98 protein-coding genes and 3 pseudogenes (2 of these 101 cut by a window edge) are annotated in these 115343 nt (G+C 71.7%); 54 read left to right on the top strand and 47 right to left on the bottom strand.

The genetic code is table 11. The features are described 5' to 3' along the window. Positions 1-576, bottom strand: partial view of a protein phosphatase 2C domain-containing protein gene (locus AB0I54_RS05300; RefSeq protein WP_363294537.1) — the 5' end (the start) only. 819 nt of this gene lie to the left of the window's left edge; 576 of the gene's 1395 nt are visible here — the first part of the coding sequence; its start codon is at positions 574-576; its stop codon lies off the left edge, out of view. A gap of 318 nt (positions 577-894) precedes the next feature. On the opposite strand from AB0I54_RS05300, the gene AB0I54_RS05295 reads away from it, so the two are divergent. Then, positions 895-1881, top strand: coding sequence for a helix-turn-helix domain-containing protein (locus AB0I54_RS05295; protein ID WP_363294536.1), 987 nt, complete (start codon positions 895-897; stop codon positions 1879-1881). Positions 1882-1929: 48 nt separating this feature from the next. Beyond that, positions 1930-2412 (top strand): DUF456 domain-containing protein, encoded by a 483-nt coding sequence (locus AB0I54_RS05290; RefSeq protein ID WP_363294535.1) that lies wholly within the window; start codon positions 1930-1932, stop codon positions 2410-2412. Between the two features lie 4 nt (positions 2413-2416). Here the strand turns inward: AB0I54_RS05290 and AB0I54_RS05285 are convergent, their stop codons facing one another. Next, complete coding sequence (locus AB0I54_RS05285) at positions 2417-3613, bottom strand: SGNH/GDSL hydrolase family protein (protein WP_363294534.1); 1197 nt, start codon at positions 3611-3613, stop codon at positions 2417-2419. A 191-nt stretch (positions 3614-3804) separates the two neighbouring features. Here AB0I54_RS05285 and AB0I54_RS05280 point away from each other — a divergent pair, with 191 nt between their 5' ends. Beyond that, positions 3805-4182, top strand: a complete 378-nt coding sequence (locus AB0I54_RS05280) for a PPOX class F420-dependent oxidoreductase (protein ID WP_363294533.1) — start codon at positions 3805-3807, stop codon at positions 4180-4182. Here the strand turns inward: AB0I54_RS05280 and AB0I54_RS05275 are convergent. The 3 genes from AB0I54_RS05275 to rsgA form a co-directional block, all read right to left on the bottom strand. Continuing rightward, the gene (locus tag AB0I54_RS05275; protein WP_363294532.1) at positions 4179-4673 is read right to left on the bottom strand and encodes a methylated-DNA--[protein]-cysteine S-methyltransferase; all 495 of its coding nucleotides are present in this window, start codon (positions 4671-4673) and stop codon (positions 4179-4181) included. The two genes, AB0I54_RS05280 and AB0I54_RS05275, sit on opposite strands and share 4 nt — an antisense overlap. Next, positions 4670-6067 carry an AlkA N-terminal domain-containing protein gene (locus AB0I54_RS05270; protein WP_363294980.1) on the bottom strand — a complete coding sequence of 466 codons (1398 nt, stop codon included), beginning with the start codon at positions 6065-6067 and terminating at the stop codon, positions 4670-4672. Before AB0I54_RS05270 ends, AB0I54_RS05275 begins: the two co-directional genes overlap by 4 nt. A gap of 155 nt (positions 6068-6222) precedes the next feature. Next, a complete protein-coding gene (gene rsgA, locus AB0I54_RS05265) occupies positions 6223-7314 on the bottom strand; it encodes a ribosome small subunit-dependent GTPase A (protein WP_363294531.1) in 1092 nt (363 codons plus the stop codon). A gap of 387 nt (positions 7315-7701) precedes the next feature. On the opposite strand from rsgA, the gene AB0I54_RS05260 reads away from it, so the two are divergent. The 3 genes from AB0I54_RS05260 (at position 7702) to AB0I54_RS05250 (ending at position 10382) form a co-directional block, all read left to right on the top strand. Next, the gene (locus AB0I54_RS05260) at positions 7702-7905 is read left to right on the top strand and encodes a cold-shock protein (RefSeq protein ID WP_020943502.1); all 204 of its coding nucleotides are present in this window, start codon (positions 7702-7704) and stop codon (positions 7903-7905) included. An 87-nt stretch (positions 7906-7992) separates the two neighbouring features. Further along, positions 7993-9486 carry a DEAD/DEAH box helicase gene (locus tag AB0I54_RS05255; protein WP_363294530.1) on the top strand — a complete coding sequence of 498 codons (1494 nt, stop codon included), beginning with the start codon at positions 7993-7995 and terminating at the stop codon, positions 9484-9486. Between the two features lie 173 nt (positions 9487-9659). Beyond that, positions 9660-10382 (top strand): Crp/Fnr family transcriptional regulator, encoded by a 723-nt coding sequence (locus AB0I54_RS05250; RefSeq protein ID WP_363294529.1) that lies wholly within the window; start codon positions 9660-9662, stop codon positions 10380-10382. Between the two features lie 16 nt (positions 10383-10398). On the opposite strand, the gene AB0I54_RS05245 is transcribed toward AB0I54_RS05250, so the two are convergent. The 6 genes from AB0I54_RS05245 to AB0I54_RS05220 form a co-directional block, all read right to left on the bottom strand. Further along, positions 10399-10887: a hypothetical protein gene (locus tag AB0I54_RS05245; protein ID WP_363294528.1), complete on the bottom strand. Its 489-nt coding sequence runs from the start codon at positions 10885-10887 to the stop codon at positions 10399-10401. Between the two features lie 3 nt (positions 10888-10890). Then, positions 10891-11922, bottom strand: coding sequence for a hypothetical protein (locus tag AB0I54_RS05240; RefSeq protein ID WP_363294527.1), 1032 nt, complete (start codon positions 11920-11922; stop codon positions 10891-10893). After that, on the bottom strand, positions 11922-13877 hold the full coding sequence (locus AB0I54_RS05235; protein ID WP_363294526.1) for a dynamin family protein: 1956 nt from the start codon (positions 13875-13877) through the stop codon (positions 11922-11924). Before AB0I54_RS05235 ends, AB0I54_RS05240 begins: the two co-directional genes overlap by 1 nt. 17 nt (positions 13878-13894) lie before the next feature. Beyond that, a complete protein-coding gene (locus AB0I54_RS05230; protein ID WP_363294525.1) occupies positions 13895-15709 on the bottom strand; it encodes a dynamin family protein in 1815 nt (604 codons plus the stop codon). 4 nt (positions 15710-15713) lie between these two features. Continuing rightward, entirely contained in the window at positions 15714-17654 is a 1941-nt protein-coding gene (locus tag AB0I54_RS05225; protein ID WP_363294524.1) for a dynamin family protein, read from the bottom strand. 123 nt (positions 17655-17777) lie between these two features. Continuing rightward, on the bottom strand, positions 17778-18785 hold the full coding sequence (locus tag AB0I54_RS05220) for a LacI family DNA-binding transcriptional regulator (protein WP_363294523.1): 1008 nt from the start codon (positions 18783-18785) through the stop codon (positions 17778-17780). Positions 18786-18890: 105 nt separating this feature from the next. On the opposite strand from AB0I54_RS05220, the gene AB0I54_RS05215 reads away from it, so the two are divergent. From AB0I54_RS05215 to AB0I54_RS05205, 3 genes are read left to right on the top strand one after another with little or no spacing between them, the layout of a single operon-like run. Next, positions 18891-19712, top strand: a complete 822-nt coding sequence (locus tag AB0I54_RS05215) for an ATP-binding cassette domain-containing protein (RefSeq protein WP_363294522.1) — start codon at positions 18891-18893, stop codon at positions 19710-19712. Beyond that, positions 19709-20770 (top strand): ABC transporter permease, encoded by a 1062-nt coding sequence (locus AB0I54_RS05210; protein ID WP_363294521.1) that lies wholly within the window; start codon positions 19709-19711, stop codon positions 20768-20770. Before AB0I54_RS05215 ends, AB0I54_RS05210 begins: the two co-directional genes overlap by 4 nt. Positions 20771-20805: 35 nt before the next feature. Next, a complete protein-coding gene (locus AB0I54_RS05205; protein ID WP_363294520.1) occupies positions 20806-21798 on the top strand; it encodes an ABC transporter substrate-binding protein in 993 nt (330 codons plus the stop codon). 88 nt (positions 21799-21886) lie between these two features. Here the strand turns inward: AB0I54_RS05205 and AB0I54_RS05200 are convergent, their stop codons facing one another. The 5 genes from AB0I54_RS05200 to AB0I54_RS05180 form a co-directional block, all read right to left on the bottom strand. Further along, positions 21887-23377, bottom strand: coding sequence for a cellulose-binding domain-containing protein (locus tag AB0I54_RS05200; protein ID WP_363294519.1), 1491 nt, complete (start codon positions 23375-23377; stop codon positions 21887-21889). A gap of 334 nt (positions 23378-23711) precedes the next feature. Next, positions 23712-25031: a radical SAM protein gene (locus tag AB0I54_RS05195; protein ID WP_363294518.1), complete on the bottom strand. Its 1320-nt coding sequence runs from the start codon at positions 25029-25031 to the stop codon at positions 23712-23714. A 58-nt stretch (positions 25032-25089) separates the two neighbouring features. Further along, the gene (locus AB0I54_RS05190) at positions 25090-25764 is read right to left on the bottom strand and encodes a pyridoxamine 5'-phosphate oxidase family protein (protein ID WP_363294517.1); all 675 of its coding nucleotides are present in this window, start codon (positions 25762-25764) and stop codon (positions 25090-25092) included. A gap of 47 nt (positions 25765-25811) precedes the next feature. Continuing rightward, entirely contained in the window at positions 25812-26231 is a 420-nt protein-coding gene (locus AB0I54_RS05185) for a hypothetical protein (protein ID WP_363294516.1), read from the bottom strand. A 381-nt stretch (positions 26232-26612) separates the two neighbouring features. Continuing rightward, positions 26613-27620: a hydroxyacid dehydrogenase gene (locus AB0I54_RS05180; protein ID WP_363294515.1), complete on the bottom strand. Its 1008-nt coding sequence runs from the start codon at positions 27618-27620 to the stop codon at positions 26613-26615. Positions 27621-27726: 106 nt separating this feature from the next. Between AB0I54_RS05180 and AB0I54_RS05175 the strand changes: the two genes are divergently transcribed. From AB0I54_RS05175 to AB0I54_RS05140, 8 genes are all read left to right on the top strand, one after another. Further along, positions 27727-28971, top strand: a complete 1245-nt coding sequence (locus AB0I54_RS05175) for an FAD-binding protein (protein ID WP_363294514.1) — start codon at positions 27727-27729, stop codon at positions 28969-28971. Positions 28972-29107: 136 nt separating this feature from the next. Beyond that, complete coding sequence (locus AB0I54_RS05170) at positions 29108-30355, top strand: ROK family protein (protein ID WP_363294513.1); 1248 nt, start codon at positions 29108-29110, stop codon at positions 30353-30355. Positions 30356-30366: 11 nt separating this feature from the next. After that, entirely contained in the window at positions 30367-32223 is a 1857-nt protein-coding gene (locus AB0I54_RS05165; protein ID WP_363294512.1) for a glycoside hydrolase, read from the top strand. A gap of 232 nt (positions 32224-32455) precedes the next feature. Next, positions 32456-33721, top strand: coding sequence for an extracellular solute-binding protein (locus AB0I54_RS05160; protein ID WP_363294511.1), 1266 nt, complete (start codon positions 32456-32458; stop codon positions 33719-33721). 26 nt (positions 33722-33747) lie between these two features. Next, entirely contained in the window at positions 33748-34713 is a 966-nt protein-coding gene (locus AB0I54_RS05155; RefSeq protein WP_363294510.1) for a sugar ABC transporter permease, read from the top strand. 41 nt (positions 34714-34754) lie between these two features. Then, a complete protein-coding gene (locus AB0I54_RS05150; protein WP_363294979.1) occupies positions 34755-35570 on the top strand; it encodes a carbohydrate ABC transporter permease in 816 nt (271 codons plus the stop codon). A 12-nt stretch (positions 35571-35582) separates the two neighbouring features. Further along, positions 35583-38444 (top strand): glycoside hydrolase family 2 TIM barrel-domain containing protein, encoded by a 2862-nt coding sequence (locus AB0I54_RS05145; protein ID WP_363294509.1) that lies wholly within the window; start codon positions 35583-35585, stop codon positions 38442-38444. Next, complete coding sequence (locus AB0I54_RS05140; RefSeq protein WP_363294508.1) at positions 38441-39667, top strand: MFS transporter; 1227 nt, start codon at positions 38441-38443, stop codon at positions 39665-39667. Before AB0I54_RS05145 ends, AB0I54_RS05140 begins: the two co-directional genes overlap by 4 nt. Positions 39668-39741: 74 nt before the next feature. On the opposite strand, the gene AB0I54_RS05135 is transcribed toward AB0I54_RS05140, so the two are convergent. The 3 genes from AB0I54_RS05135 to AB0I54_RS05125 all read right to left on the bottom strand — a co-directional run bounded on the left by AB0I54_RS05135 (position 39742) and on the right by AB0I54_RS05125 (position 41592). Then, complete coding sequence (locus AB0I54_RS05135; RefSeq protein WP_363294507.1) at positions 39742-40497, bottom strand: isocitrate lyase/phosphoenolpyruvate mutase family protein; 756 nt, start codon at positions 40495-40497, stop codon at positions 39742-39744. Further along, positions 40494-40955 (bottom strand): hypothetical protein, encoded by a 462-nt coding sequence (locus tag AB0I54_RS05130; RefSeq protein WP_363294506.1) that lies wholly within the window; start codon positions 40953-40955, stop codon positions 40494-40496. The genes AB0I54_RS05135 and AB0I54_RS05130 overlap by 4 nt, the downstream gene beginning before the upstream one ends. A gap of 268 nt (positions 40956-41223) precedes the next feature. Beyond that, the gene (locus tag AB0I54_RS05125; RefSeq protein WP_363294505.1) at positions 41224-41592 is read right to left on the bottom strand and encodes a VOC family protein; all 369 of its coding nucleotides are present in this window, start codon (positions 41590-41592) and stop codon (positions 41224-41226) included. 103 nt (positions 41593-41695) lie between these two features. Here AB0I54_RS05125 and AB0I54_RS05120 point away from each other — a divergent pair, with 103 nt between their 5' ends. Further along, positions 41696-43078, top strand: a complete 1383-nt coding sequence (locus AB0I54_RS05120; RefSeq protein WP_363294504.1) for a hypothetical protein — start codon at positions 41696-41698, stop codon at positions 43076-43078. On the opposite strand, the gene AB0I54_RS05115 is transcribed toward AB0I54_RS05120, so the two are convergent. Both AB0I54_RS05115 and AB0I54_RS05110 read right to left on the bottom strand, forming a co-directional pair. Then, a complete protein-coding gene (locus AB0I54_RS05115) occupies positions 43023-44750 on the bottom strand; it encodes a DUF2264 domain-containing protein (protein WP_363294503.1) in 1728 nt (575 codons plus the stop codon). The genes AB0I54_RS05120 and AB0I54_RS05115 overlap by 56 nt on opposite strands. Before the next feature lie 69 nt (positions 44751-44819). Further along, entirely contained in the window at positions 44820-45872 is a 1053-nt protein-coding gene (locus AB0I54_RS05110; RefSeq protein WP_363294502.1) for a rhamnogalacturonan acetylesterase, read from the bottom strand. Between the two features lie 190 nt (positions 45873-46062). Here AB0I54_RS05110 and AB0I54_RS05105 point away from each other — a divergent pair, with 190 nt between their 5' ends. Further along, positions 46063-47742, top strand: a complete 1680-nt coding sequence (locus AB0I54_RS05105; protein WP_363294501.1) for a rhamnogalacturonan lyase B N-terminal domain-containing protein — start codon at positions 46063-46065, stop codon at positions 47740-47742. A 16-nt stretch (positions 47743-47758) separates the two neighbouring features. Here the strand turns inward: AB0I54_RS05105 and AB0I54_RS05100 are convergent, their stop codons facing one another. Continuing rightward, positions 47759-49168 (bottom strand): RICIN domain-containing protein, encoded by a 1410-nt coding sequence (locus AB0I54_RS05100; RefSeq protein WP_363294500.1) that lies wholly within the window; start codon positions 49166-49168, stop codon positions 47759-47761. A 181-nt stretch (positions 49169-49349) separates the two neighbouring features. Here AB0I54_RS05100 and AB0I54_RS05095 point away from each other — a divergent pair, with 181 nt between their 5' ends. Further along, on the top strand, positions 49350-51461 hold the full coding sequence (locus AB0I54_RS05095; protein WP_363294499.1) for an autotransporter: 2112 nt from the start codon (positions 49350-49352) through the stop codon (positions 51459-51461). Between the two features lie 48 nt (positions 51462-51509). Next, positions 51510-52445, top strand: coding sequence for a homocysteine S-methyltransferase (gene mmuM, locus AB0I54_RS05090; RefSeq protein WP_363294498.1), 936 nt, complete (start codon positions 51510-51512; stop codon positions 52443-52445). A gap of 69 nt (positions 52446-52514) precedes the next feature. Here the strand turns inward: mmuM and AB0I54_RS05085 are convergent, their stop codons facing one another. Then, on the bottom strand, positions 52515-54098 hold the full coding sequence (locus AB0I54_RS05085) for a carboxylesterase family protein (protein ID WP_363294497.1): 1584 nt from the start codon (positions 54096-54098) through the stop codon (positions 52515-52517). 318 nt (positions 54099-54416) lie between these two features. Between AB0I54_RS05085 and AB0I54_RS05080 the strand changes: the two genes are divergently transcribed. The 3 genes from AB0I54_RS05080 (at position 54417) to AB0I54_RS05070 (ending at position 56930) form a co-directional block, all read left to right on the top strand. Next, entirely contained in the window at positions 54417-55502 is a 1086-nt protein-coding gene (locus AB0I54_RS05080; RefSeq protein WP_363294496.1) for a substrate-binding domain-containing protein, read from the top strand. A gap of 229 nt (positions 55503-55731) precedes the next feature. Continuing rightward, positions 55732-56292, top strand: a complete 561-nt coding sequence (locus AB0I54_RS05075) for a hypothetical protein (protein WP_363294495.1) — start codon at positions 55732-55734, stop codon at positions 56290-56292. 11 nt (positions 56293-56303) lie between these two features. Beyond that, positions 56304-56930 carry a VOC family protein gene (locus AB0I54_RS05070; RefSeq protein ID WP_363294494.1) on the top strand — a complete coding sequence of 209 codons (627 nt, stop codon included), beginning with the start codon at positions 56304-56306 and terminating at the stop codon, positions 56928-56930. On the opposite strand, the gene AB0I54_RS05065 is transcribed toward AB0I54_RS05070, so the two are convergent. Further along, on the bottom strand, positions 56927-57499 hold the full coding sequence (locus tag AB0I54_RS05065) for an XRE family transcriptional regulator (RefSeq protein ID WP_363294493.1): 573 nt from the start codon (positions 57497-57499) through the stop codon (positions 56927-56929). The two genes, AB0I54_RS05070 and AB0I54_RS05065, sit on opposite strands and share 4 nt — an antisense overlap. Before the next feature lie 38 nt (positions 57500-57537). Between AB0I54_RS05065 and AB0I54_RS05060 the strand changes: the two genes are divergently transcribed. Together AB0I54_RS05060 and AB0I54_RS05055 are read left to right on the top strand one after the other, a co-directional pair. Beyond that, positions 57538-58989, top strand: coding sequence for an MFS transporter (locus AB0I54_RS05060; protein ID WP_363294978.1), 1452 nt, complete (start codon positions 57538-57540; stop codon positions 58987-58989). Between the two features lie 123 nt (positions 58990-59112). Next, a complete protein-coding gene (locus tag AB0I54_RS05055; protein ID WP_363294492.1) occupies positions 59113-59514 on the top strand; it encodes a VOC family protein in 402 nt (133 codons plus the stop codon). Here AB0I54_RS05055 and AB0I54_RS05050 read toward each other — a convergent pair. Continuing rightward, positions 59497-60183, bottom strand: a complete 687-nt coding sequence (locus tag AB0I54_RS05050; protein WP_363294491.1) for a helix-turn-helix transcriptional regulator — start codon at positions 60181-60183, stop codon at positions 59497-59499. The two genes, AB0I54_RS05055 and AB0I54_RS05050, sit on opposite strands and share 18 nt — an antisense overlap. Before the next feature lie 10 nt (positions 60184-60193). Beyond that, complete coding sequence (locus tag AB0I54_RS05045; RefSeq protein ID WP_363294490.1) at positions 60194-61132, bottom strand: AraC family transcriptional regulator; 939 nt, start codon at positions 61130-61132, stop codon at positions 60194-60196. An 81-nt stretch (positions 61133-61213) separates the two neighbouring features. On the opposite strand from AB0I54_RS05045, the gene AB0I54_RS05040 reads away from it, so the two are divergent. Next, on the top strand, positions 61214-62074 hold the full coding sequence (locus AB0I54_RS05040; protein ID WP_363294489.1) for an NmrA family NAD(P)-binding protein: 861 nt from the start codon (positions 61214-61216) through the stop codon (positions 62072-62074). Positions 62075-62134: 60 nt separating this feature from the next. Here the strand turns inward: AB0I54_RS05040 and AB0I54_RS05035 are convergent, their stop codons facing one another. Beyond that, a complete protein-coding gene (locus AB0I54_RS05035) occupies positions 62135-63289 on the bottom strand; it encodes a YihY/virulence factor BrkB family protein (RefSeq protein WP_363294488.1) in 1155 nt (384 codons plus the stop codon). A gap of 153 nt (positions 63290-63442) precedes the next feature. Between AB0I54_RS05035 and AB0I54_RS05030 the strand changes: the two genes are divergently transcribed. The 15 genes from AB0I54_RS05030 (at position 63443) to AB0I54_RS04960 (ending at position 78317) form a co-directional block, all read left to right on the top strand. Continuing rightward, positions 63443-65080 carry an acyl-CoA dehydrogenase family protein gene (locus AB0I54_RS05030; protein WP_363294487.1) on the top strand — a complete coding sequence of 546 codons (1638 nt, stop codon included), beginning with the start codon at positions 63443-63445 and terminating at the stop codon, positions 65078-65080. A 289-nt stretch (positions 65081-65369) separates the two neighbouring features. Beyond that, positions 65370-66659 carry a GAF domain-containing protein gene (locus tag AB0I54_RS05025; protein WP_363294486.1) on the top strand — a complete coding sequence of 430 codons (1290 nt, stop codon included), beginning with the start codon at positions 65370-65372 and terminating at the stop codon, positions 66657-66659. 187 nt (positions 66660-66846) lie between these two features. Then, the gene (locus AB0I54_RS05020; protein ID WP_363294485.1) at positions 66847-68181 is read left to right on the top strand and encodes a hypothetical protein; all 1335 of its coding nucleotides are present in this window, start codon (positions 66847-66849) and stop codon (positions 68179-68181) included. A gap of 17 nt (positions 68182-68198) precedes the next feature. Then, on the top strand, positions 68199-68771 hold the full coding sequence (locus AB0I54_RS05015) for a GNAT family N-acetyltransferase (protein ID WP_363294484.1): 573 nt from the start codon (positions 68199-68201) through the stop codon (positions 68769-68771). A gap of 127 nt (positions 68772-68898) precedes the next feature. Beyond that, a complete protein-coding gene (locus tag AB0I54_RS05010) occupies positions 68899-68982 on the top strand; it encodes a putative leader peptide (protein WP_309486338.1) in 84 nt (27 codons plus the stop codon). A gap of 126 nt (positions 68983-69108) precedes the next feature. Continuing rightward, positions 69109-70809: a nitrite/sulfite reductase gene (locus tag AB0I54_RS05005; protein WP_363294483.1), complete on the top strand. Its 1701-nt coding sequence runs from the start codon at positions 69109-69111 to the stop codon at positions 70807-70809. Then, positions 70806-70985, top strand: a complete 180-nt coding sequence (locus AB0I54_RS05000; RefSeq protein ID WP_363294482.1) for a hypothetical protein — start codon at positions 70806-70808, stop codon at positions 70983-70985. The genes AB0I54_RS05005 and AB0I54_RS05000 overlap by 4 nt, the downstream gene beginning before the upstream one ends. Beyond that, the gene (locus AB0I54_RS04995; RefSeq protein WP_363294481.1) at positions 70982-71701 is read left to right on the top strand and encodes a phosphoadenylyl-sulfate reductase; all 720 of its coding nucleotides are present in this window, start codon (positions 70982-70984) and stop codon (positions 71699-71701) included. The genes AB0I54_RS05000 and AB0I54_RS04995 overlap by 4 nt, the downstream gene beginning before the upstream one ends. A 34-nt stretch (positions 71702-71735) precedes the next feature. Beyond that, positions 71736-72272 carry an adenylyl-sulfate kinase gene (gene cysC / locus AB0I54_RS04990; RefSeq protein WP_363294480.1) on the top strand — a complete coding sequence of 179 codons (537 nt, stop codon included), beginning with the start codon at positions 71736-71738 and terminating at the stop codon, positions 72270-72272. Continuing rightward, the gene (gene cysD, locus AB0I54_RS04985; protein ID WP_363294479.1) at positions 72269-73207 is read left to right on the top strand and encodes a sulfate adenylyltransferase subunit CysD; all 939 of its coding nucleotides are present in this window, start codon (positions 72269-72271) and stop codon (positions 73205-73207) included. The genes cysC and cysD overlap by 4 nt, the downstream gene beginning before the upstream one ends. A 2-nt stretch (positions 73208-73209) precedes the next feature. Next, a complete protein-coding gene (locus AB0I54_RS04980) occupies positions 73210-74544 on the top strand; it encodes a GTP-binding protein (protein WP_363294478.1) in 1335 nt (444 codons plus the stop codon). A gap of 226 nt (positions 74545-74770) precedes the next feature. Continuing rightward, complete coding sequence (locus AB0I54_RS04975; protein ID WP_363294477.1) at positions 74771-75877, top strand: aliphatic sulfonate ABC transporter substrate-binding protein; 1107 nt, start codon at positions 74771-74773, stop codon at positions 75875-75877. Between the two features lie 34 nt (positions 75878-75911). Next, positions 75912-76697, top strand: coding sequence for an ABC transporter ATP-binding protein (locus AB0I54_RS04970; protein ID WP_363294476.1), 786 nt, complete (start codon positions 75912-75914; stop codon positions 76695-76697). Continuing rightward, the gene (locus tag AB0I54_RS04965; RefSeq protein ID WP_363294475.1) at positions 76684-77568 is read left to right on the top strand and encodes an ABC transporter permease; all 885 of its coding nucleotides are present in this window, start codon (positions 76684-76686) and stop codon (positions 77566-77568) included. The genes AB0I54_RS04970 and AB0I54_RS04965 overlap by 14 nt, the downstream gene beginning before the upstream one ends. Before the next feature lie 5 nt (positions 77569-77573). Beyond that, on the top strand, positions 77574-78317 hold the full coding sequence (locus tag AB0I54_RS04960; RefSeq protein ID WP_363294474.1) for a sirohydrochlorin chelatase: 744 nt from the start codon (positions 77574-77576) through the stop codon (positions 78315-78317). Positions 78318-78472: 155 nt separating this feature from the next. Here AB0I54_RS04960 and AB0I54_RS04955 read toward each other — a convergent pair whose 3' ends face one another. Then, positions 78473-79456, bottom strand: coding sequence for a helix-turn-helix domain-containing protein (locus tag AB0I54_RS04955; RefSeq protein WP_363294473.1), 984 nt, complete (start codon positions 79454-79456; stop codon positions 78473-78475). A gap of 56 nt (positions 79457-79512) precedes the next feature. Here AB0I54_RS04955 and AB0I54_RS04950 point away from each other — a divergent pair, with 56 nt between their 5' ends. Further along, on the top strand, positions 79513-80817 hold the full coding sequence (locus tag AB0I54_RS04950) for an MFS transporter (RefSeq protein WP_363294472.1): 1305 nt from the start codon (positions 79513-79515) through the stop codon (positions 80815-80817). 206 nt (positions 80818-81023) lie between these two features. Here the strand turns inward: AB0I54_RS04950 and AB0I54_RS04945 are convergent, their stop codons facing one another. From AB0I54_RS04945 to AB0I54_RS04930, 4 genes and pseudogenes are all read right to left on the bottom strand, one after another. After that, positions 81024-83651, bottom strand: a complete 2628-nt coding sequence (locus AB0I54_RS04945) for a fibronectin type III domain-containing protein (RefSeq protein ID WP_363294471.1) — start codon at positions 83649-83651, stop codon at positions 81024-81026. A 123-nt stretch (positions 83652-83774) separates the two neighbouring features. After that, positions 83775-84407, bottom strand: a complete 633-nt coding sequence (locus tag AB0I54_RS04940; RefSeq protein ID WP_363294470.1) for a DsbA family protein — start codon at positions 84405-84407, stop codon at positions 83775-83777. Positions 84408-84479: 72 nt separating this feature from the next. Then, positions 84480-85058, bottom strand: a pseudogene (locus tag AB0I54_RS04935) (TIGR03086 family metal-binding protein). Positions 85059-85118: 60 nt separating this feature from the next. Next, positions 85119-85268, bottom strand: a pseudogene (locus AB0I54_RS04930) (ketopantoate reductase family protein); the annotation flags it as partial. Between the two features lie 47 nt (positions 85269-85315). Between AB0I54_RS04930 and AB0I54_RS04925 the strand changes: the two are divergent. Next, positions 85316-85681: a hypothetical protein gene (locus tag AB0I54_RS04925; protein WP_363294996.1), complete on the top strand. Its 366-nt coding sequence runs from the start codon at positions 85316-85318 to the stop codon at positions 85679-85681. Here the strand turns inward: AB0I54_RS04925 and AB0I54_RS04920 are convergent. Continuing rightward, positions 85662-86213, bottom strand: a complete 552-nt coding sequence (locus AB0I54_RS04920; RefSeq protein WP_363294469.1) for a DUF1697 domain-containing protein — start codon at positions 86211-86213, stop codon at positions 85662-85664. The two genes, AB0I54_RS04925 and AB0I54_RS04920, sit on opposite strands and share 20 nt — an antisense overlap. A 388-nt stretch (positions 86214-86601) precedes the next feature. Between AB0I54_RS04920 and AB0I54_RS04915 the strand changes: the two genes are divergently transcribed. Beyond that, positions 86602-88848 (top strand): MMPL family transporter, encoded by a 2247-nt coding sequence (locus tag AB0I54_RS04915; RefSeq protein WP_363294468.1) that lies wholly within the window; start codon positions 86602-86604, stop codon positions 88846-88848. 66 nt (positions 88849-88914) lie between these two features. Here AB0I54_RS04915 and mgt read toward each other — a convergent pair. Next, a pseudogene (gene mgt / locus AB0I54_RS04910) lies at positions 88915-90163 on the bottom strand (macrolide-inactivating glycosyltransferase). Between the two features lie 93 nt (positions 90164-90256). Between mgt and AB0I54_RS04905 the strand changes: the two are divergent. Further along, positions 90257-91120 (top strand): aminoglycoside phosphotransferase family protein, encoded by an 864-nt coding sequence (locus AB0I54_RS04905; protein ID WP_363294467.1) that lies wholly within the window; start codon positions 90257-90259, stop codon positions 91118-91120. Positions 91121-91143: 23 nt separating this feature from the next. On the opposite strand, the gene AB0I54_RS04900 is transcribed toward AB0I54_RS04905, so the two are convergent. After that, positions 91144-92052 (bottom strand): LysR family transcriptional regulator, encoded by a 909-nt coding sequence (locus AB0I54_RS04900; protein WP_363294466.1) that lies wholly within the window; start codon positions 92050-92052, stop codon positions 91144-91146. Between the two features lie 94 nt (positions 92053-92146). On the opposite strand from AB0I54_RS04900, the gene AB0I54_RS04895 reads away from it, so the two are divergent. Next, positions 92147-93103, top strand: coding sequence for a DMT family transporter (locus AB0I54_RS04895; protein WP_363294465.1), 957 nt, complete (start codon positions 92147-92149; stop codon positions 93101-93103). After that, positions 93073-93570, top strand: coding sequence for a YbaK/EbsC family protein (locus tag AB0I54_RS04890; protein WP_363294464.1), 498 nt, complete (start codon positions 93073-93075; stop codon positions 93568-93570). Before AB0I54_RS04895 ends, AB0I54_RS04890 begins: the two co-directional genes overlap by 31 nt. A gap of 9 nt (positions 93571-93579) precedes the next feature. Here AB0I54_RS04890 and AB0I54_RS04885 read toward each other — a convergent pair whose 3' ends face one another. From AB0I54_RS04885 to AB0I54_RS04870, 4 genes are all read right to left on the bottom strand, one after another. Next, positions 93580-94311, bottom strand: a complete 732-nt coding sequence (locus tag AB0I54_RS04885) for a 3'-5' exonuclease (protein WP_363294463.1) — start codon at positions 94309-94311, stop codon at positions 93580-93582. Positions 94312-94415: 104 nt separating this feature from the next. After that, entirely contained in the window at positions 94416-95654 is a 1239-nt protein-coding gene (locus tag AB0I54_RS04880; RefSeq protein WP_363294462.1) for an SAV2148 family HEPN domain-containing protein, read from the bottom strand. Positions 95655-95757: 103 nt separating this feature from the next. After that, positions 95758-97077 carry a copper amine oxidase gene (locus AB0I54_RS04875; RefSeq protein WP_363294461.1) on the bottom strand — a complete coding sequence of 440 codons (1320 nt, stop codon included), beginning with the start codon at positions 97075-97077 and terminating at the stop codon, positions 95758-95760. 76 nt (positions 97078-97153) lie between these two features. Beyond that, a complete protein-coding gene (locus AB0I54_RS04870; RefSeq protein ID WP_363294460.1) occupies positions 97154-97966 on the bottom strand; it encodes a Tat pathway signal sequence domain protein in 813 nt (270 codons plus the stop codon). Between the two features lie 182 nt (positions 97967-98148). Here AB0I54_RS04870 and glgX point away from each other — a divergent pair, with 182 nt between their 5' ends. The 3 genes from glgX to AB0I54_RS04855 all read left to right on the top strand — a co-directional run bounded on the left by glgX (position 98149) and on the right by AB0I54_RS04855 (position 104154). Then, complete coding sequence (gene glgX, locus AB0I54_RS04865; RefSeq protein WP_363294459.1) at positions 98149-100290, top strand: glycogen debranching protein GlgX; 2142 nt, start codon at positions 98149-98151, stop codon at positions 100288-100290. 92 nt (positions 100291-100382) lie between these two features. After that, the gene (treY, locus tag AB0I54_RS04860; RefSeq protein WP_363294458.1) at positions 100383-102752 is read left to right on the top strand and encodes a malto-oligosyltrehalose synthase; all 2370 of its coding nucleotides are present in this window, start codon (positions 100383-100385) and stop codon (positions 102750-102752) included. Between the two features lie 151 nt (positions 102753-102903). Then, complete coding sequence (locus AB0I54_RS04855) at positions 102904-104154, top strand: M14 family zinc carboxypeptidase (protein WP_363294457.1); 1251 nt, start codon at positions 102904-102906, stop codon at positions 104152-104154. 80 nt (positions 104155-104234) lie between these two features. On the opposite strand, the gene AB0I54_RS04850 is transcribed toward AB0I54_RS04855, so the two are convergent. From AB0I54_RS04850 to AB0I54_RS04840, 3 genes are all read right to left on the bottom strand, one after another. Further along, positions 104235-104660, bottom strand: coding sequence for an SSI family serine proteinase inhibitor (locus AB0I54_RS04850; protein WP_363294456.1), 426 nt, complete (start codon positions 104658-104660; stop codon positions 104235-104237). Continuing rightward, the gene (locus AB0I54_RS04845; protein ID WP_363294455.1) at positions 104657-105982 is read right to left on the bottom strand and encodes a M14 family zinc carboxypeptidase; all 1326 of its coding nucleotides are present in this window, start codon (positions 105980-105982) and stop codon (positions 104657-104659) included. The genes AB0I54_RS04850 and AB0I54_RS04845 overlap by 4 nt, the downstream gene beginning before the upstream one ends. Before the next feature lie 161 nt (positions 105983-106143). Then, the gene (locus AB0I54_RS04840) at positions 106144-106695 is read right to left on the bottom strand and encodes a DUF1707 and FHA domain-containing protein (RefSeq protein WP_363294454.1); all 552 of its coding nucleotides are present in this window, start codon (positions 106693-106695) and stop codon (positions 106144-106146) included. 174 nt (positions 106696-106869) lie between these two features. Between AB0I54_RS04840 and treZ the strand changes: the two genes are divergently transcribed. Further along, a complete protein-coding gene (gene treZ, locus AB0I54_RS04835) occupies positions 106870-108615 on the top strand; it encodes a malto-oligosyltrehalose trehalohydrolase (protein ID WP_363294453.1) in 1746 nt (581 codons plus the stop codon). A 39-nt stretch (positions 108616-108654) separates the two neighbouring features. Here the strand turns inward: treZ and AB0I54_RS04830 are convergent, their stop codons facing one another. The 4 genes from AB0I54_RS04830 to AB0I54_RS04815 all read right to left on the bottom strand — a co-directional run bounded on the left by AB0I54_RS04830 (position 108655) and on the right by AB0I54_RS04815 (position 112523). Then, positions 108655-109599, bottom strand: coding sequence for an aminoglycoside phosphotransferase family protein (locus AB0I54_RS04830; protein WP_363294452.1), 945 nt, complete (start codon positions 109597-109599; stop codon positions 108655-108657). A gap of 70 nt (positions 109600-109669) precedes the next feature. Next, positions 109670-110797, bottom strand: coding sequence for an aminopeptidase P family protein (locus tag AB0I54_RS04825; protein ID WP_363294451.1), 1128 nt, complete (start codon positions 110795-110797; stop codon positions 109670-109672). A gap of 133 nt (positions 110798-110930) precedes the next feature. After that, positions 110931-111503 (bottom strand): PDZ domain-containing protein, encoded by a 573-nt coding sequence (locus tag AB0I54_RS04820; protein WP_363294450.1) that lies wholly within the window; start codon positions 111501-111503, stop codon positions 110931-110933. 144 nt (positions 111504-111647) lie between these two features. After that, on the bottom strand, positions 111648-112523 hold the full coding sequence (locus AB0I54_RS04815) for a LysR family transcriptional regulator (RefSeq protein ID WP_363294449.1): 876 nt from the start codon (positions 112521-112523) through the stop codon (positions 111648-111650). A gap of 93 nt (positions 112524-112616) precedes the next feature. Here AB0I54_RS04815 and AB0I54_RS04810 point away from each other — a divergent pair, with 93 nt between their 5' ends. Next, positions 112617-113339 carry a hypothetical protein gene (locus AB0I54_RS04810; RefSeq protein ID WP_363294448.1) on the top strand — a complete coding sequence of 241 codons (723 nt, stop codon included), beginning with the start codon at positions 112617-112619 and terminating at the stop codon, positions 113337-113339. Between the two features lie 58 nt (positions 113340-113397). After that, on the top strand, positions 113398-114927 hold the full coding sequence (locus AB0I54_RS04805; RefSeq protein ID WP_363294447.1) for a hypothetical protein: 1530 nt from the start codon (positions 113398-113400) through the stop codon (positions 114925-114927). Here AB0I54_RS04805 and cyc2 read toward each other — a convergent pair. Continuing rightward, positions 114920-115343, bottom strand: partial view of a germacradienol/geosmin synthase Cyc2 gene (gene cyc2, locus AB0I54_RS04800; protein WP_363294446.1) — the final stretch only. Its footprint extends 1736 nt past the window's final position; 424 of the gene's 2160 nt are visible here — the last part of the coding sequence; the start codon falls outside the window, past its right edge; the stop codon is at positions 114920-114922. The genes AB0I54_RS04805 and cyc2 overlap by 8 nt on opposite strands.

Below are 115343 nucleotides of genomic sequence, written 5' to 3'. Positions count from 1 at the left end.
GGACACGGCCCGCAGCGTGCACGCCCCGTACCGGGCCCCGTCGAGCACCGTGTCCGCGACCAGGTCGTCCAGCTCGTCGGGGTCGGCGACGGGCAGCGCGGTGGGTTCGGCGTCATAGGTGGGCGGCCCGGATCCGACGTAGTCGACGGTGGCGGCGGGCGGCGGGACGACGGGCATATCGAGCTGAGTGGCAGCAGGGCCACCCTGCCGGACGTCAGGCGCGCTGTCCGGCAGGTCCCTGAAGCCCGGGGGCTTGGGGCCCGGTGGGAACGCCGCGGGGCCCTCGGGCGCCTCGGGCGGCGGCTCCCAGGGGGCGCGCTGCCGTGGAGGTCCCTCGTCCGGCGCGGTGGGCGCGCGTTGCGGCGGGACCGTGGACTCCACGCCGGGGGGCGCGTCAAAGGGGGCGTCCCCCTTCGCCGTACCCGATCGTGGGTCCACCGTGTCCGCCGCCGAGGCGAACCGGTCGTCCAGGGAGTCGGCCGTGGCCGTGGGCCCGGCGTCGTCGGTGGAGTCGTCGTACAGCTGCCCCCACCAGTCGTCCTCATGACGGGTGGGCCTACCCCCCTGCTGGCTCATGCCCCTAATTGTCCACCGCACGGGCCGTATGAAAACGGGGCATCCCGAAAAACCGGCGCACCTGCCGGCCGTACCCGCCGTACCGAGGGACGCGGCGAACTGCCGTACGAGGCAAGGCGATACGCACAACGCCGCCGGGCGGCCCCACCCCCCACGGGAGGACCGCCCGGCGACACCGTTGATCAACTGATCGGTGCCGCCACCTTGGCAGAGTGACCGCCGGTACGGCGATGATGTGCCGAGGCGGGATTGCGCCGTGGCCGGTTTCCGCCATGGCCGCCCGTGTCACGGCTTGTCTCAGGGGAGGGACGAGGGCTGATGCTCGCGGCGATAGGGCTGGACGAGACGCACGAGTCGGCGTACCGGGCACTCGTGTCCGTGGGCGCCGCCGACGTGGCCGATCTCGCCCGGCGCCTGACACTGGCCGAGCACGACACCGAGCGCGCCCTGCGCCGACTGGAGCGGCACGGCCTCGCGGCGCAGTCCTCGGCCCGCCCCGGCCGCTGGGTCGCCGCGCCCCCGGGCGTGGCGCTGGGCGCGCTGCTCATCCAGCAGCGGCACGAACTGGAGAAGGCCGAGCTGGCGGCGGCCCTGCTCGCCGAGGAGTACCGCGCGGCGGCCGCGGAGCCCGCGGTGCACGACCTGGTCGAGGTGGTGACCGGCGCGTCCGCGGTCACCCAGCGCTTCCTCCAGCTCCAGCTCGGCGCGAGCGTCGAGGTCTGCGCGCTGGTCACCGGCAACCCGGCCGTCGTCTCCGGCATGGACAACGACGCCGAGGAGCAGGCCGCCGGACGCGGGGTCCGCTACCGGGTGGTCGTCGAGCGGGCCGTGCTCGACCGGCCGGACGGCATCACCGAGCTGACCGCGGCGCTGGACCGTGGCGAGCGGGTACGGGTGGTGGACCGGGTGCCGACCAAGCTGGTGGTCGCCGACCGCACGCTGGCCATGGTGCCACTCACCTCGCACACCGGCGAACCGGCCGCGCTGGTCGTGCACGCCAGCGGCCTGCTGGAACTGCTCTCGGGGCTGTTCGAGTCGGTGTGGCGGGACGCGCTGCCGCTGCGGCTGGGTGCGCAGGGGGTCGTCGAGGAGCAGCCGGACGGTCCCGACGGCACCGATCTGGAGGTGCTCTCGCTGCTGCTCGCCGGGCTGACCGACGCCAGCGTCGCCAAGCAGCTCGACCTGGGCCTGCGGACCGTACAGCGACGGGTGAAGCGGCTGATGGAGCTGACCGGTGTGACGACCCGGCTCCAGCTGGGCTGGCACGCCCACGAGCGGGGCTGGGTGGCCAGGGACGACCACTGACCCGGCGCTTGGCCTGCGCCACCGCCCCGGCTCCGGCACGCTGGGCAGATGGGAGTGCCCGAGCTCCTGCTGGTCGGCCTGGTGATCGTGCTGGGCCTGTGCGGAGTGCTGGTGCCCGGGGTACCGGGGTCGTGGCTGGTGTGGGCCGGGGTCCTGTGGTGGGCGCTGACGGATCCGCAGCCGCTGGCCTGGGGTGTCCTGGTGGGCGCCACCGGCGTACTGCTGCTCTCCCTGGTGGTGCGCTGGGCGCTCCCGCCCCGGCGGCTGCGCGAGAGCGGCGCCACGCCCCGGATGGGGGTGTACGCGGGCGCCGGTGCCTTCCTCGGCTTCTTCCTGCTTCCCGTGCTGGGCGCGATCCCCGGCTTCATGGCCGGGATCTACCTCCACGAACGACTGCGTCTGGGCCGTCATGGCGAGGCCATGGCCGCGCTGCGTACGACGATGCGCTCGGGCGGCGCCGGCGTGCTGGCGGAGCTGTTCGCCTGCCTGCTGATCGCGGGGGCGTGGCTGGGCGCGGTGATCGGGGGCTGACGCGTCAGCCGACGACGGCCGGCTCGACGGCGTCGGCCAGCACCCGCATGCCCGCGTCGTTGAAGTGCAGATGGTCGCCCGGGTCGTAGTCGGGCCGGATCCGCTCGGGCGACGCCGGGTCGCGCACGACGGCGTCGAGGTCGACCACCGCGTCGAAGACCCCGCCGGTGCGGATGAGGGCGTTGACCTTCTGCCGTACCGCCTCACGGGCCGCCGTGAAGGCGGAGTAGCCGCCGTACGGCGTGAGGGTCGCGCCGACGACCCGGATGCCGAGGGCGTGCGCGCGGGTCACGATCTCGCGGTACGCCTCCACGAAGGCGACCGGGTCGCTCGCCTCCGGTGAGCCCTTGATGTCGTTGATGCCCTCAAGGACGATCAGCGCGCGCACCCCGGCCCGGGACAGCGCGTCGGCGTCGAGCCGGGCCAGGGCGCTGGGCCCGACGCCGTCCCGCAGGAGGCGGTTGCCGGCGAGGCCCGCGTTGAGGACGCCCAGCCGGCGGCCCTGGAGGCGTTCGGCGAGCCGGTCGGGCCAGCGGTGATTGGCGTCGGTGGTGGAGCCGTTGCCGTCGGTGAGGGAGTCCCCGAAGGCGACGACACTGCCGGCGGCCGTGCCGCGCACGTCGACGCCGGTGACGTAGTACCAGTAGTGGATCTTGGCCGAGTAGGCCGTACCGTCCTCGTCGGCGGCCCGTTGCTCGCCCTGCGCGGCCACATAGCTGGTCTGGAGGGCCGTGCGGTGGTACGTCGCGGGGCCCGAGTCGGCGGGCGTGAAGACCGTGACCAGCAGATCGGCGGCGGCCGGCACGGCCAGCGACACCGGGTCGGTGAGCACGTCCCAGCCCGGCGGCAGGTTGACGGACTCGGCCCCGCTGAAGGTGGCGACGCGCATCGAACCGGCCACGGCCGCCGGACCGCCGCCCGCCCGCCGCAGGGCGACCGTGACCGCGCCCAGCGTCAGGGGCACTGTGCCGAACCGGTTGCTGAGCCTGATCCGCACGGCCGTCCCACCGACACTGGTGTGCACGACGTTGCGGATGGCGGCGCCGGGAAGCGCGGGAGCGGTCCCCGAGGGGGCGGTCTCCCAGGTGCCGGTCCAGACGGACGACAGCACGGGAGCCGCGTCGGCCGTCGCGGTCGGCGCGGTGACACCGAAGGACAGGAGCAGTAGCAGCAGTGCGAGAACCCGCCCGGCCTTGACCATGTGCCCGCCCGCCCTTCCCCGTCGCCCGCTGGAGGTGACGGTGACACACGGACGCGGTAGTACGACGGAACGTCACCGCGGAATCCACCCGCACGGCCCAGCCGGCCGTTTCGGACTAGGCCGACGGCCCTAGGGGACCCTAGGGCGATGTACCGATGTACCGGGCGGGGCGGGCGTGTTCGACTGGTGCCATGACCGGATTCAGCGAGGCCGAGCGGGCGTATCTGGCGTCACAGCGGCTGGGACGGCTGGCCACCGTCGACGCACACGGGCAGCCGCAGGCGAACCCCGTGGGCTTCTTCCCGCAGGACGACGGGACGATCCTGATCGGCGGCCGCTCGATGGGCACCACCAAGAAGTGGCGCAACCTCCGGACGAACCCGAAGGTCGCGCTGGTCGTGGACGACATCGTCAGCACGCGGCCGTGGAAGGTCCGCGGTGTCGACATCCGCGGGGAGGCCGAACTCCTCGTCGGCCCGCACGACTTGGGGCCTTACATGAGCGAGGAGGTCATCCGCGTCCATCCTCGCCGGATCATCAGCTGGGGCCTGGAGGACGACGGGGGCTAGGCACCCGCCGTACCCAGCGCCCCCTCCCTCGTGAGCAGCCACACCTTCCGGTCGAGCCCGCCCGCGTAGCCGGTCAGGGATCCGTCCGCGCCGATCACCCGGTGGCACGGGCGGACGACCAGCAGTGGGTTGGCGCCGATCGCGCCGCCGACGGCCCGTACGGCGGCCCGGGAGGCGCCGATCCGTGCGGCGATCTCGCCGTACGTCGTGGTCGCGCCGTACGGGACGGAGTCGAGGGCGGCCCAGACCCGCTCCCGGAACTCGGTGCCCGGGCTGCGCAACTCCAGCCGGAACTCCTTGAGTTCACCGGCGAAGTAGGCGGCGAGCTGTTCCTCGGCCGCCCGGAACGGCCCGCGGTCCTGCCGCCAGTCCGCCAGGACCGTACGGCCGCCCTTCTGCCCGGGCACGGACAGCGAGGTCAGCGCCCCGTCCGGGTCGGCGGTGAGCAGCAGCGGGCCGAGCGGCCCGTCCACCCGGGTCCAGTACGTCATGCGGACTCCAACTCCTTTTGCACACGCAGGTGTTGTACGGCGTAGGAACGCCAGGGCCGCCAGCCGTCGGGCACGTCCTCGCCCGGCGGGGCCACGTCGGGGTCGCCGAGCGCGCGGACCCGGACGGCGGCGACCACGGCCGGGTCCATACCGGGCAGGGCGAGCAGCGCCGCCTCCGTGTCGTCCCGGTCGGCGCCCGGGTCGAGCCGTACGGTGCCGTCGGCGAGCGCGGTGGCCAGCGCGCCCAGGGTGCCGTGCGGCTCGGCCTCCGCGAGGACGGCGGGCTCGGGGAACAGATGGGTCAGGCTGCCGCTGGGGGCGTCCAGCGCCTTGCCGTACCGCAGGACGAGCCGCTCGGCCTCCGACCGCCCGACCAGGGCCCGTACCGCGAACTCCGCCGGATCGGCGGCGCCGGGCGAGCGCAGTCCCGGGCGGGCGGCGACCAGCGGAGCGAGCCGCTCGTCACCGCCGAGCCGCTCGTCGACTGCGTACGGATCGGCGTCGAGGTCGAACAGCCGGCGCAGCCGCTGCACGGCGGTGGTCAGGTCCCGCGGGTCGGTCAGCCGCAGCCGGGCGTCGAGCCAGCCGCCGGGATGCGCGGCGCTCCCCGCGCCCGGGGCGCCGGTGCGCTCCTCGACGGCGACGGTCCCGGTGCCGTACGGCAGCCGCAGCGTGCGCCGGTAGGTACGCCGGCCGGGCTCGCCGCAGGCCTCCTCGACCCCGCTCACGGCCTCGCGGGCGAGCAGGTCGAAGACGGCGCCGGACTGATACGGCCCCCGGTACGCGAGGCGCAGTGGGATCCCGGCGCCGGGGGCGGCCCGGCGTGCGCCCCGCTCCCGGGGCGCGGCGGCCCGCACCTCGGTCGGCGTCGAGTCGTACACGGCCCGGATCGTGTCGTTGAACTGGCGCACGCTGGCGAATCCGGCGGCGAAGGCGATCTCGGTGACCGGCAGTCCGGTGGTCTGCAGCAGCACGCGCGCGGTGTGCGCCCGCTGGGCCCGGGCGAGTGCGACGGGACCGGCGCCCAGCTCCGCGGTGAGCTGCCGCTGCACCTGCCGCGTGCTGTAGCCCAGCCGCTCGGCGAGCCCGGCGACGCCCTCCCGGTCGACCACGCCGTCCCCGATCAGCCGCATCGCCCGGCCCACCACGTCCGCCCGGACGTTCCAGTCGGCGGAGCCCGGCACGGCGTCCGGACGGCACCGCCGGCAGGCCCGGAACCCGGAACCCTGCGCGGCGGCGGCCGTCGCGTAGAACCGCACGTTGTGCCGCTTCGGCGTCACGGCCGGGCAGCTGGGCCGGCAGTAGATCCCGGTGGTCTCGACGGCGAAGAAGAACTCCCCGTCGAACCGGGCGTCCCGGCTCCGCACGGCCTCGTACCTGGTGTCTTCGTCCATCACGCTTCCAGTGTGAGCGATGGACACCGGGCCGGGCTGGCGGATATCAGACACGCACCTGACGGGTCCGGCCGACACCGTCCAGCCCGTCGGGCGACGGCCGCACCGGCATCGACACCGGTGCCGGCACCGGCGCCCTCGCCGTCACCGGGCGGCTACCGCCAACGCCCCCGCTTCAGCTCCATCGCCGCCTTCCCTTCCGCCCCCTTCCGCTTCCAGTCGCGCCGAAGCTCCGCGCGGACCCGCGCATCGGTCTTGGCCACGATCCACTGGTTCTCCCGCATGAGCTTGCGGTAGCTCTCCAGCCGCCGCTGCGGCAGTTCCCCGGCGTCGACGGCGGCCAGCACCGCGCACCCGGGCTCCGACTCATGGGCGCAGTCGTGGAACCGGCAGCGCTGTGCCAGCTCCTCGATCTCGGAGAAGACCTGTCCGACCCCGGTCTCGGCGTCCCAGAGCCCGACGCCCCGCAGCCCGGGGGTGTCGATCAGCACGCCTCCGCCTGGCAGGGCGAGCAGATTGCGTGTGGTGGTCGTGTGCCGCCCCTTGCCGTCCATGTCCCGGATGGCCTGGACGTCCATCACGTCCTGTCCGACCAGCGCGTTGGCGAGCGTCGACTTGCCCGCGCCGGACTGCCCGAGCAGCACGGAGGTACCCCCGGCGGCGAGCGCCACGAGCACGTCGAGCCCCTCGCCGTACAGGGCGCTGACGGTCAGCACCGGCACACCGGGCGCGATCGTCTCCACGTCCTGGACGAGGTACGACAGGGCCGTCGCGTCCGGCACGAGGTCTGCCTTGGTGAGCACGACCACGGGCTGCGCCCCCGATTCCCAGGCCAGGGCCAGGAACCGCTCGATGCGGCCGAGGTCGAGTTCGGCGGCGAGCGACACGGCGACGATCGCGTGGTCGACGTTGGCGGCGAGGATCTGCCCCTCGGACCGCTTGGAGGAGGTGGAGCGCACGAAGGCGGTACGGCGCGGCAGACACGTCCGTACGTAGCGCGGGTTGCCACCGGGCTCGACGGCGACCCAGTCACCGGTGCACACGACCCGCAGCGGGTCGTGCGGGGTGACGAAGGCGGTGTCCGCCCGTACGACCCCGCCGGCGGTGACGACGTCGCACTGCCCTCGGTCGACGCGGACGACGCGCCCGGGCAGCAGTCCTTCGGAGTCGTGCGGGGCGAACTGCTCCGCCCATGCCTCGTCCCAGCCGTAGGGAGCGAGAGCGGAGAAAGCATTGCTGGAAGTCAAGGGGAACCCTTCACAAGGGCGGCCCCGGCCCCGCGCAGATGTGCGCTGGGAGAAAGGTCAGCCGGAGGCCACGGAGGTGGAGTGGATGCTCTTCTGGTTGCGGGCAGCGCCCATCACAGAGACAGCCATCGGTCACACCTCCCGTTCCTCACGCGGTCGACAGCGGCGGCCGACGGCCGCCGCGCGAATCAGCCCTCACCCTAGAGCGGCACGCACCCGTGCGCCACCGGTTTCCGGCACGGGCCGCCGGGCTGTGCTACGGTTTTCGCGTTGCAGTTGTGGTACCCATGAACCTATGTGCGCCTGACGGGAATGTTTCTCCTTCGGGCGCATTATTTGTTTTCCGGCATCTCCGGATGGGGCCTCTGCCTACAGAAGGAGAAAGTCATGGCACAGGGAACCGTGAAGTGGTTCAACTCTGAAAAGGGTTTCGGCTTCATCGCGCAGGACGGCGGCGGCCCCGACGTCTTCGCCCACTACTCGAACATCGCGACCCAGGGCTTCCGTGAGCTCCAGGAAGGCCAGCGGGTCTCCTTCGACGTCACGCAGGGCCAGAAGGGCCCGCAGGCGGAGAACATCGTCCCCGCCTGATCGCCGGACGCGTATCCGCTCACCGGGGTCCGCACCGTCATGGTGCGGACCCCGGTTTGTGCTGTTTCCAGGAAGGCAGAGAACTGCATGTCCCGCAGGTCGCAGAAGCCGAATCGGCGCGCCTCGTCACCCCGGCCGTCCGCGTCGTCGTCGAGGGAATTCCGGCTGCCGGAAAGCACGACACCCGCACTGCCCGCCGTCGAGGACTTCGCCGGTATGGGCATGCCCGCGGGGCTGCTGAAGACCCTCACCGCGCAAGGCGTCACCACCCCCTTCCCCATCCAGGCCGCCACGCTGCCCAATTCACTCGCCGGCCGTGACCTGCTGGGGCGGGGACGCACCGGCTCCGGCAAGACCCTCGCGTTCGGGCTGGCGCTCCTGGCCCGCACGGCCGGGCTGCGCGCGCAGTCCAAGGCGCCCCTCGCCCTCGTGCTGGTGCCCACCCGGGAACTCGCCCAGCAGGTGGCGGACGCGCTGACCCCCTACGCGACGGCGGTGAACCTCCGGCTGGCCACCGTGGTCGGCGGGCTGTCCATCACCAAGCAGGCGGGTGCGCTCCGGCGCGGCGCCGAGGTGGTCGTGGCGACGCCCGGCAGGCTCAACGACCTCGTGGAACAAGGGGACTGCGTACTCGACGCCGTACGCATCACGGTGCTGGACGAAGCCGACCAGATGACCGACATGGGTTTCCTGCCGCAGATCACCAAGCTGATCCGGCAAGTACGGCCCGACGGACAGCGCATGCTCTTCTCGGCCACCCTCGACGCCAATATCGACCGGCTTGTGCAGCAATTCCTGACCGACCCCGTGGTGCACTCCGTGGACCCGTCCGCGGGGGCGGTGACCACCATGGAGCACCACGTGCTCCACGTCCTGGACGAGACCGACAAGAAGGCCGTCACCACGCGCATCGCGGCCCGTGACGGCCGGGTCATCCTCTTCCTCGACACCAAGAGGTCCGCCGACCGGCTCGCCAAGCGGCTCCTGGCCGTCGGTGTCCGCGCGGCGGCACTGCACGGAGGCCGCTCCCAGCCGCAGCGGACCCGCACCCTGGAGCAGTTCAAGAACGGCCAGGTCACCACGCTGGTGGCGACGAACGTCGCGGCCCGGGGCATACACATCGACGACCTCGACCTCGTCGTGAACGTCGATCCCCCCGCCGACCACAAGGACTACCTCCACCGGGGCGGCCGCACGGCCCGCGCCGGCGGCTCGGGCAGCGTGGTCACTCTGGTCCTGCCCGAGCAGAGACATGACGTCACCCGGCTCATGTCGGACGCGGGCATCCGCCCCCGTACGGCCCGCATCAAGTCGGGCGACCCGGAACTGGTCACCCTCACCGGCGCCCGCGAGCCTTCGGGCGTGCCCGTCACCATCGAGGTCCCCCCGCCGACGACACCGACGGCGTCCCGCCCGGACCGGAAGACCGGCACCCAGCGCGGCAGACGGTCCGGCCGCCGACGAGCGGCGGCCGGCGGAGCCACGGGCGGTGCCACGGGCGGAGCTGCCGGCACCGGCGGTCGCGCCTCCGGCGGCCGCGGCTCCGACCGCCGAGGCGGCCGCCGCACCTCGGCCACCTAGCGCGGCATCAGGCACCACGCACCCCAGTACCACATCATGTGCTGGGCGAACCGCCCAGACCGAAAAGTCACACCAAAACACCCAACTTCTGGGCGCAGCACGGAAGTCGGAGCCACAATGCGTGACAGGCGGCATCTTGGCCAAAAACAAACGGCGATGCGAGGGGCCCAGTCATGACATCAACCGCTGCGCGCACCGGGCCCGCTCCCCGGCCGGTGGAAGGCCGCTGGCCGGAGGCCAGCCTGCTGGGCGGACTCTGTACGGAGACGCGCAATCAGCTGATCGGACTCGGGCGGCCGGTGCGCTTCCAGGGCGGTGAACGAATACTGCGCGAGGGCGAGTACGGCTCGCACGTCTTCCTGCTGCTGAGCGGCTGGTTCAAGGTGCTGGCCACGACGGAGGACGACCGGGAGGCGCTGATGGCGGTCCGGTCCGGTGGTGACATCGTCGGCGAACTGGCCTGTTTCGACGCCCAGCCACGCGTTGCCACGGTCGTGGCGGCCGGAGCGGGGACGGCAAAGACCATCAGCCGGCAGGAGTTCCTCGCGGCTCTCGCGCGACACGACGACGCCGCCCAGGCGGTGATGCGCGCGGTGGCGGGCAAACTGCGCTGGGCGACCCGGCGGAGACAGGAGTTCGGGGGCTGTCCGGTGAGCACCCGGGTGGCCCGGGTCCTGGGTGAACTGACCCGGGTGTACGGCCGGCCCTGCGAGGCCGGGGTCTCGATCGGGGTGTCGCTCACCCAGCCGGAGCTCGCGGCACTGGTAGGGGCCTCCGAGCCGAGCGTGCACCGGGTGTTACGCATGCTGCGCGAGCACCGGATCATCGAGACCGGGTACCGGCGGATCCTGGTCCGGGACGTCCCCGAACTCAGCCGGATCGCCGGTACGGACTGAGGCGCCGCGCCGCTGCTCACGCGGCCCCGGCCAGCACCAGCCAGGCGGCCGCCGCCACGACCATCCCGGCGACCCAGCCGACCGCGCGGGCCGTGTAATGGTTCTTGAGCGAGGCGATCCGCGCGATGGCGTCCGCCGTCGCCCATGCCTGGACCGCCAGCCGATCGCCGGTCGCGCCGGCGTGGTCGGCGACGTCGAGTGAGAACCGGTTCGGTGCCGGGTGCCGCCCCGTGCGCGGGCGGATCACCTGGACCAGCAGGTATCCCGACACGGTGAAGCCGAGCAGATACGCCAGGGTGGCGAGCCAGAAGAGCACGGCCACCGGCTCGGTCGGCGCCGGGGCACCGACCGAGCCGACCTTGGTGGCGACGACGGCCGCGAGACCGACGTGCACGGTGACCATCGTTCCGGCCTTGGCGTCGGCCTGCTGGGTGACCTGCTGGAACGAGGCCATCGCGGCGACCGCCGCCGCCAACTCCTCTGCCGTCGAGGTGTGTTCGGCCATGACTCAGTGCCCGCCGTGGTGGAAGTGGTGGAAGTGATCGCCGGGATCGTGGTGCTGCGGGTCCGGGTCATGGTCATGGTGCTGCTGCTGGTGCTGAACGCCAGGGTGATGCGGGTCGGGGTGATGAGGGTCCGGGTGGTGCGGGTCGTGGTGATGCGGATCCGGGTGGTGCGGGTCGTGGTGATACGGGTCGTGGTGGTACGGGTCCGCATGCGGAGCATCCGCGTGGTGGGCGCCGTACGGACCCGTGTGGTCCGGTCCGTCGAAGTCGTCGGCCCGGCAGCCCGTACCGGCACCGGACTCCGACAGCGCCCACTCCCTCAGCGTCTGGGTGTGCGAGACCACGGTGGCCGCGACGTGCGCGGCCGCCAGCGCCGGGACGACGAACTCCCGCATGGCCGCGCGCCCCGGCGAGTGCCCCCAGATCACCGGCTCCTGGCTCGTGTCCCTGGCGGGCGCGGACCTCGGCACGTACAGCCAGGCGTCGGTGGCGAAGTCCTTCTTCTCGGTGACCACTTCGGTCCGCCGGAATTCGGAGCCGGGCAGCCCATGGGCCTGCTGCACGATCACGTCCCGGTAGAGGTCGCTCGACACGGCGAGGGCCAGGTCGCTGTCCTCGTTGCGTTCCAGTGCGCCGCGCAGCCCGTCGGAGTCCACCAGGCGGCTGACCAGCACCACGCAGTCGCCCAGATAGCCGCTGTCGGCCCGGGAGATGGACCCCTGCCCGAGCGCGGCCCGCATCCTCATCCGGCCGAAGGCGCCGGGTGCCCGGTTCGCCTCGTACAGGCCGTCCCGCAGGCCCAGGATCAGTGCCGGGACGGCCCGTACGAGGTCGGTACGGGCCGGGAAGACCACCAGCCGTCCGTCGCCCTGCAGTTGCTGCTGCGTGCGGACCCGCATGACCCGGGCGCGGCGCAGCGCGTGTTCGACGACGAGGCGGAGCCTGACCTGTGCGTCGGCCTGTTCGGTGTAGCCGTGGCGGCTGTACTGGCGCAGGTCCACGGCCATGCACAGGCGCCTGCGGTAACGGGCCATCAGAGCAACGCCAGTTCGTCGACCAGGTCGCCGAGGTCGTCACCGGCCCTGCGGAGCAGTGCGTCCAGCCGGTTCAGTTCGGCGCGGCGCTCCTCGACGGCCTCCTCGCCCTGCCGGCGGGCCTCGCGTGCGGACTCCACGCTGCGGGTCAGTTCACCGGTCCGGGCGGAGAGCCCCGAGGTCACGTCACGGGCGATCGGTTCCATGGTCGTGGTGGCGAACGCCTGGGCCGCCTCACGGGCCTGCTTGGGCGCGGCCAGCCTGATCTGGGTGGCCATCTCGCGGCCGACGGCCTCCCGCATCCTGTTCTCCAGCCGACTGCCGGCTTCCCTGCTCTTGATGAATCCATGGACGAGCATGCTGCCGATCAGGGTCGGGATCCCGAACGGGGTGAACATCCAGGCCATGGCGATCGCCAGCGTGATCGGCAGGGTGCGCAACGCCTCCTTGGCTCCGAACCGGGCACCGACCATGCCGCCCGCCACTCCGCCGAGGACGAAGCCGGCCGCCCCCGAAAGGAACCTGGTGAGCGGTTGTTCCTCCTCGCGTTCCCCGGCGCGCCCGGCGTCCCGCACCCCGGTGAGGCTGATCCGCAGCTCGTCCAGACGGGCCTCGAAGGAGGTCAGCTGAGCGTTCATCCGCTCGCCGAGCTTCTCCAGGTCCTGGTGGATCACCGGCTCCAGCGAACTGCTCACCCAGTCCGCCACCTTCTGCTCGATGGCCCTCGCGGTGCCCGCGGCGATCTCCTGGGTGACCTGTTCGGCCCGCTCCGGAACCTTCAGCGGATTCATGCCGATCCTGGTCGTCAGGGGGACCTCCGCGGCGATCGCCGGAGCCTCGTCCGCCACCGACGCGAGGTAGCCGCCGAGCAGGGCTTCCACCCTGTCCTGGAGCATCCGGGTCTGGTTGCGGATGTCCAGCGAGATCTGCCGGGCCTGTACCTCCAGGTCGCGCAGCGGCTGCTGGGCGGCTTCCCAGCGTCGTTCCAGGTCGGCGGACTTGGTGTCGAGCAGGGCGAGTTCGTGCGGGATGTTGCGGTCGAGCTCGCGTGCGAGGCCGCGCAGGGCACGTGCCGGAGCGAGCAGTTTGACCTTGTGACGGTCTGTCACCAGGTAGCGTTCAAGGGCCTGTTCCAGGTCGGCCACACCGGAGTTCTGGTAGCCGGTGGCGTCGTTGGCGATCCGGGCGCGCAGGGCGGTCTTGGCGTCGACGAAGTGGAAGCGGTTCTCGTCCCGGTCCTCGCCGCGCAGTCCGACGATGCGCTGCCGCGCCCCGGCGACCACGTCGTCCCGCTCGGTGTCCTCGATGGCGTCGAAGTACGTGAAGACGAAGAAGGGGTCGTGCGCGTCCAGGTAGGACGTGAGGAACTGCGACTCGCTGATGCTCATGGGCGCGATCGCGTGCTGGAGGAAGATCACCGCGTCCGCCTTGCGCAGGTGGGTGAGGGTGATCTCGTCGCGGTTGGCGTGCTCGTTGAGGCCGGGTGAGTCGATGAGTACGACGTTGTGGCGGCACAGTTCCAGCGGCCAGATGACCTCGGCCCTGACGTAGGGGTTGCGCTGGTCGCGTTCCTTGCTGTTGACGGTGATGAGGGAGATGAGTTCCTCGGGGTGGACGGTCTCGGGTACCGCGGCGTCCTCCCGCCACAGCCGGGCGGCCGGGGGGTCGCCGAACTTGACCTCGGTGATGACGGCGGTGGCGGGCGTCGCCTTGACCGGCAGCACCTGGGCGCCCAGGAGGGCGTTGACGAAGGTGGACTTGCCGCGGTTGAAGTCGCCGACCACCATCACGTGGAAGGCATCGCTGTCCATCCGTTCGAGCAGGGCGGTCACGACGCCTTCCGCCCCGCTGTTGCCGATCTGCCCGGCGATGTTCCCGAGTTGCCGGCAGACCTCCATCAGCCGCAGGCGCTGGGCGTCCGCGGCGCCGTAACCCACGGCTTCCGTGGTGGTCATGGTCGTCACTCTCTCCTTCATTTCTGCAGTTCGGCCCGGATACGTGCGGTCAGGGCGGCCGCGGGGCGGGCCAGGGCCGACCAGTCGACGCCGGAGCCGGGCGGGGCTTCGAGCGCGGCCCGTCTGGCCTCGTGCCACACCACGCGGGACTCGCGCAGTTGGTCGAACACGTCGGTGTAGAGGTCCGCGAGCAGGTCGACGGCCTGTCGCAGGAAGGCCGCCGTGCTGTCGTCGACCACGCGGACGAGTACGGCGTCGACCTCGCTGCGCTGCTGTTCGGTCGCGGACCGGATGGCACCCTCGGCCAGCAGGCCGCCGATCAGGCTGAATCCCGCGCCGTAGATCATCGGTATCGGTGCCGAGCGGGCCAGGGCGATGAAGTAGCCGACGATGGCGCCGCCCTGGGCGCCGAGGCGGGTCGCGAGGCGGGTCCTGGACAGGTCGGAGATCTCGCCGGTGAGCTGTGGTTCCACGGCCGGTCCGAGCCAGGCAGGGACGGGACTCGGGGAGGCTCCGGGCAGTTGTCCGGCGACCTCGGTGTCGAGCCAGTCGGTGTCGGCGGTCAGGCGGGGCAGGACGGTGCGTTCGGACCGCTGGGCGAGCAGGGACAGCTCGTGCCGCAGCCGGAAGGGCAGGTCCCGCTTCCACCAGTCACCGGGGTCCTGGGCGCGTTCCAGTTCCCAGCGCAGCCGCTCGATGAGGCCGTCACGGTCCGTCTGGATCTGTTCGCGCAGCCGGGCGGTGAGGGCGAGTTGGCGCTCCGTCAGATCGATGCGGAGCTGCTCCCACTGCTGTTCCTCCTTCTCCAGCAGTGTCCTTGCCTGCGCGGCCCGCTCGTCGGCCTCGGCCTGGGACAGCCCGTCGGCCGCCAGTGCCTCGGCGGCGATCGCGGTCATCGCCTCGCAGTGGTCGGCGACCTGGGCGGCGATGCGCCGGTCACGCCACAGCGCCCGGCCGCTGCCCCGGGCGAACTCCTCGACGAGTGCGCGCAGGGCCGCGAGCTCCGGCTCTCCCCCGCCGGGCTGCGGGGCCGGCAGCACGGGGAGGGTGCCGGGCAGGTCCTCCAGGCGCTGATTGAGGTGTCGTACGGTCTCCTCGCGGTCCTCGGCCGCGACCAGGTCCAGCATGGTCACCACGACGGCGGTGAACGGGACGTGGCGGCACAGCACCTCCTCCTGGAGGAGGCGGTGTTCGGTGCTGCTCATGGGAGACACGGCGGAGACGACGAACAGTACGGCGTCGCTGGCCGCGGCCGTGCGACGTACCTGTTCGAACTGCTCCTCGCTGCCGGAGTTGACCCCCGGCAGGTCCACCAACTCGATGCCCAGCTCGGTCAGCCAGGCGTCGGCCACGGCGGCGACCACGGCGGGCTCGGGCGGTGCCGGCTCGGGCTCCGCTCCGTGCGGCGGCCTCGGGGTGGGCAGGGTGCCGATGAGACCGTCCCAGGGGTCCTCGGCGTCGAGAGCGCGCACTTCGTCGTGCCCGTCCGGCCAGGTGAGCCGCAGCGACTCCACCTGGGCCGCCCGGACCGTCACCGGGGCACGGGTGACCGGGCGCGGTCCCGTCGGCAGCAGGTCGCGGCCGATCAGCCGGTTGATCAGGGTGGACTTGCCCCGGTTGAACTCGCCGACCACCGCGATCCGGAAGAACTGTCTGCCGCGTTCGGCGGCCAGGGCCTCCAGGGCCGTGCCGATGCGATCCAGCCCGTAGTCCTCGGCCAGTTGACGGGCCTGGCGCAGCCAGCCGGGAGCGGCGGCGGTGACGTCGGCGATGTGGGTGGTGGTGGGCGCGGGCGGCGGGGTGCCGGCGACGGGCGGGGAACCGTTGTCCATGGGGTCACTGCTCCTCGGGGTCGGGGACGGTGCGGGCGGCCTCGCCACGCAGGGCGGCGACCTTTTCGCGGCGGCGTCCGGCGCCGTCGGCGGCCTCCTCCATGGCGGCGATGCCGGCGGCGAGTTCGGCGCGCCGCCGGTCGTTCTCGGCGGTGAGGCGGGCGATCTCCACGCCCCACTCCTCGTCGTACTGCCGGCGGAGGACGGCGATGCTGTCGGTGACGCCCGCGCGGACGCGCAGCAGGGAGTCGCCGACGAGTGTGCCGATCTCCTCGTGCGCGGCGGCAATGATCGGGCGGGCCCGCTCAAGGAACTGCTCGCGGGCCGCGTCATTGCTGCGTTTGCCGAAGAGCGCGCCGAGCGCGCCACCGATGACGGTGCCGATGCCGGGGGCGATCAGGCTGCCGGCCAGGGCTCCGGCCATCGCCCCGCCGCCGGTGCGCCAGTTGTCGCTGGCGCCCAGCTGGGCGCCGATGGCGGTGAGGGTCTCGTCGACGCCGGAGAGGTCGGGGGCGGGCAGGTCGGTCGCCCGCACCGCGGGTGCCTCGGGCGCGGCCCAGACCTCACCGGCCAGCCCGGCCAGGGCGCTGTACTCGGTGGTGAAGTCGCGCGCCAGTTCCTCGGCTCCGGATGTGAGCAGCTCGCCGGCCCGGTCCGCCGCGGTCCGCACGGCCCGCTCGGCCTCTTCCCGTAAGTGGAGCCGGACGATACGGGAGACGTTGCCGGCCGCCTCGGAGATATTGCCGATCTTGTCTCCGGCGACGGCGTCGGCCACCTTCGTCTCCAGCGTCGCCCGGGACGCCGCGGGGATGCCGGCCGAGGCGGCGTGACTCAGCTCGCTTCCGGCCCGGTCCAGGGTGCGCTGGGCCCAGGCGTCCAGGAAGGCCGGGAAGTCCGGCAGGGACAGGGCGGCCAACCCGCGCTCCGTACGGCTGAGTTCGGCGCGCTGGGACTGCGCGGACTCCTCCACCGCCAAGAGCAGCTCCGAGAGCAGCCCGAGCACCGTGGCCGCGATGGCGAACTGCCGTCGCTCGGCGGCGAGTTCCGCGATCCGTGCCTCGACGGCGAGGAACCTGGCGAGATGTCCTTCCGGGTCGGGCCCGTGGGCGCCGGGCGCGGTGAGCTCCTTCAGTGCCTGCCCCGGAGCGCAGGGCAGCAGCACCGGATCGCCGATCCCCAGTTCCTTCAGCCGGTTCTCGACGACCTCGACGACCTCGGCCCGTTCGTCCTCGTCGAGCAGGTCGGTCTTGGTGAGCACGAAGGCGCACCGGTCCTGGTGGTCCAGCAGCGGTCCGCTCAGGAAGTCCACCAGCGTCATCGACATCGCGGCGACGGCGGGCACCACGACCAGCGCCAGGTCCGCCTGCCGGGCGGCGGCCACGGCCAGCTCCCGATGCCCCCGTTCGGTCACGCTGAACCCCGGTGTGTCGAGCACCGCCGTACCGCCGCCCAGCAGGCGGATGGGCGATAGGACCTCCAAGTCCCGTATCTGCTCTGCCAGTTCGGTGGTCAGCACCCGCTCCAGGGCATCCTCCAGATCGCCCGGCCGGGACGTGTGGCACAGCCCCGTCCACCGGGCGAACGCGGCGGACGGCCAGGTCAGCACGTCGTCGGCCGTGCGGACCACCACGCCCTCGGCGCCGTCGCGGTGGCGCAGCACGGTCGTGGTGTGCGTGGTCACCCGGGCCGAGGAGGGCAGCAGTCGGCGCTGCAGAAAGGCATTGAGCAGGGTGCTCTTGCCGCTGGACGCCTCGCCGAACACCGCGACCCTCAGTTCCGGGTCCGCGGCGCGCGCTTCCACCGCGCGCAGACGGTGACGCAGCGCGCTCCGGCGCTCGGCCGGGAGCCCGAGACTGTCGAACAGGCCGCGGATCCACCGCAGGTGCCCGGCGACCGCCGAGTCCCACCGTTCCCCCGGGCCATCCACCACCAGCTGTTTCGTCACCTCGCCAGCGTAGAAACGACTGCCGGGTCAACTTCTCATCAGACGATGGGATCGGCGCGATATGCCGGGCGACTTACCTCGGCCGGCACCGGATCGAGCGGCAACGAACCGGCCGGCACCGGATCAACGGCTGTACGGCCCCGGTATCTCCCCCGACCCCCGCGCGATCAGCCGGGTGGGCATGACGACGGTCCGCGTCGGGGAGTCGTCCCCGTGGATGCGGGCGAACAGCAGCTGCGCGGCGTTCGTCGCGAGCGCGACCGGGTCCTGGGCGATGACGGTGACCGGCGGGGTCAGCTGCGCGGCGAGGGCGAAGTCGTCGAAGCCGATGAACGCGATGCCGGGGGGCAGGACGGCCAGTGCCCCGAACGCGACGATGTCATTGCTGACCAGGACAGCCGTGGGCGGCTCCGGCGCGGAGAGGATCTCGGTGACGGCCCTGGCGGTGTCCGGGCCCGACCTCAGTCCGTGGCGGACGATCCGCGGATCGGCGTCGATGCCTCCGGCCTCCAGCGCCGCCAGATAGCCCCGGTAGCGTTCGCCCACGGTCCAGATCTCCCGCTTGTCGCCGAGGTAGGCGATGCGGCGGTGGCCGTGCGCGATCAGATGCCGGACGGCCTCCTTCACCGCGCCGTGGTTGTCCACCACGACGGCGTCCGCCTCCAGGCCGGGCGCGGCCCGGTCCACGCACACGATCTTGGTGCCGCGTGCCTGGGCCGAGCGCAGAAAGCGGTGACTGCCCGCGACCGGGGTGAGGATCAGCCCGTCGACGCGGCGCGCGGTGAAGGCCGCGATGACCTCCCGTTCCCGGCGGGGGTCGTCGTGGCTGGAGCCGATGAGCACCGTGCTGCCGCGCTGCCGGGCCACGTCCTCGGCGGCGGAGGCGACCGCGGCCATGAAGGGGTCGGCGACGTTGTCGACCATCAGCCCGATGGTCTGGCTCGGCTGGTCGGCGCGGCGCAACTGGCGGGCCACGTCGTCGCGTTGGTAGCCGAGCCGGCGGACGGCGGCCTCCACCCGGGCGGCGGTGCGCGGCGCGACCGACGCGTCACCGTTGACGACCCGGGACACCGTCATGGCGCTGACGCCCGCCGCCGCGGCTACGTCCTTCATCGTGGGCCGGCTGGCCACGCCGCGTCCTCCCGCCAAGGTCCCGTTCGTACCCGACCCTTGACGCCCACCCACGGGCCTCCCAGAATCGACGAGCTGTTAACGATACCAACCAGGAGGCACAACATGGCCTCTGCAAGGGAACCCCTTCTCTCGGCACATGGTGTGGTCAAGCGTTTCGGCCACGTCCAGGCGCTCCAGGGCGCCGATTTCACGGCATATCCCGGCGAGGTCGTCGCCCTGATCGGTGACAACGGTGCCGGCAAGTCCACTCTGGTGAACGTCCTGTCGGGCGTGATCGCCCCCGACGGTGGTGAGATACGGCTGGACGGCGAGCCGGTCCGGTTCGCCGGCCCGATGGACGCGCAGCGCCTCGGGGTGGAGACCGTCTACCAGGATCTGTCGCTGGCGCCCGATCTGGACGCTGCGGCCAATCTCTACCTCGGCAGGGAGCTCCTGCGCGGGGGCCTGCTGGGGCGTGTCGGCGTGCTCGACCGGCCCGCGATGCGACGGGAGGCGGTCAAGGCGTTCGCGGAACTCGGCGTCGAACTGAAGGACGTCACGGCCGCCGTGACAACGTTGTCCGGTGGGCAGCGGCAGTCCGTCGCGGTGGCCCGTGCGGTCGCGTTCGCCAACAAGGTCATCTTCATGGACGAGCCGACCGCCGCGCTGGGTGTCGTACAGCGCGCCCGTGTCCTGGAGACCGTGCGCAGGGTCGCGGACCGCGGCATCTGTGTCGTGCTGATCAGCCACAACATGCCCGAGGTGCTGTCGGTGGCGGACCGGATCGAGGTGCTGCGACTGGGCCGCCGGGTCGCCTCGTTCACGGCGGCCCGCACCACCATCGAGGAACTCGTCGGAGCCATGACCGGATCGCTGGACGGCCCCGCACACCAGAACGCAGCCCTCGGCGCGGCCGGTGCGGCGGAATCGGAGGACGCACGATGACCGCCGACAGCAAGGAAGTCCAGCAGACCGCGCGGGTGGCGGACCCGCCCCGGTCCGCCGGCGGAGCGATCGCGGTACCGGCATGGCTGCGGCGGGCGGCCGGCGTCAGCGAACTGTGGACCTTCGTGATCCTGGTGGCGCTGGTCGCGTTCTTCACCATCGCCGCGCCCGGCAAGTTCTTCACCACCTACGACCTCACCCAGATCGCCGTCAACGCGGCCATCTATCTGGTGCTCGGCGTCGGCATGACGTACGTGATCATCACCGCGGGCATCGACCTGTCGATCGGCTCGGTGCTGGTCCTGGCCGCGGTGGCGGCGGGCAAGTACAACATCAGCCACGGCGGGGCCGCCTCCGGCTGGGGCACGGTGGCCGTCTGTGTCGTCATCGCCCTTGCCGTGGGCACCGCTTGGGGCGCGCTGCAGGGAGCCGTGGTGGCGACCGGGAAGGTGCCCCCGCTGATCGTGACGCTCGGCGGTCTGGGCGCGGCGCTGGGGCTGGCCGAACTCGCCACCGGCGGCCAGGATCCGGCCGGTGCGGCCTCCAACCATCTGCAGAACAGCCTGGGTTTCGGCAAGGTGCTCGGCATCCCGTGGCTGGTGGTCCTCGCCGCGGTGGTCACCGCGGTGTTCGGCGCGGTGCTGGGCGGTACGAGGTTCGGCAGCCACACCCTCGCGATCGGCTCCAATCCGACGGCCGTACGGCGTGCGGGCATTTCGGTGGGCCGGCACCTGATCAAGGTGTACGGGCTGATGGGACTGCTGGCCGGACTGGGCGCGGTGATGTGGCTGGCCTCGTACGGCACTACGTCCATCGCCGGACACTCCACCGACAATCTGAAGGTGATCACCGCGGTGGTCCTCGGCGGCACCAGCCTGTTCGGCGGGCGCGGATCGGTGCTGGGCACCGTGATCGGTGTCTTCATCCCCGCCGTGCTCACCACCGGGCTGATCGTCATCGGCGTCCAGCAGTACTGGCAGGACGTCGCGGTGGGCGTCGTGCTGGTCGCGGCCGTCTACATCGACCAGATGCGCAGGAAGAGCCGGGAGCGCTCATGACCAAGGAGGACACCGTTATGTCGAGTATGCCGAGCATGCGCAACAGGCGCAGGGTGCTGGTCGCCGTGGGCGCCGCAGTGGCCCTGACGGGTGCCGCCGCGTGCGGTTCGTCGGACAGCGGCGGGGGTTCGGGGTCGGCGGGAGGCGCCGCCCACAAGAAGGTCAGGCTGATCACGGGCGTGAAGAGCGACCCGTTCTACATCACCATGACCTGTGCCGCGCAGGCCGAGGCCAAGGCCAAGGGCATGGACTTCAGTGCCGACGGCTCCGCGCAGTGGGACGTGTCGGTCCAGCGTCCGCTGCTCGACTCGGTGGCGGCGGCCCGGCCCGACGGGCTGCTGATCTCTCCGGTCGACACCAACGCGCTGACGCCGTCGCTCAAGCAGATCCAGTCGTCCGGGACCAAGGTCGCGCTCGTGGACACCACGGTCACCGACTCCTCGATCGGCATCACCCGTATCTCGTCCGACAACGAGAAGGGCGGACGGGTGGCCGCCGACGCGCTCGCCAAGCTGATGAACGAGAAGGGCTCGGTCATCGTCATCAGCGTGAAGCCGGGTGTCTCCACCACCGACGCCCGGATCAAGGGCTTCACCGAGGAGATGGCCAAGTACCCGGACATCAAGGTGCTGCCGACCCTCTACGACAACGACCTGCCGGCCACCGCGGCCTCGCAGATCCAGTCGACGCTGGCGGCCCATCCCGACCTGGGAGGCGCCTTCGCGGGCAACACCAACACCGGCCAGGGCATCGCCACCGGTCTCAAGCAGGCCGGCAAGCAGGGCAAGGTGAAGGTCGCGGCGTTCGACGCCGAGCCCGACGAGGTCGAGGCGCTCAAGGCGGGCACCGTGCAGGTCCTGGTCGCCCAGGATCCCGCGGCGATCGGCAGGCAGGCGGTCGATCAGCTCGCCGCGGCCTTCGAGGGCAAGAAGGTCGAGAAGTCGATCGGCACCAGCATGGTCGCCATCACCAAGGCGAACATGAACGAGCCCGCTGTCAGCAAGTACTTCTACAAGTCGAGCTGCTGACCCGCGGACAGGGCGAGCTGCCGATCTCCGCACGGCCCACCGGGGACCCCGCACCGCGCGCGGGGTCCCCCGGTGGGCCGCGGGTGTCTCAACCGTGTGTGCAGGCGCTCCCGTTCAGTGTGAACCCGTACGGCGGGGAGTTCTTGCCGCTCCAGGAGCCGACGAAGCCGAAGGAGAGGGTGCCGTGTGCGGCGACCGACTTGTTGTAGTCGGCGGCGGTGGCGGTGACCCGGGAGCCGTTCTGGCTGACGGTGGCGTCCCACATCTGGCCGACCTGCTGGCCGTCGCGGAACGACCAGGACACGCGCCAGCCGCCCAGGGCCTCGGCGGTGGTCACGGTAACGGTGGCCTGGAAGCCGTCGGGCCACTCGTTCACCTGGTCGTACTCGACCCGGCAGCCGGGCCCCGCGGTGGTGGTGGCGGGGTGGGACGGCTCGGTGTGCTCGGAGGCGGACGAGGAGGAACCCTGGGGTTCCGGGTCGGGGTTCTCGTGGCCGGACTTGGCCGCCGTTCCGGTCGCGGAAGGGGTGGTGGCGGCGGAGGCCGACGGGAGCGGGTCGGTGGACGGCAGGGAGGGGTCGAGGTCGGAGACCGGTTCACGGTCGTCGCGGGCGGCCGCGATGTCGTCGCCCGAGCCGCCGAACGGCATCATCGAGACGCCGAGCGCGATGACCGACAGCAGCATGGCGGCGGCCAGCAGCCCGTTGCGCAGGACGCGGCTGCGGCCCGCGCCCTCCTTCGGGTCGCCGTTCTCCGGGTCCGCCGCCCTCGCCGGGCCGCCCGCGCCCAGTCGCACCTCGGCGGCCCGGCGGCGCCGCTCCAGATAGGCGAGCCCACCCCAGCCGATCACGCCTCCGGCCAGCGCCGCGGGCAGTCCGCCGCCGTGCAGACGCAGACAGGCGGCGGCCTCCGCGCACTGCACACAGGTGGCGAGGTGCCGGGAGAGGTCCTCGGGGGTGTCGGCGACGGGCGAGCGGGTGACCGCGTCGAGCAGCCGGGCGTAGCTGCGGCACTGCGCGGCCATCGGTGTGTCCAGGTGCGCGCGATGGCAGCGGTCCCGGAACAGGCCGCGCACCTGGTCGAGTTCCTGGGCCGCGGCGGCCGGGTCGAGGCCAAGGCGGCGGGCCACCGCGGGCAGCGGCAGTGCCTCCACCTCGGCCAGCCACAGCAGCGACGCGTCGGCCTCCTGCATGTCCCTCAGGCCCCGCAGGGCGACCGGGCGCTGCAGGGGCGGGCCGGTGTAGCGGGTGGCCTTGTCGGAGTTGAGCCACAGCCGCAGGTCGGGGTCGAGCTTGTGGCCGAGGCCGTCGGCCTCCCAGCCGGCCGCCGTCGTGCGTACCGCGGTCAGCAGGAGCGGGATCATCGGCAGCCGGGGCGCGGTGCGGCGGCCCGCGCTGCGCACCGGTGCGGACTGGGCGGCGCGGGCCTCGCGCAGGCCGAGCGCGAACGCCTCGGTGGCCAGCTGATTGGCCGCGATGGAGCCGGACGTGCACAGGTCCGCGTAGGAGAGCACCGCGTCCCAGCACTCGGAGAACAGCGCGGCCTCGGTGGCGTCCTGAGGGGTCGGCAGGTCGGGCATGGGTCTCCTGCATCCACGAGCGAGGTCAACTCGCCATATTGGCAAATGGAGTTGGGGGGAACCTCGCGGCAGGGCAAGAGCTTTTCACGTCTCCGACACAACTGACAAGCGGCCTATTCAAATCCGGTGACGCCCGTCGAGGTCGCGGACACGGTACCGGGCGAAGGCCGTCCGGCGCCGCTCACTGCCGAATTCGGCAGCTTCCGCGACACCTCCGTGCACCCAGGGCTCCACTCCACCCTCTTGTACGCACCGCGACCGCGTTTCGACTCAGCGTTCTCACCGGCAAGTTGGATTGCGAGGGCGGCACCGAGGAGCCTTCCGCTCCACAGGGTCACACCTCCGCCGTGTCCGCCGCCGGAAGGCTGTCCATGAAGGAACTCACCGAGAAGACCGCGCGGCCGGGCCCGGGCTGGCCGTAGCCGGGGGGCGAGGACAGGCCGAAGTCGTCCATCGTGGCGCGGTAGGCCTCGAGGAGCCGGATGTGGTACTCCAGCGGCGCGCCCTGCGGGTTGGCCTTGCCCAGCGGGGTCGTGGGCTCCGGGCACCAGGTGGTGAAGCGGGGCGTGATGCCGTGCGACATGAAGAAGCGCAGGCCCTCGGTGGTGGACGCGATGGCCTCGTCGACGGTGGTGAAGCCGAAGGGCTCCGCCATCTCCACGCCGGCCACGAAGTTGGGGATGACATTGCGCGCGCCGAAGATCTCGGCCGAGTCGAGGATCCGCCGGTGCCACTCGTCGCGGCCGACGTAGCGCTCCTTGCCGGGGCAGTACAGCTCGAAGAGCCGGCGGTCCCAGACCTCGTAGTTGGGGTGGTAGATCTGCACCCCGTAGTCCTTGAACCGCTGCACGTCGTCCTTCGGCAGCGCCTGGGCAACCACCTTGCCGATCCACCGCCCCGGGAAGCGCTCCTCGATGGCCTTGGCGTAGTGCCCGTAGAAGTCGGCCTCGTCGCGGCCCGCGAGCTTCGAGGTGATCGCGCCACCGGTGAGGGTGTAGGCGGTGGACGCCTTCTGGGTGTCGTACCGGTCGATGATCTCCAGCGCCTCCAGGACCTCCTCCACGTCCTTCACGCCGGTGTACGGCCGCCCGGCCGCCTTGTGCTGGCGCCAGTTGTGGTTGATGTCGCAGTACTGGCACTCCTCCTTGGCGCCGAAGTACTGGCACACCCGGAAGACGGTGAGGTAGATCAGATAGCCCCACTGGATGGTCGGGGCCACCTCCATGACGGACTTCCCGTTGGAGAGGGTGTGCCGGTAGTACTCGGGCATGGGCGGGACGCCGACGTCGGCGATCCGCTTGCCGTCGAGGTAGAGCCCGAGGAGCCCCTCGTCGTCGGCGGCGACCCGGTACGGCGAGGTCGGGTTCACCCGCACCGACACGACGGTGCGCCGCAGGTCGTACGGCCCGCCGGTGAGGATGATCTCCTCCGGGGGCCGCCTGAGCGCGGCCTCGCCCAGTTCCGGCAGGGTGCCGTGGTCGAAGGAGAAGATGAAGTACGACTTCGGCTTGACCTCGCCGCCCTCGTTGTCGGAGAGGGCCGACGCGTCGAAGGCGACCCCGCCCCGGAGCAGGTCCTCCTTGAAGACGGCTTCCCGCGGTACGTGCGGGAACCTCTCCATCAGATCCTCGACCAGTGCGGTACGGCTGCCCATCCCGTGTCTCCTCCCGGCTCAGGCGTTCGACTCCTCACCGTATGCCCCCGTGTGTGCGTCACCCGTGCCGGGTCCCCTCGCGCCGCGCCACGTGTTCTGGTACGGCCAGGTCCGGGGGGAGCGCCGGGTCGGCCACCGGGGCTCCCCAGACCGAGGTCAGGGGGAGGGTTCCGGCCCACAGGCCGAGCTCCGCGTCGGGTCCGTCGCCGTCGTCGGGCGGGCCGGTGCGGATCTTGACGGAGGCCTGTTCGAGGGAGAGGGCGAGCAGGGTGGTGGCGGCGAGTTCCCGGCGGTTCGGCTGCCGTGCGTACGACCACTGTCCCGGCGTCGCGTGCTCGGTGAGCCGGGCGAGGCCCGCGAGCTTCTCCTCGGGGTCGGTGACCTTGCGGGCCTCGCCGTGGATCATGGCGCTGCGGTAATTGACCCCGTGCTCGAAGACGGACCGGGCGAGGACCAGGCCGTCGACGTGGGTGACGGTGACGCACACGGGCGTAGCCCCCGCGAGACTGCGGCTGGCCACGGAGCCGTGCACATACAGCTCCCGCTCGTCACGCCCGTACACGGTCGGCACGACCAGCGGCCGCCCCTCGACGACCACACCGAGGTGACAGACGAAACCGGCGTCCAGGATCGCGTTCAGCTCGCCCCGGTCCTGACTGCCCTGCTCGCGCAGTCGGCGGTGGCGGGTGAGGTCGGTAGTCGGCAGGAGGGCGGGCAGCGGATCGGAGGCCATACGCTGACGCTATCGATATCGCGACACCTTGGCTAGATGACTGTTGATTACAGCAATCCACTCCACATCATCCAACGAAATCCGCAGCATGCCAGGGCGCTGTCCCAACTGCGGACGGGGCCGAGGTGGGCGATGCGGTGGCGGCCGGCCGACACGAGGTGACCGGTGAGCGCAGGCGCCTGGCCCCCACCGCGGTGGTCGACGACGGTGGCGCGCATGCCAAGGCCGAGCGGCGGCCTGCCCACCACAAATCCGCAGCAAGCCAGGGCACTGCCGCAACTGCGGACGGGGCCGAGGTGGGCGATGCGGTGACGGCCGGCCGACACGAGGTGGCCGGTGAGCGCAGGCACCTGGCCCTCACCGTGGTGGTCGACGACGGTGGCGCGCATGCCAGGGCCGAGCCGCGGCCGGCCCACCAGGGCCAGCCGGGAGCCCACCCGGTCCAGGCCGTGCGCGACGCGGGTCATGCACCTCCCGGTAGTGCTCGTCCCTCAGACCCGCCCACCACGGCGACCGCGTCGGCGCCCGGCCCTCGGCTGCGGCCTGTTCCTCCACTCCGCGCTCAATGTGCGCGCGGAAGGGGGTGGTCACGTCGTCGACGACGGCGATGGGCTTGTTGGTGGCGCCACCGAGTCCAGGGGCGTGGGCGTTGACCACGTAGTCCAGTTCGCGCATCGCCGTCAGGGCCCTGGAACCGATGGCCGCGGCGACCGGACAGGCGCCGCCGAGGACCCGCGCGACCACTTCCCGCGCCGTCGAGGTGTCCCCGCTCGCCGCGGGCCGCGCCCGCTTCGTCGCCGGTCGGTTCCCGCTCCCCCACTTGTCCGGCCCCCGCTACGGCGCGCCGCTCACGCCGCCCGTTCCAGAACCGTGTGGTCGACCGCGTGTCGCAGGGCCTCGCCGGACAGTAGCCGGGCGGCTTCCTCGGTGACCGTGTGGCCGAGGCGGGCCAGTTCGTTGCCCTGGGAACCGGCGAGGTGCGGGGTGATGAAGGCGTTGGGCAGGCCGAAGAGGGGGGAGTCGGGGGGCAGGGGCTCGGGGTCGGTGACGTCGAGGACCGCGGTCAGGCGGCCGGTGCGCAGTTCCCCCAGAAGGGCCTCGTGGTCGACCAGGGAGCCGCGGGCGGTGTTGACGAGGACCGACCCGGTGGGCATCAGGGCCAGTTCACGGGCGCCCAGGAGGTGCCGGGTCTCCGGGGTCTCCGGGGCGTGCACGGTGACGGTGTCCGCGGTGCGCAGCAGGTCGTCGAGCTGGAGCAGGGGGACGCCCAACCGGGCGGCCTCCGCCTCGTCGACGTACGGGTCGGCGAGGCTCACCCGCAGGTCGTACGGGCGCAGCAGTTCGATCAGTCGGCGGCCGATGCGGGACGCGCCCACGATGCCGACGCGGCGGCCGTAGTTGCCGATGCCGGGGACGATGTCGCCGTAGGGGAAGGCGCGCCGGGCGCGGAGCTCGTCGCGGAAGGCGAAGACGCCCTTCCCGGCGAGCAGGATCATCGCGAGGGTGTACTCGGCGACGGGCAGCGCGTTGGCCGCGGCCGCCGAGGAGACCGCGATGCCGCGCCGCCACACCTCGGGCGTGGTGAAACCCTTGACCGAGCCGGCCGCGTGCAGCACCGCGCGCAGCCGCGGGGCCGTGTCCAGCGCCGCTTCGTCCAGGCGGGGGCAGCCCCAGCCGGTGATGAGTACCTCGGTGCGGGCGAGCGCCTCCCGCAGCCGTGGGTCGGTGAAGTCCTCGGCCACCGCGGTGGGATCGATTTCCACGCACTCACGCAGTCGCGCGAGCACCTCCGGCGGAAAGACGTGCGACACGTTCTCGGCCTTCATGGCGAACATGGCCTGGAGACGCTCGGGCAAGGAAGGGACCTTCCGGCTCGGTGAGGCACCGACAGCAACCGTTCTCTACGGTAGGTCGGGGCGGATGAGAGGGTCAATGGAGGCACTCACCGGGAGGACGACAGGGATGACGGAGACGGTCACCAACTGGGCGCGCAACATCACCTACACGGCCGGTGAGCTGCACCGGCCCGGCTCGCTCGAAGCGCTCAGGGCCCTGGTGGGCGGGAGCTTCCGGGTGCGGGTGCTGGGCAGCGGTCATTCCTTCAACGAGATCGCCGACCCGGGCGCCGACGGCGTCCTGCTGTCGATCGCCGATCTGCCGCCGGTGCTCGACGTGGACACCACGGCCCGTACGGTACGGGTCTCGGGCGGCGTCCGGTACGCGGAGCTGGCCCGCGCGGTCCACGCACACGGCCTCGCCCTGCCCAACATGGCCTCCCTGCCGCACATCTCGGTGGCCGGCTCGGTGGCCACCGGCACACATGGTTCGGGGGTCGGCAACGGCCCGCTCGCGGCGGCCGTACGCGAGGTGGAGCTGGTCACGGCGGACGGCTCACCGGTGTCGATCGCGCGGGGGCAGGAGGGCTTCGACGGGGCCGTGACCTCCCTCGGCGCGCTCGGCGTGGTGACCGCGCTCGTCCTCGACCTGGAGCCTGCGTACGAGGTCGAGCAGCATGTCTTCACCGAACTGCCCCTTGCCGGGCTGGACTTCGAGACGGTGGCGGCGTCGGCGTACAGCGTGAGCCTGTTCACCGACTGGCAGAAGCCGGGTTTCCGGCAGGTGTGGCTCAAGCGGCGCACCGACCAGCCGCCCGCGCACTTCCCGTGGGCCGCGCCCGCGACCGAGGCGCTGCACCCGGTGCCGGGGATGCCCGCGGTCAACTGCACCGAGCAGTTCGGGGTGCCGGGGCCCTGGCACGAGCGGCTGCCGCACTTCCGGGCCGAGTTCACACCGAGCAGCGGGGACGAGCTCCAGTCGGAGTACCTGCTGCCGCGGTCGGCCGCGGTCGACGCCCTGAACGCGCTCGACGCGGTGCGTGAGACCGTCTCCCCCGTGCTGCAGACCTGTGAAGTGCGTACGGTCGCCACGGACCCGCAGTGGCTGAGCCCCGCCCACGGCCGTGATTCGGTCGCCCTGCACTTCACCTGGATCGCGGACACGGCGGCGGTGCTGCCGGTCGTCCGCCGGGTCGAGGAGGCCCTGGACGCCTTCGATCCGCGTCCGCACTGGGGCAAGGTGTTCACCGTCCCGGCCGCGGTGGTGCGTGACCGCTATCCCCGCATGGCCGACTTCCGCGCCCTGGCCCGGGCCCTCGATCCCGGTGGCAAATTCGCCAACGCCTTCGTACGGGATGCCCTGGGCGACTGACTGCGGGATGCCCTGTGGCCGACTTTATAAACCCCCTTTCCTAACCCCTTGTCGAAAGTCCTTCGCAGCCCATAGCCTTGCGCCGCCGGTGCCGTTGTGCCCGGCCCGGCCTGGACGGGATGGGAGGGGCAGCTCCGTGAAGCGCACATCACGTGACATCCGCACCGCGAACCGCTACGAGGTGCTGCGCCAGATCATCGCCGCGTCGCCCACCTCACGGCAGGAGCTGGCGTCCGCCACCGGGCTGAGTCTGGCCACGGTCGCCACGCTCGTCGGTGAGCTGCTCGACCTCCGTATGATCACAGAGGTCGGTTTCGAGGACTCGGCGGGGGGTCGCCCCCGCGGTCTCGTGGCCGTCCACGCGTCGGGGGGCGCGCTGATCGGCGTCGACATCGCGGAGACGTACGTCCATGTCGAGCTGTTCGACCTGGCGCTGAACGTCCTGGCCCGCGCCGACGAGGACATGCGCCCCGGCGAGAGCCGCCCGGAGCAGGTGGTCGGCCATGTCGCGGCGGCCGTCGGCTCGGTGGTCGCGCAGGCCGGGGTGGAGGCTGCGCGGGTGCTCGGCGTCGGGGTGAGCGTGCCGGGCCAGGTGGACCGCGACACGGGCGTCTCCGAGTACGCGCCCAACTGGGACTGGCACGACGTGCCGTTGCTCGATCTGCTCTCCGAACACATCGCCTACCCCCTGTACTTGGACAACCCGCTGCGCGCCTGCGCGGTCGCCGAGCTGTGGTTCGGGGCGGCGCGCGGGCGCGGGGACGCCGTGGTGGTGAACCTCGGGACCGGAGTCGGCGCCGGACTGGCGCTCGGCGGCGGGCTGCACCGGGGCGTCAGCAACAGCGCCGGCGAGTGGGGGCACACCACGCTCGTCCTGGACGGGCGGCTGTGCCACTGCGGCAACCACGGCTGTGTGGAGACGTATGTCGGCGCGCCCGGCATCATGCAGAACCTGCGTGAACTGAGCCCGCAAAGCGCGCTGTTGCACCCCGAGGACCAGACGGCCACGATCGACGCGCTGGCGCGCGCGGTCGACGCGAACGACCCGGTGGCCATCAAGGTGGTGCGGGACACGGCCCGTTACCTCGGCGCCGGCATCTCCGATCTGATCAATCTCCTCAACCCCGAGGTGGTCGTGCTCAGCAGCTGGGTCGCCGCCCGGCTGGGCGAGCCGCTGCTCGGCGAGGTGCGCGAGGCCGTCGCCCGGCACGCGCTGCGGCGGCCGCTGGCCGCCACCGAGATCGTCCTCTCCCCGATCCCCACCGACCCGGTGTCCCTCGGCGCGGCGACGTTCGCGCTGGAAGGGGCGTTGCAGTCCGTCGGGCAGAGGAACGGAAGCAAGCGCACCACCCCCGTAAGGAGCCGTACCGCACCGCCTTCATGACGACGGAAGGGATGCACGTGTCTCACCCCCGCACCACGACTCCCCGCACCAGGAGATCGGTCCTCCTGGCAGCCGCGGCCGCACTCGCCGTCGTCGGCCCCCTGATATCCGCCCCGCCCTCCTCGGCGGCCACCCCCACGGCCGCCGAGGTCTCTCCCCATGCCGCCCAGACCATCGACGACATCGGTGCCTCGGGCGCCTGGTGGGTCAACGACCTGCGGAACTTCGACCCGAAGGTACAGGCCCGGGTGGCGCGGCTGCTGTTCTCCGCGCAGGGCCTGGACCTCAGCGCGTACCGCTACAACATCGGCGGTGGCGGCACCGGCGTCAGCTACGCGCCCCGCGCCCCCGAGGACTTCCTGAACGACGACGGGTCCTACGACTGGAGCAAGGACGAGGCGGGCCGCTACTTCCTGTACGCCGCCGCGAAGTACGGCGTCGAGGACCTGATCGGCTTCGTCAACAGCGCGCCCGCCGAGTGGAAGACCAACGGCAAGAGCTGCGGCGGCTATCTGAAGGCGGACAACGAGCAGGACTTCGCCAAGTACGTGGCCGACGTCACCGACCACTTCGCCCGCCAGGGCGTACGGCTCGACTACATCAGCCCCTTCAACGAGCCGACGAACAGCTTCGACTCCTGCGGTCAGGAGGGCATGCTCGTCGATCCCGCCCAGCGCGACGACATCGTGCGCGCCCTCGGCGCCGAGCAGCGCTCCCGGCACCAGCGGACGGGCATCATCGCCGACGAGTCCACCAGTACGGTCAAGTTCAACTCCGAGGTCCCGCAGTGGATCTCGCAGCCGGACACCGCCCAGTACGTCGCCAAGCTCGCCCACCACACCTACGACAACCCCGGTGACGGGGACCGGGCGAAGGTCTACGAAACGTCCAAGGCAGCCGGCAAGCAGTCCTGGTCCACGGAGATCTGCTGCTTCGGCAACGGCGGCACCGGCTGGGCGCAGGAGTACGACCCGACCATCGACGGCGGTCTGAACCTCTCCCGGATCATCTACAAGGACTTCGCGACCGCGCACGACTCGGCATTCCAGTGGTGGGTCGCGCTGTCGGAGATGATCGGCAGCGATCCGCTGGCGAAGAACGGCGACGGCTGGAACGACGGCCTGATCTACTACGACCCGGACTACAGGACGAACGGCAACCAGACCCTGTACTTCACCAAGCGCTACTACGCGCTGGGTCAGTACAGCAAGTTCGTGAAGCCGGGTGCGGTCGCGCACAACGTGACCGGCGCGCCGGACGGCGTCGAGGTGTCGGCATACGACCGGGACGGCACGTGGGTGGTCGTGGTGAACAACCACAACTCCACCGACACGGCGCTCGATGTGCACTTCAACAGCAGGTCGCCGCTGCGGGCGACGCAGGCGGTGCGGACCTCGGCGGAGGAGAACTGGGCCGACGTGGCCAGGCCTGCGGTGCGGGGCGGCACGATGTCCGCCACGCTCGCGGCCCGCTCCGTCACCACCTATGTCCTCGACCGGCAGGGCCACGGCAGCACGGCCCTCACCGGCGCCCTCCAGGGCAAGCAGTCCGGCAAGTGCCTGACGGCCGACGCCTCCGGCGCCACCATCACCGGCTGCACGGGCACCGCCGGGCAGTCGTGGTCGTACGACGCGAAGGGCACCCTGAAGGGCCTCAACGGCTATCTGACGGCCGGGAGTTCCGGGCTCACGACAGCGGCCGCGACGGGTGACGCCACACAGCGCTGGCTGCTGAACTCCAACGGCCAGATCGTCAACGAGGCGACGGGCGAGTGCCTGGACGTGGGCGGACAGGCGACCACCGACGGCAGCGCCGTGATCCTCTACAGCTGCAACGGCGGCGCCAACGAGGCCTGGACCAGGCAGTAACACCCCGCTGGACCGAGGGCCGCCGGCCACACCCCTGACCCGGTGGCTCTCAACTCCCTTGCCACTCCCACACGTTCGGGATTCCGAACCGGATGCAACGCTTCGAACAGACTTCGTCCAACCCCTTGCCGAAGCCTTAGCCGAAGGTTAACGTCCCGCTCCGCACAGCACATCCGAGCCATCTGGCCCAAGCCGTAGAGCTGCAGCCGCACTTCGAGACAAGGACGTCAGCATGTCGGCAATGAGCAACAGCAACTGGTCCCGCAGATCACTGTTCCGCGCCGCCGCGGGCATGGCCGCCGCCGGCACACTGGCCGCGTGCGGCAGCAACAACGGCCGTGGGGGCGGCTCCGGTTCGGGCAAGAACCTCGTGCAGTACTTCCACGCGTACGGCGAGGCGGGCACCGAGCAGGCGATCAAGCGGTACGCGAAGGCGTACAAGGGCGCCAGTGTCACCACGCAGTGGATCACCGGCTCCAACTTCGAGAGCAAGCTCTTCGCCTCGCTGCTCACCGACCAGGCGCCGGACCTGTTCGAGTTCCACCCGCAGCTCCAGCTCGTCAAGAGCGGTCAGGTGGCCGATCTGACCGACATCATCGAGCCGGTCAAGTCCGACTTCAACCAGGCCGACATCACGTCGCACACGGTGGACGGCAAGATCTACGGCGTCCGCATGATCGACGACCCGCAGTTCTTCTTCTACCGCAGGTCGCTCCTGGAGAAGGCGGGCATCCAGGCCCCGACCACCCTCGACGAGCTGATCGAGGCCGCCGCCAAGCTCACCACGAGCAAGGTCAAGGGCCTGTTCCTCGGCAACGACCTGCACGCGGTCATCAACCCGCTGATCTGGTCGGCCGGCGCCGACACCCTCGACGCCAAGAACGAGATCGCCTACCACACCGACGGCGTGGTCGAGGGTCTGAAGAAGATGCGCAAGCTCTTCACCAGCGGCCATCTGCTGCTCGACGCCCCCGCCGACTTCTGGGACCCCTCCGCGCTCAACCAGGGCCTGTGCGCCATCCAGTTCTGCGGCATGTGGGCCATGCCGCAGTTCCAGCAGACCCTCGGCGACGACCTCGGCATCATGCCGTTCCCGAAGGTCACCGACGCGGGCAAGCCGTCCGTCTACAACGGCGGCTGGTCGATGTTCGTCAACGCCAAGGGCAAGAACGTCGACGCGGCCAAGGAGTACGTGAAGTGGCTGTGGATCGACCAGAAGAAGTACCAGGAGGACTGGGCGACCTCGTACGGCTTCCACATCCCGCCGCGCACCTCCATCGCGCAGTCCGCCGCCAAGCTGAAGTCGGGCCTGCCGGCGGAGGGCGTGAAGCTCTTCAACGAGTACGGGCACTTCGACAACATCGGCTGGACCCAGGCGATGATCACCGCCACGGAGAACGTCTTCGCCGACTGCGTCCGCAAGGGCGGTGACCCCGAGGCCGCGCTCGACGCGTGCGACAAGACGGTCGGCGCCGAGCTCAAGAAGCTCTTCGGATAGACCGCCGGACGGACACGGACCACGACATGTCGACGACCACCACGCGTGGCCTCGCGAGCCCCGCCCCGGCCAAGGCCCACAAGGCCCGGCCGCGGCGGGGGCTGCGGGGCAGCCGCACATTCAACTTCTGGCTCTTCACCAGCCCGTTCCTCATCGGGCTGATCGTCTTCGTCTACATCCCCATCGGCTGGAGCGTCTACCTCAGCTTCTTCGAGGCCCGCTTCACCGTGACGCCCAGCGACTTCGTCGGCCTTGACAACTACCGGCAGATGCTGACGGACAGCAACTTCACCGGCTCGCTGGTCACCTTCACCGTCTTCGCCGCGTTCGTCGTGCCCACCACCTGGGCGGTCTCGCTGGGCCTGGCACTGCTGGTGAACCGGCTGCGCTTCATGCGGGCGTTCTACCGGTCGGTGTTCTTCCTGCCGACGGCCTGCAGCTATGTGGCCGCCTCGCTGATCTGGAAGATGTCCATCTTCAACGGCGTACGCTTCGGCCTGGCCAACACCGTCATCGGCTGGTTCGGCGTGGACAACGTCGCCTGGCTCGCCAACCCCGACCCGCCCTGGTACTGGCTGGTCATCCTCACCGCCCGGCTGTGGCTGCAGTCCGGCTTCTACATGATCCTGTTCCTGGCCGCGCTGCAGAACATCCCGCGGGAGCTGTACGAGGCCGCCGCGATCGACGGCGCGAAGCCCGGCTGGCAGACCTTCCGCCACATCACACTGCCGCAGCTGCGCGCCACCTCCACGGCCGTGATCCTGCTGCTGCTCGTGGCCGCCTACCAGGCCTTCGACGAGTTCTTCAACCTGCTGTCCAAGACCACGTGGGGCCGTCCGCCGCTCGTCGAGCTCTACTACACGGCCCTCGGCCAGAACCAGAACTACGGAGCGGGCAGCGCCGGAGCGGTGCTCCTGACCCTGCTGATCTGTGTCGTGACCCTGTTCCAGGGCAGGATCATGGGCTTCGGAAGGGGTGACCAGTCCCAGTGACCACCATCCCGGAGCGCCGCGTCCGGCGCGGTGGCGGAGTGATGAGCTCCACCGGCCTGTACATCGCCATCAGCGTCGCCGCGTTCTTCTTCCTCGTCCCCTTCTATCTGCTGATCCGCAACGCCCTGTCCACCGATCCGGAGATCACCGGCGAGAACTGGAAGTTCTTCCCCACCCACATCCAGTGGGGCAACATCACCGAGCCGTTCGACGACCCCACGGTCGACTTCGGACAGTCGATGGTGAACTCGCTGGTCGTCGGCATACTCCACACTCTCGGCACGCTCTTCGTGTGCTCACTCGCCGGCTACGGCCTGGCCCGCATCCCCTACCGGCACGCCAACAAGATCTTCTACGCGGTGCTGGTGACCCTCATGGTCCCGGCCGCCGTCACCTTCGTGCCCAGCTTCGTGCTGGTCTCGTCCCTCGGCTGGGTGGACAGCTACCGCGGTCTCATCATTCCGGGCCTGTTCAGCGGTTTCACCTGCTTCCTCTTCCGGCAGTACTTCCTGGGGTTCCCGAAGGAGCTGGAGGAGGCGGCGCGCGTGGACGGGCTCGGCTACTGGGGCGCGTACTGGCGTGTCGTCGTCCCCAACTCGCTGAACTTCTTCGCGGCGATCGCCACGATCACCTTCATCAACGGCTGGAACTCGTTCCTGTGGCCGCTGGTCATCGGCCAGGACCCCAGCGCCTGGACGGTCCAGGTCGCGCTCTCCTCGTACATGACCAACCAGACCGTCAACTACCACCTGATCTTCATGGCCACCGCCATTTCCATCCTGCCCCTGCTGTTCGTCTTCCTCTTCCTCCAGCGCTGGCTGGTCCAGGGGATCGCACAGACCGGCATCAAGGGCTGAGCTAGGAGACCGATGTCTTTCCGCACCTCCCCATCGGCCATCGACTACGTAGAGGACGTGGCACCCGGCTCCGGGGCACTGCCGCCCCGGGCCTGGTACGCCTCCTCGGACGCCGCATCTCTTTCCCTGAACGGCAGTTGGCGTCTCCGCGTGTCGGCCACTGCCGACGCCGAGGACGACTCGTTCGCCGAGCCGGGCTTCGACTCCGGCGACTGGGCGGAGGTCTCGGTCCCCGGCCACTGGGTCCTCCAGGGCCATGGCTCACCCATCTACACCAACCATCTCTATCCCTTCCCGGTCGACCCGCCCCACGTACCGACCGAGAACCCCACCGGCGACCATCTGCACAGCTTCGACCTGCCGTCCGACTGGCCGTCGGACGGGGGCGCGGTGCTGCGCTTCGACGGCGTGGAGTCCTGCGCCCGCGTGTGGCTGAACGGCACGGACATCGGCGAGTTCAAGGGCTCCCGGCTGCCCCACGAGTTCGCGGTCGGCCAACTGCTGAAGCCCGCAGGCAATGTGCTGGCCGTCCGGGTCCACCAGTGGTCGGCGGGATCGTACCTGGAGGACCAGGACCAGTGGTGGCTGCCGGGCATCTTCCGTGATGTGACGCTGCTGCACCGGCCGGCGGGTGCCGTCCTCGACTTCTTCGTGCACGCCTCCTACGACCATGTCACCGGCGAGGGCACCCTGCGCGTCGACTCCGACGTGGACGGCCGGGTCACCGTGCCGGACCTGGGCGTCGACGTCGCGACCGGCGAGCCGGTGACGGTCCCGGTGCGGCCGTGGACCGCGGAGACACCGCAGTTGTACGACGGTGTGCTGGCCACCGAGGGCGAGCGGGTGCCGCTGAGGATCGGCTTCCGGACGGTCGCGCTCGACGACGGCCTGATCAAGGTCAACGGCAGGCCGGTCCTCTTCAAGGGCGTCAACCGGCACGAGTGGCACCCGGAGAAGGGCCGCTCCCTCGACCTGGAGACCATGCGCGAGGACGTGCTGCTGATGAAGCGGCACAACATCAACGCCGTGCGCACCTCCCACTACCCGCCCCACCCGGCCTTCCTGTCCCTGTGCGACGAGTACGGCCTGTGGGTGATCGACGAGTGCGACCTGGAGACCCACGGCTTCACCGAGCAGGGCTGGCGGGACAACCCCGTCGACGACGAACGCTGGACCCCGGCCCTGCTCGACCGCGCCGCCCGCATGGTCGAACGCGACAAGAACCACCCGTCGGTCGTCATCTGGTCGCTCGGCAACGAGGCCGGCACCGGCCGCGGACTCACCGCGATGGCCGAGTGGATCCACGGCCGGGACTCCTCACGGCTGGTCCACTACGAGGGCGACATCGACTGCCGTGACACCGACGTCTACTCACGGATGTACGCCGACCACGCGGAGGTCGAGCGGATCGGCCGCGGCCTGGACGGCGGCACCCACCGACGCCGCGAACTCCCCTTCATCCTCTGCGAGTACGGCCACGCCATGGGCAACGGCCCCGGCGGCATCGCCGACTACCAGCGGATCTTCGAGTCCTACGACCGGCTCCAGGGCGGCTTCGTCTGGGAGTGGATCGACCACGGCATCAAGGACGAGCGGTACGGGTTCGCGTACGGCGGCGACTTCGGCGAGGAGCTGCACGACGGCAACTTCGTCTGCGACGGGCTGCTGTTCCCGGACCGGCAGCCCTCTCCCGGGCTGATCGAGTACAAGAAGGTGATCGAGCCGGTCCGTATCGACGGCGACGGCGCCGACGGCACCGTCCGCGTCACCAACCGGCAGGACTTCGCCGATCTGTCCGCGCTCGCCTTCGCGTGGTCGTACCAGGTGGACGGCGAGACGGTCGCGTCGGGCAGCCTCCAGGTGCCCACCCTGGCACCCGGTGAGTCGGCCGACGTGAAGCTGCCTCAGGCGCCCTCGGCAGCGCACGGTGAGACCCAGTGGACGGTACGGGCGCTGACGGCCGCCGGCACCCCGTGGGCACCCGAGGACCATGTGGTGGCATGGGGCCAGTTCCCCGTGTCGGCGCGGCAGACTCCGTCCGTCGTCGCGACCGACGGGCCGGCGCTCGGCGAAGGGCTGATCACGCTCGGCCCGGCCTCCTTCGACGCCCGGACGGGCGGGCTCAGAACCGTCGGCGGCGTGCCGGTCACCGGTCTGCGTCTGGACGTGTGGCGGGCGACCACCGACAACGACGACGGCGCCGCCTGGCAGACCGACGTCCGCCACGGCCTGCTCTGGCGGCAGCTCGGCCTGCACCGGATGCGGCACCGGCTCGACGGCGTGGAGCTGGGCGACGACGCCCTGACGGTACGCACCCGGGTGGCGCCCGCCGCCCGGGAGGTGGGCCTGTCGACGGTGTACCGCTGGACGTCGGACGGCAACCGGCTGAGGCTGACCGTGTCCGTGTCCCCCGAGGGCGACTGGACGGTACCGCTGCCGCGGCTCGGCATCCGGTTCGGGCTGTCGGCCGCCGACCGTGTGGAGTGGTTCGGCGGCGGTCCGGGGGAGGCGTATCCGGACACCAGGTCGGCGTCGGCGGTCGGCCGCTGGCGGTCGACGGTGGACGAGCTGCAGACACCTTACGTGCGTCCGCAGGAGAACGGCGCCCGCGCCGACGTCCGCTGGGCGGAGATCGGCGGTCTGCGCGTCGAGGGCGACCCGGAGTTCTGGTTCACCGCCCGCCGCTGGACCACCGAGCAGCTGGACGCCGCCACCCACCGCACCGACCTCACCCCGGGCGACACGGTCTGGGTCAACCTCGACCACGGCCAGCACGGCATCGGTTCCCAGTCCTGCGGCCCGGGCCCCCTGCCCCAGTACTACCTGGGGGCCGAGCCCGCCGAGTTCTCCTTCGTCTTCTCGGAGGTCAATTGACCGACACGGTCGGCAGGACCCCCGCGGCCGGCCGGCGCGGGGGTCCGGGGTCGTCCCCCGGAAATCTCTGCACCCGGCCGGCCGCGGTCGCGTCCTGCGTCGGCTTCGTCCTGATCGGCATGCTCCAGGCGCTGTACGGCCCGGCGGTGCCCGGGCTGCGCTCGGAGTTCGGTCTGTCCCCCGCGGGCGCCGGACTCGGCCTCAGCCTGCACTTCGCGGGCGGGGTCGCCGGTGTCCTCGCCTTCAACGCCGTCCACTCCCGGATCAGCAACCGGGCGCTGCTGGCCGCCGGTTACGGTCTGATGGCGGCCGGCGCGGCGGGCTTCGCGCTGGCCCCGAACTGGCAGCTCGCCCTCGCCGCCGCCTTCCTCTGCGGCCTGGGCTTCGGCGGCACCGACTACGGCCTCAACCAGTTGTTCGCCGTCGGCTTCGGCGACCGCTCCACGGCGATGCTCAACGTCCTCAACGCCCACTTCGGCATCGGCGCGGTCCTCGGCCCGGCGGTGGTGGCATGGGCGGGCCCGGACGGCTACGCGTACGCGTTCGGGGGGTGCGCGGTGCTGGCGGGAGCGCTGGTGCCGCTCGGCTCAAGGGGCGTGCGTACGGCGCCGCCCGAACGGTCATCAGCCGCACCGGCCGCCTCCCTGGGCCTCCCCCGCATCCTCCTCGGCTTCCTCGTCCTGTACATCCTCAACGTCGCCGTCGAGGCGGGTGTGGGCGGCTGGGAGCCGACCCATCTGGAGACCGTCGGCTACACCGCGACCGTGGCGGCCTCGGCGACCTCCGTGTACTGGCTGATGATGACGGTGGGCCGCTTCCTGGTCGTACCGATCACGCTGAAGCACTCGCCCGAGCGCATCCTCACGGTGTGCGCGGCCGGTATGACCGTGTGCCTGCTGCTGACGCTCGTAAAAGGAGTGGCCCCGGTGGCGTACGCGGGTGTCGGATTGTTCATCGCGCCGGTCTTCCCGACCGGCCTGCCCTGGCTGAACAGGGCGCTTCCGCAGGCCGAGCATGCCGGTGCCTGGGTGATCGCCGCCTCCATGATCGGTGGAGTGGGCGCGCCGCCGCTGCTGGGCGTGGGCATCGAGGCGTCCGGGATCCATGCCGTGCCCTGGCTGTTGACCGTGTTGTCGGCCGCGTCGCTCCTGGCGACCGTCCGGCTGATCCGGCTGACTCGGTCGATCCGGCCGGTTCGGCCGACGAGGAGATACGTCGAGTGACACGAGTGACCGGCAGCAGCGACCCAGACCGCCGGCACCGCCACTCCTGCGGGTTCGGTCCGCGGACCTCGCTCTCACCCGGGCCGGCGCTCAAGGGCCCATACATCGTCGTACGAGGGCGTCGTACCGCCGACGCCCCGACCGGCCGCGATGTCGTCCACCGCGTCCAACGCGGCGCCCAGCGCCCGCCGGTACAGCAGCGAGCCGAGACTGATCCGCCGTACGCCGAGGTCGGTGAGGTGGGGGACGGTGGGACCGGCGGGCGAGTAGAGGATGTTGATGGGGACGTGGAGGTGCTGCACCAGGGCGCCGATGCGCTCGGGGTCGGTCAGCCCGGGGACGAACACACCATCGGCGCCGGCCTGTTGGTAGGCCTCCAGCCGCCGGAAGGTCTCCTCTCCCCCGCCCAGCCAGTACGTATCGGTACGCGCGTTGACGAAGAGCCCGGGCGCGGCCGACTTGACCGCGGCGATCTTCGCGGCGTGCAGGTCCACGGACCCGAGCCCGTCTTCGAGATTGACACCGACCGCCCCGACGGCCCACAACTCCCGTGCGAACTCCCCTACTTCTTCGGGCTCGTCGCTGAATCCGCCCTCCGCGTCCACCGAGAGGAAGAAGGGTTCCGTCCCGAGGGTGAGGGCGAGCCGGAGGGTGTGCTCGCGGGTCGCGGCCGCGCCGTCGGGCAGACCGGCGGCCGCGGCGACACCGAGACTCGTGGTGCCGATGGCGGCGAAGCCGCGCGCGGCGAGGGCGGCCGCGGAGGCATGATCCCAGGCGTTGGGCAGGAACAGGGGCTCGCCCGCGCGATGAAGACCACCGAACGAGGTCATGAAAGCCTCCCGACGGCGTCGGCGTAGTACCGGGATCCCCCGAGGTGGTGGGCGAGTTCGCGAAAACTCCAGCCCGCACCGGGCGAGTCGTCGAGCTGTTCGTCGGTCAACGCGTCCAGGCGGTCGGCCCAGATACGGGCGAGCCGGACGAGACGACTGCGGGCCTCGTCGAGATCCTCGGAAGTGAAGGGCGCGAGGTCCGCCGCGGTCGTGATCGCGGAGGCGTGCCAGTGGTCCGGCTGGGGTGCCTGCCCCGCCAGCCGGGCCTCCAGCTCGGCCAGGTGGTCGATGAGATGGTCCGCGGTACGACGGATCGCCTTGTGCGGGGTGTAGACGCGGTCGTCGATGCGTGCAGGCGTACCGTCCCAGGCGGTCCAGGTGGCGGCCAGCTCCAGCACATGGTCGACCATGGCGATGATGACCTCGGCGGGTGTCTCCGTTGCGATGTCGGCACTCATACGAAGACGCTAGGCCCCGGTCACTTCGGCGCCCGCCGAACTGTCCCGCACGTCCGGACCAGGTCCCACAAGAACCATCACCGAGACGTGAGCCATGCGGCAAGCCCGCTTCCCGTGGTCGTGGCGAGAGCGGTCAAGAACCAGCGGGGGATGCGCTGAATCGTCAAGTGCAGACCACCGAAGCGGAGTTCGAACTGTGGCGGGCGGCTTGGTGTGTCAGGGCTCATGCATCCAGGACAGCAGTTACCCGCTGGTACGTATTAGCGGCCTACTCCCCCCGCTCCACCACCCCACGCTCCACACAGAACTCGTTGCCCTCCGGGTCGGCCAGTACCGCCCAGCCCGTGCCGTCCTCCCGGCGTCGGTCGTCGACGAGTGTGGCACCTAGGGCGAGCAGGCGTTTGACCTCCTCGTCGCGGGTGTGGTCCTGGGGCTGGAGGTCCATGTGGACGCGGTTCTTGACGGTCTTGGGGTCGGGCACGGTGACGAAGAGCAGGCCCGCGGCCTCGATCAGTGCCTCCGGGTCGCCGGGATGGTCGTCCTCGTGCAGAGGCTCGCCCAGGACCTGGGACCAGAAGGCGGCGAGGGCATAGGCGTCGGCGCAGTCGATCGTCACGTGCCGGATCTTGGAAGTCATGGGTCGGATTCTGGTGCGTGCGCGGGGAAAGGGAAAACGAATTCGCCAATGAGATCGGCACCGGGTTCGGCAACCTTTCCGGGGTCGGTGGCGACCGGAAGGCATGACTTCTGCACAACGCACGACACGCCACCGCCGCGTCCGGGTGGCGCGCAAGCCCGCCATAGGCGCCCTCGCGGCCGCCGGCCTGCTCGCCGGGGCGTGGTACGCCACCGCCGGGGCCGCTACCACCGCCCCGCTCGCGGTCACCAGTACGTCGGTCGCTCTGCCCGCCAAGTACCCCTATCTGTCGGCGGGTTACAACAACGTCCGCGAGTGGAACCGTACGGCCACCGCGGTGGCTCCCAACGGCACCCTGCGCGTGGCCTGGCCCGCCTCGGACGGCGTCCACGTCACCCCACTGACTCCGGCCGGGAAGCGCTCGGGTGCGGACACGGTCGTCAAGGGCGCCAAGGAGGTCGGCGGCCTGGTCGCGCACGACAACGGCTTCGCGCTGCTCACTCGCGTCTCCGACAGCAACAAGTGGAAGGAGACGGCGGCCGCGATCGTCCGCTACACGAACGGCACGAAGACCTGGAGCACCAAGCTCACCGGCACCGCCTCCCACGACACCGCCCCGACGCTGGACGGACAGCTCACCTGGAACGGCAGCAAGTACGGCGCCTACTTCGTCGTGCACGGCGCGGGCGGCTTCGCCGACGGGCACTACGGCGACAAGCTGTCGTACGTGAGCCCCAAGGGAGCCAAGCTCGGCGGCGGTTGGGGCTGGGGGTGCAGCCACAACGAGGGCATCGCCCTGCACGCCGAGAAGTCCGGCGCCTTCACCTCGCTGTGCTTCGACGACTGGCGTTCGGGCCTGTTCGTCTCCACCGGGATCGGCGCCCCGGACGTGGCCCCGGTCGTACAGCGGGAGCAGTGCTGGGCGGGGTACTGCGGTGGTACCTTCCCCAGCCGCACCGGTGACCTGGTGAAGTCGGCCACCGGAAGATACGCGACCGCGTTCGCCTCCCGCGGTGCCGCCTCCGCCAAGACGAACCCGGCCGACTCCAGCGGCCGCGGCTGGACGGTCACGCCGAGGACCAGCACCCACCAGGTGGCGATCGCCTTCCTCAAGAACCCCAACTCCGGCCCCGGCAAGGCGATCTACCTGTCGGACACCAAGGGCACCGAGCACGTCAACGTGCATCTCGCCCCGTACGGCAAGGACAAGCTGCTGCTGTCCTGGGAGTCCCTGAAGAACGCCAAGTGCGCCGCGGGCACCTGCACCGGCACCTTCACGGGCACCCATCTGCGGCTCGTCGACTGGAACGGCCGGCTCGTCGGCGCGGACAAGGTGGTGAGCGCCCGTATCACCGGTGACCTCGCCGTGGCCAAGGACGGCTCCCTGACCTGGGCCTACGCTCCTGTCACCCCGTCGTACGCCACCAAGCTCAGCGGGGCGTCACCGACCACGAAGACCCTGCGGATCGCCCGTCTGACGCCGTGAACCGGAAATGACGGACCGGGCCCCCGGCCCAGCTCACGCCCAGCTCGTACGGCCCCCGCACCTCGACGGAGACCAGCTCCCCGAGGGGCAGGGGGTCCGGTTCGCCGGTGAGACGGGCCAGGGCCACGAACAGGGTCGGGCCGTCACCCGTCGTACCGGAGAGGGCGAGGTCGCCGGACAGGCCGTGGACCGGCACCAGTTCGGCGTGCTCGTCCTGCCACGGCACCCAGCCGGTGATACGGACATCGGTCCCGGGTGCCGCGCCGGTCACCAGATGGGCGCGCACCTCCGCGGCGCCCTCGGCCACCACGAGGCTGGTGACCTCGGTCCCGCCGCCGGCACCCCCCGCGGTGTACCGGGAGGCCGCCCAGCCCTCCCCCACGCCCAGCGGGACGATGCCGGTGCGGTCCGCGTCCCCGCCCACCGTCACGACGTTGTCGGGCGGCGAACCGAGCGGCCGGGTGACCGTCGAGTAGGCGAACCGCGTGTAGTAGGGGTCGTAGCGGACGTCCTCGCTGCCGTGGTTGTGCAGCCGGACCACACCGTCCGAACTCGTCGACTGGAGCAGCCAGTTGGGTCCCGAGATGGGGGTCACCGCGTCGGTCCGCTCGGCCGGTCCCGGTTCCTCGGCCGCCGTCCACACCGCGTGGTCCGCGGGCAGGAGCAGCCCGAGGAAGCCCTTGCTCGCCCAGTAGGGGGAGGCCGGTCCCGAATAGCCCTGCAGGAGCGTCTCGTCGGGGCCGTGCCAGCCGAGGGTGAGCAGACCGTGCTCGTCGACCGCCTCGCGGTCCAGGAAGTACTTCAGCGCGCCGGAGGCCAGCCGGCGGGTCTCCCCCGGGGCCAGGGGCGTACGTCCCGTGAGCGCGCCCAGCCACAGCGGGGCCGTCGTCGCGAACCGGTAGGTGAGGGAGCGGCCCTGGAGCATCGGGGCGCCGTCGCCGCCGAAGAGCCGGGCGTAGTCGGCGAGATGACGTTCGAGCCGGGCGCCGTACAGGTCGAGGAGCGCGGCGTCGCCCGCCAGCCACGCGTGCAGCACCGGATACAGGTGCATGGCCCAGCCGTTGTAGTAGTCGAAGGCGCGACCGGGGCCGTCGCTGTACCAGCCGTCACCGACGTACCACTGCTCGATGCGCTCCAGGCCCCGCTCGACGGCCTTGCGGGAGGCGTCGGCCTCGTACCCGATCTCCTGGAGAAATCCGCCGACCGTGACCGGGAACAACTCCCAGTTGCAGGGCCAGGGTTCGGCGGTGAGCGCGTCCGCCAGCCAGGCCGCCGCCCGCTCGCGCACGGGCTCGTCCAGCCGGTCCCACAGCAGGGGCCGCGTCAGCCGCAGGGCGAGGGCGATCGAGGCCGCCTCGACCAGGGGCTGGCTGCGGTCCTCGATGCGCGGCCAGACGCCCGAGGCCCCGGCGGCGAGGCCGTCCGCGTAGCGTCCGAGGGTGTTCTCGTCGCGGCGGAAGGCGGCCAGCAGCAGCGTACGGGCGTATCCCTCCAGGCCGTCGGAGAGGCGGCCCGACCAGCTCTCGTGGTCGCCGGGGAGGTGGTAGAGGGCGCGGTCCCCGGTGGCATACGGCTCCACCGCGGCGAGCAGGGCGTCGGCGGCGGCCTCCCAGTGGGCGCGGGTGCAGCCGGTGCGCGGGCTCAGGGTGCGGTCGGGCTGGGGCAGGTGCATCGGCGGTGTGTGTCCTTCCAGCGGGGCCGGCCTGGGGCGCCCCGGTTCCGGTCGGGACGCCCCAGGGTTTCATCCCACCCTCACCTTGCCCTTCGGCACCAGATGCAGGGCGAGAAGTTCCTCGCGGACCAGGCTCGCGTAGGCCGTGGCGCCGCGTACGGAGGTGTGCGTGTTGTCCCGCTTCTCGTTGTAGAGGTACAGCGCCTTGGAGCCCTCCACGCCCAGGGACTCCACCAGCGACTTCGTCTTCGCGGTGAGGTCGATCAGCGGGACCTCCTCGGCGGCGGCCACGGAGCGGACGACGGCCGGGTGGTCGACTCCGAGGCCGTTGACCAGGAGGGCGGTGTTGTTGTTCAGCGTGCCGTCCGCGTTGAACCAGCGGCGCACGATCGGCGTGACGAGGACCGGCTCCCCGCCCCTGACCCGTACACCCGCCACCAGTGTCTCCAGATTCGCCCGGTACGTCGCCTCGTCCGTCGTCTTGTCATTGTGGGCCAGTTGGATCAGGACCAGGTCGCCGGGGCGGATCAGCGGCTGGACGGTCGCCCACAGCCGGGGGTCCTGGAGATAGGTGACCGTACTCTCCCCGGAATCCGCGTAGTTGGCGACGGAGACGCCCCTGCGGAGGTACTGCGGGAGTTGCTGGCCCCAGCCGGAGTAGGGGTCGCCGGCCTGGTAGCAGACGGTGGAGTCGCCGATGAGGACGATCCGGCGGGAGTGGGGAGCCGGGGTCACGCGGATGTCGGCCAGTGCGGGTGCCCTGCCACCGATGGCCAGGTCCAGGCCGGGAGTTCCGTCGGCGCCGGTCGGTTCGCCCTCGGGGGTACGGACGTCGACGGTGAAGCTGCGGGTGACGTGCCGGCCCGCGTCCGCGGGCGTCTCGGGGAGGAGGGAGCGCCGGGTCTCGCCGCTGATGCTCGTGCTGGCGGCGGCCTCGCCGCCGAGGCGGACCCGTACGTCGTAGGTGCCGGGTGGGACGTCGAAGTGGCAGGCGGTGGCGGTGCAGTCGGCGATGCCGAGCGGTGGCTGCCGGTCATGGGCCCGGGCGGGGGCCGCCACGAGGGCTGTGCTCAGGATGACCGCCGCCGGCACGGCGACGCGCAGGGCGCTGAATCGTCTCACTCGTGGCTCCTCCGTCACGGCGACAAGGCCTGGCGGCTGGACCGTACCGCATCGACAAGCGCTTTCTAGACCTTGGACCATTTCCCCGAGACTGCCAACTCCAAGCCAACGAAAGCCCTTTCGCAAAACCGATTCAACTGTCACTCTGCGAAGCACCGGCACCCCCACACCTCCCGAAGGAGGCACCCCCATGTCCGGATCACCGAACAGACCGATCGGACGCCGCACCTTCGTGGCCGGCACCCTGGCCGCCGCCGGCTCGGCGGCCCTCGTCGGACCGCTCGCGGGCAGCGCGTCCGCCGCGGGCTTCGGCTGGAGCGACGACGGCTCGAACTACGTCGTCGACACCGGCGCGGGCCTCGTCTTCAAGGTCGGCAAGGCCAACGGCGACCTGACCTCGCTGGTCCACCGGGGCACCGAGTACCAGGGCTACGGCGGCAAGAACTCACACATCGAATCGGGCCTCGGCACCTCCACGGTGACCATCGCCCAGTCCGGCTCGACGATCCTGATCTCCGTCACGCACGGCACGCTCAAGCACTACTACGCGGCCCGCAGCGGTGAGAACAACGTCTATCTGTGGACCGACAAGGCGGACTCGTCCGTCAGCGCCACCCGGTACATCGTGCGCGTCAGGGCGGGTCTGTTCCTCAACGACGAGCCCGACTCGTACACGTACGCGCCCACCACCATCGAGGCCTCGGACGTGTTCCAGAAGTCCGACGGCCAGACCCGCTCGAAGCACTACTCGAAGCTGCGGGTAATGGACTACGCCTATCTCGGCTGGAGCACCGGAAGCGTCGGCCTGTGGATCGTGCGCAGCAACCACGAGAAGGCCTCCGGCGGCCCGTTCTACCGCTCGCTGCTGCGGCACCAGAGCGCGGACGGAGGCGGGCTGTACGAGATCCTGTACTACGGCGAGAACCAGACGGAGCCCGAGCGCTACGGCCTCCAGGGCCCGTACGTCATCGCCTTCACGGACGGCGGCGCGCCCTCCTCGTCGCTGTACCCGGGCACGCTGACGACCCCGTGGGCGGACGGGCTGGGCATCTCGGGATACGTCCCCGCGAGCGGCCGGGGCCGGGTGGCGGGCGTGGGCATCGCCGGGCGGAACAGGGCGTACGCCTACACGGTCGGGCTGGCCAACTCGGCGGCGCAGTACTGGGGTTCGGCGCGCTCCTCGGACGGCTACTTCTCCGTGGCCGGTGTGCTGCCGGGGACATACACACTGACCGTCCACAAGGGCGAGCTGGCCGTTTACAGCACATCGGTGACGGTGTCCGCGGGCACGACCACCACGCTCGACACGATCACCGTCCCGTCGACGAACGACCCGGGCAACGCGACCGCGATCTGGCGGATCGGCGACTGGAACGGAACGCCGGGCGGCTTCAAGAACGCGGACCTGATGACGTACGCGCATCCGTCCGACGTCCGTGCCGCGTCCTGGACGGGCAACGTGGTGATCGGCAGCGGCACGGAGACCTCCGCGTTCCCCTGCTACCTCTGGAAGGACGTCAACAGCGGTCTGCTGGTGTACTTCAGGCTCACCGCCGCCCAGGCCGCCGCCTCGCACACCCTGCGGATCGGGGTGACGACCGCGTACGCCAACGGCCGGCCCCAGGTCGTCGTCAACGACACCTGGACGTCGTCGGTCCCCTCCCCGCCCACCCAGCCGAGCACGCGGTCACTGACCGTGGGCTCGTACCGGGGCAACAACCACACCTACACCTACAGCATCCCGGCGAGCGCCTGGCGCACGGACACCGGCCAGTACAACGTGCTGAAGATCAACGTGGTGAGCGGTTCGGGGACGACGGGCTTCCTCAGCGCGGGGACGTCGGTCGACGCGCTGGATCTCCTGGCTTGACGCGCCGTGCCCAGGGTCAGGTGCCGCGGGTCCACTGCTGATTGGTGCCGCCGTTGCAGGTGTAGGTGATGATCACGGCGGAGTTGGCGGTGGCCGCGCCGGAGACGTCCAGGCACTTGCCGGTGGTCCTGGCCTTGATGTTCACATAGGAGCCGGAGGTGACCAGCGACCACTGCTGGGTGGTGGCGCCGGTGCAGTTCTCCTGGGTGACGTCGGTGGAGTTCTCTCGGAGGCACTGGGAGCTGCCCCGGCCCATCAGCTCGTAGTATCCGGTGCCCAGGTCCTTGAACCACCACTTCTGGTTGGCGCCGCCGTTGCAGGTGTACTGGCTGATGGCGACGCCCTGCCAGAGCGACTGGCTCGGTACGTCCGCGCACTTGGCGCTGTGCCGGGCGATCAGCGTGTTGTACGTGGCGCTCGTGCCCGTGACCGTCCCGGCGGACGTGTCGACGGAGACTTCCGGATACCAGGACATGGACATCGAGGTGGACGTCGGGAAGGTCAACGGCAGCCAGACGTAACGGGAGTCGTTGACCGTGCCGCCGAAGGAGTTGCCCCAGCGGTCGCCCATGTAGAGGTACGAGGTGCCCGAAGTCCCGGTGACCGGAAGGACGTACGCGGTCTGCGAGTTGTACGCCGTGGAGTCGCCGATGTTCGTCCAGGCCGTCCAGGGGCCGGAGGGGGAGGTGGCGGTGGCGTACTGCTGCTGGTTGGCGTTCCAGCCGGTCGCGCCCGACGTCAGCATGAAGTAGACGCCGCCCCGCTTGAACAGCGCCGGGGCCTCGCGATGGCCGCCCGGCCAGGGGTTGGCGACCAGGGCGGCGATGGCGGTGTAGTCGGCGGTGAGCCGGTAGATGTGCAGGTCGTAGTTCTCGTTGGCGGCCGAGACCAGGTACGCGGTGCCGTCGGTGTCCACATAGGCCGTGAGGTCACGGGACATGTACTGGCCGAGCGGCCGGAAGCTGCCCCGGTAGGTGTAGGTCCCGTCGACGGTGTCGGAGACGGCCACGGCGGCACGGGCCTGGCTGTAGTCGACGCCGTTCTCCTTGTGCATCCACATGACGAACTTGCCGGTGGCCGCGTTGTAGATGACCTTCGGCCGCTCGATGTAGGCGGTGCCCAGCTCGGAGGCGCTGGACTGCGTCAGAACGCGGTTGCGGAACTCCCAGGTCCTGAGGTCGGTGGAGCGGTACGCGTCCACCGACCGGAAGGTGTTGTCGGCGTTACGGTCCTCGCCGAACCAGTAGTAGTAGCCGCCGACCTTGATCACCCCGCCGCCGTGCGCGTGCACGATGGCGCCCGAAGTGTCGGTGAACTGGGAGCCGTTGGTGACGGTCCCGGCCGCGGCCGCGGCGGGTGAGGCGGTGGCCAGGGCGCCGATCAGCGCCAGACAGAGGGCGAGCAGGATCGCGTACGCACGTCTCATCTCACACACTCCGGCAATGTTCGAGGCTGCGAACAGCATTTGTCATGGCGAACGTTGGGATCGCCGAAAAGGTAAGGGCGTGCCACGAGGAGGTCAACGGGTCCGACGGGACGGAGGGAAAGCCCTTTCAAGCAATGCCCGATTTTCTGTTATCGACTTCGTCCCGGCCCGTCTCCCACATGTGCGCAGCCATCTCCACACCACGACAGCCGCCGCCGGCGCCCTCGCCGCGGTCGCCGCCCTGCTGGTCACCGCTCCCCCGGCGGCAGCCGCCGGCACCCGGGACATCACCGCCGACGTGCTCGCGAACCGGGACGTGACGCTGACCGGCGACTCGGTGGTCACCGTGCCGTCCGGAACGACCACGTACGACGGCGTGTTGCACGGCCGGGGCACGCTCACCGTGCGCGGCGGCGGCACACTGGTCCTCACCAGTGACAGCGACTTCACCCTGCCCGGGTCCCGGCAGCGGCAGGTGGTGCGCACCCAGGGCGGCAACCACCCGTACACCACCGTGACCAACCCCGATCCGCCCGCCATCACCGTGGAACGCGGTGCGACGCTCCAGTACGGCACGGGCGGCGGCACCGGCCTGATCGGCCACTTCCCCTACGACACCCCCGGCTACCGGCTGAACCAGCTCAACATCCGGGTCGACGGCACCCTCCGTCTGTCCCTGACCCGCACCTTCAACATCGGCACCATCAGCGGCTCGGGTCTGGTCACCCAGCCGCGCAACATGTGGGGCACGCTCGACCTCGCCGGGACCCACCCCTTCTCCGGGGTCATCGACAACGGAACCGGAATGGCCGTGGGCCGCCCGGAGTTCCCGGTGGCCCTGCCCGCCGCCCGCGCGATCCTCAACCAGGGCTCGTGGATCATCGACACCCCGCTGAACCGGACGATCACCCTGCGGCAGGACTTCTACCAGCGCGCCTACGGCAGCGACGTCAACGTGCACACACGGCCCGGCAGCAAGGTCGTGCTGACCGGGCAGTACAGCTACAGCGACCGGGGCGGCGACACCCACCCCTCACTCAGCGACCCGGACCTCAACTGGCGGGCGATTCCCCACCAGTTGAACAAGCGTGGGACCAACATCGAGGGCGCCGACGTGCAGTGGGGGGACGGGACCACGCACCGGATCTTCATGCCGGGCACGCGGGACACCGTGTACATCAACCTGCACATCGCGAGCGGTCGGCGCTCCCGCCTCACCTTCGACTACGACGGCCCGGTCACCCTGGGCGCCCCGATCGGCGGCGGCAGATACCACGACACCCTGGCCGCGCCCGGCGCCGGGGACATCGTGATCGCGGGGACCCACGGGAACGACGTGACCTTCGCGGCCGCGCAGTACTACGACGGCTCGACGACCGTCCGTGAGGGTGCCGTGCTGCGGCTGGGGTCCGGCGCGAAGGGCGGCGACGGTTCCCTGCTGACGGGGACCGCGCGGCGCCGGATCGTGAACGACGGGACCCTGTTCCTGCGGAACACGACGACTCTCGTGCGGCTGAGCCACCTCGGCGGGAGCGGCGCCCTGGTGCAGTCGGGCGCCGCCACGACCACGCTCACGGGCGACACGGTGACCTACACCGGGACGACGACCGTCACGAGAGGCACGCTCGCCCTGCGCTCCGGAGCAACGCTCGCCCACAGCAGGGCGATCCGGCTCACCTCGGCGGGGGCGCGGCTGGACGCGGGCTCCTCGGGGCTGCGGGTCACCACGACGCTCACCGGCAAGGGCACGGTGCGGGGTGCGGTGACGAACGACGGCCTCGTGGCGGGCGGGCTGACGGTGACCGGGGACTACGTCCAGCGCGCGAAGGGCCAACTGGTCCTGCGGGGCGAGCCGTTGAAGGTGACGGGCGCGGTCCGGCTGGCCGGGTCCTTCGACATGGCCGCCGCCGGGAAGGATCCCGCCCACGAGATCACCGTCATCGACCACACCGGCCGCTCCCGGACCACCGGCGCCTTCGACGGCCTGCGCGAGGGCGCCCGGTTCAAGCTCATGGACACCGTCTACCGGATCAGCTACCGGGGCGGCGACGGCAACGACGTCGTCCTCACCGCCGACGGCGGCGGCGACGGCGCCGCCGCGAACCCGCCCACCCGGGCCGAGTCCGACACGAAGGCGATGGACACCAGGAGCACGAACACCGCGGCCGACGCCTTCGGCTGGTGGCCGTACGTCCTGGCGGCCGGCCTCCTGGGCGCCCTGGTGTTCCCGGCGGGCCTGCGCGCCCGTGACAGGGGGCGAAGGAGGGGCGGGCGGCATGCGGCACAGGGCTGACACCGGCGGCCGGTGACCGCCGACGCCCGTTTCGACTAGCGTCGTGACATGACCGGCAACACCCCCGCAGCGTCCTGCGGCCTCGTCGAAGCCCTCGCCACCGGGACCGTCGTGCTCGACGGCGGCATGTCCAACCAGCTGGCGTCCGCCGGGCACGATCTGAGCGACGAGCTGTGGTCGGCGCGGCTGCTCGCCGAGCAGCCCGAGGCGGTCACCGAGGCGCATCTCGCCTACTTCACGGCGGGCGCCGACGTGGCGATCACCGCGAGCTACCAGGCCACCTTCGAGGGCTTCGCCCGGCGCGGGATCGATCGTGCGGAGGCGGCCCGGCTGCTCGCGCTCAGCGTGGAACTGGCCCGGGAGGCGGCATGGCGGGCCCACGACGAGGGGGTCGTGCGCCCGCTGTGGGTGGCGGCCTCGGTCGGTCCGTACGGGGCGATGCTCGCCGACGGCTCGGAGTACCGGGGCCGGTACGGGCTGAGCGTCGACGCGCTGGAGCGCTTCCACCGCCCGCGTCTGGAGGTGCTGGCGGCGGCCGCGCCCGACGTCCTGGCCCTGGAGACGGTCCCGGACACCGACGAGGCGACGGCACTGCTGCGGGCGGTGCGCGGACTCGGTGTGCCCGCCTGGCTGTCGTACACGATCGACGGGGACCGCACCCGCGCAGGTCAGCCCCTGGACGAGGCGTTCGCCCTGGCCGCCGGCGCGGACGAGGTCGTCGCGGTGGGCGTCAACTGCTGTGCTCCCGGGGACGTGGACGGAGCGATCCAGGCCGCGGCCCGCGTGACCGGCAAACCGGTCGTCGTCTACCCCAACAGCGGCGAGACCTGGGACGCCGAGGCCCGCACCTGGACCGGCCGCGCCACGTTCACCACCGAACAGGTCAAGGCATGGCACGACGCGGGCGCCCACCTGATCGGCGGCTGCTGCCGGGTGGGCCCCCGGGCGATCACGTCGATCGCGCGCACGCTGGCCATGGCCTGACCCGACCTGCCGTCCGCCCGCTGCCAGCGCCCCGGTCGCGGCGGGAGCCGGTGACCGGCGGTCGACGGATCAGTGCTTGCGGGTCCCCACCGAGCGGCGCAGGCGGCGTACCGCGGAGGCCAGTTCCGCGGCGCGCGCGGGGGTCGGTGTGCCGTTGACGGTGCTCGGCTCCGGGGTGTCGGTGTCGGTCGCCGCCACGGCCCACAGGGCGAGTTCGGCGTCCCGCGGGCCGAATGCGAGGTGCGGTTCACCCTCGCCGAAGATTTGGACGGGATGTTGGGAGTCCCACGGCCGCCAACCCGGATCCCCCGTGTCGGCGAACCGCACCCAGGCCCCGTGCATGGCGTCGCACAGCTCCTCGGGCGCGCCCTCGCCGGCGAGCTTCGCCGAGTCCGGGACGTGCCCCGTGTCGAAGACGAACCCGAGTTCCAGGGCGTGGCAGGCCCCGAGGCCGGGCAGGTTGGAGGGCCAGGCGAACTCGTAGACGTACGACGATCCGGGACGCGCGTCCGCCAGCCGGTGCAGCGGGCGGCGCAACAGATGGTCCGTGACCATCTGGCCGACGATCTCGGCGGTGCCGGCCTCGGGATGCAGCGCGCGGTAGCCGCGCGGCACCTCGTGGCCGCAGTGGCAGCGGGCCATGGCCCCGGCGAGCGCCACCGGCCCGAGCCGGTCCACATGGTCCATGAGACCGCCCGGCACCAGCCACAGCCGGTACTCGTCGCGGGTCCAGCCCATGAGCAGGTCGACGCCGGCCGCGGCCCGGCCCTCCACCAGGGCCTCCAGCGGATCGCGCGGGACGATGTCGCCGTCGACGACGATCCCGAACGCGGGACCGCCCAGGACCGGGCTGCTGCGCCGTCCCACCTCGGCCTGGGTGCGCAGCAGCAGGTCGCGGTCGACGGCGGCGAAGGCCTCGGCGGTGGCGGGGACCTTGAGCCGGGCCGCCATACGGCGGACCATCCGCCGTACCTTGTCGCGTTCCGCGGCCTCCGGCGGTCCGCTCTGCAGCACGGCACGGCGGACGAGGCCCTGGGCGCCCGGCGCGGCTATCAGCGCACCGATGCTGATGGCCCCGGCCGACTGTCCGGCCAGGGTGATCCGGCCCGGGTCGCCGCCGAAGGCCGCGATCGACTCGTACACCCATTCGAGCGCGGCCAGCTGGTCACGGAGGCCGGGGTTGGGGGGCGAGTCGGGGAACAGTCCGTAGCCCTCGACGCCGAGCCGGTAGTTGACCGAGACGAGGACGACGCCGTCGCGGGCGAAGCCATGGCCGTCGTACACCGGCACGGACGACGATCCCCTGGTCAGGGCGCCGCCATGCAGCCACACCAGGACGGGGAGCCGGGCCGCGGGGCCGGGCTGCGGGGTCCAGACGTTCAGATTGAGACAGTCCTCGCCGCCCACGAAGGGATCGGAGAGGTAGTGGGCGAACACCTCGGAGTACGGCGGTTTCGGCGCGGTCGGCCCGAAGGCGCCCGCGTCGCGCACACCGTCCCAGGGCTCGGGCGGCTCGGGCGGCAGGAAGCGGCGGGGCCCGAAGGGCGGGGCGGCGTACGGGATGCCGCGGAACACCGCGACCTCACGCTCGTACCTGCCGCGGACCGCCCCGTAGGGGGTTCTGACCACGGGGTCCGCCCGGTCCTCCGCCATCCGCCCACCAGCTCCTCCCGCGCTCGCGTTCGCACACCGGTAAATGCAGAGCATCACATCGGCTCCGGGTATTCCTGTACACGGGGCGAACGGGAGGCCGTTCGGGTGACGGACGCTCTGCCCGCACACGCGTGCACGGCTGCGGAGCCAATCGGACGGGCGCCGATCCCTCGTTCGAAGTTTCGAAAGTCCCACCGACCGCGATTCCGTGAATTCCCATGTCTTCACGCCGAGTTGAGCCGCACTTATCGTAGGAAGCGCTTTCTGTGGTCGCAACTTTCGATGGTCCCCGTGCGGGCCGGAGAGGCGGATTCGGCGATGGCGGGTTCAGCGGTGGCGGGTTCGGCGACGGCACGTGCGGGGGGTGCGAGCGTGACGGCCGGTCCGACGCTGGCCGTGGTGGCCCGCGAGGCCGGGGTGTCGGTGCCGACGGCGTCGAAGGTCGTCAACGGCCGCGAGGACGTGGCGCCGGAGACCCGTCGCCGGGTCACCGAGGCACTGGACCGGCTGGGTTATGTGCGCAGACCCCGCTTCGACACGGCAAAGGCACCGGGGCTGGTCGACCTCGTCGTGCACTCGCTGGACAGTTCCTGGTCGGGCGCCGTGCTGCACGGGGTGGAGGAGGCGGCGCACGAGGCGGGCCTTGAGGTCGTGGTCTCGGCCGGGCTCACCCGGACCCGGGCGGGCCGCCCGGAGCGCGGCTGGCTGGACAAGCTGACGGCACGCGGCTCGTCGGGGGTGCTGTTCAACCTGGCCGAGCTGTCCCCGGCGCAGTACGCCTGGCTCGACCACCATCGCATCCCGTACGTGATGATCGACCCGGCGCACGAACCGCCGCCGGGCGCGGTGTCGGTCGGCGCGGCGAACTGGCAGGGCGGGGTGACCGCGACCGAGCACCTGCTGACGCTGGGACACGAGCAGGTCGCGGTGATCACCGGGCACCGGCGCACGATGTGCGGCAGCGCCCGGGTGGCCGGCTACCGGTCCGCGCTCGCCTCGGCCGGGGTGCGGCCGCATGCGGAGTACGTGCGGCACGCGGGCTTCGACGAGGCCACCGCCCGGCTGCGCATGCTGGAACTGCTGGACCTGTCCGAGCCCCCGACGGCCGTGTTCGTCTGCTCGGACCGGATGGCCCTCGGGGTGTACACGGCGCTGGCCGAACGGGGGCTGCGGGTGCCGGACGACATCAGCGTGGTCGGTTTCGACGACCTGCCCGAGGCCCGCTGGGTCACCCCGGCGCTGACCACGATCCGCCAGCCGCTGTCGGAGATGGCGGCGGCGGGCCTGCGCCTGCTGGTGCGGATGATGCAGGGCGAGCGCCCGGAGGGGACGCGTACGGAACTGTCGACCCGCCTGGTCCGACGGGCGAGCACGGCCGCGCGGCCCACGGGGACGGGCGCATGACCCGGTCCCGTCACCCACTCGACTCGGCGTCGACGAGGCGGACGGTCCGACGTCGAGCACGGCAGACCTCTCCGGAGTCACTCCCCGGCGAGCGGGCCCCGAGCGGACGCGCGCCGCGCAGGGGGCCCCGCTGCGCACACATGCCCCTCGGGGTGATCCCCGCCTCCCGGCTGAGCCCGCTGCTCACCCGGCGTCTGGGGGTGCGCGGCCGTGGGTCGCGGGGCTGCTGATGCTCGGCGCCGGTCTGACCGTCCTGTCCCACCTGGACGGCACCAGCACGTACGGGCGCCTCGCCGCCGGTCTGACTCCGCTGGGCGCCGGTCTGGGGCTGGCGATGCCCCCGGCGACCACCGCCATCACCGACGCCCTGCCCAAGGAACTGCAGAATGTCGGCTCCGCCGTCAACGACCTGGCAGGCGAACTCGGCGGCGCCCTGGGTATCGCCGTGCTCGGCAGCCTTCTGACCGCCGCCTACCGCAGCGACCTCCACCCGACCGGCGTCCCGCCGCGGGTCGCCGAAGCGGCCGAGTCGTCGCTGGCGGGCGCCGCCGCGGGCGGCACGGTCCTGCACCAGGCTCAGACCGCGTTCATCACCGGCCTGCGCACCGCCCTGCTCGCCGCCGCCGTCACCGCCGTCGCCGTGGCGATCCTGTTGCGCCGCAGCCCCGGGACTCATCGCGGATCCGGACAAGGTGGCGATCCTCAATCAGAAGTGGCGTACGAATGTTCCACAGGAAGGCGGCATTTCACTTGGGGTGGCTCTCTTGAACGGGGGCAGCGGCGCCCCTAGCCTCAGCCGGAATGAATGCCATCCCCCCACTCCTGGACCACCTCGTCCTGGCAACGCCCGACCTCGCGGCGACGGTCGCCGAGTTCACCGAGCGGACCGGTGTGGTACCCGCTCCCGGTGGTGTGCACGTCGAGCTCGGCACCCGTAACTACCTGGTGTCGCTGGGCAGTTCCAGCTATCTGGAGATCATCGGGCCGGACCCGGAGCAGGAGACCCCGTCGGACCTGCACGCCTTCGGGGTCGACGGGCTGACCGGACCGCGCACGGTGACCTGGGCGATCAGCCCGCCCGACCTGGACGCGGCGATCGCGACGGCCCGGGAGCGGGGGTTCGACCCAGGTCCCACGTACCCGATGAGCCGCCGCGCCCCCGGCGGGACCCTGTTGGAGTGGCGGCTGACCTACACCGCGCACCCCTCGGGGCTGGTGCCGTTCCTGATCGACTGGGGTCGTTCCGTCCACCCGTCCGCGTCGGGGCTGCCCGTCACGCCCCTGGTGGAGGTCTCGGCCACCGCCCCTGACCCGGACGAGATCCGTGCCCCGTTGACCGCCCTGGGCACCGAACTCCGCCTCAGCGAGGGGCCGGTGGGGATCGCCTTCACCGTGAAGACGCCCAAGGGACCCGTGACCTTCGACTAGCCGGACGGGCTCGCGCGGATCACCGCCTGGTCTCCCCGGGGCCCGAACAGGTGCAGGATCTCCACGGCGTTCGGGCCCGCCGGGCCGAACCAGTGCGGCTCCCTGGTGTCGAACTCGGCCACTTCGCCGGGGCGCAGCGTGAAGTCGCGTTCCCCGAGGACGATACGCAACTCGCCCGCGAGGACGTAGAGCCACTCGTAGCCGTCGTGGGTCACCAGCTTCGGTTCGCGGGGCGACAGGACCTGCTTGAACACCTGCACCCGGCCCGGGTACTGGGTCAGCGGCACCAGGACGCTGCCCCGGCCGTGACGCTGGGGCTTGAGGTGCACGCGCGGGTCGCCGGTGGCGGGTGCGGCCACCAGTTGGTCGAGTGCGACACGGTGCGCACGCGCGAGCGGGATGAGCAGGTCGAGGGTCGGGCGCCGTCTGCCGGATTCGAGCCGGGACAGCGTGCTGACGGAGATCCCGGTCGTCGCCGCGAGGTCCTCCAGCGTGAGTCCGCGGTCGCGGCGGAGGGTGCGCAGCCGGGGGCCGATGCCGTCGATTATCTGTTCCACTTCCGCGTCCACGGAGTCCAGTTTTGCAGCCTTCGCAAGAACGCTGGGCCGTGGTGGTGGTCCGGTCGGACGCTTGCCGGGCTGATGCTCCCGGACGTGAGAGGCAGACCGTGACCACGACGACACATCCTGTTCAGCCGCCCCTTCTGAGCGCGCGCAGACGCTGGACGGTGCTGGCCGTCTGCTGTTTGAGCATGTTCCTGGTGGGTCTGGACACCACCATCGTGAACGTGGGTCTGCCCGCCATCGGGCGCGGCCTGGACGTCGGGACACGCGGTCTGGAGTGGACCGTGGACGCCTACACCCTCGTCCTGGCCGGTCTGCTGATCTCCTCGGGCGCACTGGCGGACCGGTTCGGACGCCGGCGGGTGTTCCAGAGCGGGCTGGTCGTGTTCGGCACGGCCTCGCTGGTCTGCGCGGTGGCACCCACGGCGGGCGCGCTCATCGCGGCCCGTGCCGTGCAGGGGATCGGCGCCTCGATGCTGAGTCCCGTGGCTCTGGCGATCGTGGTGAACGCGATGCCGGACCCGAGGGAGCGAGCGCAGGCGATCGGCGTCTGGGCCTCGGTCTTCGGGCTGAGCATGGCCGCCGGTCCCGTCACGGGCGGCGCTCTCCTGGCGGGGTTCGGCTGGCGGTCGCTGTTCTGGATCAACGCGCCGGTCGTGGTGGCCACCCTCGTGCTCAGTGCGGTATTCGTACCGGAGTCCCGGGCGGCGCAGCGGGTGCGGCGGCTCGACGTCCCGGGTCAGGCTCTGCTGACCGTGGTCATCGGCGTCTCGGTCGGTGTGCTCATCGAGGGGCCGCACATCGGCTGGACGTCGCCCGTGGCGCTGACCGCGTACGCGCTCGCCGCCCTGGCGACGCTGCTGTTCATACGGGTCGAATCCCGCCGGCCCGAGCCACTGATGGATCTGGCGCTGTTCCGGCATCCGGCGTTCACCGGCGCGGTCCTCGGCGCCGTCGCGGTCTTCGTCGCCCTGAACGTGACGCTGCTGCTCAACACCCTCTATCTGCAGCAGGCCAGGGGGTGGACACCCTTGGCCGCGGGGACGGCGACCTTGCCGATGGCGATCGCGGCAACTGTCTGCGCGCCTCTGTCCGGACGTCTGGTCGGCCGCGTCGGGCCACGGCTCCCGCTCGTCCTGGCCGGCGCCTTCCTCACGGCGGGCGGCCTGTGCCTGGTCGGGCTCGGCCGGAACACGAGTGTGTTCCTCCTCCTGTCGGCCTACGCCCTCATCGGCGTCGGTTTCGGTTTCGCCAACGCCCCCATCACCAACACCGCGGTGAGCGGGCTGCCGCCGAGCCGGGCCGGCGTCGCCGGGGCAATCACCTCCACCGCCCGCCAGTTCGGCTCCGCGCTCGGCATCGCCCTGGCAGGCGGCCTGGTCGCGGGCACCGCCCCGGCGGGGCTCGCCCACGCCTCCCGTCCCGGCTGGATCCTGGTCGCAGGCTGCGGGCTGTTGCTGTTCGCGATGGCACGAGGAATGAAGCGCAAGGAATGACGTGTAAGGAATGTCGCGCGAGGAATGACGCGCGAGCACGGCCCGACCCATCGCGCCGGCCGCGGGCCCCTCGCGTCCGATTCCTTCAAGACCACGCACCGCCACCCCGCCTACGGTGACCGTATGACTCCACGATTCGCCGTGATCGGCGTGGTGGCCTCCGACCTGGCCGCCTCGCTCGCCTTCTACCGCCGTCTCGGGCTCGTCTTCCCCGAGGGCGCCGAGGACCAGCCGCATGTCGAGGCCGAACTGCCCGGTGGGCTCACCCTTGCCCTGGACACCGAGGCAACCGTCCGTTCCTTCCACCCCGCATGGCAGCCACCGGCGGGCGGGGGCCGGGTGGGGCTCGCCTTCCGGTGCGGGTCACCCGCCGAGGTCGACAGCGTGTACGAGGACCTGGTGGGCGCCGGTCACCACGGCGAACTCAAGCCGTGGGACGCCTTCTGGGGCCAGCGGTACGCCACCGTTCACGACCCCGACGGCAATGGCGTCGACCTCTTCGCACCGCTACCGACCGCCGACTAGCCGCCCCAACGGCACACCCGCCAACTCCTTCACGTCCCGCGCCAGATGGGGCTGGTCCGCGTAACCGGCACGGACCGCGGTCTCCGCGAACGGCACACCGGAGCGGGCCAGCGCGAGCGCCCGCTGCAATCGCAGGATCCGGGCCAGGGTCTTGGGGCCGTAGCCGAAGGCGGCCAGGCAGCGGCGGTGCAACTGGCGTGCGCCCAGGCCGAGTTCGTCGGCGGTCGTGGCCACCGGGCGGCCCGCGTCCAGAGCCGTGACCAGCCTCCGCAGCAGGGGGTCGGGCGGGTCCAGGTCCGCCGCCCGCTCCAGCGCGCTCTCCTCCAGGGCCGTCGCCGGGTCCGCCGCCGCGTCGATCCGGGCGCGCAGGCGTCGTACCTCCCGGGCCGGCCACAGGTCGGCCAACTCCACGCGGCGGTCGCGGAGTTCGGCGGCCGGTACGCCCAGGAAGGCGGGCGCGGTGCCGGGGTGGAAGCGCAGGCCCACCCAGCGCGCGGCGGGGCCTTCGGGGACGTACGCGCGGGTGTCCGGGCCCGAGACCAGCAGCCGTCCCTCGCTCCACAGCAGGTCCATGCAGCCGTCGGGCAGGACCGGCAGGACGGCGGGGTCCTCCAGGGTGCGGCGCCACACCACGGCGCCGGTCAGCCGGGACGCCCGCTCCTCGTACACGTACGCCAGGCTACGCCGCCCGTGTCCGGTGCTCCTGCGGGCTGACGCCGTACACCCGTTTGAACGCGCTGGAGAGGGCGAACGCGCTGCCGTAGCCGACCTCGCGGGCGATGGCGCCGATGGTGTCCTCGCTGTCGCGCAGGCGGTCGGCGGCGAGCGCGAGGCGCCAGCCGGTGAGGTAGGACATTGGGGGTTCGCCGACCAGTTCGGTGAAGCGTCGGGCGAGCGCCGCGCGGGAGACTCCGGCCTTGGCGGCGAGGGACGCCACGGTCCAGGGGTGCGCCGGGTCGTTCTGCAGCAGCCTCAGCACCCGGCCGACCACCGGATCCGCGAGCGCCCGGTACCAGGCGGGGGCCGCCGCCTCCGGGCGGGAGAACCAGGCCCGCAGCGCGGCGATGACCAGCAGGTCGAGAAGGCGGTCGAGGACGACCTCCTGGCCCGGTTCGTCGCGCACGATCTCCTCCATGAGGAGCGGGGTGAGCGGGCACTGCCACACGTCGGTGGTGAGGGAGAGCAGCGGCGGGAGCGCGTCCAGCAGACGGCCGCTGATCTCGCCCTGCATGAGGTACGTGCCGATGAGCATGACCGTGGAGCCGTCGAGTCGGTCGCCCCAGGTTCGTACGCCCAGGTCCATAGAGCCCTGCAGGGAGGTTCCGTCGGGGTAGCGGCACTCGCCGCCCGGCAGGATCAGCGCCTGGGGAGCGGTGTCCGGGGCGTCGGCGCAGGTGTACGGGTCCGGGCCGCGCGTTATGGCCAGGTCGCCGCTCCTCAGCCGCACCGGCTCGCCGCCGGCGTCGGGCAGGACCCAGGAGTCGCCGCGGACCATGAGCATGATCGTGAGCGGGGCGCGGTCCTCCACCCGTACGGCCCAGGGCGGGTCGAAGCACGCCCGGATCATGAAGGCGCCACGTGCGCGTGGGCCCTCCAGCAGGCCCGCGAGAGCGTCCATGGGGTCAGCGTAGACGGGCGCTTATGGGAATGAGCCGTTCAGCGATGGCTGCCCGGGGTGGGCGGGAGTTGACTCGACGGCATGACACAGAACGCATCGCGGGCACGGAAGCAGACACAGGACATGACCGTGGTGGTGACGGGCGCGTCGGGTCGTACCGGGCGCCGGGTGGCGGATGCCGCGCGGGCGGTGGGGCTGACCGTGCGGGAGGCCACGCGGGCGCGGGGCTTCGACTGGCAGGACCGGTCGACCTGGGCGGACACGCTGCGGGACGCCGACGGGGCGTATCTGGTGTACCCGTCGGACGTGGGCTCTCCGGAAGCGGCCCTGGCGGTGGGACTGCTCGCGCACGAGGCGGTCTCCCTCGGGGTACGGCGGCTGGTCCTGCTGTCGTCACGGGGCGAGGAGATGGCGCGGCCGACCGAGGAGGCGCTGCGGGAGTCGGGGGCGGACTGGACGGTCGTACGGTCCGCGTGGTTCGCACAGAACTTCAGCGAGGGGCCGCTGGTGGAGGGGCTGCGGGAGACCGGCGAGCTGATCTTCCCGGGCGGCGAGGTGCATGAGCCCTTCGTCGACGTACGGGACGTCGCGGACGTGGTGGTGGCGGTGCTTAGCGCACCCGACGACCGCTACGTCGGCCAAGCCCTGGCCGTCACCGGCCCCCGCCTGCTGACCTTCGGCGAGGCGATCGCGGAGATCTCGGCGGCAACGGGCCGCGAGCTGACCTACCGCCCGGTGCGGCCCCGCGAGTACGGCGAACACCTGGCAGGCTTCGGCGTACCGCCCGAGGAGGTCGACTTCCTGGTAGACCTGTTCGATTCCCTGCTCGACGGCCGCAACGCCTACCTCACGGACGGCGTACGCGAGGTACTGGGCCGCAGCCCGCGAGACTTCACGGACTTCGCCAGGGAGGCCGCGGCGGCGGGCGCATGGAAGCGGTGACGAACGGCTGCGCCCACCGCCACCCCGGGCGGGAGCCCCGGAGCCGACCCCTCGAAGGCGTCACCTGTCCTGGTGTGAGCCGTCCCTGTTCGGTTTGTGTGTGTGGTGGGTGCTCTTCACGTGGGTGCGGAGGCGGGCCGTCACGTCCTCCGGAGGGAGGAAACGGGACCAGCGTTCCGGGAACTCCGACGGCATGTCGGGGTCGTCGGGGTCGGCCTCGCGGGCCGCGGCCACGCGGGCCACGTACTCGGCGACCTCCGCCTCCCGGAGGCGTTCGTTCGCGGCGCGGGCCGCCGCCGTGGCGGCGGCCGGCCAGACGCGGTCGATAGCGGCGTTCATCGCGGCGCCGACCAGCACCGCGAACGCGGACACACCGATCCACAGGAGCACGGCGACCGCCGCGGCGAGGGAGCCGTAGATCGTGGCGCCCTCGATGGTGTTCGTGAGGTAGATGCGCAGCAGGAAGCTGCCCAGGACCCACATCGCGAGGGCGACCAGCGCGCCGGGCACGTCCTCGATCCACGGGGAGCGGACCGGCACGGACACGTGGTACAGCGTCGTCAGGAAGACGATCGACAGGATGATCACGACGGGCCAGTACAGGACCTGTACGACCGTCTCCGACCACGGCACGATCCGCACCACCGCGTCCGGCCCCGCCACCATCAGCGGCAGCGCCACCGAGCCGATCAGCAGCGCCACGATGAACAGCAGGAACGCCATGATCCGGGTCTTGACGATGCCCCGGACGCCGTCGAGCCCGTACATCACGGTGATCGTGTCGATGAAGACGTTCACCGCGCGCGAGCCCGACCACAGGGCGAACAGGAAGCCGATGGAGATGACGTCGGGCCGGCCGCCCTTCATCACGTCGTGCAGGATCGGCTCCGCGATCTCCCGCACGCCCTTGTCGGACAGCACGGTGCGCGACGCCTCCAGGAGGTTGTTCTCCAGGCTGGCGATGGTGTCGGCGCCGGTCCAGGCGTCGACGTAACCGAGCAGCCCGATCAGGCTGAGCAGCAGGGGCGGCACGGACAGCAGCGTGAAGAACGCCGCCTCGGCGGCGAGGCCGAGGATGCGGTACTCCATGCACGAGTCCACCGTGTCCTTCAGCAGCAGCCAGGCGGTCCTGCGCTTGGAGACGTTCCGGTAGAGGGCTCGGGCCCGGTGGAGCCGACCGGCCGGCTGCTCGGGGGGTTCGCTTGCTGGCTGCACGACCTAAAGGTATCCGTCGTGCCGCACCGTCCTCACCTTCCGGGGTGATCACCGCACAGCTCCGGCGGGCAGTGGCCGGAGCGGACGCGTCCGGTCCGGCCACTGTGTCAGTCTGGTGACCACCGCCGTCGTCCCCGGGGTAGGTTCGCAGACATGGCACGCACCACCACCCACACCGTGACGAACCAGGCTCCGCCGCTGGTCGGATACGACGTCTTCGGCGCCGACCGCGCCCTGGTGGAGGCCGTCGAGCGGCACACCGACGCCGCCGTGCTGGACGAGGTGCTCGACGAGCTGTCCGCGCTGGGCAGGAGCTCGGGCTCGGCGCAGGTGCAGGAGTGGGGGGTGCAGGCGAACGAGAACCCGCCCCGGCTGCGCACGCACGACCGGTACGGCAACCGGATAGACGAGGTCGACTTCCACCCGGCCTGGCACCGGCTGCTCGGCAAGGGACTCGCGGCCGGGCTGACCGCCGCCTGGGTGCGTCCGGCCGGGCATGTGCGCCGGGCCGCCGGGTTCCTGGTCTGGACGCAGGCCGAGGCGGGCAACGGCTGCCCGCTGTCGATGACACACGCGGCGGTGCCCGCGCTGCGCACCGACCCGGAGCTGGCCGCCGAATGGGAGCCGCTGCTGACCTCCACCCTGTACGAGCGCGAGCTGCGGCCGGCCCGGCAGAAGGCCGGGGTGGTGTTCGGGATGGGCATGACCGAGAAGCAGGGCGGCAGTGACGTTCGCGCGAACACGACCGCCGCGCGGCCGCTGGCCGAGGCCGGGACGTACGAGCTGACCGGGCACAAGTGGTTCTGCTCGGCGCCGATGTCGGACGGCTTCCTGGTGCTCGCGCAGGCGCCCGGCGGGCCGACCTGTTTCCTCGTGCCGCGGGTGCTGGCGGACGGCACGCGCAACACGTTCCTCATCCAGCGGCTCAAGGACAAGCTGGGCAACCGGTCCAACGCCTCCGCGGAGGTCGAGTTCGACGGGACCTGGGCGCGCCGGGTGGGCGAGGAGGGGCGCGGGGTGCGGACCATCATCGGGATGGTGGCGGCGACCCGGCTGGACTGTGTGCTCGGCTCGGCGGGGCTGATGCGGCAGGCGGTGGCGCAGGCGGTGCACCACTGCACGCACCGCGCGGCGTTCGGCGGGAAGCTGGTGGACAAGCCGCTGATGCGCAACGTCCTGGCGGACCTGGCGCTGGAGTCGGAGGCGGCGACGGCCCTCGGGCTGCGGCTGGCGGCCGCCTACGACGACGGGGGCGAGCAGGAACGGGCGTTCCTGCGGCTGGCGGTGCCGGCCGCCAAGTACTGGGTGACCAAGCGCTGTGCTCCGGTGGCGGTGGAGGCGGCCGAGTGCCTGGGCGGCAACGGCTACGTCGAGGAGAGCGGGATGCCCCGGCTGGTGCGCGAGTCGCCGCTCAACTCCATCTGGGAGGGCGCCGGAAACGTCCAGGCACTGGATGTGCTGCGGGCGCTCCAGCGGGAGCCGGATGCCTTCAACGCCTATCTCCTGGAGGTGGGCCGGGCGCGCGGCGCCGACCACCGTCTCGACGCGGCCGTGAAGAATCTGCTGGCCGAACTGGGCGACCTGGAGGGCGTCGAGGGGCGGGCCCGGCGGCTGGTGGAGCGCATGGCGCTGGTGCTGCAGGGGTCGCTGCTGGTGCGGTACGCGCCGCCGGAGGTCGCCGACGCGTTCTGTGCGTCCCGGCTGGGCGGCGACTGGGGCGCGTCGTTCGGGACGCTGCCGTACTCGCTGGATCTGGCGTCGGTGGTGAACCGGGCCCGGCCAGTGGGCTGAGCTGCGGGAACGGGTCGCGGGGGTGATGCTGCGCCGACACGGCACCACCCCCGCTTCACGGCCCCCGTTCGAGGCCACGAACGCCGCTCGGGACGGCGCTGCTCAAGTTTCAGACACCCTCGGCCCGTTCACCAGGGTTGCAAGGGGTTGCAACTTGTTGGCATATATGCGCGGAGCATTCCCCTCCACCGCGCCCGAAACGGCACTATGAGACCAGTAGTCGGACCGGAAACCGCCGCCCGGACGGCTTGACACTCATGTGTTCGCAAGTGCTCCCGGGAGGATCCCAGTGGCGAACCCGCCGATGAACGTGGCACAGCTCGCGGCCGTCGACGTGGCACAGACGGCTCGGTTGCTCAGCGAGGTGCGCGAGGCCGCACTCGCCGGTCAACGTGCGCGGATGGCACCCCGCCCCGTGATCGGGCAGTCGTGGGGGCGGATGCTGCGCAACGGGGTGGATCCGGACCATGACGTCAGATCGGGGCTGCTCGGTCCCGAGGAGGTGCGGCGCAGACGGGAGGAGTCACCGCTGCGGCATGTCCTGCCGGTGCTGCGGGAGGGTCTGCTTTCGGTCGCCGACATCGCCCACCACATCATGGTGGTCGCCGACGCGGACGGCAGGGTGCTGTGGCGCGAGGGCAGTTCGCCCGTGCTGCGCAAGGCGGACGGGATCGGTTTCGAACTGGGCGCGGACTGGCGGGAGGACGTCGTCGGCACCAACGGCGTGGGCACCGCGGCCGTGGTGCGCAAGCCCGTCCAGGTCTTCGCCGCCGAGCACTTCGCCCGGTCGCACACCTCCTGGACCTGTGCGGGCGCCCCGATCACCGACCCCCGGGACGGCAGGCTGCTCGGTGTGGTCGACATCAGCGGCGCGCTGGAGACGATGCATCCGGCCACCCTCGCCTGGGTCGACTCGGTGGCGAAACTCGCCGAGGCGCGGCTTCGGGAGCAGCATCTGACCTCGCTGGAGCGGCTGCGCGCGGTGGCGGCGCCGGTGCTGGCGCGGCTGGCCGGGCAGGCGCTGGCGGTGGACCGGGACGGCTGGACGGCGGCGGTCACGGGGATGCCGTACGTACGGCGCCTCGCGCTGCCCAAGTCGATGTCGGCGGGCCGCCGGTGGCTGCCGGCGTTCGGTCTGTGCGCGGTGGAACCGCTGGCCGGGGGCTGGCTGGTGCGCGCGGTGGACGAGCCGCCGGCGTCGGACGCCTCCCGGGTCGTGCTGGATCTGACGCAGCCGCGCCGCTGGTCGGTGTCCGTCTCCGGCGGTGCGGGCACCTGGTCCCGTGAACTCAGCCCCCGGCACGCCGAGTTGCTCTATCTGCTGGCGATGCGCCGCTCGGGGCGCAGTGCGGCGGGGCTGGCCGAGGACATGTTCGGTGACCCGTCCCGTACGGTGACGGTACGTGCGGAGATGTCGCGGATCCGGCGGTATCTGGGGGCGTTCCTGGAACACCGGCCGTATCGTTTCTGCGAGGGCGCCGAAGTCGAGGTGCTGCTGCCCGAGGACCCCCGTGACCTGTTGCCGCACTCGACGGCACCGGCGGTCACACAGCGGTGGGCGGCCACGCACACGCCGTAAGAGGGTACCGCCGGGGGCATATGCCGTGTACCGATTCGGCACATCCGGGGGGCATCTTCCGCATATTTGCAGGGTCTTCTGCCTCTGTCGCACCTTGCTGCCGTAGCATCCCCTCTACGGGCCTCCCCACCTGCTCCTCGGTCAACGTACGGACCACCAGGCGCAGTTGGCTCGCCGAGGAGGAAGCATGAAGCAACGCGGCAGACATCGCCGGCGCAGGCGGGGCCGCGCCCTGCGCGCGTTCCTGACCGGAACCGCCCTCGCGCTCACCGCGGCCGCCACCATGATCAGCGCCTCGCAGGCCACGGTCGCCGACAGCCCGGGCGCGCTCAAGCCGATAACCTCCTCCGCCGAGACCCGGCCGCTGCGGCTCCAGGAGCAACTGGTGCCGCAGGGCACGCTCGACCGGCTGGCCGGCTCGATGGGCCGCCCGGTCGGCGTCTCCGCCGTACTGAAGGGCGCCGACCGTGCCCTGCTCGACGCCGCCGACTGCACCTCCGCCGCACGGGAGTCGCTGCCGGTCGCGCCGCGGGCCGCGCACGCGTACTGCTGGGACCCCTCCGACACCGCCGACCCGGACTGGCGTCCGGCCTCGGTGACCACCTCCGGGGACGCCGACGACGACGGCGTCTGGGGCGAGAAGCGGGTGATCCTGTCCGGCTGGACGCACAGCGTAAGGACCGGCCCCGCCACCGAGCGGGGACTGGCCCGGGTCGCCTTCGTCGACGCCGACGACCCCGCCCGCCTCGCCTACAGCTGGGTCCTGCTCGTGGTCCCCACCGCCGACGGCCGCGACTACCGGGGCCTGGCCTCGACTGTCTCCGGCATGGTCTGGTACCAGGACAAACTGCTGGTCACAGCCGGTACGGGGAGGTCCGAGGCGCTCTATGTCTACGACCTGGACCGCATCCAGCGCACCACCGTCGACGGTCCGTCGATCGGCCGGGTGGCGGGCGGCTGGTCGGCCGACGGCTACCGGTATGTGATGCCCGCGGTGGGCACGTACCGCTTCCCCGCCGGACGCTGCGGCACGGACGGGCCGCCCTGCCCCGGCGGTCTCTCCCTGGACCGCGGATCGGCGCCCGACAGTCTCGCGCTGAGCGAGTGGACCCCGCCCCACGGCGACCGGCACGCCCGGCTGTGGCGCTACGCCTTCAGCGGCGACCCCGCCCGCGGCGGTCTGCTCGCCGCGGACCCCGCGGGGCGGGTGGATGCGGTCGAGGCCTTCGAGACCCGGGCGGCCGGGATCCGGGGCGTACTGGCCTACCACCCGCCCGGGACGACACGGACCTCCTGGTACGTCGGACGCCCGGCCGATTCCCCGGACGGCCGCGGCAGCCTGTGGCGCCAGGACACCTCGGGAGCGAAGGCCGCCCACTGCGGCTCGGACGCCACACACCACTGCTGGACCGAGGGCGCGGGCGCGCTCTCCTACTGGCAGGAGACCGGCGAGGTGTGGTCGCTGTCGCACCGGATGCTCTTCTCCGTCCCACTGAGCTCGATCGACAGTTCGCTGGGGTAGATGGTTCCCTGGCCTGCATGAGCAGCATCACCGTGACCACCTGGTCCCTGGAACAGACGTCCCCGGCCGACCTCCTCCCCGCCGCCGCTCCCGACGGCGACGTCCGGATCGTCCGCTCCGAGGTGCCCTCCCCCGAGTTCAGCCGCTTCCTCTACGCCTCGGTCGGCGGCGACATCCTCTGGACCGACCGTCTCGGCTGGAGCTACGCCCAGTGGCAGGAGCACCTGGACCGGCCGGGCGTGGAGACCTGGGTGGCCCACGACCGCGGCACCCCCGCCGGCTACGTCGAGCTCGACCCCCAGGACGACGGCGCCGTGGAGATCGTCTACTTCGGTCTCATCCCCGCGTTCCGGGGCCGGCGCATCGGCGGCCATCTGCTCTCGTACGGGGCGGCCCGGGCCTGGGACCTGGCGGAGCGCTGGCCGCAGCGCGTCCCGACCAAGCGGGTGTGGCTGCACACCTGCAGCAAGGACGGCGAGTTCGCGATGGACAACTACCAGCGGCGGGGCTTCAAGCTGTTCGACACCAAGGTCGAGCCGGAGCAGGAGCAGCCCACCCCGGGTCCCTGGCTCGGCGCATACCCGGTCTGACCTGCATCGACAAGACCCCGCACCAGCCATGTGATCGACGACACCCTTGTCTCGCATACCGAGACAAGGGTGTCCACATGACGGACGAAGCTGGACTGAGTCCAGATTGCCATGCCACGCTTCCGTCATGTCTGGAACTGGAATTGCCTTGGTGAGTCGGCGGCACGTCGACCTCGGCCGCATGTCCAGCGCCATCTGTCCGGCGAGCTGACAGCCCCAGCACCGCCGAGTTCCCTGACATTCCCCGCCTCCTGCGCAGCGCCGCGCACGTATGCCCGCATGTGCCCATACGCGCAGGTCAGAGCCGCTTTCCGCCTGTCCCGAAGGACGTAGAACCATGGCCGCCACGCCACAGAACCCTGCCGCCTCCGCGCCCCGCCGCAAGGTGAGCCGTCACCGCGGCGAGGGTCAGTGGGCCGCGGGTCACTTCACCCCGCTCAACGGCAACGAACAGGTCAAGAAGGACGACGACGGTCTCAATGTGCGGACACGCATTGAGACGATCTACTCCAAGCGTGGCTTCGACTCCATCGACCCCAGCGATCTGCGCGGGCGTATGCGCTGGTGGGGGCTGTACACCCAGCGGCGCCCCGGGATCGACGGCGGCAAGACCGCGATCCTGGAGCCGGAGGAGCTGGACGACGAGTACTTCATGCTGCGGGTGCGGATCGACGGCGGTGCGCTGACCACCCGGCAGCTGCGGGTCATCGGTGAGGTCTCCCAGGAGTTCGCGCGCGGCACCGCGGACATCACCGACCGGCAGAACGTGCAGTACCACTGGATCCGGATCGAGGACGTCCCCGCGATCTGGGAGCGGCTGGAGGGCGTGGGCCTGTCCACCGTCACCGCCTGCGGCGACACACCGCGTGTGATGATCGGCTCGCCGGTCGCGGGCATCGCCGAGGACGAGATCATCGACGCCACGCCCGCACTGGAGGAGATGAAGCGCCGCGTCCTGAACAACAAGGCGTACTCCAACCTCCCCCGCAAGTTCAAGACGGCCATCTCGGGGTCGCCGCTGCTGGACGTGGTGCACGAGATCAACGACGTCGCGTTCGTCGGTGTGCGTCACCCCGAGCACGGACCGGGTTTCGACGTATGGGTCGGCGGCGGTCTGTCCACCAACCCCAAGCTGGGCGTTCGGCTCGGCGCCTGGGTGCCCATCGACGAGGTGCCGGACGTCTACGAGGGCGTCATCTCGATCTTCCGTGACCACGGCTACCGCCGACTGCGCAACCGGGCCCGGCTGAAGTTCCTCGTCGCCGACTGGGGCGCGGAGAAGTTCCGGCAGGTGCTGGAGGACGAGTACCTCGGCGGACGCAAGCTGATCGACGGACCCGCTCCCGAGCAGCCCGTCCAGCAGTGGCGCGACCACATCGGTGTGCACCGGCAGCAGGACGGCCGGTACTACGTCGGCTTCGCCCCGCGGGTCGGCCGCGTCGACGGCGCCACGCTCACGAAGATCGCCGACCTGGCCGAGGCCCACGGTTCGGGCCGGGTGCGCACCACCGTCGAGCAGAAGATGATCGTCCTCGATGTCGAGGAGGGGCAGGTCGACTCGCTCGTCGAGGGCCTGGAGGCGCTGGACCTCACCGCCCGGCCGTCCTCGTTCCGGCGCGGCACGATGGCCTGCACCGGCATCGAGTTCTGCAAGCTCGCCATCGTCGAGACCAAGCAGCGCGGCGCGCAGCTGATCGACGAACTGGAGCGCCGACTGCCGGACTTCGACGAGCCCCTCACCATCAACCTCAACGGCTGCCCGAACGCCTGTGCCCGTATCCAGGTGGCGGACATCGGTCTCAAGGGCCAGCTCGTCGTGAACGACCAGGGCGAGCAGGTCGAGGGCTACCAGGTGCACCTCGGTGGCGCGCTGGGACTGGAGGCCGGGTTCGGCCGCAAGGTCCGCGGTCTGAAGGTCACCTCGGACGAACTGCCCGACTACATCGAGCGGGTGCTGAAGCGCTTCCAGGCCGAGCGCGAGGAAGACGAGCGGTTCGCCACCTGGGCCGCGCGCGCTTCAGAGGAGGCCCTGTCGTGAGCGAGCGGGCCGCACCCTTCTACTGCCCCTACTGCGGCGACGAGGACCTGCGTCCCGGCGAGCAGGGCCACGGCGCCTGGGAATGCGCGGCCTGCAACCGCGCATTCCAGCTGAAGTTCCTCGGGCTGCTGGCCCGGGGGGTTCAGCGAGCCGACAACGGAGGGGATCGGACATGACGACGGCTCAGGAAGAGCGCACGGCCGAGGAGTTGAAGGCGCTGGCCGAGCGGGCCGGGCGCGAGCTGGAGGACGCCTCCGCGCTGGAGATCCTCCAGTGGGCGGCGGACACCTTCGGCAAGCGCTTCTGCGTGACCTCCTCCATGGAGGACGCGGTGGTCGCGCATCTCGCCTCCCGCGCGATGAAGGGCGACAGCCTTGTCGACGTAGTCTTCCTCGACACCGGCTACCACTTCCCCGAGACCATCGGCACCCGTGACGCGGTCGAGGCCGTGATGGACGTCAACGTCATCACGCTCACGCCGCGTCAGACGGTGGCCGAGCAGGACGCGGAGTACGGCCCGAAGCTGCACGACCGCGACCCGGACCTGTGCTGCAGGCTGCGCAAGGTCCAGCCGCTGGAGGAGGGCCTGAAGGACTACCAGGCCTGGGCGACCGGCCTGCGCCGCGACGAGTCCCCGACCCGGGCGAACACCCCGGTCGTCGGCTGGGACGAGAAGCGCCGGAAGGTCAAGATCTCCCCCATCGCCCGCTGGACACAGGAGGACGTGGACGCGTACGTCGCCGAACACGGCGTACTGACCAACCCCCTGCTGATGGACGGCTACGCCTCCGTGGGCTGCGCCCCCTGCACCCGCCGCGTCCTGGAGGGCGAGGACGCGCGGGCCGGCCGCTGGGCGGGCCGGGCCAAGACCGAGTGCGGGCTGCACGGCTGACATGACCGTGCCTTCTACGACATTGGAGAACGACGTGACGACCGGAGCCACCGTCTGGCTCACGGGTCTGCCGAGCGCCGGCAAGACCACCATCGCGTACGAGCTGGCCGGCCGGCTGCGCGAGGAGGGCCACCTCGTCGAGGTGCTCGACGGCGACGAGATCCGCGAGTTCATCTCGGCGGGCCTCGGCTTCAGCCGCGAGGACCGGCACACCAACGTGCAGCGCATCGGCTTCCTGGCCGAACTGCTGGCCCGTAACGGCGTCAAGGCGCTCGTCCCGGTCATCGCGCCCTACGCCGACAGCCGTGATGCGGTGCGCAAGCGCCACCACGAGAACGGGACGACGTACCTGGAGGTGCACGTGGCCACCCCGGTCGACGTGTGCTCCGTACGCGATGTGAAGGGTCTGTACGCCAAGCAGGCCGCGGGCGAGCTGTCGGGGCTCACCGGGGTCGACGACCCGTACGAGGCGCCCGAGACGCCCGATCTGCGGATCGAGTCGCAGAACCAGACCGTGCAGGAGTCCGCGGCGTCGGTGCACGCCCTGCTCAGCGAGAGGGGACTGGCATGACGGCGATCGTCGCGACGGCCGAGGAGGGCACGGGCACGCCGTACGCCCTCTCCCACCTGGACTCCCTGGAGTCCGAGGCGGTCCATATCTTCCGTGAGGTGGCGGGTGAGTTCGAGCGGCCGGTGATCCTGTTCTCCGGCGGCAAGGACTCCATCGTCATGCTGCACTTGGCGCTGAAGGCGTTCGCCCCGGCGGCCGTGCCCTTCACGCTGCTGCATGTGGACACCGGACACAACTTCCCCGAGGTGCTGGAGTACCGGGACCGTGTGGTCGCCGCACATGGGCTGCGCCTCCATGTGGCCTCCGTACAGGACTACATCGACCGCGGTGTGCTCAAGGAACGCCCCGACGGGACTCGTAACCCGCTCCAGACCGTCCCGCTCACCGAGAAGATCCAGAGCGAGCGGTTCGACGCCGTCTTCGGCGGCGGACGCCGTGACGAGGAGAAGGCACGGGCCAAGGAACGCGTCTTCTCCCTCCGCGACGAGTTCTCCCAGTGGGACCCGCGCCGCCAGCGGCCCGAGCTGTGGAACCTCTACAACGGCCGGCACGCCCCCGGCGAGCACGTCCGCGTCTTCCCGCTCAGCAACTGGACCGAGCTGGACGTCTGGCAGTACATCGCCCGCGAGGGCATCGAGCTGCCCGAGATCTACTTCGCGCACGAGCGCGAGGTGTTCCAGCGGGCCGGGATGTGGCTGACGGCGGGCGAGTGGGGCGGCCCGCGCGAGAACGAGACCGTCGAGAAGCGGCAGATCCGCTACCGCACCGTCGGCGACATGTCCTGCACCGGCGCCGTGGACTCCGACGCCACGACGCTGGACGCCGTGATCGCCGAGATCGCCGCCTCCCGGCTCACCGAGCGCGGCGCCACCCGCGCCGACGACAAGCTCTCCGAGGCCGCGATGGAAGACCGCAAGCGCGAGGGGTACTTCTAAGCATGAGCACCACGACGACCGAGGAACTCTCGGCCACCACCCTGCTGCGGTTCGCCACCGCGGGCTCCGTCGACGACGGCAAGTCCACCCTCGTCGGCCGGCTGCTGCACGACTCCAAGTCGGTCCTCGCCGACCAGCTGGAGGCCGTCGAGCACGCCTCCCGCAACCGCGGCCAGGACGCCCCCGACCTCGCGCTGCTCACCGACGGCCTGCGCGCCGAACGCGAGCAGGGCATCACCATCGACGTGGCCTACCGCTACTTCGCCACGCCCCGCCGACGCTTCATCCTCGCCGACACCCCCGGCCATGTGCAGTACACCCGCAACATGGTCACCGGCGCCTCCACCGCCGAGCTCACGGTGATCCTGGTCGACGCCCGCAACGGCGTCGTCGAGCAGACCCGCCGGCACGCCGCCATCGCCGCCCTCCTGCGCGTCCCGCACGTGGTCCTCGCGGTCAACAAGATGGACCTCGTCGACTACCAGGAGCCGGTGTTCGCCGCGATCGCCGAGGAGTTCACGGCGTACGCGACCGAGCTGGGCGTCCCGGAGGTCACCGCGATCCCGATCTCGGCGCTCGCCGGTGACAACGTCGTGGAGCCGTCCGCGAACATGGACTGGTACGGCGGCCCGACCGTGCTGGAGCACCTGGAGACCGTCCCGGTCAGCCACGACCTGGCGCACTGCCACGCGCGTCTGCCCGTGCAGTACGTGATCCGGCCGCAGACCGCCGAGCACCCGGACTACCGGGGCTACGCGGGCCAGATCGCCGCCGGCAGCTTCCACGTGGGCGAGCAGGTGACGATCCTGCCGTCCGGCCGGGGGACCCGGATCTCCGGTATCGACCTGCTGGGCAAGCCGGTCGACGTGGCCTGGACGACGCAGTCGGTGACCGTCCTGCTGGAGGACGACATCGACGTCTCGCGCGGCGATCTGATCGTGCCCAGCAAGGACGCCCCGCCGACCACCCAGGACGTGGAGGCGACGGTCTGCCACGTGGCCGACCAGCCGCTGACCGTCGGGCACCGGGTACTGCTCAAGCACGGCACCCGCACGGTCAAGGCGATCGTCAAGGACATCCCGTCCCGTCTCACGCTCGACGATCTGTCCCTGCACCCGCACCCGGGACAGCTCGTCGCCAACGACATCGGCCGGGTGAAGATCCGTACCGCCGAGCCGCTGCCGGTCGACTCCTACGCCGACTCGCGCCGCACGGGTTCCTTCATCCTGATCGACCCGAGCGACGGCACCACGCTCACCGCGGGCATGGTCGGCGAGTCGTTCGCCTCCCCGGAGCCGGTCAAGGACGAGGCCGACGAAGACGGTTGGGACTTCTGAGCATGAAGACCCCCGATTTCTTCTCGATGTTCGCGAAGGAGGGCGGCCGCGTCGGCAGCGGCGCCCTCGGCAGCGGGCAGGGCGGAGTGGCGCGATGTGCGCGGTGACGTACGCGCACTGCCCGCGCGCCCTCACCCCCCACTGCCTGCGCAAACGAAGACCTGCCGAGCTCCCGGCCACGACCTGAGAGACCGTGACCGCCGGGCCAACGAGAGGAACACCTCCCGTGCCTGCCAGTACCGCCCTTCGCCGCACCTTCGCGGTCATGGCCGCGCTTCCCCTGCTCACCCTCGCCGCCTGTGGCTACGGCTCCAAGGCCGCTGACGACAGCGCCGACGCGAAGGTCGCCGCCGGAGCCGAGAAGATCGACGGTCTCGACTCCGTCAGGATCGGCTACTTCGGCAACCTCACCCACGCCACCGCGCTGGTCGGCAACCAGAAGGGCTTCTTCCAGAAGGAGCTGGGCGCCACCCGGGCCAAGTACCAGGTCTTCAACGCGGGCCCGTCCGAGATCGAGGCCCTCAACTCGGGCTCCCTCGACATCGGCTGGATCGGCCCCTCCCCCGCGATCAACGGCTACACCAAGTCGGACGGCAAGAACCTGCGCATCATCGGCGGTTCGGCGTCCGGCGGTGTGAAGCTCGTGGTCAACCCCGAGAAGATCAAGTCCCTGAAGGACGTCAAGGGCAAGAGGATCGCGACCCCGCAGCTCGGCAACACACAGGACGTGGCGTTCCTGAACTGGGTCGCGGAGCAGGGCTGGAAGGTCGACCCGGAGAGCGGCCAGGGCGATGTGTCGGTGGTCCGCACCGACAACAAGGTGACCCCTGACGCCTACAGGTCCGGCTCCGTCGACGGCGCCTGGGTGCCGGAGCCGACCGCGTCCAAGCTGGTCGCCGAGGGCGCCAAGGTACTCCTGGACGAGTCGGCGCTGTGGCCGGACAGGAAGTTCGTGATCACGAACATCATCGTGTCGCAGAAGTTCCTCACGGAGCACCCGAAGGCCGTCGAGGCGGTCCTGAAGGCGTCGGTCGAGACCAACAAGTGGATCAACGCCAACCCGGACGAGGCGAAGGCCGCGGCCAACAAGCGGCTGGGGATCGACTCCGGCAAGGAGCTGCCGGCCGACGTCCTGGACCCGGCGTGGAAGTCCATCCGGTTCACGGACGACCCGCTGGCCGCCACGCTCGACACCGAGGCGCGGCACGCGGTCAAGGCGGGTCTGCTGGAGAACCCGAAGCTGGCCGGCATCTATGACCTCGTCCCGCTGAACAAGGTCCTCAAGGCCGAGGGCGCCAGCACCGTCGACGACGCCGGTCTCGGCGTCAAGTAAGTCCGGATCCGAGAGTTCCCAGGAGGTGACGATCATGGCAACCGCCCTCGCCAAGGCCGATGACGTCGAGGTGGTCGAGTACGCCGCCCGCATCGAGCACGTCTCGAAGTCCTTCGCCGGCCCCGCCGGGCAGCAACTCGTCCTCGACGACATCACGCTGGATGTCGCGCCGGGCGAGTTCGTCACCCTCCTGGGGGCCTCGGGCTGCGGCAAGTCGACCTTGCTGAACCTGGTGGCGGGGCTGGACAAGCCCTCCGCCGGCAGCATCGCGACCCATGGGCGCCCGGCCCTGATGTTCCAGGAGCACGCCCTGTTCCCGTGGCTGAGCGCGGGCAAGAACATCGAACTCGCCCTCAAGCTGGGGGGAGTTCCGAAGGGCGAGCGGCGCGGCCGGGCCGAGGAGCTGCTCGAACTCGTACGGCTGAAGGGCTCGTACGGCAAGCGGGTGCACGAGCTGTCGGGCGGTATGCGCCAGCGCGTGGCCATGGCCCGTGCGCTCGCCCAGGACAGCCGGCTGCTGCTGATGGACGAGCCGTTCGCGGCGCTCGACGCGATCACCCGGGACCTGCTGCACGACGAACTGACCCGGATCTGGGAGGAGACGGGGCTGTCCGTCCTGTTCGTCACGCACAACGTGCGCGAGGCGGTGCGGCTCGCGCAGCGGGTGGTGCTGCTGTCGTCCCGTCCGGGCCGGGTGGCCCGTGAGTGGCGGGTGGACATCCCGCAGCCGCGGCGTATCGAGGACGCGCCGGTCGCCGAACTGTCCCTCGAAATCACCGATGTACTGCGTGGGGAGATCCGCCGTCATGGCCAGCACTGAGACGAAGACCGCCACGGACGCGGCAAGCGTCGAGGCCGGCCTGGACGCGCTGGAGACCGCCGTCACCGGCCGGACGCCGTTCCGGCAGACCTTCACCAGCAAGATCCTGCCGCCGCTCGTCGCCACCGCGGTGGTTCTGGTGGTGTGGCAGGCGCTGATCTCGTTCAAGATCGTGGACGATCCGACGAAGCTGCCGTCGCCCGCCGACGTGGGTGCCGAGTTCAAGGACGCCTGGCTGGAAGGCAAGCTGCTCGACTACATCTGGACGAGTGTCTCGCGCGGTCTGCTGGGCTTCCTGTTCGCGCTGGCCATCGGCACCCCGCTGGGTCTGCTGGTGGCGCGGGTGAAGTTCGTGCGCGCGGCGATCGGCCCGGTCCTGTCCGGTCTGCAGTCGCTGCCGTCGGTGGCGTGGGTGCCGCCCGCGGTGATCTGGCTGGGTCTGAACAACTCGATGATGTACGCGGTGATCCTGCTCGGCGCGGTCCCGTCCATCGCCAACGGGCTGGTCTCCGGCATCGACCAGGTGCCGCCGCTGTTCCTGCGGGCGGGCCGCACGATGGGGGCGACGGGCGCGAAGGGCGCCTGGCACATCGTCCTGCCGGCCTCGCTGCCGGGCTATCTGGCGGGTCTGAAGCAGGGCTGGGCGTTCTCCTGGCGCTCGCTGATGGCGGCGGAGATCATCGCCTCCTCCCCCGACCTGGGCATCGGCCTGGGCGCGCTGCTGGAGAACGGCCGCAACGCCAGTTCCATGGCGATGGTGTTCGAGGCCATCTTCCTGATCCTGTTCGTCGGCATCGCCATCGACCTGCTGATCTTCAGCCCGCTGGAGCGGTGGGTGCTGCGCAGCCGCGGCCTGCTGGTGAAGAGCTGATACCCATGTCCCACAAGCCGGTCCTTCTGGTCATCGCCCACGGCAGCCGCGACCCGCGGCACGCCGCGACCGTGCACGCCCTGGTGCGGCGGGTGCGGTCGCTGCGGCCGGGGCTGCGCGTGGAGACCGGCTTCCTGGACTTCAACATCCCGTCCGTGCACGGGGTGCTGGAGTCGCTGGCGGCGCAGGGCGTACGCGAGGTCGTGGCCCTTCCCCTCCTGCTGACCCGCGCGTTCCACGCGAAGGCGGACATCCCCGCGGTCCTGCGGGACGCCCCGCCGCAGCTGCGGATCCGGCAGGCCGAGGTGCTCGGCCCGTCCCCGCTGCTGCTGTCGGCGCTGGAACGCCGGTTGTACGAGGCGGGCCTGACGCCCGCCGACAAGTCCTCGACCGGGGTCGTACTGGCCTCGGCGGGGTCCAGTGACCCGGAGGCGATCGCAGTGATCGCAGCAATCGCGCGGGAGTGGCGGCACACCGGTTGGTGCGCCGTGCGACCTGCGTTCGCCTCCGCATCCCTTCCTCGCACCGAGGACGCGGTCCGAGAACTCCGCGCCCTCGGCTGCCGGCGCGTCGCCGTCGCCCCCTACGTCCTGGCCCCCGGCTTCCTGCCGGACCGCATAGCGCGCGGCGCGGCCGAGGCGGACATCCTGGCCGACGTCCTCGGCCCGGCGCCGGAGGTCGCACGCGTCCTCCTGGAACGTTACGACACGGCCCGCGCCCCGATGTCCCTGGCCGCCGTAGGTGCCTAGGGGGTGTCGTTTGGATCAGGCCGGCCGTGACCAAGGGTGCGGTCTGGCGGACCCGAGCGGGGTCATGGGGGGGTGCCCCCTGGTCGAGCGAAGCCGAGAGCTTGGGGGAGTGCGTGCCAGACCCCGCGACGCCGGGATGATCCAAACGACACCCCCTAGCGGCACAGCTCGTCGCCCAGTGGGGTCCGTGCGTACCGTACGATCCTGCCGCTGCGGGTGCGGGTGAGCAGGCCCGCGTCGTAGAGGACGGCCAGGTGCTGGCTGATCGCGCCCGGGGTGACGTCGAGGCGGTGGGCGAGTTCCGTGGTGGACGCCGGTTCCGCGAGCAGCAGGAGCAGACGGGCGCGGGGGCGGCCCAGGAGGCGTATCAGGGCGCGGTCGGTGACCGGGGGCGGTTCCTCGGAGAGGGTGGCGCGGCCGCGTGCCGGATAGATGAGCACCGGGGGCAGCGAGTGGTCGAGCACCGTCTGCGCGCCCTTGGCGAAGATCGTCGGCATCAGCACCAGTCCGCGGCCGGCGATGCGGATGTGACCCGAGGGCCAGGGGGCGGTGTCGGGCGGGCGGGTCAGCGACAGATGCTCGTCGCTCCACACGAGCCGCGGATCGAGCCCGGAGAACAACGCACCGGCGCCCTGTTCGGCCAACACCCGTGCCTGGTGGGCGAGATCGGCCTCCAGGATGGTCTGCACCCGCGGCCACCAGTCGGCGGCGAGACAGGTGCGCCAGTACGCGTCGACCGCGTCCGCGAGCCGGGCGAGGAACGCCGCGGGGTCGGCGAGGCCGCGCGCGACGACGGGCGGCAGGGCGTCCTCGGTGCGGTAGGTGGCCAGGAAGTCGGCGACGACGACGTCCACCGGGGTGGCGCGGACCTGGTCCAGTTCGTCGGCGAAGGCGGGGCGGGCCCGCTCGGGGCGCGGGGTGACGAAGTCCGGCAGCCACAGCCAGGGCGCGACGAGGGCGGTGAGCAGTTCGCGGTCGAGGGACTCCATGCGGGGGCGGATACGGCGCAGCCAGGGACGGTGGTGGGGATAGCGGGCCGGGTCGTGCAGACAGCGCAGTGAGAACAGCGCCTCCTGCAGCGGGGAGTAGGCGAAGGAGGTGGTGGCGAGGTCGTCGACGGCGAAGCGGAACTCAATCATTGAGCGCCACGCTAAATGATTGTCGGCATCCCATGGCCCGGCGGTTCGCTGGTCCCATGACGACGACACCGGATTCCCCGGCCTCCGGCCCAGTGGCGGACGCGCGCCCGCAGCGCGCCACCCGAGCCGGCGGGCTGCTCCCCGCCGACCCGGGCCTGCGCAGGGCCACGCTCCTCACCACGGTCAACTCCCTCGGCAACGGACTTTACTTCCCGCTGGGTGTCCTGTACTTCACGCGCATCGTCGGCCTCGACGCCACCGCGGTCGGCTTCGGCATGACGGTCGCGGGCCTGGTCGGTGTGGTGGCGGGCGTCCCGGCGGGACGGGCCGCCGACCGGTGGGGCGCCCGGCAGGTGGGGGCGCTGCTGTGGGGCGGCACCGGGGTGGCCACGGCGGCCTACGTCCTGGTGGACTCCTACGCCGGTTTCCTGCTCTCGGTGGTGTGCGCGACCGGGCTGCAGATGGCCAGTCGCGGGGTGCAGGGCGCGATCTACGCGGACGTGCTGCCCGCGGCGACCCGGGTGGAGGCGCGCGCCTATCTGCGGATGGTCACGAACGTGGGCATCGGCGTGGGCGGTGTGTTCGGGGCCGTGGCGCTCCAACTCGACACACCGGCCGCGTATATGACGGCGATCGCGCTGAACGCGCTGTCGTTCCTCGGGCCCGCCCTGATGGTGCGCCGGCTGCCGCTGGCGCCGCACGCGCGGGACCGTCAGCCGCACGCGGCCGACGCACCGGCCGCCGACCGCTGGCGTGCGGTGCGGGACCTGCCGTATCTGGCGGTGACCGTGCTGAACGCGGTGCTGTGCGTGCAGTACACCCTGATCGAGGTCGGCCTGCCACTGTGGATCGTCGAGCGCACCGAGGCACCGCGCTGGACGGCGGCCCTGCTGCTGATCGTCAACTGCGTGCTGGTGGCGCTGCTCCAGGTGCGGGTGGCCCGGCGCGCCTCCCGAGTCCCGTCCGCTGTGCGGGCGATGACCTGGGCGGGCCCGCTGCTGACGGCGTCCTGCGCCGTCTACGCCGTGTCGGCGGGGCTGCCCGCGGTGTGGGCCGTACTGGCGCTGACGGTGGGCGCGGTGGTGCAGGTCCTCGCCGAGGTGCTGTCCGCGGCGGGCGGCTGGACGCTCGGTTACGAACTCGCCGACGCCCGCGCCCACGGTGTCTATCAGGGTGTGTTCGGCGCCGGGATGTCGGCGGGGATGATGGCGGGCCCGGCGCTGGTCACGGTGACGGCGATCCAGCACGGCAGGGTGGGCTGGGCGGTGCTGGGCGTGCTGTTCGCGGCGGCCGGTCTCGCGGTGCGTCCCGCCGTGCGCTGGGCCGGACGGGACGGTGACTGGCGGGGCGAGCCCGCCTGACGGGGCCTGACAGGACCGAGGGGCCGTCCGCGGTCCGGCGCTCCCCTGTGACGTCGGACCGCGGACGGCCGGCGGAGCACACGGCTACCGGCTCGCGCGAGCCCTGTTGCCGTGTCCCGCTTTTGATACTGCGTCTCCGGCGGCGAACGTGTCACATCAGGGGAGTTGTCCGTCGCGGGCGGGCCGGAACGGCCAACGACGCAGTTCTATGGGGTAGTTGCTCGCGTCGTCGCGGTGACTGTGGCCGCGGGTCCGGTACCGGCCGCCGTCACCGCCGCGACGGTCACGGTGTAGGTGGTGCCGGGCCGCAGCCCGCCGATCACCCGGAACATGCCCTTGGCGGAGGGCTGGGTGACCAGGACGTCCCGGCCGGTGACATCGATCGGGTCCCGCCCGTCGGAGACCGTCACCCGGTAGCCGACGACCTTGGCGTCACCCGTGGCGGTCGGCGGAGTCCAGGCCAGGGTGGCCGCGGTGGCCGCAGTACGCAGCCTGGGACTCGCCGGCGCTCCGGGCGGTGTGCCCGCGGCGGTCGGTGTCAGCGGTGTGGAGGCGAGGGACGGGGCGCTGCCGCCGTGGGCGTTGGCGGCGGTGACCGTCACCGTGAACGGCCCTCCGGACGGCGGCAGTCCGACGATCCGCACCAGTGCCGTCCGCTTGAAATCCGTTGCGGAGACGCCCTGTTCGGCAACCTGCGTGCCCGACGTGTCGTACGCCCGCGCCGTATACCCGGTCACCGGTGAACCCCCGTCGACGAAGCTGGGGTTGAAGGTGACGTACAGGGCGTCCGCGCCCGCGGTGGTCGTCCCGACCCGGGACGGCGGTTCGGGGACGGACGGCGCCGCGACGGTGCGCTCCAGCAGGGCGCGGTAGGGCTGCTCCAGTCCGGCGTTGCGCAGGATCTCCGGCGGGACGTCGGAGGGGGACGCCATGATGCGGTTGCCCGTGGTGACGAGGCCCTTGTTGTCGCCGTCGGCCGTGCCCTCCTCCCACCAGTTGTCCTTCACGAGGGTCGGGTCGTTGTTGCCGAGGCCGTCACGGTAGTCGGTGTGGCGGGAGGCGACGTTGGCGTACGAGGCGTTGTAGAGCACGTTGCCCTGGACCGTCTCGTAGGTGCAGCCGTTGTCGGTGTAGACGTTCTTGCCGAGGCCCCACTGGTCGTGGACGACGTTGCCGGTGACCTTCTCGCCGTCGGCCATCGAGGTGCCGGTCAGTCCCTGGGTGTAGATGCCGCCGCCGTCGTCGAGCAGCTGCATGTAGTCGAAGATCAGGTTGTCGCGTACGGCGTTGTCGTGGCTCGGGTTGGGGGTGGCGGGGTCGCCGATCTTGTCGGGCCAGCCGCCCCAGCCCATGGAGATCGCGGAGTAGCCGACGTGGTCGATCTGGTTGTGGGCGATGGTGTTGTCGTGGGTGTAGCCGTTGAGGACGGCGACCGCACCGTGATATTCCCGGGGCAGACCGTAGAGGTGATTGTTCGTCACCGTCACGCCGGACGCCGGGGTTCGGCCGTCCACACCGCCGATCTCCAGGCCGTTGCCGGAGATGTCGGTGAAGATGCTGCCGCTGACGGAGGTGTCCTCGCTGCCGGTCCCCAACTCCAGTCCGGACGCGCCGAGGTGGGCGAAGACGTCGTCGGCGAACTCGATGTGCCGCCCGTGGGTGACGGACACGTTGCCCGGCATCTTCGTCCAGGACGCGAAGGGGCAGGTGCCGCCCTCGACGTACTGGCACAGCCCCTGGGTGGCCCATCCCTTGTCACCGGTGACGGTGTAGCCGGCCTGGATCTCGGAGAAGCCCTCGGGGGTGGAGGGGGTCAGCCAGGTCGCATAGCCGAACCGGAGCCCGCGGAAGGCGATGTCGTGGACGGGGGCACCGGCGGTGCCCCGTGCGTCGAGCAGCTTCTCGGCGGCCGCCGCCTCGACGTCGGCGCGGGCGAGGTCCTCGCCCGTGCGGGGCAGGTAGTAGACGGTGCGGGACCCCATGTCGAGGTACCACTCGCCCGGCTGGTCGAGGAGTTCGTAGGCGTTCTCGACGTACGACGGTCTGCCGCCGTTGGTGAGATGTCCCGGGCCGACCATGCTGACCGTGCGGCCGGGGATGTCGGGGAACTCGACCCGCTTGTTGGAGTTGTCCCAGCAGGGCTGGGCCATGGTGATGGTGGTGCCCTCGGCGGAGGCGACCGGGCAGCGGGGTTCGGTCCACTGGCCGAGGCCGTTGCGCTCGACGTTCCACAGGGCCTCGCCGCTGGTGTAGACGAACTCGGCGTCGGCGGGGCGCTTCCAGTGGGCGAGGGTGTCGGAGGACGCGGTGTAGCCGGTGGCGGTCTGGGTGAGGGAGACCGGCACGGCCCCGCGGGCCCGCTGGGCGCGCACTCCGTCGACGTACAACTGCCGGGTGCCGGTGAGCCCTTGGGGTGCCGGTGCGGACCACAGTCCCGGCCGTCCCGGCACCCGGTGCCAGCCGGAGACCCGGCGGCCGCCGCTGATGACGGTGTCACCGGTGCCCTGCCAGATCACTCGATGGCCGTTCGTGCCCGAGTCCCGGGCGTCGAGGACGAGCGGCTTCGTGCGGCGGTAGGTCCCGGCCGCCAGGTGGACCGTGAGGTCGGCGCTCAGTTTCCCGGCCCTGGCGCGGACCAGGTCGCGGGCGCGCTCCAGGGTGCGGACGGGATGTCGGAGGGTGCCGTCGGCGTGGTCGTCGCCGACGGGTGAGACATGGACGTCCATGGAGGCGGCCCGCGGCGGCGCGGCGAGGGCCGAGGGACCGGCCACCACCCCGAGGACGAGGGCGGCGGAGGCGAGGGTGACGAGGGCGGCTCTTCGGTGCGTGGGCATATACCCCTCCCGTGGGATCAGCCTGTACCCAACGCGGGGAAAGGTAGGAGCACTTGGATGTGACAGTCAATGAAAGGGACGGAAATTGACGCGTATCCTCTACCCTCCCGCAGATTCATCCGATCAGTCGAAGCGGAGTGCTCCCGTGCGGGTGCGCTTGAGCTCGAAGAAGTCCGGGTGGGCGGCCAGGACCCGGAAGCTGTCGAACAGTTCGACTGCCGTGGCCCCGCGCGGAATGGCGCGCAGCACCGGGCCGAACCACACCGTCCCGTCGACGCGCAGGGTGGGCGTGCCCACATAGGCGCCGGTCTCCGGTTCGGCTCCGGAGTCATGGCTGCGGCGCACCGCGTCGTCGTACGACGGGTCGTGCGCGGCGGCCGCGAGGCCGGCCGGAAAGCCGAGTTCGGCGAGCGACTCGGCGACGACCGCGTCGAAGTCCTTGATCCCGCGGTCGTGGATCCGCGTACCGAGCGCGGTGTACAGATCGCGCAGCACCTGCTCGCCGTGCCGTTCGGCCGCGGCCACGGCGACCCGCACCGGACCGATCGACCGGTCCACCAAGTCCCGGTACCAGTCGGGGAGTTCGTTGCCGGTGTTGTGCAGGTACAAGCTCATCACATGGAACTGGAGGTCGAGCGGGCGTTCGCGCTCGACCTCCAGCAGCCAGCGGGAGGTGATCCAGGCGAAGGGGCAGGCGGGGTCGAAGTGGAAGTCAATCCGGGTGGGCGCGGATTTCGTCATGGCGGAGTACGTCATGCCGATGACGCTAGTCCGCGAATGGCACAGGGTCTCGGCCCAATCCCGCACGCTTTCACTAGCCCAATGGCACTACCGTCGGGGGTCCCGTCCGCTCTGCGCCAGGGCCCGCTCGAAGACGGGCGCATCGTCCGGCACCGGCACCGGGTCGGCGAAGCCGTCGTACTGGCGGTAGAGCTCACCGTGGGTCTCGACCACGTCGAGGACGAGCCGGGCCGCGCCTTCGGAGACGCGGTACTCCTGGCCGGTGGCGGTCGCGACGTCCCAGCCGTGCACCGCCAGCTCCTCGATGATCATCGAGGCGAGTTCGGCGGCCGGCATCCTGGCCATGCCGAGGTCGACCTCGCCCTCCCACACCTTCGGGTCCGCCTAGGCGGCGACCGCACGGTCCAGCTGGGCGGCGTACGCCTCGGCCCAGTCGGGGTCGGCGGTGAAGTCGCGGGCGGTCAGCTCCTCGGGGAGCTGCTTGCGCAGGGCACGGTGCTCCAGGCCGTGCGAGGTGTACAGGACCCAGTGGTTGACCAGGGCGCGGACGTCCCAGTCGGTGCAGTGGCTCTTCTGATCGAGCTGCGCCGCGGCGACACCGCGCGCGACGCGCGCCGCCTCGGCGGCACATTCGATCATGTACGGGTGCATGTCGTCGTACGTCATGCCCCTCACGCTAGGAAGGCACGGCCCAGCCTTCTTGAACAAACGCGACAGCGTCGTCCGCAGGATGCCGGTGAGCGGGGTGCCGGCGGCGGAGACGACTCCGGGTTCGACGAGGGCCGAGGGCAGCCAGGCGCGGACGCCGTACAGCTGCCGGAACCGGCGCAGGGCGAGCCGTCCGGACTCCACCCCGTTCCGCGCGCACACCAGCGGCGTGAGTGACCCGCCGCGCGACGTAGCCGCCCCGGACGCGGGCCGGGGTGCCGGTCGCCCGCGGCAGTGAGCACAGCAGCAGCGCGTGGTCGCGGCAGAACCAACTGCCGGACGGCACCTGGAGGTTGGCCGACCCACAGGTGTCCGCCGACTTCTACCCGGACTGCGGGGCATGTGGCTCGTGTTCAGCTCCGTCGTCCTGGACCTCGCGGCCCCTCAGGGTGCTCGCGGGCCGGGAGAGCTGCGCGGCGCCCGCTGAGGACGACTTCGCCCTGATCGTCGCCGTGGCCGCGGCCGGTGCGACGGAGGAGTTCCGGCGCCTCCACGAGGACCCGCGGCCGGCCGTGCCCCGCGAGATCCTTTCCCTGTCGCCCTTCCTGGGCCCGCGCACGGTCACTCCTGCGCGGCGGTGAGCTCCACCAGCTTCACGACGGTGTTCCAGTTCCGGGTCGTGGCGATCAGCCCCTTGGTGATCCGCGGCCGGGACAGGACCGCCGCCAGCCTGGACTGGCCGAGGCCCGCCGGGACGTACAGGTACAGCGCGCGGTCGCCGAGCCGGAACTCCTCGGGGAGGTGGGCGACCGCGTCGATGTCCGCGAAGCGCTCGGCGGTGACCGGCGCGGAGAAGTAGGTGACGTGGAGCTCCTTGCCCTGCAACTCGGCCGCCGGGAAGGGGCAGGCACCGGCCACCGCCGCCAGATAGTCGTGGTCGCGCACGATCACGTCGACGGTGAATCCGAAGTGCTTCTCGATCGCCTCGGTGAGTTCCGCGGCCAGGGACTCCTCGTCGCCGCGGACGGCGCCGAAGACGGCCTGCCCGCTCTGCAGATGGGTGCGTACGCCCTGGTGGCCGAGTCCCTCCATGAGCTGCCGGAGCTCGGCCATCGGGAGCTTCCTCGTGCCGCCCACGTTGATCCCGCGCAGCAGCGCCGCATACGTCTTCATCCCGACACCATAGAGCGGCCGTCGTGATGAGCGGCCGTCGTGCCCCGTGGGGGTGGGCACGACAGCCGCTCGCCCGTGGCCGGGCTGCGCGAAACTCTGGCCGATCAGGTGGGTGCGAATCAACCACTACACGCGGCTGTGACTTGTTCAACAAGGTTTCGCAATCACAAAGTGGATCTCTGCCGACGGAACGGACAGCCCTGATCGGCACCCCCGAGAAGCACCGATAGATGTAAGGGCCCGGCATCCTCCTCAGCGATGAGAACAAGGCTGCGCACTTCACCGGACAGCACGACGAGACCTTCTTATCCGCCCCATACCTTCGAATCGAACGCAGCAAAGACGTGGCGGCGGGGGCCGTCACCGCACACGAGGGGGCAATCCCGTCATGGGGAACGGAGACATACGGGTGCGGGGCCTGGCCGCCCGGGCCGGCGGATGGAGTGCCCGGCACCGCTGGGCGGCCGTCGGCATCTGGGTGCTGTTCGTCGTCCTGGCCATGGGACTCGGTTCGGCGGCGGGCCGCGTCGACGTCGACGAGTCCGACCAGCTGTCGGGCGAGACCCACACTGCCGCGAAGATCATCGATGACGCGGGCATCAAGAACCCGGCGAGCGAGACGGTCCTGGTCCAGTCGAAGGACGGATCCGTCAAGGCCACGGACGCCGAGTTCCGGGCCACCGTCGCCGACGTCGTCAAGGCCGTCGAGGGCACCGGCAAGGTCACCGGCGTCACCTCGCCGTACGACACCCGGAGCATCTCGAAGGACGGCCACAGCGCGCTGGTGCAGTTCGACATGCGCGGCGACACGGACACCGCGGCCGACCGGGTCGAGCCGGTGCTGAAGGCCGTCGCGGGCGTGCAGAAGAACCACGAGACGGTGCGGGTCGAGGAGATCGGCTCCGCCAGCATGCAGAAGCAGTACAAGGACGCCTTCGGGGACGACTTCAAGAAGGCGGAGCTCTCCGCCGTGCCGGTGGCGCTCGGCATTCTGCTCATCGCCTTCGGCGCGCTGGTGGCCGCGCTGCTGCCGGTGGCGCTGGCGGTCACCGCGATCATGGCGACGATGGGTCTGATGGGCATCGTCAGCCATCTGCAGCCGATGAGCGACACCGCGAACTCCGTGATGCTGCTGGTCGGCATGGCGGTCGGCGTCGACTACTGCCTGTTCTACCTGCGCCGGGAGCGTGAGGAGCGGGAGGCCGGTCGGGACGCGGGGGCCGCGCTGCGGATCGCCGCCGCCACCAGCGGCCGCGCCATCATCGTCTCCGGTGTCACGGTGTGCGTGGCGATGGCGGGCATGCTGTTCACCGGGCTCCCCGAGTTCGAGGCGATGGGCCTGGCCTCGCTGATGGTCGTGGCGGTCGCCATGGTCGGTTCCGTGACCGTCCTGCCCGCGCTGCTGTCCCTGCTGGGCGAGCGCGTCGAGAAGGGCCGGATCCCGTTCCTGGGCCGCCGCAAGCGGCGCGGCGGCGGCTCGGAGAGCCGGTTCTGGACCGCCGTCCTGCGGGGTGTGCTCGCCAAGCCCCTGGTCTCGGTCGTCGTCGCGACGGGCGCCCTGCTCGCGGTCGCGGCTCCCGCCCTCGGGATGAAGACCTCGCAGCTCACACTGGACCAGGAGTTCGGCAACTCGCTGCCGATCGTGCAGACGTACGACCGGCTCAACGACGCCTTCCCGGGCGGCTCCGAGCCGGCCTCGGTGGTCGTCAAGGCGAAGGACATCAACGCGCCCGAGGTGCGTCAGGCGCTGGCCGACTTCAAGAAGCAGGCGATCGAGTCGGGCGCCTCGCAGGGCCCGATCGACATCAAGCTGCACGACGCGCAGAACGTGGCCCTGGTGTCCGTGCCGCTCGTCGGCGGCTCCGACATGGGCAGGGCGACCGAGAGCCTGGAGAAGCTGCGCGACGAGGTGCGGCCCGCCACGCTCGGCAAGGTCGACGGCGTGCAGGCGCCGGTCACCGGACAGGTCGCGGGCAACCACGACTTCAACGACCAGCTGCTCGGTTCCGTGGTCCCGGTCTTCGCCTTCGTGGTGGTCTTCGCGTTCCTGCTGATGCTGCTGTCGTTCCGCTCGCTGACCGTCGCGATCACGTCCATCGTGCTGAACCTGCTGTCGGTGGGCGCGGCCTACGGCATCCTCGTCGCCGTCTTCCAGCACGGCTGGGGCGCCTCGCTGGTGGGCGCGGAGGGCGTCGGCGCCATCGTGACCTGGCTGCCGCTGTTCCTCTTCGTGATCCTGTTCGGCCTGTCGATGGACTACCACGTGTTCGTGGTCTCCCGGATCCGTGAGGCCCGGCTGCGCGGCCGTACGACGAAGGACGCGATCCAGCACGGTGTGGTCACCACGGCCGGTGTCGTCACCAGCGCCGCGGTCATCATGGTCGCCGTGTTCGCGATCTTCGGCACGCTGTCCATGCAGTCCATGAAGCAGATGGGCGTGGGCCTGGCGGCCGCGGTGCTGATCGACGCGACGATCATCCGCGGTGTGCTCCTTCCCGCGGTGATGGCACTGCTCGGCGAGCGCAACTGGTACCTGCCGAAGTGGCTGCACCGGATGCCCGACCTCACCCACGACGAGTCGCCGGAGGCGGTGGCACCGGCGGTGCCGGAGGAGGGTGAACCGGTCCGGGTCTGACTCTTGGCCGAACCGCTGTGACACGAGGGCCCGTTGGTCTCCCCCAGGGAACCGACGGGCCCTCGCTCATGCCCGACGCGCGGGCAGTTCGGCCTCGATGCGATCGGCCGCCCGCCGGGTGCCGCCCTCCAGCTCCATCCCGGCCCGGATCTCCTTCAGCCGCCGGGCGACGTCGGGGTCGTCGACCAGGGCGAGGGCGGCCGCGCGGAGGGTGTCAGCGGTCGCCTCCGGCGTGGGTACGTGCCGGGCGACGCCCAGCGCCTGGAGCAGCTCGGCATTGCCGAACTGGTCCACGGCCTGCGGCACCGCGATCATCGGTGTGCCGGTGGCCAGCCCCTCCTGGCTGCCTCCCGCCCCGGCGTGCGTGACGAACAGGTCGGCCTGCGCGAGGATCGCCAACTGCGGTACCCAGTCGCGCACTTCCACGGTCGCGGGTACGTCACCCAGCTCGGCGGGGTCGACATGCCTGCCGATCTGGAGCACCAGGTGCCAGCCGGGCAGGTCCCCGAAGGCCCGCACGCACTCCCGGTAGAAGGCGGGCTGCTTGGTGAAGGCCGAGCCGAGCGACACCAGCACGACCTTCTCGGCGCCCGGCGGACGCTGCCAGTCGCTCTGCTCGGCGCGGTCGCCCCGGCAGGCACCGACGAAGGAGTGGACGCGCTCGTCGACACGGTCGGCATGGGGCTGCAGCACCCGTGGGATCAACACCAGGGAGCGGGCGGGGCGGCCCACGAAGGGGTCCGGGTGCTGGCTGATCCCGTTCTCCTCCAGCCAGGCGTGGAAGCGGGCGTAGTAGGCCCGGCCCCGCTCGGTCCTCCTCGGCCCCGCCCACATCGGCTCGGCGACCTCCTCCTCGTAGCCCTCCCAGGCGACGAGGTTCGGCGAGAGCGAGATGGCGGGGACGCCCCAGCGGTGGGCGAGGACGCGGGCCGGGTAGGAGGTGATGTCGTGCAGGACGAGGTCGGGCTCGTCCCCCTCGTAGGCCGCGAGCAGTTGCGGAAGCGCCTGGACGGCATCCGCCAGGAAGGGCTCCACGTTGTCGAGCAGGGTGCTCCCCCAGGCCTCCGGGTCGGCGTCGGGACCGGGCAGCGTCGAGTCGTACGGCACGGGTCGCGCACCGGTCGCCGCCACCTTCTCGGCGAACACCGGCGGGATCGCGTACGTCACCCGGTGTCCCCGTGCGACGAGTTCGCGGATCACCTCCAGACTCGGGTTCACATGGCCGTGTGCGGCGATGGAGAACATGGCGATGTGGGCGGGAGTGGTCATGGCATCGAGCGTAGGCGAGACGATACGTCTCGTTCAATTCAATAATGGTCGCGCCCCGGTCCGACCTGTACGGATGCGAGACTGACGGTCGGACGGCGAGATCCTGACGCCGTCACGAGGCCGGACACGGAGGCGGGCGATGGACGAGGCACGGGCGCGGGACGTACTGGCCACGGCAGGGGTGCTGCCGGGTCCGGCACGCGACGCGCGGCTCCTCGCCCTCGGTGAGAACGCGGTGTTCGCCGCCGATGACCTGGTCGTCAAGGTGGGCCGCGACGCCGAGCTGCTGGACCGGGCCCGGCGCGAGCTGGAGATCGCCGGCTGGCTGGCCGACGCGGGTGTGCCTGCGGTGCGGGCGGCCGGGTCCGAGCCGCTGCTGGTGGAGGGACACCCGGTGACCGTGTGGCACCGGCTGCCCGAGCCCGTACGGCCCGCCGAACCCCGGGATCTGGCCGAACTGCTACGGCCGGTGCACGCCCTCCCCTCGCCCTCCTTCGCGCTGCCGCCCCGCGAGCTGCTGGGCGGTGTGGAGCGCTGGCTGCGGCTCGCGGGCGACGCGATCGACCCGGGGGACGCCGCCTTTCTGCGTGAGCGCCGCGACGGTTTCGCGGCGGCCGCGGCCGCGCTGACGCCCCAGCTGCCGCCGGGACCGATCCACGGCGACGCGCTGCCCCGCAATGTGCACATCGGCCCCGACGGGCCGGTCCTGGTCGACCTGGAGACCTTCTCCGCCGATCTGCGCGAACACGACCTGGTGGTCATGGCCCTGTCCCTCGACCGGTACGGCCTGCCCGCCGAGGCCTACGACTCCTTCACCGAGGCCTACGGCTGGGACGTACGGGCGTGGGAGGGCTGCTCGGTGCTGCGCGGCGCCCGCGAGACGGCCAGTTGCGCCTGGGTCGCCCAGCACGCCCCGGCCAACCCCAGGGCGCTGGCCGAGTTCCGGCGCCGGGTGGCGTCACTGCGGGACGGGGACGAGACCGTGCGGTGGTATCCGTTCTGAGCGGTTCTTGAACCCCGCGCCCCTCAGTAGGTCGTCTCGCCCCGGACGGTGCGTGCCGCTCGCCTCAGTTCCGTCAGGACCGCGCGGACCGCCTTTCTCGCCGTGCGCTCGGGGCGGCACAGGACGTCGATGTGCCGCGTGGCCCGGACGCCGCTGAGCGGCCGCAGGACCAGCGCCGGATGCGGGCGCACGGTCCAGCGCGGCATCAGCGCGATCCCGCCGCCCGCGGCGACGGCCTCGGCGACCACCGCGAACTCATTGATGCGATGGGCCAGATGGAGCCGCCGGCCGGCCGCCGCGGCGATGGCCTCGATGGTGGCCATGACCGGGAACCCGTCGTGCACGGTGATCCACGACTGGTCGGCGACGTCGCGCGGCGTCACCCGGCGCTTGGCGGCGAGCGGATGCCCGGCCGGCATCGCCACGTCGAGCGGCTCGTGCAGCAGGGTGGTCACGGTCACCGTGCGCGGCCAGGGCGGGGCGTGGTCCAGGCGGTGGGCGAGGACGAGGTCGTAGGCGCTGGTCAGCCTCGGGAAGTCCTCCTGCGGTACGTCCTCGTCGGCGAGCGCGACCGTCGGCGCGTCCGGCCCGGCGAGGGCGCGCAGCAACAGCGGGAAGAAGGCCGCGCCCGCGCTGTGGAACGCCGCCAACGACACCTCGCCGTCCGGCCTGCCGACGAACTCCTCGACCGCGTGCCGGGCCCGGGCCAGCGCCGACTCGACCTCGACGGCCGCGTCCGCCAGCGCCTGTCCGGCGTCGGTGAGCACCAGGCGCCGCCCGTGCCGTTCGGTCAGCGGCACCGGGATCGAACGCTGGAGCAGCCGCAACTGCTGCGAGATCGCCGACGGCGTCACCAGCAGTGCCTCGGCGACCGCGGTGACGCTGCCCAGCTCACCCAGCTCCCGCAGGATCCTCAGCTGCCGTTCGTCCACCCCGTCAGTGTAGGGCGACCATGTAGGTCTACTAAAAGATCGTTTAAGAAAGTGGTTCTGGGCTTCAGGTACGTCGACGGTGCACCGTGGGCGGGTGACCGACGCCCGCCGTACCGACGCGGTACTCCTCCTGGTCGCGCTCGTCTGGGGTTCCAGCTATCTGTCCGCCCAGACGGCCGTGGCCGCGCTGCCCGTCCTCCTCGTCCTGTTCGCGCGCTACGCCCTCGCCGCGTTCCCCTGTCTCGGCCTCGTCGCCGCCCGGGGCGGACTGCGCTGGACCCGCGACGAGGTCCGCGCCGGGGTGCCGCTCGGTCTCACCCAGGCCGCGGTCCTGGTCGTGGAGACGTACGGCGTCGCCCACACCACGGCCGCCAACGCGGGTCTGATCATCAGCCTCACCATCGTGCTCACCCCGCTCCTCGACCGCACCGGCCGCCGGGGCGGTCCGCCTCCCGCGTTCTTCGCCGCGGCCGGCGTGTGCGTCCTGGCCGTCGGTCTGCTGATGTCCGGCAACGGCTTCCAGGCACCGCGCCTCGGGGACCTGCTGATGCTCGCCGCGGCCGGTGTCCGGGCGGTGCACGTGGCCCTGGTCGGCCGGCTCACCGCCGACCGGACGATCCGCCCGCTGCACCTGACGGCGATCCAGACCCTGGTCGGCGCGGGACTGTTCCTCGCCCCCGCCGCCCGCGACCTTCCGTTGCTGGCCCGAGCCGATGCGGCGACCTGGGCGCAGCTCGGCTATCTCGCCCTGTTCTGCAGTGTGTTCGCCTTCCTCGTCCAGACCTGGGCGGTGCAGCGCACGTCCGCCAGTCGGGCCAGTCTGCTGCTCGGCACCGAGCCGGTCTGGGCGGTGGCGCTGGGCATCGCCCTCGGCGGCGAACACCTCACCCCGCTCACCGCCCTGGGCGCGACCCTGATGGTCACCGGCACGTACTGGGGCCAGTCCGTGGAACGCGCCCACCGGACAGCCGCGGCGTCCACGCCCGCAGCACATCCCGAGAAGACCGGAGAGGACACCGCATGCCGAACCACGGCACTTACCAGCACCTGATCTCCCTGCTCGACGCCTCCCGCGTCGAGTACCGGCTCATCGACCACGCACCCGAGGGCGCCACCGCGACCGTCAGCGCGCTGCGCGGCCATCCGGTGGAGCAGGCCGCGAAGTGCATCGTGCTGCGGGTCAAGGTCGACCGCCGCACCACGCGCCACGTCCTCGCGGTGGTCCCCGGAGACCGGCGGGTGGATCTGGACGCCGTGCGGACGCTGTTCGAGGCACGCTATGTCGGCTTCAGCGACGCCGGAACCGCCGAGCGGCTCGCCCGCTCGGTGCCCGGCACGGTGCTGCCGTTCAGCTTCGACGCCGAGCTCGAACTCGTCGCCGACCCGGACGTCGTCGCCCAGCCGCGGCTGTACTTCAACGCCGCCCGGCTCGACCGCTCGCTGTGTCTCGCCGGCACCGACTACGCGAGGCTCGCCGGGCCCCGGGTGGCCCGCATCGCGAGCCCCGCGTCCGCGTGACCGCTCTGCTCAAACCTTTTCGTCCGTCAGGTCTGCCAGGTCGCGCAGCGGCCACACGCCGTCCACCACCGCTGTCGCGTCCCCCTTGCGCCGCAGGAAGTTCTGGAAGTCCGCCGCCCATTCGGCGTACCAGCCGATCTGACGGCGGTGCAGTTCCGCCGGGCCGAGGGATGCGATCTTGGGGTGGCGGTCGGCTATCGCGCCGGCCAGGCGGGCCGCGGCCAGGGCGTCGGCGGAGGCGTCGTGGGCGGTGTCGAGGGTGATGCCGTACTCCGCGCAGACGGCTTCGAGGTTGCGCTTGCCGCGGCGGTAGCGGTCGACCCGGCGGTCGATGGTGTACGGGTCGATGACCGGCGCCGGGTCGATGCCGCCGAGGCGGTCGGAGAGCGACGGCAGTTCGTGGCGCCGCAGTTCGGCGGAGAGCAGGGTGAGGTCGAAGGCGGCGTTGTAGGCGACGACGGGCACGCCCGTCTTCCAGTAGCCGGTGAGGACGTCCGCGATGGCGTCCGCGACCTGGTCGGCCGGCCGGCCCTCGGCCGCCGCACGCTCGTTGCTGATGCCGTGCACGGCCACCGCGTCGGCCGGGATCTCCACGCCCGGGTCCGCCAGCCACTCCCGGCGTCCCACGGGCTGTCCGGCCCTGACCTCTATCACGGCCCCCGTGACGATACGCGCCTCACGCGGATCGGTCCCGGTCGTCTCCAGGTCGAAGCCGATCAGCAGCTCCCGGTGCCAGCCCATCGGCGGCCCCCCTTCTTGGTGGTGCTTTCCCCCAGTGATCTCCACCATCGCATGCGCCACTGACAATCAGAGGACCGCATTCCGCTTCACCCTCCGAGGACGGCTCAGGACACGGGCCGTGCGTCCGCCCAGGTCAGCTCGAACTCCTCGCGGTATGTCGGAAAGAGACCACCTTCCTCCACATCGCCCGACTTGACCAAGCGGCTTCCGTTGCGCAGCACCAGCACCGGCACCTCCATCCCGCGCGCCCCGCGCAGATAGGACTGCACCACGGCGACACCGTCCGCGTTGTCACCGTCCACGAGGTAGGCCGTGAAGCGCGGTGTCTCGTCGTACACCTGGATCTCGAAGGCGCCCGGATCCCTGAGGCGGGAGCGCACCCTGCGCATGTGCAGGATGTTCATCTCGACCGCGCGGCTCAGTTCGCCCCGTTTCATCCCGAGTTCGCGTTCGCGTCGCTTCACCGCGCTGGAGGCCGGGTTCAGAAAGAGCAGCCGCACCCGGCAGCCCGCCTCGGCCAGGCGCACCAGCCGCCGCCCGGAGAAGTTCTGCACGAGCAGGTTGAGCCCGATGCCTATGGCGTCGAGACGGCGCGCGCCGCCGAAGATGTCCTCGGCGGGGAACTGGCGCAGCAGCCGCACCCGGTCGGGGTGCACGGCGACCACGTCCGCGTACCGGTCTCCGACCAGGTCCTCGACGGCGTCGACGGGCAGCCGGCGCGAGGACGGTACGTCGCCGCCCGCGCCGAGCATCTCCAGCAGCCGGGCGGAGGCGCGTTCGGCCTGGTTGAGCACGGCCTCGGACAGGGCCCGGTTACGGGAGACGACATTGCGGGTGACTTCGAGCTCGTCCAGGGCGAGTTCGACGTCCCGGCGCTCGTCGAAGTAGGGCTCGAAGCACGGCCAGTGCTGCACCATGAGCTCGCGCAGCTGGGGCAGGGTGAGGAAGCTGAGGACGTTGTCGTCCGCCGGGTCGAGCAAGTAGCCCTTGCGGCGGCTGACTTCGCGTACGGCGACGGCGCGCTGGACCCATTCCTGTCCGGCGGGGCCGGCCGCGGCGACCACCCATTCGTCGCCGTGGACGGGTTCGTAGATGGGGCGCAGAACAGCGGCCACGACCGCGCGCAGCCGCTGTTCGACGAGGTTCAGCCAGATGTAGGCCCGGCCGGCCCGCTGGGCGCGCGTACGCACCTCCAGCCAGGCGTCGGCGCCCCAGTCCAGCTCCGGCCCGATGGCACCGGCGTCCATGGGCCGTGCCAGGGACACCACGCCGGGCGGGACCTCTGTGGAGTTCCCCTCGTGACTCTCGTCACCAGGGGGCAGCTCCAGCCCTCCCGAGCCCACCCGCGCACCGCCTTCCGCTCCCCCGAGCTCTCCCCGTGCCAACGATCAAGGAAGGGTACTCCGGGACCGGTCGGCGGTGCAGCCGGATGGACGGGTCCTTTTCTCAACTACGCGGCTGCCAGTGGCCGTTCTGCCATGCCAGCTCGTCGGGAGTGAGCGGATTCATAGCCGTGACGTCGCGCGGAGCGATGGCGAAGCCCTGCCAGTGGACCGGCATGGGCTGCTGGTCCTCGTCCCGTGCGATGTGGTGGAAGCCGACGTTCATCCAGACGATCGGGTGGGTGAGCGTCTGGCCGTTGACCCACTTGTCGACCGACTTGCCCGCGCCGGCGGGGCAGTTGCCCGGGTTGTTGCTGGCGAACTGCTCGCACTTGTTGTACTCGGTGAAGTAGACGTCGTGCTTGGTGAAGCTGCGTCCCGGGTACCTGGTGGTCGGGCCGGGGACGATCTCGTACGAACGGGCGTGCCCGTCCTTGTTCTTGCCGGTGGCGCTGACCACCCGCCACCAGCGGTAGGTCTTGGCGTCGCCCGCGAGTTCCTTGGTGACGTTGGTGCGGGTGGTCTTGTTGGTGGGGGCCTCCTGGCCGCGGGCCGGCGCGGTGACCGCCGAGTCGTACTGCTCGACCTTCGTCTTGGAGGAGCCGTCCAGGCCGAAGTCCAGCCGCCAGAAGACGTTGTGGCTGTGGCTGGTGGCGTAGGCCTTGGCGCCCTTGCCGATGGGCCAGCCGCGGCCGTCGCCGGCGTCGTAGTCCTCGTAGGAGAGGCTGCCGGTGGCGCCGACGTTCATGTTGACCGTACCGTCGTCCTGGAAGCGCCACTCGGTCATGTACTCGTACCAGCCGACCTGGTTCACGGTGTAGACGAGCAGGTCCTTGCCCTGGGTCTGGTAGACCTTGTTCGCGCTGTTGCCCTGCATGCGGTAGGCGTGGCCGCGGGAGCGGGTGGTGGTGCACAGGCCCTTGACGTCGGCGTGCTGCGGGTCCCAGGAGTCCGGGACCCGGATGGTCTTGATGGTGCCGCCGGGGCACTCGCCCGGCGCCAGGTTCACCAGCCCCTGGGCGAAGCCGAAGCCCGTCAGGTCGTCGTACTCGACGCTTCCGTCGTCGTAGGGGACGTCGATCTGGGCCAGCCGGGCGCTGTTGAGGACCTTGATCGGCTTGGTCTCGCCCTTGGGCTGGTACGAGACGTTCTCCAGGACCAGTCCGGCCTTGCTGTCGTAGCGCCAGCACATCCGCCAGGTCGTGCCGGTGGCGAGCTTCTGCTCGATCGTGTAGGCGGCACTGCAGTCGGCGGCCGCCGCCCCGGCGGTCTTCGGCTGGGCGGCGGCCGGTCCCGCGCCGGTCGTCGCACCGGCGGCCAGCGCGGCCACGGACAGGCCCACGGCCGCCCGCCTGCGGGCACGGCTGATTCTGTTCGCGCGCATGAAGAAATGACTCCCTTGCAGGAGAAGCAGATGGGAAAGGTGAAAGGGACGCACGGCCGCTCGGCCGGACGTCCGATCAGCCGCGGTCGAGCCTTGCGACCTTGCGGGCGCTCAGGTCGATGATCAGCGACCTGGCATCGATCCACGGGCCGTTCTTGACCTTCGGGAACAGCCGCACGCACCGGTGCTCGCCGCACTTGTCGAGCACGGCGGGCTGGGCACCCGGAGTGGCCCGGTAGACCGCGCCGTTGAACAGCAGCTGGTCCGGCGAGGTGAGCTCATGCCCGGTGGCGTCCTTGTAGTCGGCCTTGAGGCCCGCGCCCAGCGGGTCGGCGATCAGGATCCTGGCCGCCTCGGCGTTCTCGGCACGGCTCAGCGGCGGCTGGACGCCGTGCTGGCTGCTGGTCTGCTCGACCTTGCCCGTCGCCAGGTTGACGGTCTTGGTGACGAGGGTGTCGGTCTTGTAGTCGTAGAAGGTGACGTCGGCCCGCCGCGGCGCGTCGGGGTCGTCCACCTCGTCGGAGTCCGGGTCCGCCAGGTCGACGCTGAGGCGCTGCGGACCGTGGCCCCCGTCGACGTCCTCGCTCGTGTTGAGCAGCTGCCGGTTCACGGCGATCTGCTCGACCCGCTTGATCTCGTCGTCGGTCAGCGGGTCGCGGCCCTTGCCCTTCGTACCCTCGGCCGGCGCCTGCTCGACGACGCCCGGCTGCACGGCGCCGGAGTCCTGCCCGGCCTGCTGGGCGGACTGCGAATTCCCCTTGGTTCCTCCTGTCTCGTCGGCCCCTGCCGTCCCCGGCAGGGTGATCCCGACCATCACGGCGGTACCCGCCACCGCTATGGCCGCACCGGCCACCACCTTGCCCAGATGGCGGTGCACTATCGTGCGCACATCTTCCCCCTACTCCCCCTGTGTCCCCGGGAGTACGTGTCGGCCCCACTGGATTCGGCATACCTCGTATGCACCGGTCGACCGGTAAGAGGGACGTAAGTCACAGGGGGTTCCATCACTTTCGGGCAGACTCGTGGCCAAGGCACCCCCAGCGGTGCGGGACACCTGGAAGAGTCGTTTCCATGCAGGTCTGGCCTGGAGAGGCGTATCCGCTCGGCGCCACGTACGACGGCGCCGGCACCAACTTCGCGGTCTTCACGGAGGCCGCGGACCGAGTAGAGCTGTGTCTGCTGCACGAGGACGGCTCGGAGACGGCGGTGGAACTGCGCGAGAGCGACGCGTTCGTGCGGCACGCGTATCTGCCGGGTGTCATGCCGGGGCAGCGGTACGGGTTCCGGGTGCACGGACCGTACGACCCGGGGCGCGGGCTGCGCTGCAACTCGGCGAAGCTGCTGCTCGACCCGTACGCGAAGGCGATCAGCGGGTCGGTCCGGTGGGGCGAGGAGGTCTACGGCTATCACTTCGAGGCGCCCGAGAAGCGCAACGACCTGGACTCGGCGCCGCACACGATGACGTCCGTCGTGGTCAACCCGTACTTCGACTGGGGCGACGACCGGCGTCCGCGCACGGAGTACCACCACACCGTGATCTACGAGGCCCATGTGAAGGGCCTCACCATGCGCCACCCGGGGCTGCCCGAGGAACTACGCGGCACCTACGCGGCGCTGGCCCACCCCGCCGTCATCGAACACCTGACCGAACTCGGCGTCACGGCCCTGGAGCTGATGCCCGTACACCAGTTCGTGAACGACCATCGCCTGGTCGACATGGGCCTGAACAACTACTGGGGCTACAACACCCTCGGGTTCTTCGCCCCGCACAACGCGTACGCCTCCTGGGGCGACCGCGGCCAGCAGGTCCTCGAATTCAAGTCGGCGGTCCGCGCGCTGCACGAGGCCGGGATCGAAGTCATCCTGGACGTGGTCTACAACCACACCGCCGAGGGCAACCATCTGGGCCCGACCCTGTCCTTCCGGGGCCTGGACAACGCGTCGTACTACCGCCTGGCGAACGACCCGCGCTACTACATGGACACCACGGGCACCGGCAACTCGCTGCTCATGCGCTCCCCGCACGTGCTGCAGCTGATCATGGACTCGCTGCGCTACTGGGTCACCGAGATGCACGTCGACGGCTTCCGCTTCGACCTCGCGGCAACCCTGGCCCGGCAGTTCCACGAGGTGGACCGGCTGTCGTCGTTCTTCGACCTGGTGCAGCAGGACCCGGTGGTCTCCCAGGTCAAGCTGATCGCCGAGCCGTGGGACGTGGGCGAGGGCGGCTACCAGGTGGGCAACTTCCCGCCGCTGTGGACCGAGTGGAACGGCAAGTACCGCGACACCGTACGGGACCTGTGGCGGGGCGAGCCGCGGGCGCTCGCGGAGTTCGCCTCCCGGCTGACCGGCTCGTCCGACCTCTACCAGGACGACGGCCGGCGCCCGCTGGCCTCGATCAACTTCGTGACCTGCCACGACGGGTTCACCCTGCACGACCTGGTGTCGTACAACCACAAGCACAACCGCGCCAACGGCGAGGACGACCGGGACGGCGAGAGCCACAACCGGTCCTGGAACTGCGGTGTGGAGGGCGACACCGACGACCCGGACGTACGGGAGCTGCGGGGCCGCCAGATGCGGAACTTCGTCGCGACGCTGATGCTGTCCCAGGGCGTGCCGATGATCAGCCACGGGGACGAGTTCGCGCGCACGCAGCGCGGCAACAACAACGCCTACTGCCAGGACAACGAGCTGTCCTGGCTGCGCTGGCCCGGTGCGGACGAGCCCGGCGACGAGTCCGGCGGCGGGCGCGGCGGTGAACTGGTGGACTTCGTGCGCGCGATGGTGTGGCTGCGCAAGGACCACCCGGTCTTCCGCAGGCGGCGCTTCTTCCACGGCCGTCCGGTGGAGGGCACGCACGACGAGCTGTCCGACATCGCCTGGTTCACCCCGGAGGGCCGGGAGATGACCCAGCGGGACTGGGACTCGGCGCAGGCGTCGGCGCTCACGGTCTTCCTCAACGGCAACGCGATCTCCGAGCCCGGCTCACGCGGGGAGCGCATCGGCGACGACTCGTTCCTGCTGATGTTCAACGCCTCGCCGAAGTCCCTGGACTTCGTGGTGCCCGTCGACCACGGCCGGCAGTGGCAGGTCGTGGTCGACACCGCCCGCGTCGACGGGGTACCGCCGGGCACGGGTCCGAAGGTGGGGGCCGGGGAGCGGCTGACCCTGGTGGACCGGAGCCTGACCGTGCTTCAGCGGCCCGCCTAGGGCAGGGGCTTCGCTCGAATGCCGGTCGCGCGCGTGGGCCACGTGCCGGGTGCCGTGACACGAAAAGCGGCGGGATGGGTACGTAGGTCTGCATGACATCTGAGCGACCCGACCCGGTGGTGCCGACGGCCACCTACCGCTTGCAGCTGCAGCCCGAGTTCCCGTTCGCGGCCGCGGCGGCGGCCGTCCCCTACCTGGCGTCGCTCGGCGTCTCCCATCTGCATCTGTCCCCCGTCCTGGAGTCCGTCCCGGGCTCCACGCACGGCTACGACGTGGTGGACCACGCGCGCGTGCGGGGCGAACTCGGCGGCGAGGAGGGCCTGCGCGCGCTGTCGCGCACCGCGCGGGAGCACGGACTCGGCCTGGTCGTGGACATCGTGCCCAACCACATGGCCATGGCCCCGCGCCACAACCGCGCCCTGTGGGAGCTGCTGCGGGAGGGCCCCAAGTCGCCGTACGCGCGCTGGTTCGACATCGACTGGGACGCGCAGGGCGGGCAAGTGCTGCTGCCGGTGCTCGGCGGGCCCCTCGGCGCGGAGCTCGGGCAGCTGGTGGTCGACGGCGACGTGCTGCGCTACCACGACCATGTGTTCCCGCTCCGGGAGGGCACCGAGGAACTTGCGCTGCCGCAGCTCCTGGACGCGCAGTGGTACCGCCCGGTGTGGTGGCGACTGGCCCGCACGGAGCTCAACTACCGGCGGTTCTTCAGCATCTCGGAGCTGATCGGGGTGCGGGTGGAGGACCCGGAGGTCTTCGAGGCCACGCACGCCAAGATTCTTCAGCTGCTGCGCGAGGGCGTGGTGGACGGGCTGCGCATCGACCATCCCGACGGGCTCGCCGACCCCGACGGCTACCTGGGGCGGCTGCACGAGGCGACCGGCGGGCGCTGGACCGTCGTCGAGAAGATCCTCGCCGACGGGGAGCCCCTGCCCGCCTCCTGGCCCGTCGCGGGCACCACCGGCTACGACGCCCTCCGGCACGTCGACGGCCTGTTCACGGACCCGGTGGGGGCCGGTGAACTGCTGGGCCAGTACCGGAGGTTCGCGGCCCCGCAGACGGACCGGGGCGGCGACTGGGAGGCGACGGTACGGCGGGCGGCGTACAAGGTGCTCACGCATGAGCTGGCCGCCGAGACGGACCGGCTGACCCGGGTGGCGAACCGTCTGTGCGCCGGCTCGCCGGACCCGGCGCTGCGCGACCGGGCCCCCTGGGCGCTGCGCACCGCGCTGCAGGAGCTGCTGGTCCGGCTGCGGGTCTACCGGCCGTACGCCTGCGGTGACGCGGCCGCCGTCGTCACCGAGGAGGCCGCCGAGGAGGCCCGCCGTGCCTTTGTCGTGCCCGAGGAGGGCCGGGCGGTCGACGTGGTGCGCGGTCTGCTGGTCGGGGCGGGGGGTGACGGTCCCGGGCTCGCGGAGTTCCGGGCGCGGTTCGCGCAGACGTCGTCGGCCCTGCGCGCCAAGTCCGTGGAGGACACGGCGTTCTACCGCTACGTGCCGCTGCTGTCGGCGACCGAGGTGGGCGGCGACCCGGGCCGCCCGGGGGTGACCCCGGCGGAGTTCCACGCGTACTGCGCGCGCGTGCAGCGCGACTGGCCGGTCACCGGGACCGTGGTGTCGACGCACGACACCAAGCGCAGCGCCGACGTGCGCGCGGCGCTGTCCGTGCTGACCGAGTGCCCGGGGCGCTGGGCGGACCTGCTCGCCGAGGTGACCCGGGACGGCGAGGGCGTGCCCGACGCACAGCTGGCCTGGGCCGCCTGGCAGACGGTGTTCGGGCTCGGCCCGGCGAACGGGGAACGGGTCGGCGAGGCCCTGCTGAAGCACGTCCGCGAGGCCGGCCTGTACACGAGCTGGACGGAGCAGGAAACGCCCTACGAGGAGGCGGTGGCCGCGTTCGTCGCGGAGGGGCCGTGCGGGGCGCCCGGTGAGCGCGTGGCCGCCTTCCGCGGCTCCCTGGAGGCCCACATCCGGGCGAACGTGCTGGGCACCGCCCTGGTCCATCTCACGATGCCCGGGGTGCCGGACCTCTACCAGGGCACGGAGGACGAGTACCGGGCACTGGTGGACCCGGACAACCGGCGCCCGGTGCGGTTCCCGCCCGCGCAGCAGGCCGGCGCGTCCGGGGAGAAGGCCGCGCTGACAGCGGCGGCCCTCCGGCTGCGCGCCCGCCGCCCGGATGCCTTCGGCGACACGGCCACGTACACACCACTGGACGCGCGGGGCCCGTCCGCGGCCCACTGCGTGGCCTTCGCGCGCTCCGGGGAAGTCGTGACCGCCGTGACCCGGCTGTCGCTGCGGCTGGCGGAGGCGGGCGGCTGGCGCGACACCCTGCTGCCGCTGCCCCCGGGACGCTGGAGGGACGTACTGGCACCGGAACGGGAGTTCACGGGGCACGCGCGCGTGGCCGAGCTGTTCGGGCCGATGCCGGTGGTGTTGCTGGAGCGGGCCGGGAGCGCGGGGTGAGGTGTGCTGCTCGCGGGAGACGACGGTCGTCGCCGTGGTCTCGACCTCGAATGCATCTGGGCGCCCCCTGGACGCTCCCCCGCGCTGTGCTTGACAGTCCACCCATGCCGTGCGGCACTGGGGATTGCGAAGCCGGGCAGACAAGACGGGGGTGAGTCTCCTGCCGGAGCCGCGTTACCCCAGTGTTCCCGAACTGGTCGCAACCGCCCGGGCATTGGCCGCACACCGGCCGAGCCTGTGCACGTTGCGGCAGGTGGGAGTCTCACGCGCGGGAAGACCCCTGCACCTGCTGTCCGTGGGCCACGCCAGACCGGCCGTCCTGGTGGTGGCGGGCGCCCACGCCAACGAGCCGACCGGGGGTGGCACCCTCCTCGCGCTCGCCGAACGGGTCGTACGCGCCCCGGAGCTGCGCGCCGACACCTCCTGGCACTTCCTGCTGTGCGCGGACCCGGACGGGGCCAGCCTGCATGTGACCCCGGCGCCGCGCAGCCTGCTCGACTACCACCTGGGCTTCTACCGGCCGGCCGGCCCCGAGCAGCCGGAGTGGTCGCCGTCGGTGCTGCCGCCCGACCGGCTGCCGCCCGAGACCCGGACCCTGACCGGCGTGATCGACGAGCTGCGCCCCTTCCTCCAGGTGACCCTGCACGGGACCGATCTGGGCGGCAGCTGGGTGCAGCTGACCAAGGACGTGCCAGGACTCGCCGAGCCGTTCGCCAAGTCGGCGGCGGAGCTGCGCATCCCGGTGGAGACGGGCGCCTCGGACGCCGCGGGCTGGCCCGCCTCCGGACCGGGCGTGCATGTGATGCCCGGACCGGAGTCGGGCGTGCCCTATCCGAGCATGCCGGACGACGCACGGCACAGCACCTGGTACCACGCCCACCGGTACGGCGGCCTGACCGCGGTGGTGGAGGTGCCGATGTGGGCCAGCGACCTGGTGGACGACCCGGCTCCGCACCCCGCCCCCGCGGCGGCGATGCGGCACCTGGCCCGTCGCCTCCAGCGGGACGCGCTGGAGGTGGAGCGGGTGCTGGCCGAGGCCCTGCCACGGCTGGACGGCGCCGAGGGACCGCTGCTGCGGGCCGCGAAGTGGGCGCTGGAGCTGATCCCGGGCCTGGCCGAGGACTGGATCCACACCCCGCCCGTCGACACCACCAGGGCGTACGTGGGCAGCGTGGACGCCTTCGGACGGCGGCTGCCGCTGCGGGCGGCGGCGATGCTGCTACGGGTCCTCCAGGAGGCCGACGACCGCGCCGCTCCCGAGCTCGAACAGCTCGTCGCCTCCTGGTGCGACGCCTTCGCCGAGCGTTTCGCGGCCCGCTGGGTGCCTTTGGAGCACCAGGTGGAGCACCAGTCCCGCACGGTCCTCGTGGCGGCCCAGTACGCGCGCGAGAGGGGGGCGTGAGGCACGGCGAGAACGGCGGGACGGCACGCGTGCGTGGGACACCGTCACGTCCCACGCACGCGTGCCCGCGCTGCCCGGCCTCAGTCGTCCAGCCGGAACACCTCTCCCGTCCCCGCTTCCATCGCGCACGCGTTGGAGAACGTCTTCTCGTTCTCGACGGTCCGGCCGTGCCACTGCCCGAACACGCGGACGGTGACCGGGGCGTAGATCATCGGGCAGACGGCGTCCGCCTTGGCCTGGAGGCTGCCGATGTCGCCGTCCGCCGCCTCCAGTTCGGCGCAGGCCTCGGCCGCGTGGGCGTGGCCCAGGGGCGGGTCGCACAGCAGCAGGGTGCCGCGCATGTCGCCGGACCGGGTGTCGCCCCGGGTGACGGTGAGGTAGAGCCAGTTGCCGGAGTGGGTGTCCCGGGCCGCCGCCTGGGCGGCCGGGGCGGGGCAGGCGGCGACGAGGGCGGCCGCCGCCAGCAGGGCGCCGCGTACGGCGGTCGCTTGCGTGAAGTACGTCATTCCCGGTGCATCGGCACGGCGGCCTCGGCACCCCAGCCCGACTCACCCGAACGGGACGGCACGCGCGCGTGCCGCCGCGCCAGTTCGAACGCGCTCAGCACGACACGCGCCTGGTACTCGGCCTGGCGGGCCACCGGGATCCAGCGCGCCCCGCAGCCGTCGCGGTAGTCCGCGCACCACTCGTCGATCAGCCGGTCCAGGTCCGGCAGGACGCCGGCCGGATCGTGCCCGGTGCTGAGCACGAGCCGGCGCAGCAGCCCGGCGGTGCGCAGGGCGAGCCGGCGCCCGGAGATGCGCAGGGCGGCCAGGTGGGCGGTGTTGAGCGCGGGCAGCCGGCGGGCGCTGCCGTCGTCGGTGTCGGGGTCCCAGGAGTCGGCCAGGCCGGGGCAGACCAGTAAATAGTCGTCGACCGGGGCGAGCAGGCTGCCGGCGTCGGGCACGGCGGCCAGCTGGGGCCGGATCCGGGCGAGGACACCGTCCAGGAGCCGGGTGTCGTGGCGCAGGGTGCCGCTGACGGTGCGCAGCACCGCGTCCCGGTCGGCGGGCGGCGAGCCGTCCTCCACGGCGGCCACGCCCCACATCGGCGCCTCGACGATCGCGGTCACCGTGCCGTACCGGTGCGGATGGAACCAGGTCGACTCGACGGCGGCCTCGGTGATGGCCGCGGCCAGGTCGCCCCGGCGCGGCGGCGGGATCCGGTAGACGGCGGGGCCCACGCTGGGCCAGTACAGGGTGTCGTACGCGCCGAGTTCACGCGGGATGCCGAGGCGGGCCGCGGAGTGCGCGACGCGCCGGGCCAGGCCGGGCAGGTCGCGGGTGAGCTCCACGAAGCCGCCGCCGACGTCGACTCCGTGCAGGGAGCACTGGAGGAAGGGCCGCAGCTCGTCCTGGAGCCGGAGCAGGGCGCGCGTCTCGGGCAGCACGGCGGCGGCCGCGCCGTCGGGCAGCCATTCGGGCTGCTCCAGGAAGCCGGGCCGGAAGAAGTTCCGGAAGTAGTGGTCCAGGGTGTACGGCCCGGACAGCCAGCCCTCGTTGCGGCGCGAGCCGTCGGGGTCGAGGCACAGCAGCAGGTTCCAGGTGGTGTCGGCGGCCTCGGTGAGCCGGGGGTCGGCGAGCGTGCGCTCGGCCAGCCGCAGGACGGTGGCGCCGCCCACCGGCTCGTTGGCGTGCGGCCCGGCCACGACGAGGGCGTTCCGGCTGCCGTGACCGACGGAAAGCAGCCACAGGGGCGCACCCGCGCGGGAGGTGCCGATACGGCGCAGCCGGGCGTCCTCGGGGCGGCGGGCGACGAGCGCGGCCGCGCGGGCACCCAGCTCGTCCACGGTCGGATAGCGGAGGAGCGGCAGGGCACACCTCCACAATGTGGTGCCGTCGTTTCACCTGGTGTGCATGGTGTACGCACAGTCAGTCACGAGTTCAGGGGTACGTCAACACCGCGGCGGACAACTCGTTTTCGGCCACCGTGTCCGATGCCGGGCCCCGCTCAGTTCGAGGAGAGCCGGAAGGCCATCCGTCCGAAACCCACCTGGTCGCCGTCGCGGACCACGGCGGCGCCGATCACCCGGCGCCCGTTGACGGTGGTGCCGTTGGTCGAGCCGAGGTCCCTGAGGACCCACATCCCGCCCTGACTGCGAAGTTCGGCGTGCACACGGGAGACGGTCTCGTGGTTCAGCCGCAGTCCGTTGGCGGGGTCGCGGCCTATGCGCAGCGGATGACCGTTGCCGGCGTGCGGCAGCATCAGCTTGGGCAGCCGCTCGGCCTGCCAGGCGGTGCGCAGCCGTACCGTGAAGCCGGAGACCGCCTCGACGGTGCCGAAAAGGACCCGCGAGAGGCGATTCTCCCTGGGCAGGTCGGCGGTCAGCGCGGCGAGTTCGTCGGCCCGGCGCGCGGCCAGGGCGAGTTCCATGCGGCGCACGAACGTGTCGTGCGACAGACGGCCCATCGCGACGCCGTCCCGGAGCACCTGCAGCGCCTTGTCGCGCTCCGCGTCCGAGAGCCGCGCGGGGTACGTGTTGAACTCGAAGGACGACGTCACGCTCGTGATTGTCGGTCAGTGAACCCCGGGTGTCCAGAAAACGGGGAAACGACCACCACGCGCGCGTACTCCTGGCGACACCCGCGGGGAAAGGAAGGATTCAAGGCGCGTCCGTCCCGGTCACGGCACGATGGACGGGCTACATCACGGTGAACAGACGAAGGGGAACCGTCCGTGCAGTTCGAGGTGTGGGCACCGCAGGCAGACCGTGTGACGCTCCATTGCGAGGGCGCCACGCGCGCGTTGGAGCGCGATCCCGAGCGGGCGGGGTGGTGGTCCGGGGAGTCGGAGGCGCAGGACGGGACGCGGTACGGGTTCGCGCTGGACGACGGTCCCGTGCTGCCCGACCCGCGCTCGCGCCGCCAGCCGGACGGCCCGGACGGTCCGAGCGCGGTCGTGGACCAGGAGCGGTACGCGTGGCGTGCCGAGTGGGCGGGGCGCCCGCTGCCGGGGGCGGTCCTCTACGAGCTGCACGTGGGGACGTACACCCGCGAGGGCACCCTGGACGCGGCCGCCGAGCGGCTCGGGCATCTGGTGGAACTGGGCGTCACGCACGTGGAGTTGATGCCGCTGTGCCCCTTCCCGGGGCAGCACGGATGGGGGTACGAGGGAGTCTCGCTGTGGGCGGTGCACGAGCCGTACGGCGGCCCGGAGGCGCTGAAGCGGTTCGTGGACCGGGCGCACGAACTCGGTCTGGGCGTGGTCCTGGACGTCGTGCACAACCACCTGGGGCCGTCCGGCAACCATCTGCCCGCGTTCGGGCCGTACTTCACCGAGACGCACCACACTCCCTGGGGGGCCGCGGTCAACCTGGACGCGCCCGGTTCGGACGAGGTGCGCGCGTATCTCGTGGGCAGCGCGCTGGCCTGGCTGCGCGACTACCGGATCGACGGGCTGCGGCTGGACGCCGTGCACGCGCTGCGGGACACGCGCGCGTGCCACTTCCTGGAGGAGCTGTCGGCCGCCGTGGACGCTCTCTCCGCCGAGCTGGGCAGACCGCTGTTCCTGATCGCCGAGTCCGACCTCAACGACCCCCGGCTGATCACCCCGCGCGCGGAGCACGGCCTCGGCCTGCACGCGCAGTGGAACGACGACTTCCACCACGCCCTGCACACCGCGCTGACCGGCGAGTCCCAGGGCTACTACGCCGACTTCGCCCGCGCCCCGTTCGCCGCCCTCGCCAAGACCCTCGCCGGCGGCTTCTTCCACGACGGCTCCTACTCCGGCTTCCGGGGCCGCCACCACGGCCGCCCGCTGGACCGCGCGACGGTGGCCGGGCACCGGCTCCTCGGCTACTCCCAGACCCATGACCAGATCGGCAACCGCGCCCAGGGCGACCGCCTTTCGCGGTCCCTGTCCCCCGGTCTGCTGGCCTGTGCCGCCGCGCTGACGCTGACCGCGCCGTTCACGCCGATGCTGTTCATGGGCGAGGAGTGGGCCGCGGGCACCCCGTGGCAGTTCTTCACCGACCACACGGACCCGGAGCTGGCCCAGGCCGTACGGCAGGGCAGGCGGCGGGAGTTCGCGGCGCACGGCTGGGCCGAGGAGGACGTTCCCGACCCGCAGGACCCGGCGACCCGCGAGCGCTCCTGCCTGGACTGGTCGGAGCCGGAACGCGAGCCCCACGCGCGCGTGCTGGCCTGGTACCGCCGGCTGGTCGCCCTGCGCCGGGAGGAGCCGGACCTCACCGACCCCGACCTCGCCGACACCAAGGTGGCGTACGACGAGCGGGCCCGCTGGCTGGCCTTCCGGCGCGGGGACGTCCGGGTGGCCGTGAACCTGGGCAAGGAGCCGGCTCCGATCCCCCTGGGCGCCGGGAAGGTACGGGTCCTCGCCGCCTGGGACCCGGTGGAGGCGACGGGCGCCGACGGGCTGCTGCTGGTGCCCGGGGAGTCGTGCGTGGTACTGACGCAGGACTGAACCGGCGGGGCGGCGCCGGCATGATCCGAACGACGCCCCCTAGAGTTCCTCGCCCGTCTCCTCGTCGCGGAACTCGGTCGCCCGCTCCAGCAGGATCGCCTCCCAGGCGCGCCGCAGCTGGGTGCGCAGCAGCGGGAGCGGGCCGGTGTCATGGCCGTCCAGGCGGTTCATGAGCCGGACGAGGGTGTCGCAGCGGGCCAGCCACAGACCGCGCAGGCAGGGGCGGGCGCCGTAGCCGGCGAGGGTGGCGGCGCGCACGGCCGCGCCGGAGCCGACGGCGAGGACGAGCCCGGCGATGTCCTCGGCGGGGTCGCCGACGACCACGCCGGTCCAGTCGAGGATGCCGCGCACCCGGCCGTCGGCGCTCACCACGAGGTGCTCGCCCCTGAGGTTGTGGTGCACCAGGACCGCCGTGCCGGGCTGTGCGGCCAGCTGGGCGGCTCCGGCCGGGGTGAGCTGCAGGATCAGGGCGGAATCGAACTCGTCGGCGGCGCCGAGACGTTCCGCGGCCCGCACGGCCATCCGGCGCAGCGCCTCCAGGGAGCGCGGGGCGACGCGTGGCACGCCGAGCGTCTCCGCCTGCCGTACGGGTACCTGGCGCAGCCCCGTGAGCAGGCCGGACAGATCGGCCTCGCCGATGGCGGAGACGTCGTGCTCCTCCCCCGTGCCGCCGGGCACCTTGGTGTCGAGCGTGTAGGTCAGCCCCGGGGCCCACTCGCCGTGCGCCACGCTGACGGGGACGGTGACAGGGATGTGCGGCCGGACGAGGTCGCGCAGGCGCAGTTCACGGCGCTGACGGGCGGCGGCGTCGCGGTCGGGGGCCAGGCGCAGCACATGGCGGGTGCCGACCCACCATGTGGAGTGCTCACCGCCCTCCGCGACGGGCCGGACATCCGGCCCCGAGGTGCTGTCCGCGCTCTCCTTGAGCAGCGTACGAACCAGTCTGCGGACGGTGTCCGCGGTGGGTGTCGGTGCCTGGGTCATGTCGCGCCGTTGCCGTTCGGGGTGGTGTCGTCGAGGGTGCGTGGGTCTCCTGGTGTCCGGGGCCGCCCGGTCAGTCCACTATGACCATGTCACGAGTCGTGTTGTTGAGGCGACGGCCGCCGTCCGCGGTCACCGTGACGATGTCCTCGATGCGCACTCCGAAGCGGCCGGGCAGATAGATGCCGGGCTCCACGGAGAAGCACATGCCGGGCACGAGGGGCTGTGCCTCGCCCTCGATCATGTACGGCGGCTCGTGGGTGGTGACGCCGATGCCGTGGCCGGTGCGGTGGATGAAGTACTCGCCGTACCCGGCGCCGGCGATCACCGCCCGGGCGGCCCGGTCGACCTCCTGGCAGGCGACGCCCGGGCGCACCGCCCGGAAGCCCGCCTCCTGGGCCGCGCGGACGATGTCGTGGACCTTGCGCTCCTCGTCCGTGGGCTCGCCCACGTGCACGGTGCGGCTGGTGTCGGAGCCGTAGCCGTCCTTGAGGCCGCCGAAGTCGAGGACGACCATGTCGCCGGGGCGGATGACGCGGTCGCCGACCTCGTGGTGCGGGTTGGCCCCGTTGGGACCGGAGCCGACGATGGTGAAGTCGACCTGTGAGTGCCCGAAGCGCAGCAGCAGGTCGGCGAGGTCGTGGCCGACGTCGGACTCGCGCCGGCCGGCGAAGGGCACCTTCCGGATCTCCTCGAACGCGGCGTCGGCGGCGGCTCCTGCGGCCGCGAGCAGTTCCAGTTCCGCCGCGTCCTTCACGGCGCGCAGCATCGGCAGCGCGTCGGTCAGGGCGGCATAGGAGGTGCCGGGCAGGATCTTCTGCAGGCCGAGCAGATGCATCGCCCAGGCGTTGTCGCTGATCACGAAGCGGCCGCCGGCGTCGAGGAGGGCTGCGGTGACGGCGTAGGGGTCCGTGCCGTCGGTCCAGCCGCGCAGGGTCAGGGCGGGCGCGCCGGACGCCTTCTCGGCGTCCGGGGCCTCCAGGGTCGGTACGACCAGCACGGGGTCGCGTCCGGCGGCCAGGACGAGCACGGTGAGCCGTTCGGTGACCGCGGTGGGCGCGTAGCCGGTGAGCCACACCATGTCCGGTCCCGGCGCCACGAGCAGGCCCGCCAGCCCGGCCTCGTCGGCCGAGCGCGCGGCGCGCTCCATGCGGGCCCTGTAGTCGTCGGCCGTGAAGGGCGCGGGCGTGCTACCGGTCATCCGGGCCTCCGGGGACGTCTGGGGGCGGGGCAAAGGATTACGGGCAGCATCCTGCCCGGACACGGAGGGCCGCGCGAGCCGGTTACCGGGTCCCGCGGCCACGGTGGCGTCGGCCGCGGGTACGTACGGGAGGTCATGTGACGACGCCGGGGACGGCCGTCAGCCGCTGGTAGCCGCCGCTGCGGTGCCGCACCGTGAGGGTGACCTCGGCTCCGGGGCGGGCGCCGGAGACGGCCCGCGCGAGGTCGGCGGCCGTGTCGACGCGTGTCGTGCCGAAGCGCAGGAGTACGTCGCCGACGACCAGGCCCGCGATGTGGGCGGGGCCGGGCTCGTGGACACCGACGACCAGCGCCCCCGACTTCTCGGCGTCCACGGCCTCCACGCCCAGGCTCGCGCCGGCCGGTGACGGCGCGGCCGAGCGGGTTGCGGTCGCGGCCGGCGGCGGCGCCTGATGGCGCAGCTGGGCGAGTCGGCTCATGCCGATCACCGTCGCTCCGACCGTGCCGAGCCCGACTCCGGACAGCACCAGGACCGTCCCGACGAACAGGCTGAGCAGCAGGGTCCTGAGCCGCCTTCCGCGCCGGCGTGCGGCGTGCGGGCGCTGTGCGGTGCCGGCGGTGTGGGGGGTGCCGGGGGTGCCGGGTGTGCCGCCGTCCCGCCGCTCCTGACCGGGCATCGGCTTGGGACGCAGTGCAGTCTCTTCCATGGATCGCCTCCGGCTGGTGCTCTACCCGGCGTGCGCGGGCGCGACGAGCCACGAACGAGTGAGACTGCCCCGGGGTCAGCACCGGGAAGTCATGAGCGGCACGGCACGGAACGAGCCGTGTTCGCCGGGGTCGGCTCCCGTCGGTCAGCTCCCGTCGGTCAGCCGCCGCACGAGGTCGGCCGCGGCTCCGCCCGGTGTCCCGCCGTACAGCAGTTCCGTGCGGTGCACGATCCGTGGCGCGGCGAGCGGAACGGCGACCGCCCCGCGTACCCCGTCGGCCGCCGAGTCGGGCAGCAGGGTCAGGCCATGGCCCGCGGCGGCGAGGGCGGTGAGGGCGTGGACGTCGGTTCCCTCGTAGCGCAGGGCCGTACGGAAGGCACCGCCACCGTTGGCCGCGCGCAACTGGGAGAGGGGCAGTCCCGCGTCGGGAGCGTCGAGCCAGCGAGCGTCGGCGAGGTCGCCGAGGCGCAGCCCCGCGGTGCCGTGGCGGGCGGCGAGCGGGTGCGTGGCGGGCAGCAGGACGCTGACGGGCTCCTCGGCGACGCCGTGCGCGGTCAGCGGCGCGACGTCGGGCAGCCGCAGCGGGTCGCTGGGCGCGGCGAGTCCGTCGACCAGGCCCAGATCGGCGGCACCGGTGGCGACGGCGGCCGGGATCTCGTCCCGGGCGAGGACACGCAGGGTCAGCCCCGCGACGGGGAGCGCGGCGAGGACGCGGGGTCCCAGGGCGGTCGCCGTCGCGGCGAGGGTCAGTCCGTGGGCGGGCGCGGCGGCCAGCCGCAGGACGTCCGCGCGGGCCGCGTCCAGGCGCAGCAGCAGCGGGTGCGCATGGTCCAGGAGGCGTTCACCGGATGCGGTGGGCACGACGGGGCGGCGGGTGAGCAGCGCGGTGCCCAGGTCCTGTTCGAGCGCGGCGATGTGCTGGGACACCGCGGACTGGGTGTAACCCAACGCGCGGGCGGCCTGCGAGAAGGAGGCGAGGCGCGCGACGGTGACGTACGTACGCAGCAGGTGCGGGTCCATGCCGGACAGCATCCCACCGCATCAGTGATGCTTATCGACCGTGCACGGATCATCGTTGGACGTGAACCTGGACCGACGCCCAGGATGAGGGCCATGACGGACAACGCCGCGCACACCGCCACCATCGCCCTGGTCGGGGACCGCTCCCCCAACGTCGTCTCGCACACCCGGATTCCACGCCTGCTCGACGCGCTGGCCGAGCACGACCGGCTCGTCCTGGACGCGTACTGGATCCCGTCCGAGGACGCCGTGGCCGCGGACGCGGTGCGCGGTTTCGACGCCGTGTGGGTGCTGCCGGGCAGCCCCTACCGCAGTGAGGCGGGCGTACTCACGGCCATCCGCACCGCCCGCGAGGAGGGCATCCCCTTCCTGGGCACCTGTGGCGGGTTCCAGCACGCGCTCCTCGAACACGCCCGCAACGTGTGCGGCCTGACCCGGGTGGCGCACGCCGAGAACGAACCCGGCGCCGAGGACCCGCTGATCGAACCGCTGGCCTGCTCCCTGGTGGGTCACGAGGCGTCGGTGACGATCGAACCGGGCTCGCTGGCCGAGTCGGTGATCGGCTCGGCGAAGACGGTGGAGCGGTACTTCTGCGCGTACGGCCCCTCCCGTCACCTCGACACACTGCGCGCGCACGGCCTGCGCTTCTCCGGCCACGACGAGGACGGCCAGGTGCGCGTCGCCGAACTGCCCGGCCATCCCTTCTTCCTCGCCACGCTCTTCCAGCCTGAGCTGTCCGACGAGGGCCCGCGCCCGCACCCGGTGGTACGGGCGCTGGCGCGAGCCGCCGCGGAACACGCCGCACGCGAGAGGTGAGGCGGCCGGGCCCGGCGGCGGAGTCGCGTTGTCAGTGGGGGCTGTTACGTTCTGTGACATGACCGATCTCGCCCTGCGGCTGCTCCGGCAGCACGACCGCCTGGCCGAACTGGCCGCGTTCCCCTTCGACTTCGACCTGGCCCGTGCCGCCCACGGCCACGTCGAGGCGGTCCGCCTCGCCTCGGGCGGCCCGCTGGAGGTGGTGGCGGGGGACGACACCGGGGGTACGTATTTCGTGTGCGCGGACGGCTCCGTGCTGTACGCCGACTCCGAGGGCTCGGCCGGGATCATCGGCTCGTCCGTCGACGAGGCGCTGGAAGTGCTGATCGGTCTGCCGGGCTGGCACGACCACCTGGACCTGTCACCGGCGGACGGCGAGGAGACGATCCTGGCCCGCGTCGCCGAGACGGAGGAGGAGATCCGCGAGTACCACGGCATCGACGAGGAGCGCGCCGAACTGCGCGCCGCGCTCGGCCTGCCCGCGCGGTCCCCGGTCGAGCTGATCGGGATGCTGCACACGGCCCTGTCACGCACCGAGCCGGACTTCGTGCTGCTCAACGCGGAGGAGGGAGGCGCCTACGAGCCGCTCGGCCGGCCCGCACGCCCGCCGCTGTGGGAGCCGGTGCTGGCACAGGGGCGGGCCGACCTCGCCGGGCTGCGCGCGGGGGACGCCGACCTGCGCGCCACCGTCGCCGACGATCCCGTACGGCGCCGACTCGCCCTGCGGGCCGCACAGTTCGACCGCTCGGACGGCGACCTCCCCTTCCTGCGCACCCTGCTGCGACGGGAGGCGGAGTCGTCGATGACCGACGAACTGCGGCTCGCCGCCGTCCTGGTGGGGCTGCACGGGGACAGCGCGGACCTGCCGCTGCTGCACGAGGTGCGCGACAGGGACTTCGACACCTGGTGCGGCCTGGGCGGCATACCGGAGCCGGACGCCGACGGGGAGGAACTGCGCCGGTGGGCCCGCGCGTCGGACGACTCCCTGTTCGGTACGGATCCGGCCGACGAGCCGCTGACGACCTGGACCGGCCTGGCCGCGGACCAGGGCCTGACCGAGCTCGCCCGGGTCGCCCTGATCCGCAGGCTGGACGAGATCGTCATGGACCAGAGCGCGTTGCGGCGGCCCGGGTCACCCACGAAGCTCGACACCTCACCCCTGTACTCCCTCGCCCATGAGTTTGAGTGCCTGGGCGATGTGACCCAGGCACTGCGCGCCCAGCGGTTGTACGCGGCACTCCAGGAGACCGCCTCGGACCGTGTGTCCGCCCGGCTGACCCAGGCACGCCTGGAGCGCGAGAGCGGCCAGCTGGACGGGGCGGCGGTCGCCCTGGCCACCCTGCGCGATGTCCTGGCCGGCCCCACCGACGACTTGCTGAAGCACTGGCGGGGCGTGAACCTCGGCTCGTTCATCGCCGAGGAGCACTACACCCTCGCCGGTGCGCTGGCCGACGCGGGCCGCCCCGAGCAGGCCCGCGCGGTGCTGGCCGCCGGGGAGGCGATACACGGCGAGCTGTCTCAGGCCGCCGGGCGGGCCGTACGAGAGCTCGCCGCCCGGACGTCGGCGCGGATACGCGAGCTCAGCTGACCGGCAGCGCGGGCACGGGGCGCGTGTCCGGGCGGAAGCCGTGGGTGCGGCGGGCGAGGTAGGAGGCCTTGTAGCGGTCGACCCGTTGGTGCCAGTGCAGGACTCCGGCCAGCCAGTTCTGCAGGTCGAGGACATAGCCCCGGACGGCCTCGCGTGCCTCCTCGGGGAGGTCGAAGTCGTCATACACGACCGGCAGTTCGTTCGCCACGACGTGCTCGAACTGGCGCATGCGCTGGGTCATCAGGTCGTGCACGACGCCGAGCGCGGTCGGGTAGTCGATGCCGAAGAAGTTCTGGACGACGAGGATGCCGTTGTGGATCTCGCCCTCGTACTCGATCTCCTTCTGGTAGGAGAAGACGTCGTTGAGGAGGCACCCGTAGTCCATGGCGGCGTTCTCCAGCGAGCGCACCGGCCCG

Origin of the sequence: Streptomyces sp. NPDC050625, from assembly GCF_040654755.1 — a bacterium.
GTDB lineage: Bacteria > Actinomycetota > Actinomycetes > Streptomycetales > Streptomycetaceae > Streptomyces.
Note: the sequence above shows the minus strand (reverse complement) of the source record. Positions and strands in the feature narration are given on the sequence as shown.

Excerpts from the sequence above, each read along its gene's own strand:
- AB0I54_RS04890 (WP_363294464.1), top strand. The coding sequence starts at position 93,073 with ATGCCGAACCACGGCACTTACCAGCACCTGATCTCCCTGCTCGACGCC.
- AB0I54_RS05190 (WP_363294517.1), bottom strand. The coding sequence starts at position 25,764 with ATGGCCTCCGATCCGCTGCCCGCCCTCCTGCCGACTACCGACCTCACC.
- AB0I54_RS05055 (WP_363294492.1), top strand. The coding sequence starts at position 59,113 with ATGACTCCACGATTCGCCGTGATCGGCGTGGTGGCCTCCGACCTGGCC.
- AB0I54_RS05270 (WP_363294980.1), bottom strand. The coding sequence starts at position 6,067 with ATGGACGAAGACACCAGGTACGAGGCCGTGCGGAGCCGGGACGCCCGG.
- AB0I54_RS04965 (WP_363294475.1), top strand. The coding sequence starts at position 76,684 with ATGGCCAGCACTGAGACGAAGACCGCCACGGACGCGGCAAGCGTCGAG.
- AB0I54_RS05245 (WP_363294528.1), bottom strand. The coding sequence starts at position 10,887 with ATGGCCGAACACACCTCGACGGCAGAGGAGTTGGCGGCGGCGGTCGCC.
- AB0I54_RS05125 (WP_363294505.1), bottom strand. The coding sequence starts at position 41,592 with ATGACTTCCAAGATCCGGCACGTGACGATCGACTGCGCCGACGCCTAT.
- AB0I54_RS04950 (WP_363294472.1), top strand. The coding sequence starts at position 79,513 with ATGACGACGACACCGGATTCCCCGGCCTCCGGCCCAGTGGCGGACGCG.
- AB0I54_RS04960 (WP_363294474.1), top strand. The coding sequence starts at position 77,574 with ATGTCCCACAAGCCGGTCCTTCTGGTCATCGCCCACGGCAGCCGCGAC.
- AB0I54_RS05195 (WP_363294518.1), bottom strand. The coding sequence starts at position 25,031 with ATGGGCAGCCGTACCGCACTGGTCGAGGATCTGATGGAGAGGTTCCCG.
- AB0I54_RS05080 (WP_363294496.1), top strand. The coding sequence starts at position 54,417 with ATGGCGGGTTCAGCGGTGGCGGGTTCGGCGACGGCACGTGCGGGGGGT.
- AB0I54_RS04820 (WP_363294450.1), bottom strand. The coding sequence starts at position 111,503 with ATGGAAGAGACTGCACTGCGTCCCAAGCCGATGCCCGGTCAGGAGCGG.
- AB0I54_RS04940 (WP_363294470.1), bottom strand. The coding sequence starts at position 84,407 with ATGACGTACTCCGCCATGACGAAATCCGCGCCCACCCGGATTGACTTC.
- AB0I54_RS04875 (WP_363294461.1), bottom strand. The coding sequence starts at position 97,077 with ATGCGCGCGAACAGAATCAGCCGTGCCCGCAGGCGGGCGGCCGTGGGC.
- AB0I54_RS05075 (WP_363294495.1), top strand. The coding sequence starts at position 55,732 with ATGCTCGGCGCCGGTCTGACCGTCCTGTCCCACCTGGACGGCACCAGC.
- cysD (WP_363294479.1), top strand. The coding sequence starts at position 72,269 with ATGACGGCGATCGTCGCGACGGCCGAGGAGGGCACGGGCACGCCGTAC.
- AB0I54_RS05015 (WP_363294484.1), top strand. The coding sequence starts at position 68,199 with ATGAGCAGCATCACCGTGACCACCTGGTCCCTGGAACAGACGTCCCCG.
- AB0I54_RS05085 (WP_363294497.1), bottom strand. The coding sequence starts at position 54,098 with ATGGCGGAGGACCGGGCGGACCCCGTGGTCAGAACCCCCTACGGGGCG.
- AB0I54_RS04970 (WP_363294476.1), top strand. The coding sequence starts at position 75,912 with ATGGCAACCGCCCTCGCCAAGGCCGATGACGTCGAGGTGGTCGAGTAC.
- AB0I54_RS05240 (WP_363294527.1), bottom strand. The coding sequence starts at position 11,922 with ATGGCCCGTTACCGCAGGCGCCTGTGCATGGCCGTGGACCTGCGCCAG.
- AB0I54_RS05120 (WP_363294504.1), top strand. The coding sequence starts at position 41,696 with ATGACTTCTGCACAACGCACGACACGCCACCGCCGCGTCCGGGTGGCG.
- AB0I54_RS04980 (WP_363294478.1), top strand. The coding sequence starts at position 73,210 with ATGAGCACCACGACGACCGAGGAACTCTCGGCCACCACCCTGCTGCGG.
- AB0I54_RS04885 (WP_363294463.1), bottom strand. The coding sequence starts at position 94,311 with ATGGGCTGGCACCGGGAGCTGCTGATCGGCTTCGACCTGGAGACGACC.
- AB0I54_RS05100 (WP_363294500.1), bottom strand. The coding sequence starts at position 49,168 with ATGAGACGTGCGTACGCGATCCTGCTCGCCCTCTGTCTGGCGCTGATC.
- AB0I54_RS05165 (WP_363294512.1), top strand. The coding sequence starts at position 30,367 with ATGCACGTGTCTCACCCCCGCACCACGACTCCCCGCACCAGGAGATCG.
- AB0I54_RS05115 (WP_363294503.1), bottom strand. The coding sequence starts at position 44,750 with ATGCACCTGCCCCAGCCCGACCGCACCCTGAGCCCGCGCACCGGCTGC.
- AB0I54_RS05235 (WP_363294526.1), bottom strand. The coding sequence starts at position 13,877 with ATGACCACCACGGAAGCCGTGGGTTACGGCGCCGCGGACGCCCAGCGC.
- AB0I54_RS05285 (WP_363294534.1), bottom strand. The coding sequence starts at position 3,613 with ATGGTCAAGGCCGGGCGGGTTCTCGCACTGCTGCTACTGCTCCTGTCC.
- AB0I54_RS05135 (WP_363294507.1), bottom strand. The coding sequence starts at position 40,497 with ATGACCTCGTTCGGTGGTCTTCATCGCGCGGGCGAGCCCCTGTTCCTG.
- AB0I54_RS05290 (WP_363294535.1), top strand. The coding sequence starts at position 1,930 with ATGGGAGTGCCCGAGCTCCTGCTGGTCGGCCTGGTGATCGTGCTGGGC.
- AB0I54_RS04920 (WP_363294469.1), bottom strand. The coding sequence starts at position 86,213 with ATGAAGACGTATGCGGCGCTGCTGCGCGGGATCAACGTGGGCGGCACG.
- AB0I54_RS05005 (WP_363294483.1), top strand. The coding sequence starts at position 69,109 with ATGGCCGCCACGCCACAGAACCCTGCCGCCTCCGCGCCCCGCCGCAAG.
- AB0I54_RS05185 (WP_363294516.1), bottom strand. The coding sequence starts at position 26,231 with ATGACCCGCGTCGCGCACGGCCTGGACCGGGTGGGCTCCCGGCTGGCC.
- AB0I54_RS05020 (WP_363294485.1), top strand. The coding sequence starts at position 66,847 with ATGAAGCAACGCGGCAGACATCGCCGGCGCAGGCGGGGCCGCGCCCTG.
- AB0I54_RS04815 (WP_363294449.1), bottom strand. The coding sequence starts at position 112,523 with ATGGACCCGCACCTGCTGCGTACGTACGTCACCGTCGCGCGCCTCGCC.
- AB0I54_RS05160 (WP_363294511.1), top strand. The coding sequence starts at position 32,456 with ATGTCGGCAATGAGCAACAGCAACTGGTCCCGCAGATCACTGTTCCGC.
- AB0I54_RS05010 (WP_309486338.1), top strand. The coding sequence starts at position 68,899 with ATGTCTGGAACTGGAATTGCCTTGGTGAGTCGGCGGCACGTCGACCTC.
- AB0I54_RS05145 (WP_363294509.1), top strand. The coding sequence starts at position 35,583 with ATGTCTTTCCGCACCTCCCCATCGGCCATCGACTACGTAGAGGACGTG.
- AB0I54_RS05175 (WP_363294514.1), top strand. The coding sequence starts at position 27,727 with ATGACGGAGACGGTCACCAACTGGGCGCGCAACATCACCTACACGGCC.
- glgX (WP_363294459.1), top strand. The coding sequence starts at position 98,149 with ATGCAGGTCTGGCCTGGAGAGGCGTATCCGCTCGGCGCCACGTACGAC.
- AB0I54_RS04995 (WP_363294481.1), top strand. The coding sequence starts at position 70,982 with ATGACGACGGCTCAGGAAGAGCGCACGGCCGAGGAGTTGAAGGCGCTG.
- AB0I54_RS04905 (WP_363294467.1), top strand. The coding sequence starts at position 90,257 with ATGGACGAGGCACGGGCGCGGGACGTACTGGCCACGGCAGGGGTGCTG.
- AB0I54_RS05295 (WP_363294536.1), top strand. The coding sequence starts at position 895 with ATGCTCGCGGCGATAGGGCTGGACGAGACGCACGAGTCGGCGTACCGG.
- mmuM (WP_363294498.1), top strand. The coding sequence starts at position 51,510 with ATGACCGGCAACACCCCCGCAGCGTCCTGCGGCCTCGTCGAAGCCCTC.
- AB0I54_RS04825 (WP_363294451.1), bottom strand. The coding sequence starts at position 110,797 with ATGACCGGTAGCACGCCCGCGCCCTTCACGGCCGACGACTACAGGGCC.
- AB0I54_RS05255 (WP_363294530.1), top strand. The coding sequence starts at position 7,993 with ATGTCCCGCAGGTCGCAGAAGCCGAATCGGCGCGCCTCGTCACCCCGG.
- AB0I54_RS04915 (WP_363294468.1), top strand. The coding sequence starts at position 86,602 with ATGGGGAACGGAGACATACGGGTGCGGGGCCTGGCCGCCCGGGCCGGC.
- AB0I54_RS05105 (WP_363294501.1), top strand. The coding sequence starts at position 46,063 with ATGTCCGGATCACCGAACAGACCGATCGGACGCCGCACCTTCGTGGCC.
- AB0I54_RS04850 (WP_363294456.1), bottom strand. The coding sequence starts at position 104,660 with ATGACGTACTTCACGCAAGCGACCGCCGTACGCGGCGCCCTGCTGGCG.
- AB0I54_RS05155 (WP_363294510.1), top strand. The coding sequence starts at position 33,748 with ATGTCGACGACCACCACGCGTGGCCTCGCGAGCCCCGCCCCGGCCAAG.
- AB0I54_RS05260 (WP_020943502.1), top strand. The coding sequence starts at position 7,702 with ATGGCACAGGGAACCGTGAAGTGGTTCAACTCTGAAAAGGGTTTCGGC.
- AB0I54_RS05215 (WP_363294522.1), top strand. The coding sequence starts at position 18,891 with ATGGCCTCTGCAAGGGAACCCCTTCTCTCGGCACATGGTGTGGTCAAG.
- AB0I54_RS04805 (WP_363294447.1), top strand. The coding sequence starts at position 113,398 with ATGACCGATCTCGCCCTGCGGCTGCTCCGGCAGCACGACCGCCTGGCC.
- AB0I54_RS05040 (WP_363294489.1), top strand. The coding sequence starts at position 61,214 with ATGACACAGAACGCATCGCGGGCACGGAAGCAGACACAGGACATGACC.
- AB0I54_RS04955 (WP_363294473.1), bottom strand. The coding sequence starts at position 79,456 with ATGATTGAGTTCCGCTTCGCCGTCGACGACCTCGCCACCACCTCCTTC.
- AB0I54_RS05280 (WP_363294533.1), top strand. The coding sequence starts at position 3,805 with ATGACCGGATTCAGCGAGGCCGAGCGGGCGTATCTGGCGTCACAGCGG.
- AB0I54_RS05205 (WP_363294520.1), top strand. The coding sequence starts at position 20,806 with ATGCGCAACAGGCGCAGGGTGCTGGTCGCCGTGGGCGCCGCAGTGGCC.
- AB0I54_RS04830 (WP_363294452.1), bottom strand. The coding sequence starts at position 109,599 with ATGACCCAGGCACCGACACCCACCGCGGACACCGTCCGCAGACTGGTT.
- AB0I54_RS05150 (WP_363294979.1), top strand. The coding sequence starts at position 34,755 with ATGAGCTCCACCGGCCTGTACATCGCCATCAGCGTCGCCGCGTTCTTC.
- AB0I54_RS05230 (WP_363294525.1), bottom strand. The coding sequence starts at position 15,709 with ATGGACAACGGTTCCCCGCCCGTCGCCGGCACCCCGCCGCCCGCGCCC.
- AB0I54_RS05045 (WP_363294490.1), bottom strand. The coding sequence starts at position 61,132 with ATGGACGCTCTCGCGGGCCTGCTGGAGGGCCCACGCGCACGTGGCGCC.
- AB0I54_RS05250 (WP_363294529.1), top strand. The coding sequence starts at position 9,660 with ATGACATCAACCGCTGCGCGCACCGGGCCCGCTCCCCGGCCGGTGGAA.
- AB0I54_RS05070 (WP_363294494.1), top strand. The coding sequence starts at position 56,304 with ATGAATGCCATCCCCCCACTCCTGGACCACCTCGTCCTGGCAACGCCC.
- AB0I54_RS05210 (WP_363294521.1), top strand. The coding sequence starts at position 19,709 with ATGACCGCCGACAGCAAGGAAGTCCAGCAGACCGCGCGGGTGGCGGAC.
- AB0I54_RS04810 (WP_363294448.1), top strand. The coding sequence starts at position 112,617 with ATGACGGACAACGCCGCGCACACCGCCACCATCGCCCTGGTCGGGGAC.
- AB0I54_RS05275 (WP_363294532.1), bottom strand. The coding sequence starts at position 4,673 with ATGACGTACTGGACCCGGGTGGACGGGCCGCTCGGCCCGCTGCTGCTC.
- AB0I54_RS05200 (WP_363294519.1), bottom strand. The coding sequence starts at position 23,377 with ATGCCCGACCTGCCGACCCCTCAGGACGCCACCGAGGCCGCGCTGTTC.
- AB0I54_RS04945 (WP_363294471.1), bottom strand. The coding sequence starts at position 83,651 with ATGCCCACGCACCGAAGAGCCGCCCTCGTCACCCTCGCCTCCGCCGCC.
- treY (WP_363294458.1), top strand. The coding sequence starts at position 100,383 with ATGACATCTGAGCGACCCGACCCGGTGGTGCCGACGGCCACCTACCGC.
- AB0I54_RS05030 (WP_363294487.1), top strand. The coding sequence starts at position 63,443 with ATGGCACGCACCACCACCCACACCGTGACGAACCAGGCTCCGCCGCTG.
- AB0I54_RS05130 (WP_363294506.1), bottom strand. The coding sequence starts at position 40,955 with ATGAGTGCCGACATCGCAACGGAGACACCCGCCGAGGTCATCATCGCC.